The organism is Pseudarthrobacter sp. R1, from assembly GCF_024494415.1.
GTDB lineage: Bacteria > Actinomycetota > Actinomycetes > Actinomycetales > Micrococcaceae > Arthrobacter.
Genome location: NZ_JAMKFI010000007.1, coordinates 166,910 through 282,252 on the forward strand (window position 1 = coordinate 166,910; position 115,343 = coordinate 282,252).

The 115,343-nt window shown below is 64.0% G+C and carries 101 protein-coding genes, 7 tRNA genes, 2 pseudogenes and 1 riboswitch (1 of these 111 cut by a window edge); of the genes and pseudogenes, 63 read left to right on the plus strand and 47 right to left on the minus strand.

The features are described 5' to 3' along the window. Positions 1-102: pseudogene (locus M8J71_RS08585) on the plus strand (IS982 family transposase); the annotation flags it as partial. A 20-nt stretch (positions 103-122) separates the two neighbouring features. On the opposite strand, the gene M8J71_RS08590 reads toward M8J71_RS08585, so the two are convergent. The 5 genes from M8J71_RS08590 to M8J71_RS08610 form a co-directional block, all read right to left on the minus strand. Continuing rightward, complete coding sequence (locus tag M8J71_RS08590; RefSeq protein ID WP_256247866.1) at positions 123-1,220, minus strand: threonine aldolase family protein; 1,098 nt, start codon at positions 1,218-1,220, stop codon at positions 123-125. Positions 1,221-1,281: 61 nt separating this feature from the next. Beyond that, positions 1,282-2,079: an SDR family oxidoreductase gene (locus M8J71_RS08595; protein WP_374114832.1), complete on the minus strand. Its 798-nt coding sequence runs from the start codon at positions 2,077-2,079 to the stop codon at positions 1,282-1,284. Positions 2,080-2,087: 8 nt separating this feature from the next. Next, the gene (locus tag M8J71_RS08600) at positions 2,088-3,455 is read right to left on the minus strand and encodes a DUF6421 family protein (RefSeq protein ID WP_256247508.1); all 1,368 of its coding nucleotides are present in this window, start codon (positions 3,453-3,455) and stop codon (positions 2,088-2,090) included. Between the two features lie 142 nt (positions 3,456-3,597). Continuing rightward, on the minus strand, positions 3,598-4,131 hold the full coding sequence (gene msrB / locus M8J71_RS08605) for a peptide-methionine (R)-S-oxide reductase MsrB (RefSeq protein WP_256247509.1): 534 nt from the start codon (positions 4,129-4,131) through the stop codon (positions 3,598-3,600). Between the two features lie 14 nt (positions 4,132-4,145). Continuing rightward, positions 4,146-4,637 (minus strand): hypothetical protein, encoded by a 492-nt coding sequence (locus tag M8J71_RS08610; RefSeq protein WP_256247510.1) that lies wholly within the window; start codon positions 4,635-4,637, stop codon positions 4,146-4,148. A 113-nt stretch (positions 4,638-4,750) separates the two neighbouring features. On the opposite strand from M8J71_RS08610, the gene M8J71_RS08615 reads away from it, so the two are divergent. Further along, complete coding sequence (locus tag M8J71_RS08615; RefSeq protein WP_256247511.1) at positions 4,751-6,073, plus strand: alpha/beta hydrolase family protein; 1,323 nt, start codon at positions 4,751-4,753, stop codon at positions 6,071-6,073. On the opposite strand, the gene M8J71_RS08620 is transcribed toward M8J71_RS08615, so the two are convergent. From M8J71_RS08620 to M8J71_RS08635, 4 genes are all read right to left on the minus strand, one after another. Next, a complete protein-coding gene (locus tag M8J71_RS08620; RefSeq protein WP_256247512.1) occupies positions 6,067-6,279 on the minus strand; it encodes a hypothetical protein in 213 nt (70 codons plus the stop codon). The genes M8J71_RS08615 and M8J71_RS08620 overlap by 7 nt on opposite strands. 91 nt (positions 6,280-6,370) lie before the next feature. Then, a complete protein-coding gene (gene ybaK, locus M8J71_RS08625; RefSeq protein WP_256247513.1) occupies positions 6,371-6,871 on the minus strand; it encodes a Cys-tRNA(Pro) deacylase in 501 nt (166 codons plus the stop codon). Between the two features lie 14 nt (positions 6,872-6,885). Next, positions 6,886-7,344 (minus strand): SufE family protein, encoded by a 459-nt coding sequence (locus M8J71_RS08630; RefSeq protein ID WP_256247514.1) that lies wholly within the window; start codon positions 7,342-7,344, stop codon positions 6,886-6,888. Between the two features lie 38 nt (positions 7,345-7,382). Next, positions 7,383-8,306, minus strand: coding sequence for a sulfurtransferase (locus M8J71_RS08635; RefSeq protein ID WP_256247515.1), 924 nt, complete (start codon positions 8,304-8,306; stop codon positions 7,383-7,385). A gap of 215 nt (positions 8,307-8,521) precedes the next feature. Here M8J71_RS08635 and zapE point away from each other — a divergent pair, with 215 nt between their 5' ends. Continuing rightward, positions 8,522-9,559 carry a cell division protein ZapE gene (zapE, locus tag M8J71_RS08640; protein WP_256247516.1) on the plus strand — a complete coding sequence of 346 codons (1,038 nt, stop codon included), beginning with the start codon at positions 8,522-8,524 and terminating at the stop codon, positions 9,557-9,559. A gap of 173 nt (positions 9,560-9,732) precedes the next feature. Here the strand turns inward: zapE and M8J71_RS08645 are convergent, their stop codons facing one another. The 6 genes from M8J71_RS08645 to M8J71_RS08670 form a co-directional block, all read right to left on the minus strand. Continuing rightward, the gene (locus M8J71_RS08645) at positions 9,733-9,987 is read right to left on the minus strand and encodes an antitoxin (protein WP_163163188.1); all 255 of its coding nucleotides are present in this window, start codon (positions 9,985-9,987) and stop codon (positions 9,733-9,735) included. A 186-nt stretch (positions 9,988-10,173) separates the two neighbouring features. Then, positions 10,174-10,245: transfer RNA gene (locus M8J71_RS08650), tRNA-Val, on the minus strand. Positions 10,246-10,286: 41 nt separating this feature from the next. Then, positions 10,287-10,359 (minus strand) — tRNA-Gly (locus M8J71_RS08655). 57 nt (positions 10,360-10,416) lie between these two features. Then, positions 10,417-10,491 (minus strand) — tRNA-Val (locus M8J71_RS08660). Positions 10,492-10,531: 40 nt separating this feature from the next. Beyond that, positions 10,532-10,602 (minus strand) — tRNA-Cys (locus tag M8J71_RS08665). A gap of 47 nt (positions 10,603-10,649) precedes the next feature. Next, a tRNA-Gly gene (locus tag M8J71_RS08670) sits at positions 10,650-10,722 on the minus strand. Positions 10,723-11,099: 377 nt separating this feature from the next. Here M8J71_RS08670 and M8J71_RS08675 point away from each other — a divergent pair. The 14 genes from M8J71_RS08675 (at position 11,100) to hisF (ending at position 22,473) form a co-directional block, all read left to right on the plus strand. Further along, positions 11,100-11,171 (plus strand) — tRNA-Val (locus tag M8J71_RS08675). 95 nt (positions 11,172-11,266) lie between these two features. Next, complete coding sequence (locus tag M8J71_RS08680; protein WP_256247517.1) at positions 11,267-12,127, plus strand: PD-(D/E)XK nuclease family protein; 861 nt, start codon at positions 11,267-11,269, stop codon at positions 12,125-12,127. A 77-nt stretch (positions 12,128-12,204) separates the two neighbouring features. After that, positions 12,205-12,804, plus strand: a complete 600-nt coding sequence (def, locus tag M8J71_RS08685) for a peptide deformylase (protein ID WP_256247518.1) — start codon at positions 12,205-12,207, stop codon at positions 12,802-12,804. Continuing rightward, a complete protein-coding gene (fmt, locus tag M8J71_RS08690) occupies positions 12,801-13,721 on the plus strand; it encodes a methionyl-tRNA formyltransferase (protein ID WP_256247519.1) in 921 nt (306 codons plus the stop codon). The genes def and fmt overlap by 4 nt, the downstream gene beginning before the upstream one ends. After that, positions 13,718-15,346, plus strand: coding sequence for an RsmB/NOP family class I SAM-dependent RNA methyltransferase (locus tag M8J71_RS08695; protein ID WP_256247520.1), 1,629 nt, complete (start codon positions 13,718-13,720; stop codon positions 15,344-15,346). Before fmt ends, M8J71_RS08695 begins: the two co-directional genes overlap by 4 nt. 132 nt (positions 15,347-15,478) lie before the next feature. Next, a complete protein-coding gene (gene rpe, locus M8J71_RS08700) occupies positions 15,479-16,156 on the plus strand; it encodes a ribulose-phosphate 3-epimerase (RefSeq protein ID WP_256247521.1) in 678 nt (225 codons plus the stop codon). Positions 16,157-16,195: 39 nt separating this feature from the next. After that, a riboswitch (FMN riboswitch) is annotated at positions 16,196-16,347 on the plus strand. A gap of 224 nt (positions 16,348-16,571) precedes the next feature. Then, a complete protein-coding gene (ribD, locus tag M8J71_RS08705; protein WP_256247868.1) occupies positions 16,572-17,657 on the plus strand; it encodes a bifunctional diaminohydroxyphosphoribosylaminopyrimidine deaminase/5-amino-6-(5-phosphoribosylamino)uracil reductase RibD in 1,086 nt (361 codons plus the stop codon). Then, positions 17,657-18,301 carry a riboflavin synthase gene (locus M8J71_RS08710; RefSeq protein WP_256247522.1) on the plus strand — a complete coding sequence of 215 codons (645 nt, stop codon included), beginning with the start codon at positions 17,657-17,659 and terminating at the stop codon, positions 18,299-18,301. Before ribD ends, M8J71_RS08710 begins: the two co-directional genes overlap by 1 nt. Next, positions 18,298-19,032 (plus strand): 3,4-dihydroxy-2-butanone-4-phosphate synthase, encoded by a 735-nt coding sequence (ribB, locus tag M8J71_RS08715; RefSeq protein ID WP_256247523.1) that lies wholly within the window; start codon positions 18,298-18,300, stop codon positions 19,030-19,032. The genes M8J71_RS08710 and ribB overlap by 4 nt, the downstream gene beginning before the upstream one ends. Then, positions 19,029-19,808: a GTP cyclohydrolase II gene (gene ribA / locus M8J71_RS08720; RefSeq protein WP_256247524.1), complete on the plus strand. Its 780-nt coding sequence runs from the start codon at positions 19,029-19,031 to the stop codon at positions 19,806-19,808. Before ribB ends, ribA begins: the two co-directional genes overlap by 4 nt. Before the next feature lie 35 nt (positions 19,809-19,843). Continuing rightward, on the plus strand, positions 19,844-20,332 hold the full coding sequence (gene ribH, locus M8J71_RS08725) for a 6,7-dimethyl-8-ribityllumazine synthase (protein ID WP_256247525.1): 489 nt from the start codon (positions 19,844-19,846) through the stop codon (positions 20,330-20,332). Between the two features lie 101 nt (positions 20,333-20,433). Beyond that, a complete protein-coding gene (locus M8J71_RS08730) occupies positions 20,434-20,697 on the plus strand; it encodes a phosphoribosyl-ATP diphosphatase (RefSeq protein WP_015936881.1) in 264 nt (87 codons plus the stop codon). 89 nt (positions 20,698-20,786) lie between these two features. Next, entirely contained in the window at positions 20,787-21,647 is an 861-nt protein-coding gene (gene hisG, locus M8J71_RS08735) for an ATP phosphoribosyltransferase (RefSeq protein WP_163163209.1), read from the plus strand. A 49-nt stretch (positions 21,648-21,696) separates the two neighbouring features. After that, the gene (gene hisF / locus M8J71_RS08740; protein ID WP_163163211.1) at positions 21,697-22,473 is read left to right on the plus strand and encodes an imidazole glycerol phosphate synthase subunit HisF; all 777 of its coding nucleotides are present in this window, start codon (positions 21,697-21,699) and stop codon (positions 22,471-22,473) included. An 83-nt stretch (positions 22,474-22,556) separates the two neighbouring features. On the opposite strand, the gene M8J71_RS08745 is transcribed toward hisF, so the two are convergent. Beyond that, positions 22,557-23,201, minus strand: a complete 645-nt coding sequence (locus tag M8J71_RS08745; protein WP_256247526.1) for a TIGR03085 family metal-binding protein — start codon at positions 23,199-23,201, stop codon at positions 22,557-22,559. Between the two features lie 112 nt (positions 23,202-23,313). Here M8J71_RS08745 and hisI point away from each other — a divergent pair, with 112 nt between their 5' ends. The 11 genes from hisI (at position 23,314) to pyk (ending at position 38,635) form a co-directional block, all read left to right on the plus strand. Beyond that, complete coding sequence (hisI, locus tag M8J71_RS08750; RefSeq protein WP_256247527.1) at positions 23,314-23,763, plus strand: phosphoribosyl-AMP cyclohydrolase; 450 nt, start codon at positions 23,314-23,316, stop codon at positions 23,761-23,763. Between the two features lie 112 nt (positions 23,764-23,875). Beyond that, positions 23,876-25,438, plus strand: coding sequence for an anthranilate synthase component I (locus M8J71_RS08755; RefSeq protein ID WP_256247528.1), 1,563 nt, complete (start codon positions 23,876-23,878; stop codon positions 25,436-25,438). After that, complete coding sequence (locus M8J71_RS08760; RefSeq protein WP_256247529.1) at positions 25,438-26,082, plus strand: Trp biosynthesis-associated membrane protein; 645 nt, start codon at positions 25,438-25,440, stop codon at positions 26,080-26,082. The genes M8J71_RS08755 and M8J71_RS08760 overlap by 1 nt, the downstream gene beginning before the upstream one ends. A gap of 103 nt (positions 26,083-26,185) precedes the next feature. Then, positions 26,186-26,473 (plus strand): HGxxPAAW family protein, encoded by a 288-nt coding sequence (locus tag M8J71_RS08765; RefSeq protein WP_163163217.1) that lies wholly within the window; start codon positions 26,186-26,188, stop codon positions 26,471-26,473. After that, complete coding sequence (gene trpC, locus M8J71_RS08770; RefSeq protein WP_256247530.1) at positions 26,473-27,294, plus strand: indole-3-glycerol phosphate synthase TrpC; 822 nt, start codon at positions 26,473-26,475, stop codon at positions 27,292-27,294. Before M8J71_RS08765 ends, trpC begins: the two co-directional genes overlap by 1 nt. 118 nt (positions 27,295-27,412) lie before the next feature. Beyond that, positions 27,413-28,741, plus strand: coding sequence for a tryptophan synthase subunit beta (gene trpB, locus M8J71_RS08775; protein ID WP_256247531.1), 1,329 nt, complete (start codon positions 27,413-27,415; stop codon positions 28,739-28,741). A gap of 11 nt (positions 28,742-28,752) precedes the next feature. Further along, entirely contained in the window at positions 28,753-29,583 is an 831-nt protein-coding gene (trpA, locus tag M8J71_RS08780; protein ID WP_256247869.1) for a tryptophan synthase subunit alpha, read from the plus strand. A 3-nt stretch (positions 29,584-29,586) separates the two neighbouring features. After that, complete coding sequence (gene lgt / locus M8J71_RS08785; RefSeq protein WP_256247532.1) at positions 29,587-30,753, plus strand: prolipoprotein diacylglyceryl transferase; 1,167 nt, start codon at positions 29,587-29,589, stop codon at positions 30,751-30,753. Positions 30,754-31,016: 263 nt separating this feature from the next. Next, entirely contained in the window at positions 31,017-35,630 is a 4,614-nt protein-coding gene (gene gltB, locus M8J71_RS08790) for a glutamate synthase large subunit (protein WP_256247533.1), read from the plus strand. Continuing rightward, the gene (locus M8J71_RS08795) at positions 35,623-37,080 is read left to right on the plus strand and encodes a glutamate synthase subunit beta (protein ID WP_163163227.1); all 1,458 of its coding nucleotides are present in this window, start codon (positions 35,623-35,625) and stop codon (positions 37,078-37,080) included. The genes gltB and M8J71_RS08795 overlap by 8 nt, the downstream gene beginning before the upstream one ends. Before the next feature lie 64 nt (positions 37,081-37,144). Beyond that, on the plus strand, positions 37,145-38,635 hold the full coding sequence (gene pyk / locus M8J71_RS08800; RefSeq protein ID WP_256247534.1) for a pyruvate kinase: 1,491 nt from the start codon (positions 37,145-37,147) through the stop codon (positions 38,633-38,635). Between the two features lie 68 nt (positions 38,636-38,703). Here pyk and M8J71_RS08805 read toward each other — a convergent pair whose 3' ends face one another. Beyond that, the gene (locus M8J71_RS08805; protein ID WP_163163231.1) at positions 38,704-39,309 is read right to left on the minus strand and encodes an ANTAR domain-containing response regulator; all 606 of its coding nucleotides are present in this window, start codon (positions 39,307-39,309) and stop codon (positions 38,704-38,706) included. A 203-nt stretch (positions 39,310-39,512) separates the two neighbouring features. On the opposite strand from M8J71_RS08805, the gene M8J71_RS08810 reads away from it, so the two are divergent. The 5 genes from M8J71_RS08810 to M8J71_RS08835 all read left to right on the plus strand — a co-directional run bounded on the left by M8J71_RS08810 (position 39,513) and on the right by M8J71_RS08835 (position 44,506). Beyond that, positions 39,513-39,594 (plus strand) — tRNA-Leu (locus M8J71_RS08810). Between the two features lie 438 nt (positions 39,595-40,032). After that, on the plus strand, positions 40,033-40,488 hold the full coding sequence (locus M8J71_RS08815; protein ID WP_256247535.1) for a prevent-host-death protein: 456 nt from the start codon (positions 40,033-40,035) through the stop codon (positions 40,486-40,488). A 594-nt stretch (positions 40,489-41,082) separates the two neighbouring features. Beyond that, complete coding sequence (locus M8J71_RS08825) at positions 41,083-43,554, plus strand: DEAD/DEAH box helicase (protein WP_256247537.1); 2,472 nt, start codon at positions 41,083-41,085, stop codon at positions 43,552-43,554. Between the two features lie 137 nt (positions 43,555-43,691). After that, on the plus strand, positions 43,692-43,898 hold the full coding sequence (locus tag M8J71_RS08830; RefSeq protein WP_256247538.1) for a hypothetical protein: 207 nt from the start codon (positions 43,692-43,694) through the stop codon (positions 43,896-43,898). Between the two features lie 323 nt (positions 43,899-44,221). Beyond that, positions 44,222-44,506 (plus strand): hypothetical protein, encoded by a 285-nt coding sequence (locus tag M8J71_RS08835; protein ID WP_256247539.1) that lies wholly within the window; start codon positions 44,222-44,224, stop codon positions 44,504-44,506. A 1,083-nt stretch (positions 44,507-45,589) separates the two neighbouring features. Here M8J71_RS08835 and M8J71_RS08840 read toward each other — a convergent pair. Together M8J71_RS08840 and M8J71_RS08845 are read right to left on the minus strand one after the other, a co-directional pair. Continuing rightward, positions 45,590-46,036, minus strand: coding sequence for a flavin reductase family protein (locus M8J71_RS08840; protein ID WP_308292955.1), 447 nt, complete (start codon positions 46,034-46,036; stop codon positions 45,590-45,592). After that, positions 45,931-47,466 (minus strand): NtaA/DmoA family FMN-dependent monooxygenase, encoded by a 1,536-nt coding sequence (locus M8J71_RS08845; protein WP_256247540.1) that lies wholly within the window; start codon positions 47,464-47,466, stop codon positions 45,931-45,933. The genes M8J71_RS08840 and M8J71_RS08845 overlap by 106 nt, the downstream gene beginning before the upstream one ends. 211 nt (positions 47,467-47,677) lie before the next feature. On the opposite strand from M8J71_RS08845, the gene M8J71_RS08850 reads away from it, so the two are divergent. Then, positions 47,678-48,070, plus strand: coding sequence for a MerR family transcriptional regulator (locus M8J71_RS08850; RefSeq protein WP_256247541.1), 393 nt, complete (start codon positions 47,678-47,680; stop codon positions 48,068-48,070). 136 nt (positions 48,071-48,206) lie between these two features. Here the strand turns inward: M8J71_RS08850 and M8J71_RS08855 are convergent, their stop codons facing one another. Then, the gene (locus M8J71_RS08855; RefSeq protein WP_256247542.1) at positions 48,207-49,703 is read right to left on the minus strand and encodes a DHA2 family efflux MFS transporter permease subunit; all 1,497 of its coding nucleotides are present in this window, start codon (positions 49,701-49,703) and stop codon (positions 48,207-48,209) included. Between the two features lie 378 nt (positions 49,704-50,081). On the opposite strand from M8J71_RS08855, the gene M8J71_RS08860 reads away from it, so the two are divergent. Next, positions 50,082-50,816 (plus strand): NADPH-dependent F420 reductase, encoded by a 735-nt coding sequence (locus tag M8J71_RS08860; protein ID WP_256247543.1) that lies wholly within the window; start codon positions 50,082-50,084, stop codon positions 50,814-50,816. 606 nt (positions 50,817-51,422) lie between these two features. Here M8J71_RS08860 and M8J71_RS08865 read toward each other — a convergent pair. Then, positions 51,423-51,560 carry a hypothetical protein gene (locus M8J71_RS08865; RefSeq protein ID WP_256247544.1) on the minus strand — a complete coding sequence of 46 codons (138 nt, stop codon included), beginning with the start codon at positions 51,558-51,560 and terminating at the stop codon, positions 51,423-51,425. Between the two features lie 407 nt (positions 51,561-51,967). Between M8J71_RS08865 and M8J71_RS08870 the strand changes: the two genes are divergently transcribed. The 8 genes and pseudogenes from M8J71_RS08870 to M8J71_RS08910 all read left to right on the plus strand — a co-directional run bounded on the left by M8J71_RS08870 (position 51,968) and on the right by M8J71_RS08910 (position 63,050). Continuing rightward, positions 51,968-52,213 carry a hypothetical protein gene (locus M8J71_RS08870; RefSeq protein WP_256247545.1) on the plus strand — a complete coding sequence of 82 codons (246 nt, stop codon included), beginning with the start codon at positions 51,968-51,970 and terminating at the stop codon, positions 52,211-52,213. A gap of 2,001 nt (positions 52,214-54,214) precedes the next feature. Next, entirely contained in the window at positions 54,215-54,619 is a 405-nt protein-coding gene (locus tag M8J71_RS08875) for a hypothetical protein (protein ID WP_256247546.1), read from the plus strand. A gap of 2 nt (positions 54,620-54,621) precedes the next feature. Next, positions 54,622-55,959 carry a glycosyltransferase family 2 protein gene (locus M8J71_RS08880; protein ID WP_256247547.1) on the plus strand — a complete coding sequence of 446 codons (1,338 nt, stop codon included), beginning with the start codon at positions 54,622-54,624 and terminating at the stop codon, positions 55,957-55,959. Next, positions 55,952-57,763 (plus strand): polysaccharide deacetylase family protein, encoded by a 1,812-nt coding sequence (locus M8J71_RS08885; protein WP_256247548.1) that lies wholly within the window; start codon positions 55,952-55,954, stop codon positions 57,761-57,763. Before M8J71_RS08880 ends, M8J71_RS08885 begins: the two co-directional genes overlap by 8 nt. Before the next feature lie 56 nt (positions 57,764-57,819). Then, a complete protein-coding gene (locus M8J71_RS08890) occupies positions 57,820-59,607 on the plus strand; it encodes a polysaccharide deacetylase family protein (RefSeq protein ID WP_256247549.1) in 1,788 nt (595 codons plus the stop codon). Between the two features lie 37 nt (positions 59,608-59,644). Further along, positions 59,645-61,345 carry an endo-1,4-beta-xylanase gene (locus M8J71_RS08895; protein ID WP_256247550.1) on the plus strand — a complete coding sequence of 567 codons (1,701 nt, stop codon included), beginning with the start codon at positions 59,645-59,647 and terminating at the stop codon, positions 61,343-61,345. A 133-nt stretch (positions 61,346-61,478) separates the two neighbouring features. Next, positions 61,479-61,907 (plus strand): annotated as a pseudogene (locus M8J71_RS08900) (glutamine--fructose-6-phosphate transaminase (isomerizing)); the annotation flags it as partial. Positions 61,908-62,519: 612 nt separating this feature from the next. Further along, a complete protein-coding gene (locus M8J71_RS08910; protein WP_256247551.1) occupies positions 62,520-63,050 on the plus strand; it encodes a MarR family winged helix-turn-helix transcriptional regulator in 531 nt (176 codons plus the stop codon). A gap of 69 nt (positions 63,051-63,119) precedes the next feature. Here the strand turns inward: M8J71_RS08910 and M8J71_RS08915 are convergent, their stop codons facing one another. From M8J71_RS08915 to M8J71_RS08930, 4 genes are all read right to left on the minus strand, one after another. Next, positions 63,120-63,422, minus strand: coding sequence for a hypothetical protein (locus M8J71_RS08915; RefSeq protein WP_256247552.1), 303 nt, complete (start codon positions 63,420-63,422; stop codon positions 63,120-63,122). 32 nt (positions 63,423-63,454) lie between these two features. After that, entirely contained in the window at positions 63,455-64,591 is a 1,137-nt protein-coding gene (locus tag M8J71_RS08920; protein WP_256247553.1) for a baeRF2 domain-containing protein, read from the minus strand. Beyond that, the gene (locus M8J71_RS08925) at positions 64,588-64,803 is read right to left on the minus strand and encodes a hypothetical protein (RefSeq protein ID WP_256247554.1); all 216 of its coding nucleotides are present in this window, start codon (positions 64,801-64,803) and stop codon (positions 64,588-64,590) included. Before M8J71_RS08925 ends, M8J71_RS08920 begins: the two co-directional genes overlap by 4 nt. Positions 64,804-64,910: 107 nt before the next feature. Then, positions 64,911-65,246 (minus strand): hypothetical protein, encoded by a 336-nt coding sequence (locus tag M8J71_RS08930; RefSeq protein WP_256247555.1) that lies wholly within the window; start codon positions 65,244-65,246, stop codon positions 64,911-64,913. Between the two features lie 53 nt (positions 65,247-65,299). Here M8J71_RS08930 and M8J71_RS08935 point away from each other — a divergent pair, with 53 nt between their 5' ends. Together M8J71_RS08935 and M8J71_RS08940 are read left to right on the plus strand one after the other, a co-directional pair. Next, complete coding sequence (locus M8J71_RS08935) at positions 65,300-66,784, plus strand: carboxyltransferase domain-containing protein (protein WP_256247556.1); 1,485 nt, start codon at positions 65,300-65,302, stop codon at positions 66,782-66,784. Positions 66,785-66,904: 120 nt separating this feature from the next. Beyond that, positions 66,905-67,075 carry a hypothetical protein gene (locus M8J71_RS08940; RefSeq protein ID WP_256247557.1) on the plus strand — a complete coding sequence of 57 codons (171 nt, stop codon included), beginning with the start codon at positions 66,905-66,907 and terminating at the stop codon, positions 67,073-67,075. 87 nt (positions 67,076-67,162) lie between these two features. Here M8J71_RS08940 and M8J71_RS08945 read toward each other — a convergent pair whose 3' ends face one another. Further along, positions 67,163-68,419 carry a D-arabinono-1,4-lactone oxidase gene (locus M8J71_RS08945; protein ID WP_256247558.1) on the minus strand — a complete coding sequence of 419 codons (1,257 nt, stop codon included), beginning with the start codon at positions 68,417-68,419 and terminating at the stop codon, positions 67,163-67,165. 155 nt (positions 68,420-68,574) lie between these two features. Between M8J71_RS08945 and M8J71_RS08950 the strand changes: the two genes are divergently transcribed. Next, positions 68,575-69,918: a glycoside hydrolase family 27 protein gene (locus M8J71_RS08950; protein WP_256247559.1), complete on the plus strand. Its 1,344-nt coding sequence runs from the start codon at positions 68,575-68,577 to the stop codon at positions 69,916-69,918. Positions 69,919-70,123: 205 nt separating this feature from the next. Then, positions 70,124-72,322, plus strand: a complete 2,199-nt coding sequence (gene treS, locus M8J71_RS08955) for a maltose alpha-D-glucosyltransferase (protein WP_256247871.1) — start codon at positions 70,124-70,126, stop codon at positions 72,320-72,322. A gap of 49 nt (positions 72,323-72,371) precedes the next feature. Here the strand turns inward: treS and M8J71_RS08960 are convergent, their stop codons facing one another. The 3 genes from M8J71_RS08960 to M8J71_RS08965 all read right to left on the minus strand — a co-directional run bounded on the left by M8J71_RS08960 (position 72,372) and on the right by M8J71_RS08965 (position 76,192). Next, positions 72,372-73,652: a Y-family DNA polymerase gene (locus tag M8J71_RS08960; RefSeq protein WP_256247872.1), complete on the minus strand. Its 1,281-nt coding sequence runs from the start codon at positions 73,650-73,652 to the stop codon at positions 72,372-72,374. A gap of 503 nt (positions 73,653-74,155) precedes the next feature. Then, positions 74,156-74,377: a PLD nuclease N-terminal domain-containing protein gene (locus tag M8J71_RS23610; RefSeq protein ID WP_374114828.1), complete on the minus strand. Its 222-nt coding sequence runs from the start codon at positions 74,375-74,377 to the stop codon at positions 74,156-74,158. 981 nt (positions 74,378-75,358) lie between these two features. Continuing rightward, positions 75,359-76,192 carry a hypothetical protein gene (locus M8J71_RS08965; RefSeq protein WP_256247560.1) on the minus strand — a complete coding sequence of 278 codons (834 nt, stop codon included), beginning with the start codon at positions 76,190-76,192 and terminating at the stop codon, positions 75,359-75,361. 932 nt (positions 76,193-77,124) lie between these two features. Here M8J71_RS08965 and M8J71_RS08970 point away from each other — a divergent pair. Continuing rightward, positions 77,125-77,370, plus strand: a complete 246-nt coding sequence (locus M8J71_RS08970; RefSeq protein ID WP_256247561.1) for a hypothetical protein — start codon at positions 77,125-77,127, stop codon at positions 77,368-77,370. Positions 77,371-77,565: 195 nt separating this feature from the next. Here the strand turns inward: M8J71_RS08970 and M8J71_RS08975 are convergent, their stop codons facing one another. The 9 genes from M8J71_RS08975 to M8J71_RS09015 all read right to left on the minus strand — a co-directional run bounded on the left by M8J71_RS08975 (position 77,566) and on the right by M8J71_RS09015 (position 87,172). After that, positions 77,566-78,600 (minus strand): CU044_5270 family protein, encoded by a 1,035-nt coding sequence (locus tag M8J71_RS08975; RefSeq protein WP_256247562.1) that lies wholly within the window; start codon positions 78,598-78,600, stop codon positions 77,566-77,568. Further along, positions 78,566-79,162, minus strand: coding sequence for an RNA polymerase sigma factor (locus tag M8J71_RS08980; RefSeq protein ID WP_256247563.1), 597 nt, complete (start codon positions 79,160-79,162; stop codon positions 78,566-78,568). The genes M8J71_RS08975 and M8J71_RS08980 overlap by 35 nt, the downstream gene beginning before the upstream one ends. 590 nt (positions 79,163-79,752) lie before the next feature. Then, complete coding sequence (locus tag M8J71_RS08985) at positions 79,753-80,121, minus strand: GntR family transcriptional regulator (protein ID WP_256247564.1); 369 nt, start codon at positions 80,119-80,121, stop codon at positions 79,753-79,755. Next, entirely contained in the window at positions 80,118-80,408 is a 291-nt protein-coding gene (locus tag M8J71_RS08990) for a hypothetical protein (protein ID WP_256247565.1), read from the minus strand. The genes M8J71_RS08985 and M8J71_RS08990 overlap by 4 nt, the downstream gene beginning before the upstream one ends. 1,181 nt (positions 80,409-81,589) lie before the next feature. Then, positions 81,590-84,115 (minus strand): hypothetical protein, encoded by a 2,526-nt coding sequence (locus tag M8J71_RS08995; RefSeq protein ID WP_256247566.1) that lies wholly within the window; start codon positions 84,113-84,115, stop codon positions 81,590-81,592. Then, positions 84,105-84,455, minus strand: coding sequence for a helix-turn-helix domain-containing protein (locus M8J71_RS09000; protein WP_256247567.1), 351 nt, complete (start codon positions 84,453-84,455; stop codon positions 84,105-84,107). Before M8J71_RS09000 ends, M8J71_RS08995 begins: the two co-directional genes overlap by 11 nt. Beyond that, positions 84,452-85,567: a tyrosine-type recombinase/integrase gene (locus M8J71_RS09005; protein WP_256247568.1), complete on the minus strand. Its 1,116-nt coding sequence runs from the start codon at positions 85,565-85,567 to the stop codon at positions 84,452-84,454. Before M8J71_RS09005 ends, M8J71_RS09000 begins: the two co-directional genes overlap by 4 nt. Positions 85,568-85,725: 158 nt before the next feature. After that, entirely contained in the window at positions 85,726-86,157 is a 432-nt protein-coding gene (locus tag M8J71_RS09010) for a LexA family protein (RefSeq protein ID WP_163166965.1), read from the minus strand. Positions 86,158-86,467: 310 nt separating this feature from the next. Further along, entirely contained in the window at positions 86,468-87,172 is a 705-nt protein-coding gene (locus M8J71_RS09015; RefSeq protein WP_256247569.1) for an alpha/beta fold hydrolase, read from the minus strand. Positions 87,173-87,405: 233 nt separating this feature from the next. On the opposite strand from M8J71_RS09015, the gene M8J71_RS09020 reads away from it, so the two are divergent. Next, positions 87,406-88,998, plus strand: coding sequence for a sodium-dependent transporter (locus M8J71_RS09020; protein ID WP_256247570.1), 1,593 nt, complete (start codon positions 87,406-87,408; stop codon positions 88,996-88,998). After that, complete coding sequence (locus M8J71_RS09025) at positions 88,995-89,132, plus strand: methionine/alanine import family NSS transporter small subunit (protein ID WP_256247571.1); 138 nt, start codon at positions 88,995-88,997, stop codon at positions 89,130-89,132. The genes M8J71_RS09020 and M8J71_RS09025 overlap by 4 nt, the downstream gene beginning before the upstream one ends. 29 nt (positions 89,133-89,161) lie before the next feature. Here the strand turns inward: M8J71_RS09025 and M8J71_RS09030 are convergent, their stop codons facing one another. Then, positions 89,162-91,453, minus strand: a complete 2,292-nt coding sequence (locus M8J71_RS09030; protein ID WP_256247572.1) for a beta-L-arabinofuranosidase domain-containing protein — start codon at positions 91,451-91,453, stop codon at positions 89,162-89,164. A 26-nt stretch (positions 91,454-91,479) separates the two neighbouring features. After that, a complete protein-coding gene (locus M8J71_RS09035) occupies positions 91,480-92,949 on the minus strand; it encodes an arabinan endo-1,5-alpha-L-arabinosidase (protein WP_256247573.1) in 1,470 nt (489 codons plus the stop codon). A 297-nt stretch (positions 92,950-93,246) separates the two neighbouring features. Between M8J71_RS09035 and M8J71_RS09040 the strand changes: the two genes are divergently transcribed. The 7 genes from M8J71_RS09040 (at position 93,247) to M8J71_RS09070 (ending at position 101,132) form a co-directional block, all read left to right on the plus strand. Then, positions 93,247-94,581, plus strand: coding sequence for an ABC transporter substrate-binding protein (locus M8J71_RS09040; protein ID WP_256247574.1), 1,335 nt, complete (start codon positions 93,247-93,249; stop codon positions 94,579-94,581). Between the two features lie 16 nt (positions 94,582-94,597). Further along, complete coding sequence (locus M8J71_RS09045; protein WP_256247575.1) at positions 94,598-95,503, plus strand: carbohydrate ABC transporter permease; 906 nt, start codon at positions 94,598-94,600, stop codon at positions 95,501-95,503. Positions 95,504-95,514: 11 nt separating this feature from the next. Beyond that, on the plus strand, positions 95,515-96,465 hold the full coding sequence (locus tag M8J71_RS09050) for a carbohydrate ABC transporter permease (RefSeq protein WP_256247576.1): 951 nt from the start codon (positions 95,515-95,517) through the stop codon (positions 96,463-96,465). 3 nt (positions 96,466-96,468) lie between these two features. Beyond that, the gene (locus M8J71_RS09055) at positions 96,469-97,821 is read left to right on the plus strand and encodes an arabinan endo-1,5-alpha-L-arabinosidase (protein WP_256247577.1); all 1,353 of its coding nucleotides are present in this window, start codon (positions 96,469-96,471) and stop codon (positions 97,819-97,821) included. Then, the gene (locus M8J71_RS09060) at positions 97,818-98,468 is read left to right on the plus strand and encodes a YesL family protein (RefSeq protein ID WP_256247578.1); all 651 of its coding nucleotides are present in this window, start codon (positions 97,818-97,820) and stop codon (positions 98,466-98,468) included. The genes M8J71_RS09055 and M8J71_RS09060 overlap by 4 nt, the downstream gene beginning before the upstream one ends. Positions 98,469-98,536: 68 nt before the next feature. Next, the gene (arfA, locus tag M8J71_RS09065; RefSeq protein ID WP_256247579.1) at positions 98,537-100,087 is read left to right on the plus strand and encodes an arabinosylfuranosidase ArfA; all 1,551 of its coding nucleotides are present in this window, start codon (positions 98,537-98,539) and stop codon (positions 100,085-100,087) included. 1 nt (position 100,088) lies between these two features. After that, a complete protein-coding gene (locus M8J71_RS09070; protein ID WP_256247580.1) occupies positions 100,089-101,132 on the plus strand; it encodes an arabinan endo-1,5-alpha-L-arabinosidase in 1,044 nt (347 codons plus the stop codon). 2 nt (positions 101,133-101,134) lie between these two features. Here M8J71_RS09070 and M8J71_RS09075 read toward each other — a convergent pair whose 3' ends face one another. Together M8J71_RS09075 and rsgA are read right to left on the minus strand one after the other, a co-directional pair. Continuing rightward, complete coding sequence (locus M8J71_RS09075; protein ID WP_256247581.1) at positions 101,135-102,160, minus strand: LacI family DNA-binding transcriptional regulator; 1,026 nt, start codon at positions 102,158-102,160, stop codon at positions 101,135-101,137. Positions 102,161-102,246: 86 nt separating this feature from the next. Further along, the gene (gene rsgA, locus M8J71_RS09080; protein WP_256247873.1) at positions 102,247-103,347 is read right to left on the minus strand and encodes a ribosome small subunit-dependent GTPase A; all 1,101 of its coding nucleotides are present in this window, start codon (positions 103,345-103,347) and stop codon (positions 102,247-102,249) included. A 444-nt stretch (positions 103,348-103,791) separates the two neighbouring features. Here rsgA and M8J71_RS09085 point away from each other — a divergent pair, with 444 nt between their 5' ends. After that, positions 103,792-104,436, plus strand: coding sequence for a hypothetical protein (locus tag M8J71_RS09085; protein WP_256247582.1), 645 nt, complete (start codon positions 103,792-103,794; stop codon positions 104,434-104,436). A gap of 69 nt (positions 104,437-104,505) precedes the next feature. Here the strand turns inward: M8J71_RS09085 and M8J71_RS09090 are convergent, their stop codons facing one another. Next, positions 104,506-104,742, minus strand: a complete 237-nt coding sequence (locus tag M8J71_RS09090; RefSeq protein ID WP_138606428.1) for a zinc-ribbon domain-containing protein — start codon at positions 104,740-104,742, stop codon at positions 104,506-104,508. Positions 104,743-104,886: 144 nt separating this feature from the next. Between M8J71_RS09090 and M8J71_RS09095 the strand changes: the two genes are divergently transcribed. Next, positions 104,887-106,038, plus strand: a complete 1,152-nt coding sequence (locus M8J71_RS09095; RefSeq protein WP_256247583.1) for a GGDEF domain-containing protein — start codon at positions 104,887-104,889, stop codon at positions 106,036-106,038. Positions 106,039-106,061: 23 nt separating this feature from the next. Here the strand turns inward: M8J71_RS09095 and M8J71_RS09100 are convergent, their stop codons facing one another. Next, positions 106,062-107,594 carry a SulP family inorganic anion transporter gene (locus tag M8J71_RS09100; RefSeq protein ID WP_256247584.1) on the minus strand — a complete coding sequence of 511 codons (1,533 nt, stop codon included), beginning with the start codon at positions 107,592-107,594 and terminating at the stop codon, positions 106,062-106,064. A 320-nt stretch (positions 107,595-107,914) separates the two neighbouring features. On the opposite strand from M8J71_RS09100, the gene mptB reads away from it, so the two are divergent. Next, positions 107,915-109,537, plus strand: coding sequence for a polyprenol phosphomannose-dependent alpha 1,6 mannosyltransferase MptB (gene mptB, locus M8J71_RS09105; RefSeq protein WP_256247585.1), 1,623 nt, complete (start codon positions 107,915-107,917; stop codon positions 109,535-109,537). Position 109,538: 1 nt separating this feature from the next. Here the strand turns inward: mptB and M8J71_RS09110 are convergent, their stop codons facing one another. Next, entirely contained in the window at positions 109,539-110,798 is a 1,260-nt protein-coding gene (locus tag M8J71_RS09110) for a glycosyltransferase 87 family protein (RefSeq protein WP_256247586.1), read from the minus strand. Between the two features lie 25 nt (positions 110,799-110,823). Next, the gene (locus M8J71_RS09115) at positions 110,824-112,206 is read right to left on the minus strand and encodes a glycosyltransferase family 87 protein (RefSeq protein ID WP_256247587.1); all 1,383 of its coding nucleotides are present in this window, start codon (positions 112,204-112,206) and stop codon (positions 110,824-110,826) included. 273 nt (positions 112,207-112,479) lie between these two features. On the opposite strand from M8J71_RS09115, the gene M8J71_RS09120 reads away from it, so the two are divergent. After that, the gene (locus tag M8J71_RS09120; protein ID WP_256247588.1) at positions 112,480-112,692 is read left to right on the plus strand and encodes a hypothetical protein; all 213 of its coding nucleotides are present in this window, start codon (positions 112,480-112,482) and stop codon (positions 112,690-112,692) included. A gap of 30 nt (positions 112,693-112,722) precedes the next feature. Here the strand turns inward: M8J71_RS09120 and M8J71_RS09125 are convergent, their stop codons facing one another. Beyond that, positions 112,723-112,980, minus strand: a complete 258-nt coding sequence (locus M8J71_RS09125) for a DUF3072 domain-containing protein (RefSeq protein ID WP_163166995.1) — start codon at positions 112,978-112,980, stop codon at positions 112,723-112,725. 218 nt (positions 112,981-113,198) lie between these two features. Between M8J71_RS09125 and M8J71_RS09130 the strand changes: the two genes are divergently transcribed. Together M8J71_RS09130 and M8J71_RS09135 are read left to right on the plus strand one after the other, a co-directional pair. Continuing rightward, on the plus strand, positions 113,199-114,695 hold the full coding sequence (locus M8J71_RS09130) for an FAD-dependent monooxygenase (protein ID WP_256247589.1): 1,497 nt from the start codon (positions 113,199-113,201) through the stop codon (positions 114,693-114,695). A gap of 4 nt (positions 114,696-114,699) precedes the next feature. Then, a protein-coding gene (locus M8J71_RS09135) for an oxidoreductase (protein WP_256247590.1) crosses the window boundary here: on the plus strand, positions 114,700-115,343 show its 5' portion. 190 nt of this gene lie beyond the right edge of the window; 644 of the gene's 834 nt are visible here — the first part of the coding sequence; it begins with the start codon at positions 114,700-114,702; its stop codon lies off the right edge, out of view.

The following is a 115,343-nucleotide window of genomic DNA, read 5'->3' on the forward strand; positions in this document are numbered from 1 at the left end:
GCCCGGGTGGCAGCCAGACTCCTCGCCCTCGCCGCAGGCATCTGGCACAACTGGCGCATCAACGCGCCCCGCAAGCGCTCACTCATTGCCTACGACCACTAAATCCAATAGGACTTAATCATCTAGCTGGACTGCCCGCTGCCGTCAGCGCGGAGCTCATGGCGGATTGCTGCCACAAAGGCATCAATGTCCTCCTCGGTGGTATCGAATGAACACATCCACCGGACTTCCCCGGCGGCCTCGTTCCAGTCATAGAAGCGGAACGATTTCCGCAGCCGGTCCGCTACACCGTGGGGCAGGATGGCAAAGACGCCGTTGGACTCGGTTTTCTGCGTCGGCTGTACGCCGTCAATGGTGTCGACGGCGGTGCGGAGCCTGGTGGCCATCGCGTTGGCGTGGGAGGCGGACCGCAGCCAGAGGTCGCCTTCCAGGAGGGCAATGAACTGGGCCGACATAAAGCGCATCTTCGACGCCAGTTGCATGTTCATCTTCCGCAGGTACACCAGCCCATGGGCGGCCTCCGGGTTCAGCGCCACCACCACTTCACCGAACAGGAGCCCGTTCTTGGTGCCGCCAAACGAAAGAATGTCCACGCCGGCGTCGCGGGTGAAGGCCCGCAGCGGGACCTGGAGGTGGGCCGCCGCATTGGCCAGCCGGGCCCCGTCCATGTGCAGCTTCATCCCCTTGGAATGGGCATGGTCCGCGATGGCCCGCACCTCGTCCGGCGTGTAGCAGGTTCCGAGCTCCGTGGTCTGGGTGATGGAGACGGCCAGCGGCTGGGCGCGGTGCTCGTCGCCCCAGCCCCAGGCCTCCCGGTCGATCAGTTTCGGCGTGAGCTTGCCGTCCGGGGTGGGGACATGCAAAAGCTTGATGCCGCCAATCCGTTCCGGCGCGCCGTTCTCGTCCATGTTGATGTGGGCAGTGGAGGCACACACCACGGCGCCCCAGCGGGGGAGCAGCGACTGCAGCGACAGGACGTTGGCGCCGGTTCCGTTGAAGACGGGAAAGCATTCGATGCCGGGCCCGAAGTGTTCCTCCATCAGTTCCTGCAGCCTGGCCGTGTAGTCGTCTTCCCCGTAGGAAACCTGGTGGCCGTCGTTGGCCGCGGCCAGGGCCGCGAGGACCTCCGGATGTACCCCGGAGTAGTTGTCCGAGGCGAATCCGCGGATGGTGGGATCGTGCAGCCGGGTTCCGGCGGCAGTTTCTGCTGTTGTTGTCATGGCTTTGCTCACGCTTTCAGTCTAAATACAGTCAGCCGCCCTGCAGGCAGGGAACGGACTCTCAGGGGGCCAGCACGAGCCGGCTGCCGTTCAGGCCGCCAGCCGGGGTGTCAAAGAGTCCGACGACGGCGCTGGCCAGGTCTTCGACGTCAGTTGCGCCGGGGAACTTCCGCTCCGGGTGGTTCCGGCGCATCTCATCGTCCACGAGGGCCTTGACCACCAGGACGACGGCGGCCGCTTCCCCGGGACCGGTGTTCCCGGCAGTACCGTTGACGGCAGTGTCATCGCCGGCAGCGGCGTTGGCCCGGCGGAAGCCGTCCGCCATGGCCATGGTCCACGCTTCGGCAGCGGCCTTGGCGGCAACATAGCTGGCAGTGGCTGCTGCCGGCTTGGCCACAGCGGTGGAGGACACCATCGCGAAGCGGCCGTAACGGGAAGCGGCGATATCGTCGAAGAAGATGCGGGACACGTTCCGGAGCGTAGTGATGGCGCCGCGTTCCAGGAAATCCCAGTCCTCGTCCGTCTGGTCGGCAATGCCTGTGGCACCGCGCCAGCCGCCTACCAGGTGGATGACGGCGTCAACCGTCCCGGCAGCCGCTGACACGTCCTTGCCCAGTTGCCGCACGTCATCGAGCCGCGACAGGTTGCACACAAGGCCCGTGACGCCGTCGCCCGCCTTTTCCGCCGCGGCATCGATCCTTGCCTGGTCCGAACCCACGGTGAACACCCGATGGCCTGCGGCGTGAAGCGCCCGGGCGACGGCGATGCCGGACGCTCCGCTGCCGCCGGTCACCAGGACGTTCAGGCGCGGAGTCCCGGCCGTCCCGGCTCCAGCCGCGTCCGGTGCCTGGTTCCCCAACTCTTCTGTCACAGTGCGGTAGCTCCGGTGATGCCGGCAGTTGACTCAATGACGGGGCGCATTTTTTTCTCCAGTGCTTCGTAGAACATGGACAGCGGGAACTCGTCATCCAGCACCTGGTCCGTCAGGCCGCGCGGCGGACCGGCCAGGGCCAGCGCGTCAGGGCCCTTCGCCCAGACGGATGCCGGATTGGGCGTAACGGTAGCGGAGACCAACTGGTACGCCGCGATCCAGTGCGCAGTTTTCGGGCGGTCGATGGAGCGCCAGTACAGCTCATCGATGCTGGCACCCAGGGCGATGACGGCGTCGGCTACTTCGTCCCAGTCGATGGTGAGCCGGGTATCGGTCCAGTGCAGCACGTGCTGCTGGTGCAGCCAGGCGAAAAGGAGTTGGCCGCCCAGCCCGTCATAGTTCCGGACCCGGCTGCCGGTAATGGCAAAGCGGAAAATCCGGTCGAAGATGATGGCGTACTGCACCAGCTTGGCGTGGCGGCGGGCCTCGGGATCGGCGTCCTCGTCCTTCTCGATACGGACGGATTCACGGAAGGCCGTCAGGTCGCAGCGCAGTTCTTCGAGGGAGTACAGGAAGTAGGGCATCCGCTGCTTGATCATGAACGGATCGAACGGCAGGTCGCCGCGCATGTGGGTGCGGTCGTGGATGAGGTCCCACATCACAAAAGTGGCTTCCGTCAGGTCCTGGTCGGCGAGCAGTTCCGCGGCGCCTTCGGGAAGTTCCAGGCGGGTGGTCTCGGCGGCCGCCTTGAGCACTCGGCGGAACCGGGCAGCCTCGCGGTCAGCAAAGATGGCGCCCCAGGTGAAGGTGGGGGTTTCACGGACGGCAACGGTTTCCGGGAACAGCACGGCAGAGTTGGTGTCGTAGCCGGCGGTGAAATCCAGGAAGCGGATGGGGACGAACAGCTTGTTCGAGTATTCCCCTGCCTCCAGGCCGGCGATGAACTCGGGCCAGATCACCTCGATCAGGACTGCCTCGACCAGCCGGTTGCTGCTGCCGTTCTGGGTGTACATCGGAAAGACCACAAGGTGCTGGAGCCCGTCGCGGCGCTGTTCCTGCGGCTGGAAGGCCAGGAGCGAAGACAGGAAGTCCGGGACGTTGAAGCCGTTGGCTTCCCAAGTGGAAAAGTCCGCGCAGACTGCGTCAAGGTAGGCGGCATCATGCGGAAAGGCGGGGGCCAGGACACGAACTGCTTCCACTATGTCACTCACGTGCCGGGACGCTTCTGCGTGGGCGCCGGCATCGGGGATGGAGCCGTCCTTAACCTGCAAAGACTGGAGGGAAGAGGCCGCGGCTTTAAGCCGGAGCCAGTCCTGGTTTTCCGCGGTTATTCCGGTGGGGGCGGTGATCAGAGTTTCGGTCATCGTCGGCTGCCTTTCTGGTTGCTTGCTATCTACGGTGAGCGTAGCAAGCAACCAGCAGGACTAATCTGAAAAGAGGCTTAGCCTAAGAAAGCCTTGTGCTCGGGGCGCTTTGTATGGCTTGTAGGTCCAGCGTTCAGCAGTGTCAGGCTTCCGTACCCGGGCCACTGACCTGCGGTTTTTCCTGCGAAACGAGTTTCAGGGACACGGAGTTGATGCAGTAGCGCTGGTCCGTGGGCGTGCCGTACCCCTCGCCGTCGAACACGTGCCCCAGGTGGGAATCGCAGGTGGCGCAGCGGACCTCCACGCGGTCCATACCCAACGTCCGGTCATGGATGTACCGGACGGTGCCTTCAGCCAGCGGCGCCCAGAAGGAAGGCCAGCCACAGTGGGAATCGAACTTTTCATTGCTGGTGAAGAGTTCGGCCCCGCACGCGCGGCACTGGTAGACGCCCGCCGTATGGGTGTCCCAGTATTCACCGGTGAAGGGGCGCTCGGTCCCGGACTGCCGGAGCACGTGATACTCCTCGGGCGTGAGCTCCTCGCGCCACTCGGCGTCGCTCTTTTGCACGGTGGGCTCGGCGGAGGGGGACTCGGCGGCGGGGGACTCGGGAGCCGGATCCGTGGCCTTGTTTCCGAAGATGCTGTTTCCCAGGATGTTGTTACCGAAGATGCTCATAGCCTTCTCAACGCTCAGGAGTCGCCGATAAATCCCGAACCTGCGTACAGGTGCAGGACGGGGAGGCCCAACTGGTCCTGTGCCTTATTGGCCCAGTCGGTGTGGAACGTATCTGCCACTGCATGCGGCCTGGTGATCACCACGGCCTGCGCGGCGCCGGTTTCCTTGACTTTGGCCACGAGGCCCTGGACCGCCCCGCCGTCCACCACCTCGCCCGTGACGCCTCCGCCCAGTCCTGCGAGCGTGGCCAGGGATACCGCCAGCGTTTCGGCTGCCTGCGCCCGTTCCGTCGCGGGGTCCGGAGCGTGGGATGTCAGCTCCCGGAATGCCTTGGCGATGTCCAGCAGGGAGAGGTTTTCCAGGAAGTCCACCAGCAGGTGCCGCTCAGTGTTTGCCGGTACCAGCACCACGAGCCGGGTGTCTGCACCATCCACCAGGCGCTCGATGTTCAGGCGGTCGTCCGCCCCCAGGGGTTCTTCGGTCAGGATGACGATGGGATCACTCATGGCCTTAGCCTAGTCCCGAGCCTGGGGTGCTGCACTCCTTTGCCGGTGCAGGCAATTCCCACCGGCCCGCCGGAAATACGGGCTCTGGGTGGCTGGACGGTAAGAATAGTTCCATGGCACTTTTCCAGCAGACCAGCCCAGCCCCAGCTTCCCGCACCCAGGATTCCGGCGCGGGCATGTCGCTGCGGACGAAGTGGGCGATTGGCGGAGCCATCGGGGGCGGGGCATTGGCGGGGGTGCGGGCCACCGGATCGTCGGCACGGGCGGTGTGTATAAGAGACCGCGTCACCCCCCCGGCCCGGCAGCGGGCGTCGGACCAGGAAGTGCTGGCCGTGATTCGCGACGGCCAGAGGCAGCAGGTGATCCTGGCGGCTAACGAGGACACCACCGTTGACGGTGTGTACGGGTTCTTTTTCGACGGCGGCAAGGGGCACGCGCGCATCGGCCGCATCATCTCGTACTCGCCCGCTGAACGTACGGTGCTGCGCGACGTTGAAGCTGTCTACGCGGGAGACCTCACTGCCGCGCGCTGGGGCTGGTGGAGCGGCGCCGTCTATCCGGACCCGGCCGCGGCCGGACTTCCGGCAGAGGACGTGGTGATCGAAGTGGACCGGGGGCAGGCACCCGCCTGGCTGGTCCGCGCCGGTGGCACCGCACGCACCTGGGCTGTGATGGTCCACGGTCGCGGGGCCAGCAGGCAGGAGGCGCTGCGCGCCGTCGGGCCCGCGCTGGAGCTTGGCCTGACCAGCCTTCTGGTGTCCTACCGCAATGACGGGCTCGCCCCATCGGCCGACGACGGGCGCTACGGCCTGGGGTCGACTGAATGGCGGGACATCGAGGCAGCCATTGAATACGCTCTTGCCAACGGGGCCGAGGAGATTGTCCTCTTCGGCTGGTCCATGGGCGGTGCCATCTGCCTGCAGACTGCTGACTTGTCCCGCTACCGCCATTTGATCCGGGCCATGGTGCTGGATGCACCGGTCACCGACTGGGTCAATGTGCTCGCCCACCACGCGCAAATTAACAGAATTCCGTCACTCGTTGGCCGCTACGGGCAGCTTATGCTGGGGCACCCGCTGGGGCGCCGGCTCACGGGACTCTCCGCGCCGGTGGACCTGAAGGTCATGGACTGGGTTTCGCGAGCAGTGGAACTGCGGACTCCCACTTTGATCATCCACAGCGTGGACGATGAATACGTGCCCTACGGGCCGTCCGCGCTCCTGGCTGAGCGGAATCCGGACATGGTGACCTTTGAGGCGTTCAACCATGCGCGGCACACAAAGGAGTGGAACGTTGATCCTGCACGGTGGGAGAGCGTGGTGAAGGCATGGCTGCGGCAGCAGCTTGCGCCCCGCCTGAATCCAGGCGGGATCAGGCAGGGGTCCCAACCGGCAAATGCGGGGGATGCTGCAACCGCTGGGAAGCGGCTTCAGTAGCCGCCGGGCATGTCCGGAGGGGTGAAGGGGTCCGCGTAGTTGGAGTGGGCGGGATGGTCGCGTTGAGAGAGGCGTTCTGACCACCGGGCGCCATGCGGATCAACTTTTCCGCAGTACCCGCAATGGCGCGTGAAGTTGCCGTCGCGGTCCGCTTCGGCCACCCAATGGTGCCCAAGGTTGGTCTTGCACAACAGGGTTTTGAGCATGAGGATCGTCCATCTAACAGCGGCTCTGCTCTGCAGTGATGCCGGTGCAACGATTATAGGCCCGCAACCAGTACGATTGACCGTGCGGTTCCTACGAGGCGGACAGCGAGCTGATGGGAGCGGTGACGGCGTCAGTGAGACGAATGAGGTCGGCAGGGGCGAGCTCGATGTCCAGGCCCCGTTTGCCTCCCGAAACCAACAGCGTTTCCAGCGCCAGTGCGCTGTGATCCAGCACGGTAGGGGAGGGGAGCCGCTGGCCGAGCGGGGAGATGCCGCCCAGCACATAGCCGGTGCGGCGCTGGGCTGCAGCGGGATCGGCCATGGCCGCCTTTTTGGCTCCCAGTGATGACGCAAAGGCCTTAAGGTCCAGGGTGCCGCTGACGGGTACGATTCCCACCGCCAGCCTGCCCTCCACCTCCACCAGCAACGTCTTGAAAACCTTCGACGGATCAATGCCGAGCACCTCGGCTGCTTCCGCGCCGTAGCTGGCAGCGGAGGGGTCGTGGGCGTAGGGATGCAACACAAAGGGAACCCCGGCTGCCGCCAGCACGGCGGTGGCCGGAGTTCCCTGTGCTGCGTTTTTGCGTGCCATTGATGCCTGCGCGGCTAGGAGCGCACCGCGGACGAAGCCGCGACCTTGCGCTTGATCCTTCCCAGCATCGCCGTCATCCCACGCATCCGCAACGGGGTGATGGCGCGGGTAAGGCCCAGCAGTTCAGGCATGTCATCAGGCACCGAGAGGATCTCTTCGGCGGACAGCCCGTCCAGGCCCTCATGCAGGACGCCGGCAAAACCGCGTGTGGTGGGAGCCTCTGCGGGAGCCTTGAAGTAGAGCCGAACGGTGCCGGACGTGCCTCCGCTTTGTTCCGTCTCGATGGTCAGGAACAGCGGGGACTGGCACTCCACCACCTGCTCGAGCAACTCGGGGTGGTCCCTGAGCCGCTCAGGCAGGTCCGGCAGTCCCTGGGAGAACTCGAGCAGCAGCTGCAGGCGCTCGGGCTCGGACAGGGCCTGGAAGTCGTCCACAATGGCCGCCAAGGCGGAGGGCAAGGCTTGAGTAGTCATCATTCCAAGTTTACGCAGGTAGGGCTGGCTGTGCGCCGTCAGACCCCGACGGAGACGGGAAAGGATCCGCGTTCCGCGCCCTTAACGATGGGCACCCGCACGGCATTGCCCCACTCGGTCCACGAACCGTCATAGTTGCGGACAGAGTCAAAGCCCAGAAGGTACTTAAGGGCGAACCAGGTGTGGCTGGAACGCTCGCCGATGCGGCAGTAGGCCACGACGTCGTCGCCTTCAGCCAGGCCTGCTTCGCCCAGGTAAAGGGCCTCAAGTTCCTCGCGGCTGCGGTAGGTGCCGTCAGCGGCGGCGGCGCGCGCCCACGGAATGGAGGCCGCAGTGGGAATGTGGCCGCCACGCAGCGCACCTTCCTCGGGGTAGGCCGGCATGTGGGTGCGCTGGCCGGTGTACTCCTCAGGGGAGCGGACATCGATGAGCGGCTTGCCCAGGTGGGCCAGGACATCTTCCTTGAACGCACGGATCGGAGCATCGTCGCGCTCAACAACCGGGTACTCGCCCCTGGCCAGAGCCGGCTTCTCGGTGGTCAGCTCCCTGCCCTCGGCAATCCACTTATCCCGGCCGCCGTCGAGCAGCCGCACGTCCTGGTGGCCGAAGAGGGTGAAGACCCACAGTGCGTAGGCAGCCCACCAGTTGGACTTGTCACCGTAGATGACCAGGGTGCTGTCGCGCGAGATGCCCTTCGACGCCGCCAGCTCAGCGAACGCGGCGCCATCCACGTAGTCGCGGGTCACTTCGTCGTTCAGGTCGGTGTGCCAGTCAATCTTCACCGCACCGGGGATGTGGCCGGTTTCGTACAGGAGCACGTCTTCGTCAGACTCCACCACGATCAGCTGGCCGCTGGCCACGGCTCCGTTGTCGATGGCGGCAGCAAGCCATTCGGTGGAAACCAGTCGCTCGGGGTGGGCGTAGGCTGCGAACTTCTCGTTTTGTTCAACTGGGTAGGACATATCTTTGCCTTTCATCGAGAACACGGCTGATCCGCGGGACCGGCATGGGGACCTCCTCCCACCCTAGCCACGGTCCACTGCGATGTCCGTTTTCCGTTAATAGGAGGAAATGTTGCCTTCGTCACGCTGGCCGGCCGGTGGCCCCGCGCCACCCGGAGCGGGGGTTCGTTGCCGGTATCCTTTCTGGGGACGAACCACCAGCAGAACGGACCACCTTGGTACAGATCGAACAGCTTGCCGCCCGAACTCCGTCAGTATCGGTGGATGAGCTCCTGAAGGGTTTCTTTCCCTCGCCGCGTTTCGGCCAGGTCTCCTTTGCGAGTTACCGCCCGGATCCCAAACAGCCCAGCCAGTCGCATGCCGTCCGGGCCCTTGAAGGATTTGCCGGCGGCGTCGGGGCAAGTGACGGGGGGGGACTGTTCAAGAAACTGTTCGCCAAAAAGGATACGTCCCGCGCAGGGATCTACCTGGACGGCGGGTTCGGCGTGGGCAAGACGCACCTCTTGGCCTCCCTGTGGCACGCCTCCCCGGGGCCCAAGGCTTTCGGCACATTTGTGGAATACACCAACCTGGTAGGCGCCCTGTCCTTCCGCAAGACCGTGGATGCCCTGAGCGGTTACAAGCTCGTTTGCATTGACGAATTTGAGCTCGATGATCCCGGCGACACCGTGCTGATGTCCAGGCTGATGCGTGAACTTGCCGACGCCGGCGTGAAACTTGCTGCCACCTCCAACACCCTGCCCGGCTCGCTGGGTGACGGCAGGTTCGCCGCGGTGGATTTCCAGCGCGAAATCCAGGTTTTGGCAGACCAGTTTGACGTTATCCGTATCGATGGGGAGGACTTCCGCCACCGCGGACTGCCGGCAGCCCCGGCGCCACTTAAGAACAGTGAATTGTCCGCGCACATGAAAGCGGAGTTCGACGGCAAGACGGTGGCGCAGGACGAATTCTCAACGCTCATCCACCATCTCGCAGGGGTGCACCCGAGCCGCTACCGCCAACTGATCCACGGGATCGACGGCGTTGTGTGGCGGAACGTGGAAACCATCACGGAGCAGGCGGTGGCGCTCCGGTTCGTGGTCCTCGCTGACCGGCTCTATGACAAGGACGTGCCCATCCTGGCCAGCGGTGTTCCGTTCGATCAGCTGTTCACCGAGGAAATGATGACCGGCGGCTACATGAAAAAGTACTTCCGCGCTGTCTCCCGCCTCACTGCCCTGGCCCGGGAGGGGCAGAACCACGAGCCGTCCTAGGGTTGCCGGCGCCAGCCGCCGGCCGCCGTCGTCCGTTCAATAGACGGAAGGCGCTGCTCCGTAGGGAGCGGTGCCTGACGGCGGGGCTTTAAACGCCAAAGGTGCGGGTGCCGCCTCCCGGCGGGACCCGCACCCCCTTGACGTACTAGGGCAAAGCCCTGGCCAAATCCTTTTTACGGAGCCTTGTCAACCGGCGGAACCGGGTTGACCGGCGGAACCTGCCCGGGGGCAGGTGCCTGGCCCGGAGTTCCGTTCTGGTCAACGAGCTTGGAAGCGCCATGCTGGATCTTGTTGACGTGACCTGAGTACTTGCCTCCGGTCTTGGTGTCGACGAAATCGCCGGCCTTGGTGATGCCGTTCTTGATGGCCTGCTCGTTACCGCGGATAAGACCTTGAGCCTTGCCCTTTAGGTCGCCAATCAGTCCCACGAGCACCTCCCTTCAATCGCGGAGCCAGGTCGCTCCTCCGCATTCGATCCTAGCGCTGCAGCCGGAGCCGTGCCAAGGAAATCAGGGGCTTTGGGCGTTCGCCAGCAGCGGATAGAGTTGCTGGGCTCCTGTGCGGGGCAATGGCCGCAGGGCAAGAAAAAAGCAGCTCCGGGGAGCTGCTGAATGTGGGCGATACTGGGATCGAACCAGTGACCTCTTCCGTGTCAGGGAAGCGCGCTACCGCTGCGCCAATCGCCCGGAACCGGAAGCCCGGCTTATGGGATTGTAAGGAGTAAGAGAGCGGACGACGAGATTCGAACTCGCGACATCCACCTTGGCAAGGTGGTGCTCTACCAGCTGAGCTACGTCCGCATATGAAGTACGTTCCGGCCGGGGCCGGTCGAACTGCATGAAGCAAGTTTCCTTGCTTGGTGGGCGATACTGGGATCGAACCAGTGACCTCTTCCGTGTCAGGGAAGCGCGCTACCGCTGCGCCAATCGCCCATGCTTATCCGGAACAGACCGGAAACCATGGTTTTCACCGAGGTGGGTACGGGATTCGAACCCGTGTATACGGCTTTGCAGGCCGCTGCCTCGCCTCTCGGCCAACCCACCGTGTAAGCGCCGATTCAAAAGAACCTTTGCCGTGACAGTGTCCTGCGAGCGGACGACGAGATTCGAACTCGCGACATCCACCTTGGCAAGGTGGTGCTCTACCAGCTGAGCTACGTCCGCATTTTGGAGGGCCGATTCGCTGCCGTTCCCGGCATTTCCTCGCTTTCCAACGAGTAAAAACAATATAGGAGGTTCCGGGATTCTCCAAATCGAGCCGCCTTCATGAAGGGCCAATGGCGGTGCTTCCCTGTAATGGCGGGGATTTTCCTGAGTTACAAACGTGTAATTCCCGACGGCGGGTGGTGGCGCTGGGTGCGAGGGTGAGGTTTGGGCAGGGCTGGCATGTGAATGATCCTGCGCAGGCCTGGCTCCTTGTGTCCTGTTCGCGTTGTCCGGTCAGCCGACGGCCTGGGTGCCTGGCTGGGTGCCCCTTTTGCTGCGGGCTGATTGCCGATTTCCGAAATGGCTGCAGGGTCGGCTAACATTCAAATGCATCAGGGCGATTGGCGCAGTGGTAGCGCGCTTCGTTCACACCGAAGAGGTCACTGGTTCGAACCCAGTATCGCCCACCGCATATTGGTCCGTTTCCGCTCATTTGCAGCGGAAACGGACCTTTTTTGTGCGCCCGGACACGATGTCAGCCCCCTGTGAAAGAGTCTTTTCTATGACTGCTCCACTTCTTGCCCACGCCACGGAATACGGGCGGATGTACGCCCGGTCCACCTCTGAGCATTTCTCCGTGCCGTCTATCACCACTGTGATCGGCCAGCAGCCGCACGGGCTTGACGGCTGGTTTGGATACATGGGGGCCAGCAGCCTGGCGAAGGATCCGCTGCTCGCGGACTGCCTCGGCAGCCCTGCCAAAATCAAGCAGGCCGTCAACCGCGCGGCCAAGGCAGCGGAAACGTACCGGGACGAGGCCGCCAGGCGCGGGGACCGCGTGCATTACTACTGTGAGCAGGTGGCCCTGCGGGCGCTGGGCCGGCCGCATGCCATGAAGGAAGCCCGGGAGGCGCTGGCCGCCAACGGCGAAGAAGCCTTCGCCGTCCGCTTTGATGAATGGTGGGAGCTTTACCGGGTGGAACCCATCGCCCCGGAGATCACCGTCTGGAACAACGCCGTAGGCTACGCAGGCACTCTCGACCTTGTTGCCCGGATCAACGGCAGGATCTGCCTCATCGACTACAAGACCAAGGGCACCACCCGGGACGGGCTGGTGAAGCCGCTGGACGACAAAGTGGTGATGCAGCTGGTGGCCGGCATGAAGGCGGAAGAGAGCCTGGTGGATCCGGAGGCCGGGAGCTGGGAGCCTTGGAAGTACGGCGACAACCCCGTCCTGCTGGCCGTGGCCATTGGCGAGACCGAGGTCCGCCCGGTCCGTGCCAACCCTGAGGTCCTGAAGCACCACTGGTGGAAGTTCTGCGCCCTCCGGCGGGTGTGGGAATTGTCAGCGGACACGATTTCCGCTGGGGCCGCGCTGCTGCCCATTGCCCCGCCGCCGCTCGCACAGGTACAGACCGTCTAGGCGTTGCCTGCACCCGCGGTGTCTGCGCCTAAACTGGATAGGTTCCCGTTACCGCCAACTGTAAGGAAAAACAGCGCATGGCTATTCTGAATATCCGCATCATCGGCGATCCTGTGCTCCGCACAGTTGCCGATCCTGTGACGGAATTCGGGCCTGAGCTGGCCAAGCTGGTGGCGGATATGACCGAAACCATGGAAGACGTTGATGGTGCCGGCCTGGCCGCGCCCCAGGTGGGGGTGAGCCAGCGCGTGTTCACCTATCGGATCGACGGCGTGGAAGGGCACATCATCAACCCCGTGCTGGACAACAGCGAGGATTTCCAGCCTGACCAGGTGGAAGGCTGCCTGTCCATCCCCGGTCTTGGTTTCCCTGTGCGCCGTTTCCGCTCCACCCGTGTCACCGGAGTGGACATGCACGGAAACCCCGTCACAGTCGAGGGCGAGGGGATGCTGGCGCGCTGCTTCCAGCATGAGAATGACCACCTGGACGGGATCCTCTACACGGACCGGTTGGAGGGCGAGGACCGGAAAGCTGCCCTGCGCTCCATCCGCAACGCCAACTACGACTCCGTCACCGAACGGACGACGGCGAAGCGCGCCAAAACGGTGGGCTCAAGTTTCGGCGGCGCTGCCTCCGCGTCCAGCTTCGGTGCCGGCGCGGCTGGTACCAACGGGTGAGGGTCCTTTTCGCGGGGACCCCCGCCGTCGCTGTACCGTCCCTTAGTGCGCTCGTCGAAGCAGGTTTCGATGTTGTTGCAGTCCTGACCAGACCGGACGCGCCGATAGGCCGCAAACGCGTGCTGACGCCCTCTCCCGTTGCTGCCCGTGCAGCGGAGCTTGGCATTGAGGTCATCCACGCGGCCCGGATTGATGCGGAAACCACCGCCAGGATTTCTGCCGTTAGCCCTGATGTGGCCGCGATTGTCGCTTACGGCGGATTGGTTCCCGCCGCCGCGCTCGGTATCCCGCCGCATGGCTGGATCAACCTGCACTTTTCGCTCCTTCCCGCCTGGCGTGGCGCCGCGCCGGTGCAGCGCGCAGTGATGGCCGGTGATGACGTGACCGGGGCAGTGACGTTCCAACTGGAGGAGGGCCTGGACACCGGGCCCGTTTTTGGCACCCTCACGGAAACGGTGGGGCCAAACGATACCGCGGGGGAGTTGCTGGAGCGGCTGTCCCACAGCGGGGCAGTGCTCCTGGCCCAGACCCTCTCTGCCATTGACGCCGGCAAGGCAGCAGCAGTGCCGCAGTCCGGCGAGGTTTCCCTCGCCCCCAAGCTGACCCTCGATGACGGCCGCCTCGACTGGGAACACCCTGCCCTGGCACTTGGGCGGCAGGCGCGGGGTGTCACTCCCGAGCCCGGAGCCTGGACGGTGATGGACGGCCAGCGCATCAAGCTGGCTCCCGTACGGCTCCGGCCGGACGTTTCCGGCCTCGCGCCCGGGTCCGTCTCGCTGCAGGGCAAAAGCGTGCTGGTGGGAACCGGCTCCCATGCTGTCGAGCTGACCCGGATCCAGCCGGCCGGCAAAAAGATGATGGCCGCTGCCGATTGGGCACGCGGTATGGCTTCCCTTGAAAGCGTGGTGTTCGAATGAGCGGGTCCGGCGGCAACCAAGGCGGTCGCGGCAGAGCCGGGGGCGGAAACGGAGGAGGAAGCTCAGCCGGAGGCGGAAGCGCCGCGGGCAGCGGGAGCGGCGGCCAGCGCGGTGGCCGCGGCCAAGGCGGGCCCCGTGATTCGAGCAACCGAAACGCCAAGGGACGGGAACGGAACCGCAGCCCTAAGCGCAGTTTCACCGACAACGCCCCTTCCCAGCGCACCCGCAGGGCAGATCCCGCCCGACTGGTTGCCTTCGAAGTCCTTCGCGCGGTAGCCGCCGAGGACGCGTACGCCAACCTGGTGCTGCCCGCCCGGATCCGGCACCACGGGCTGGACAAACGGGACGCGGGCTTCGCCACCGAACTCAGTTACGGGGCGCTCCGCAGCCAGGGAACCTATGACGCCGTCCTTGCCCGGTGCGTGGACCGGCCGCTGGACCAACTGGATCCCGCCATCCTCGACGCCCTTCGGATCGGAGCGCACCAACTGCTGGCCATGCGCGTCCCGGCGCACGCCGCCCTGGACCAAACCGTTGGCCTGGCCCGTGCAGTCATCGGTGCCGGACCATCGGCGCTCATCAATGCCGTCCTCCGGAAGGTTACTGCGCACACGCTCGAGGAGTGGCTGGAGCAGTTGGTCGCCGGGGAAACCGACGAAACCAAGGTCGCCTCCCTCCGTTACGCCCATCCGGAGTGGATCGTCCGCGCCATGCGCCAGTCACTCGTGGCGCACGGGCGCTCTGCCTCAGAAATCAACGACCTGCTGGAAGCGGACAACGCCGCGCCGGTGGTCAACCTGGTGGCCCTGCCCGGCATCGGCAGCCTCGACGAGGCCCTGGAAAACGGAGCCACGCCCGGCGAACTGGTGGAAGGCTCGGCGCTGTCCAGCGGCGGAGACCTGGGGCGGCTTGCCTCCGTGCGGGAGGGCAGCACCAGGGTGCAGGACGTCGGCTCGCAGCTGGTGGCGCGCGCCATGGCAGCCGTGGACCTGGGCCGGAACAGCGGCTCAGATGGCGAAAGCCCTGGTGAGGCCTGGCTGGACCTGTGCGCCGGGCCGGGCGGCAAGGCAGCATTGCTCGGTGCGCTGGCCAGCCAGAGGGGCGCAACCCTGCTGGCGAATGAACCTGCACCGCACCGCGCCAGGCTCGTGACCCAGGCGCTTTCCGCTGTACCGCGGGAAACATGGCAGGTCCGTACGGGTGATGGCCGCGAGGTGGGCACGGAGAAGCCTGAATTTTTTGACCGGGTACTCGTAGACGTCCCCTGCAGCGGGCTGGGCGCGCTTCGGCGGCGGCCCGAGTCCCGCTGGCGCCGCACGCCCAAGGACCTGGCAGACCTCGGCCAGCTCCAGCGGGATCTCCTCAAATCGGCCCTGGCCGCGGTCCGCCCCGGTGGAGTGGTTGCCTACGTGACCTGCTCGCCCCACCCGGCCGAGACCACCGCCGTGGTCACGGATGTGCTCCGCAAACGCGATGACCTTGAACTGCTGGAGGCCGGCCAGGCTTTGGACAGCGTCAGCCTGCCGGGCAACCTCGGCGCCGGGCATGATTCGACCGCGCAGCTGTGGCCCCACATCCACGGCACCGATGCCATGTTCCTGGCCCTCATTCACAAGAAGCTCTGAGCCACGAAAGCCCTGATCCACAAGAAGCCTTGAGCCGCGAGTCCTGATCCACAAAAAATCCTGGTTTTTTGGAAGCCCTTGGTCCCCAAGCCCTGACCGGCAAAGAGACCTGATCCGTGAAAGGTTCCCACTGTGACGCAATGCTGCATTAACCCGAGCATCCTGTCCGCCGATTTCGTCAACCTTGAGGCTGAGCTGCAGCGCATCAGTAACGCGGACGCGGTGCACGTGGATGTGATGGACAACCACTTTGTGCCCAACCTCACCATCGGCCTGCCGGTGGTGCAGCGGATCCAGGCCGTAAGCCCGGTGCCCCTCGACGCGCATCTGATGATTGCCGACGCCGACCGCTGGGCACCCGGTTTTGCAGATGCCGGCCTGGCATCGGTCACCTTCCACGCCGAGGCCGCCATTGCGCCCATCAAGCTCGCCCGCGAACTGCGGGCCAGGGGCGCCAAGGCAGGAATGGCGCTTCGGCCCGGTACGCCTGTTGAGCCGTACCTGGACATGCTCCCCGAGCTGGACATGCTGCTCATCATGACGGTGGAGCCGGGATTCGGCGGCCAGGCGTTCCTGGATGTAACCCTGCCGAAAATCCGGCGAGCCAGGCAGGCCATCGACGGTTCCGGGATCGGTGTGGCCATCCAGGTTGACGGCGGCATCACCGAAGACACCATCACCCGTGCAGCAGAGGCGGGCGCCAACGTCTTCGTGGCAGGTTCGGCTGTGTACGGTGCGGTGGATCCGGCCGCGGCGATCAACCGCCTGCGCGAGGCCGGGACCCAAAAGTTACGCACCGCGGCGGAATAGCAGGGAGCCGTACGCCGTTATGGCACAATAGCAACACACATACGTGCTCCGGGGTCGGTGTAAGTCCGAACCGGCGGTGACAGTCCGCGACCCGCGAGCCGGTGGTTTTCCTTTGGGAGAATCCCGGCGGACGGTTGAACCGGTGAAATTCCGGTACCGACAGTTAAAGTCTGGATGAGAGAAGCACGTACAGCTGTTTCTGCGGCGTCATGGGACGCCGCGGCCTTCTGCTGTCGTATACCCCCGGAGCCATCGCGGTTCTAGAGGGAAGGAACGACGCAAGCACTATGAACCTGCTGCGATGGCTCTTAGATGCCACAAACTCCGCTGCCGCCACACCCGGCAGCACTACCATCGAGGCTCCCGCGTGACGGCCGGAGTTGTTACAGCCTTTACTGCCGCCGAGACGGCTGCGATGGACACTGCCCTGAACGCGGCCCTGCAGGGGCCCCGCGGCGCCAATCCCCTGGTGGGGGCCGTCGTCGTCGATTCAGAGGGCCGCGAACTCGTCACGGGTTACCACCGCGGGGCAGGCACCGCCCACGCGGAAGCAGACGCGATAGCGCAGGCGGCTGCCGCAGGGATTGATCTGTCCGGCTGCACCATGGTGGTGACCCTGGAGCCCTGCAACCACGTCGGCCGCACCGGCCCTTGTGCCCAGGCGATCATTGCTGCCGGGATCACTGACGTCGTCTATGCCGTGGACGATCCCCACGACCCGGCTGCGGGCGGGGCCGCCACCTTAAGGGAGGCGGGCGTGCGCGTGCGCAGCGGTTTGGCTGCCGGCGAAGCACTGGAGATGAACCGCCGGTGGTTTGAGGCAGTGGCGGCAAAACGTCCGTTCGTCACGCTGCACATTGCGCAGACGCTGGACAGTCGCATTGCAGCAGAGGACGGCACCAGCCAGTGGATTTCCAGTCCGGAATCTTTGGCCGACAACCATGCAATCCGCGGCCGCATCGATGCAATCCTCGTGGGAACCCAGACCGTGTTGGTGGACAACCCCCGCCTCACTGCCCGCAACCCGGCAGGAACCCTGGCTGGGAAACAACCGCTGCGGGCCGTGATGGGACTGCGTGACATCCCGGCGGACGCCGCCATCCACGGAAGCGACGGCCTGGTAACGCACCTTCCCACCCGCGACCCCCAGGAAGCGCTGTCCTCCCTTTACGGGTCCGGAATCCGCCACCTCATGGTCGAGGGAGGCTCGCGCATCCTCAGCGCATTCCTTACTGCCGGGCTCGTTGACGAACTCATTGTCTACCTGGCCCCCACGCTGCTTGGCTCCGGAACCCCGGCCCTCACCGGCTTGGGAATTACCACCCTCGCCGACGCGCAGCAGTGGGAATGGGACCCTTCCGACGGCGGCGCCGTCCGTACGCTGGGCCGGGACCTGCGGCTCCACCTTCGACCGCAACGCGCCGTTGCCCTGGAACCACAAACAACACTTCACCCACAACCGTCCCGCGCCACTGCGGAGCAAGCCCAGGGAGGCTACTGATGTTCACCGGAATTATTGCCGAGCAAGGGCACGTTTTGTCCGTCGAGAGGGACGGGGATGCCAGTGCCACTGTCCGGCTGCACGCACCCGGCTCCACCGAAGGCCTCGCCCTGGGCGGGTCCATCGCCGTCAACGGTGTCTGCCTCACCGCCACCGAAATCGACGGCAAGGAATTCAGCGTGGACGTGATGGGGGAGACCCTGGTCCGCAGCACCATCGGCGAGTTGGCTCCCGGTGACGCCGTCAACCTTGAGCGTTGCGTCCCGGCCGGCGGCAGGCTGGACGGGCACGTGGTCCAGGGCCACGTGGACGGCGTCGGCGTGCTGCTGGAGCGCGAGCCCCTTGGCAACTGGGAAAGGCTTCGTTTCGGGGTGCCCGGGAACCTGGCCCGCTACATCGCGGAAAAGGGATCCATTGCCATCGACGGCGTCTCACTCACCGTCACGGCGGTCAGCCCCGCTGCGGAGCAGAGCCCCTGGTTCGAGGTGGGGCTCATCCCCACCACCCTTGCCGAAACCGGGCTCGGCGCCAAGAACACCGGCCGCCGGGTGAACCTGGAAGTGGACGTCCTGGCCAAGTACACCGAACGCCTCCTTGCGTTCAGCACCCCAGCGCCCGCCGCTGTTGAAGGAGGAGCACGATGAACGCAGCAGTACGGTTCGAACCCGAAGTTGCCCCCGCCGCCGGCACCCGGACGGACAGAGTCTCCGGGTTGAACACCATCGAGGAAGCGGTGCGGGCCATCGCCGCCGGCCGGCCAGTGCTGGCGGTGGACAACGAGGACCGGGAGAACGAGGGCGACATCATTTTCGCCGCCCAGCACGCCACTCCGGCGCTGATGGGATGGACCATCCGGTACAGCTCCGGCGTCATCTGTGTACCGCTGTCAGGCGACCGCGCGGACGCCTTGGCGCTGCCTCCCATGGTGGCGGTCAATGAGGACGCCAAAGGCACCGCCTACACGGTGTCCTGCGACGCCGCCATCGGCGTCAGCACCGGAATTTCCGCGACGGACCGGGCCCTCACGGCCAGGGTCCTCGCGGATCCGCAGTCCGAACCGTCGTCCGTGACACGCCCCGGGCATATTTTTCCGCTGCGTGCGGTTGACGGTGGTGTGCGGGAACGTCCTGGCCACACTGAGGCCGCTGTCGACCTGTGCCGCCTGGCCGGCCTGGAAGCTGCGGCGGTCATCGCCGAAGTTGTTTACGACGATGGCGAGATGATGCGGCTGGATGGGCTCCGTGCCTTTGCCGCGGAACACGGATGCCCCCTGATCTCAATCCAGGACCTGGTGGCGTACCTTGAGGCAGCGGGCACGTCGGCTGACAGCAACACCCGGGCAGGACGCCAGGGCGGAGAAGAGGAGATACGATGACGGCTTCCGGAGCTTCGGGAAACGGCCACCACCTGTCCGATTCGGGCAACGGCCACCACAGGGCCACGCCTGCCAACGGCCATCACCAGGCTGAGTCCGGCAACGGCCGGGTACCCCATCCCGTCAGCGGCGGACCTGTCGTCCAGCTGCCCACGGCTTTCGGTGACTTTATCGCTCAGGCATGGATAGACCTGGAGACCGGTGCCGAACACCTGGCCGTCAGTTCCCCCAATCCGCCCAAAGACGGCCAGGCCCCGCTGGTCCGGCTGCACTCGGAATGCCTTACCGGAGATGTCTTCGGTTCCTACCGCTGCGACTGCGGCGAGCAGCTGGCCTATGCGCTGGAGATGATCCGTGAGCATGGCGGAACCTTGCTCTACCTGCGCGGACAGGAAGGCAGGGGCATCGGCCTCGCCAACAAGATCAAGGCCTACGCGTTGCAGGAGGCCGGCTTCGACACCGTGGAGGCCAACGAACAGCTGGGCCTGCCCGTGGACGCCCGGTGCTACAAGGCAGCCGCCCAGGTGCTGGCCGAGATGGGACTGCATGAAGTCCGGCTCCTGAGTAACAACCCGGACAAGCAGAACAGGCTGGCAAAGGCCGGCGTCAAGGTTGTGGAAATGGTCCCCACCGAGGTCCCGTCCCGCGACCAGAACATCCGGTACCTGCAGACCAAGAAGGACCGCATGGAGCACCGCCTGGTTCTGGGCACCCACGTGGGCGTCGCAGTGCCCGTCACAACCCCTGATACTTCCTTTGACCACGAGCAAGACTGACCCACCAACAAGACTGAACGGAACAGCATTTACCTATGAGCGGACACGGCGCCCCCGATATCGACCTCTCCACCCTCAACCCGGCCGAAACCTCGCAGCTCCGGCTCGCCATCGTTGCGGCCAGCTGGCACACCCAGATCATGGACGGGCTCCTGGACGGTGCACTGCGCGCGGCGAAGGACGCCGGCATCGCCGAGCCCACTGTCCTGCGCGTCCCGGGCAGCTTTGAGCTGCCTGTCGCTGCCGCCCGGCTGGCACCGCACTTCGACGCCGTCGTGGCCCTCGGTGTTGTGATCCGCGGCGGTACGCCGCACTTCGAGTACGTGTGTCAGGCGGCGACGTCGGGCCTCACCGACGTGAGCGTGCGCACCGGAGTTCCGGTGGGCTTCGGCGTCCTGACCTGCGACACCGAACAGCAGGGCCTGGACCGTGCCGGCCTCCCCGGCTCGAAGGAAGACAAAGGCCACGAAGCCGTTACCGCGGCGCTGGCCACCGCCGTCGTGCTCAAGCAGTACGGCAACTAGCACACCGGGGCAGGCGGGCGCGTGTGTGTTCACTCACATCGCGCCCGTCATGCAACGGCCCGACAGGCGCCCTTCGGGCCGCAGCAAGTAGGCTGGAGGGCGTGAAGAATTTCGAGACGCTGTTCGCTGAACTCAGCGAGAAGGCAGCCACCCGCCCGGAAGGCTCCCGCACCGTCGCTGAATTGGACTCCGGTGTCCACGGCATCGGCAAGAAAGTCGTTGAGGAAGCAGCCGAAGTATGGATGGCTGCCGAATATGAATCCGATGAAGCTGCGGCCGAGGAAATTTCCCAGCTGCTGTACCACCTGCAGGTTCTGATGCTCGCCAAAGGCCTGACCCTGGAAGACGTCTACAAGCATCTGTAGCCACCGGTCCGGCGCGCCTTTGCCGCCGGTGCCCGCCGTGGCCTGCACTGCCTGAATACCTAGACCTCCCGAATCCAGAAAGATTTCCCATGCTGCGAGTAGCCGTCCCCAACAAGGGTTCCCTGTCCGAAGCCGCCTCCGCCATGCTGTCCGAAGCCGGCTACCGCCAGCGCCGCGATACCCGCGAACTGGTCATGGTGGACCCGGACAACGACATCGAATTCTTCTTCCTCCGTCCGCGCGACATCGCCGTTTACGTGGGGCAGGGAACGCTCGACGTCGGCATCACCGGCCGTGACCTGCTGCTGGACGCCGAGGTGGAAGCCGAAGAGCTGCTGCCGCTGGGATTCGCCGCCTCCACCTTCCGCTTCGCCGGTCCGGTAGGGGATTTCGCCAAAGTCGAGGAGCTGGAGGGCAAGCGGCTGGCCACGAGCTATGACGGCCTGCTTCGCGGCTACCTCGCCGAACGCGGTGTCAACGCCAAGGTGGTCCGCTTGGACGGTGCCGTTGAATCTTCTGTCCGGCTTGGCGTTGCGGACGCCATCGCGGACGTCGTCGAAACCGGCAACACCCTCAAGGCGGCCGGGATGGAGATTTTCGGCGAGCCGATCCTCAAGTCCGAAGCCGTCCTGATCCGGCGGACCGAAGAAGGCGGTGCCGCAAACGGCACGGCCAAGGAAATTGAGGTCCTGATCCGCCGCCTGCAGGGTGTGCTGGTGGCCCGCCAGTACGTGCTGATGGACTATGACATCCGCAAGGAACTCGTTGAGCAGGCCGCCGCCCTGACGCCTGGCCTGGAATCACCTACGGTCTCTCCGCTGCGGGATTCGGACTGGGTTGCCGTGCGTTCCATGGTGCCCAAGAGGGAAACCAACCGGATCATGGACGAGCTGTACGACCTTGGCGCCCGCGCCATCCTGGTCAGCAGCATCCACGCCTGCCGCATCTGATTCCGCACGCACCGCTGCATCAACGCACCCCAGAATTCCAGGAGTTCCCATGGCAGTAGCCGTACGCGTCATTCCATGCCTCGACGTGGACGCCGGGCGCGTCGTTAAGGGCGTCAACTTCGAGGGCCTCCGCGACGCCGGCGACCCCGTGGAGCTGGCCCACCGGTACGACAACGCCGGTGCCGACGAACTGACCTTTTTGGACGTCACCGCATCCTCGGGCAACCGCGAAACCACCTTTGACGTGGTCCGCCGGACCGCCGAGGAAGTATTCATTCCGCTGTGCGTGGGCGGCGGGGTCCGCGGCGTGGCAGAAGTGGACAAGCTTCTCCGCTTCGGCGCGGACAAGGCATCCATCAACACGGCAGCCGTGGCGCGGCCCGACGTCATCGACGAGATCACCCGGCACTTCGGTTCCCAGGTCCTTGTCCTCTCGGTTGATGCCCGCCGCACCCGCCCCGGGTCCCAGCCCACGCCGTCGGGCTTCGAAGTAACCACCCACGGCGGACGCACCGGCACGGGGATTGACGCCATCGCGTGGGCAAAGGAAGCCGCGGACCGCGGCGTGGGGGAGATCCTGCTGAACTCCATTGACGCCGATGGCACCAAGGACGGGTTCGACCTGGAACTCATCCGCCTGGTCCGGGCCGCCGTCAAGGTGCCCATCATCGCTTCCGGTGGCGCGGGGGAGCCGGCACACTTTCCGCCCGCCGTCGCAGCGGGCGCCGATGCAGTGCTGGCCGCATCCATCTTCCACTGGGGACCGGATGACATGATGTCGCAGGTCAAAACCGCAATCAGGGAAGCCGGCTTCGAAGTCAGGTAACAGTTCCGTCTAAAAGCAACGTGAGGTCACTTCGTGCCCAAAAACCTCGGATTATTGGGCCGTAGGTGACCCCGCGTCGGGCTTTAAAGCCCTACTTCGGCTGACTGGAGGAGGGCGACGGCGTCGGGCTGGCCTTCGAAGGTGACCAGGGCGTGGCGGGTGCGGCCGTGGGCGTGCATCAGCAGTTCGCCCGGCTCGCCGACGATGGCCACCGAAACGGGAGCGCGCTTGGCAACATGGCGCGGTCCCGAGGGCCGCACCAGAACGATGCCCAGGTCGACGCCCCGGTAGAGGATGGCGGCGCGCTTGACGAGCTCGTCCCACAGCGCGTCAGAATAGGCTTCGTCCAGCGCCCTTGGCGCCCACCGGTCCACGGCACGGCGCACGTCTTCTGTGTGGACAAAGTACTCAATCAGGTTGGCGCTTTCGTCCAGTCCCTTAATGTTCATGGGCGAGAGGGCCGGTGGCCCGGCACGGAAAGTGTTCACCAGCCGGGCGTAGGCGTCCGCGGTGGTGACCTTCGCAGCCAGCTTGGCCGTGGCCTGGTCTGATGCCTTCGCCAGGCGCTTGATGATCAGCCCAAGTCCCACGGCGGCTTTGCGTTCGCGCAGGTAAAGGTGCGCGGCAAGGTCCCTGGTGCGCCAGCCTTTGCAGAGCGTGGGCGCGTCGGGACCGGCCGCAAGGAGGGTTTCGGCCAGGACTTCTCGGGACGGGTCGACGAAATGCATCACTTGTGAAACTAGCACGAGAGCCCCGCAGTTGGGCACCGTGCCCGGCGGGGCAGGCGTGCCGTTGTTCACACAGGAATTGGGGCATGGCCAAGGCACTAGACTTGACCTGATGTCTGAGCAGCCCGCCCCCGCCCCAACCACCGATTCCGCCGTGCCCGCAGCGCCGCCGGCAGCACCGGCCGGAACGTCGTCCGCGCCGGCAAGTCCGCTCCCGGCCGAGCTGGCCGCGGCACTCAAGCGCGACAGCGCAGGCCTGGTGGCCGCCGTCGTGCAGCAATTCGACACCAACGAGGTGCTGATGCTGGGCTGGATGGATGACGAGGCGCTGCACCGGACCATGACCAGCGGAAGGGTCACCTTCTACTCCCGCTCCCGCCAGGAGTACTGGCGCAAGGGAGACACATCAGGGCATGTCCAGTGGGTAAAGTCGGTGGCCATGGACTGCGACGGCGATGCGTTGCTGGTGCGCGTTGACCAAGTGGGCGCCGCGTGCCACACCGGCACCCGAACCTGCTTCGACGGCAGGGACCTGGCCGTAACCGCAGGCCACGCAAGCTGACACTCTTCACCGCAGGTTGCTGCGGAACGCGGGGGAGGGCTGGCCACCCCTGCAAGCACACCACCAGGCGCCGCGCAGCCGGCCCTACAAGAACAGGCGGAACAACATAGCCATGCAGGACCTTGGAATCATCAGCCCGGGCCTTGAGGAGTTCCGGGAACTGGCCGGCCACAGCCGCGTGATCCCCGTACGGCTCAAGGTACTTGCCGACGCCGAGACGCCCATTGGTTTGTACCGGAAGCTTGCGCAGGGGCAGCCCGGAACGTTCCTGATGGAGTCCGCTGCCGTGGGCGGGGCGTGGTCCCGCTACTCGTTCATCGGCGCCAGGTCACGGGCAACACTGACCACCAAGGACGGGAACGCGCACTGGCTGGGCGAGCCGCCGGCGGGCGTCCCGGTAAACGGCAGCCCGGTGGATGCCGTCCGCGACACCATCGAAGCCCTCCGCACGGACAGGTTCGATGGCCTGCCGCCTTTCACCTCCGGCCTGGTGGGTTTCCTGGGCTGGGAAACCGTGCGGCACTGGGAGCGCCTGGTGAGCCCGCCCGAGGATGACCTGCAGCTGCCGGAGATGGCGCTGAACCTCGTAACGGACATGGCCGTGCACGACAACGTCGACGGCACGGTGCTGCTGATCGCCAACGCCATCAACTTCGATGACAGCTCCGAACGCGTGGACGAGGCCTGGCACGACGCCGTGGCGCGGGTCAAGGCGCTCCTGGCCAAGGTCAGCACCCCGGTGGCGCAGCCCGTCTCGGTCCTGGCGCCGGCGGCACTGGACTTCGCCTCCAGCGTCCAGGAGCGCTGGAATGAAGCCGAGTACCTGGCCGCGCTGGACCGCGGCAAGGAAGCCATCGTGGACGGCGAGGTGTTCCAGGTGGTGATTTCGCGCCGCTTCGAGATGGAGTGCAAGGCCTCCGCCCTGGACGTGTACCGGGTGCTGCGCAACACCAACCCCAGCCCCTACATGTACATCTTCAGCCTTGAGGACGCCGAGGGCCGGGAGTACTCGATCGTCGGGTCTTCGCCCGAGGCCCTCGTGACCGTCACCGGTGAAGAGGTCATCACGCACCCCATCGCCGGATCCCGCCCGCGCGGCAAAACCGTCGAGGCGGACAAGGCACTCGCTGAGGAGCTCCTGGCGGACCAGAAGGAACGGGCAGAGCACCTGATGCTCGTGGATCTCTCCCGCAACGACCTTTCCAAGGTGTGCGTGGCCGGAACCGTGGATGTCACCCAGTTCATGGAGGTGGAACGCTTCAGCCACATCATGCACCTCGTCTCCACCGTGGTGGGCCAGCTCTCGCCGAAGGCGAAGGCCTACGACGTCCTGAAAGCCACGTTCCCGGCCGGAACCCTGTCCGGAGCCCCCAAGCCCCGCGCCCTGCGGCTCCTCGACGAGCTTGAACCGCACCGCCGCAGCATCTACGGGGGAGTGGTGGGCTACCTGGATTTCGCCGGCGACATGGACATGGCCATCGCCATCCGCTCCGCGCTGCTCCGGGAGGGCCGGGCATACGTCCAGGCCGGCGGAGGAATCGTGGCTGACTCGGTGAACACCACTGAAGCCCTCGAAACGGTCAACAAGGCTGCGGCTCCGCTCCGCGCGGTGCACACGGCCGGCTCGCTGCAGAACATCTCGGCGGACACCTTGCCGGGCGGGACCGGTTCCTGATGTCCGGCCCGGATCCGGCAGCAGGCCAGACAGCCACCGCCAAAAAGAGCTCCGGCACCCGTGCCTGGGCACGAAAGTCGACGTTGGTCCTGCTCATCGCCGTCCTGGCGCTGGCAGTATTCGGCACTACCACCCAAACATGGATGACGGTCACGCTTGACCCGAACCAGGTGGGCCAGGCCGGTGCCGCGCAAACGGCGCTGGAGGTCCAGGGCAGCAAGGCCGCCACTGCCGTCACGGCGCTGGCCCTGGTGGCTCTCGCGGGCGGGCTCGCCGCCGCGATCGCCGGCAGGATCGCGAGGTGGATCATCACGGCCATCATCGTCCTGGCTGCTGCCGGCATCGTCGCCGCAGCGGCCACCGTCCTGGCCAATCCCCTGGCTGCTGCCCAGGGAGCCATCGCAGCGGCGACCGGGATCACCGGCAGCCAGGCGCACGTGGCTGTGACGGCCTTCCCGGTGCTCGCCGTCGTCGCCGGTTGTTTGCTGGCCCTGGCAGCCCTGCTCATCATCCCTGCCGGGCGGCATTGGAAGACCCGGACGAAATATGACGCGCCCGCCGCGGGCAGCGCGGCCCCGCCGGCAGGTCCGGTGGATGAGATCGACAGCTGGGACCGGCTCTCCCGCGGCGACGACCCCACCTGAGCCGTCCCGGCCCTGCGCCGGCGCCGCGGGCAGGCCGCCGATACGCGGCCACCGGCCAATAAATGGCAGAATGTAAGCAGTATCCACCCTGAGGAGATTTTCCATGAGCAAAGCACCTGCGTCCGTTTCCAAGTCAGGCACCCGCACGGTAGCCCCCGGCGCCATTGACCACAGCCAGGAACTCGGCCACGGCAACAGCCCCGCGGCCTGGACCTGCGTCATCGTGATGCTGGTGGGCGCCCTCATCATGTCCATCGCTTTCGTCATCGCCAATACCCCCATCTTCATCGCCGGCGGCGCCGTGATGGTGCTTGGGCTGATCCTCGGCTACATCATGCGCAAGGCAGGCTACGGCGTCGAAGGCAGCAAGCTGAAGAACTCCGGCCACTGATGGCAACTGTTCTCGATGACATCAACGCCGGTGTCAGGGAGGATATGGACGCGCGGAAACGCCTCGTTTCCCTCGCTGAACTGAAGGACCGGGCCCAGGCTGCCGCGCCCGCCCGCGACGCCTGGGCTGCGCTCGGCGGCCCCTCCCCGTCCCGGGAACAGCTGAAAGTCATCGCGGAAATCAAACGCCGCAGCCCCTCCAAGGGCGACCTCGCCGCCATCGGCGATCCCGCCTCCCTCGCACGGCAGTACGCCGACGGCGGCGCCTCCGTCATCAGCGTCCTCACCGAACAGCGCCGCTTCAACGGCTCGCTCGCGGACCTCGATGCCGTGCGAGCCGCGGTGGACGTGCCGCTGCTGCGCAAGGACTTCACCCTCGACGAGTACCAGATCTGGGAAGCCCGCGCCCACGGCGCGGACCTGATCCTGCTGATCGTGGCGGCCCTCTCCGACGCACAGCTCACCGAGTATTCGGCGCTCAGCTCCGAACTCGGCATGAACGTGCTGGTGGAGACGCACACCGAAGAGGAAATTGAACGGGCCATCGCCGCCCAGGCGCGCATCATCGGTGTCAACGTGCGGAACCTGAAGACGCTCGACGTCGACCGTTCCGTGTTCGCCTCCCTGGCGGGGCTGATTCCGGCCGAGGCCCTCGTGGTCGCCGAATCCGGCGTCCGCGACGTGGACGACGTCACGCACTACGCCGCCAGCGGTGCCAACGCAATCCTGGTGGGCGAGGCCCTGGTGAGCCACTCCACCCCGCGTGAGCGGATTGCCGAATTTACGGCCGCAGGCGCCGCCGCCATCGCCGCCCGCGGCTGACCGGACGCCCCTGCACACACCAGTGTGGACAGGGGCTGTTTGCCGCCCGCGGATTTGTCCCGGCCCCCAGCCGGAACACCACACTTACTGAACGATCAACTGGAACAGGACGGGACTGATGGCTGACGCACCCTCAGCGAACGCTGACAACAACGCCGCGGAAGCATTCCTGCAGGGCGGCTCCCTCAAGCACGCCCCGGGACCCTACTTCGGCAGCTACGGGGGACGCTGGATGCCGGAGTCCCTCATCGCTGCTTTGGACGAACTCGAGGAGACCTTCGACAAGGCCAAGGAGGATCCCGAATTCCGGGCCCAGATCGCGGACCTGAACAAGAACTACTCCGGCCGTCCCTCCCTCCTGACGGAAGCAAAGCGCTTCTCGCAGCACGCCGGCGGTGTCCGGATCTTCCTCAAGCGCGAGGACCTGAACCACACCGGTTCACACAAGATCAACAACGTCCTTGGCCAGGCCCTGCTCGCCAAGCGCATGGGCAAGACCCGGGTCATCGCCGAAACCGGCGCGGGCCAGCACGGAGTGGCCAGTGCCACCGCCGCCGCCCTCATGGGCCTGGAATGTGTGGTCTACATGGGTGCGGAGGACTGCCGGCGCCAGGCGCTGAACGTTGCGCGCATGGAGCTCCTGGGCGCCACTGTCATCCCTGTCACCAGCGGCTCGCAAACCCTCAAGGACGCCATCAACGACGCCCTGCGGGATTGGGTGGCCAACGTGGACAACACCCACTACCTCCTCGGCACCGCAGCCGGCGCGCACCCGTTCCCGGCCATGGTCCGGTACTTCCATGAAGTCATCGGCGAAGAAGCCCGCGCCCAGATCCTGGAGCAGGAAGGCCGGCTCCCTGACGCCGTCTGCGCCTGCATCGGCGGCGGCTCCAACGCCATTGGCATCTTCCACGGCTTCCTTGACGATCCGTCGGTCAAGATCTATGGCTTCGAGGCAGGCGGCGACGGCGTGGAGACCGGCCGCCATGCGGCCACCATCACGCTGGGCAAGCCCGGCGTGCTGCACGGCGCCCGCTCCTACCTCATGCAGGACGACGACGGCCAGACCATCGAGTCCCACTCGATCTCGGCAGGCCTCGACTACCCCGGTGTGGGTCCGGAGCACTCCTACCTCGCCGACATTGGGCGCGTCAGCTACGAGCCGATCACGGACAGCGAGGCCATGGAAGCCTTCCGGCTCCTGTGCCGCACCGAAGGCATCATTCCCGCCATCGAGTCCGCGCACGCTCTGGCCGGCGCCATCAAGGTGGGGCATCGGCTGGCTGACGAAACCGCCGCCGCAAACGGGACGGCGCAGGACAAGATCGTGATCGTGAACCTTTCCGGCCGCGGCGACAAGGACGTGGCCACCGCAGCCGAATGGTTTGACCTGTTGGACAAGGATTCCGCGGAGTCGGAAATCGGCAAAGAGGGGGAGCAGCTGTGAGCGGCGCAGAGATGACGAACAGGGCACAGACCATCAGCAAGTCAGCGGCGGCCATCGACAAGGCCCGCGCCGAGGGCCGCGCCGCCCTCATCGGCTACCTGCCCGCCGGCTACCCCAGCGTGGAACAGACCATCGCCGCCGGCATCGCGCTGGCGGAAAACGGCGCCGACCTCATCGAAATCGGCATCCCCTACTCAGACCCGGTTATGGACGGCCAGGTCATCCAGGCCGCCACCACGGAGGCCCTGGCCAACGGCTTCTCAGTGCGCCAGGTCTTTGACGTCGTGGCAGGCATCACCAGCAAGACCGACGCCGCCGTCCTGGTTATGACCTACTGGAACCCTGTGGTCCGGATGGGTGTGGACGAGTTCTCGCGGCGCCTGTCGGAGGCCGGGGGAGCCGGGCTCATCACCCCGGACCTCATCCCCGACGAGGCAGCCGAGTGGATGGAGGCATCGGACAAGTACGGCCTGGACCGGGTGTTCCTTGTGGCACCGTCCTCCACCACCGAGCGCATGCAGCGGACCGTGGACGCGAGCCGCGGCTTCGTCTACGCCGTGTCCATCATGGGCGTCACCGGCGCCCGGGCCTCCGTCAGCACGGCAGCCAAGGATGTAGTGGCCGCGGCCCACGCCGCCGGCGCCGAGCGCGTCTGCGTTGGACTCGGCGTGTCCAACGCCGGCCAGGTCCGCGAGATCGCAGCGTACGCCGAAGGCGTCATCGTGGGCACCGCGCTGGTAGCCGCAATCCGCGACGGCGGCGTGGACGCCGTCGCTGCCCTCACCAAAGACCTCAGCACCGGGCTGAGCCGTAACACCGGACTGATAGAGGAAGAAGCCTAATTCATGCAGACGCTCCTTCAGGCAGCCGCCATGGTGCCCGCCAGCATCCCCAGCCCGGACTGGTCCGGCTTCGACATTCCCCTGCCCTGGGGGACGCTGCGCATCCACGCCTACGCCCTGTGCATCCTGGCAGGCATCGTGGCGGGCCTGTGGCTGACCTCTGCCCGCTGGGCGAAGCGCGGAGCACCTGAGGGCAGCGTCTGGGACATCGTCGTTTGGGCGATTCCCTTCGGCATCATCGGCGGCCGCCTGTACCACGTGGTCTCCTCACCTGACGCGTACTTCGGTCCCGGCTTCGACGGCACCGGGGACCTCTCCCTGATCCCGCAGATCCAGCGCGGCGGCCTGGGCATTTGGGGCGCCGTGGTCCTGGGCGTGGTGGGGGCCTGGATCGGCTGCCGCCGCAGCGGGGTCAAGCTGAGTGCCTTCCTTGACGCCGCCGCGCCCGGGCTGCTGCTGGCCCAGGCCGTGGGCCGCTGGGGCAACTGGTTCAACCAGGAATTGTTCGGCGGCCCCACCACGCTGCCGTGGGGGCTGCAGATCGACGCCGACAACGCCAACTTCCCGGCCGGCGTCCCCGCCGACACCCTGTTCCACCCCACGTTCCTCTATGAATCGCTGTGGAACCTGGCCGGCGTCGTCATCCTGCTCGCCCTGGACCGGAAGTTCAACTTCCGCCGCAGCAGGCTGTTCTGGCTCTACGCGATGTATTACACACTGGGCCGGGTCTGGATCGAAGCCATGCGCATCGATGACGCCGAGCAGATCTCGCTGTTCGGCATCACCACCCGCCTCAACGTCTGGACCAGCATCTTCGTTTTCCTGGCTGCCCTTGCGGCGTTCATCCTGCTGGGAAGGAAGAAGCGGACCGAGCCGGACAGTGTGTACCTGGACGGCCGGAAACCGGCGGAAAAACAAGAGGCGGAGCCGGATAAAAACGCTGTATCAGCATCCGGCGATCCGGTCCGTGATGCGGACTCCGTTGTCTCAGATAGTGAATCGCGTGATAATCTCCCTGATAACCAAAGCGGTTCCCGGCGTGCTTCCGTCCCCACGGAAGAAGCCGAGGCTGCGCCGGCAGGCCCCAAGCCCGGACCGGACGCAACCGCTGCCGGAAGTTCCGGCAGCACGGCCACAGGAACCGCGCCGGAAGCCGGCGCTACCAAGTAGCGCGCGGGCCAGGCAGGGCAGCAGAGCCACCGCTCGAAGCGCCCAATCACCACAGTGTCGTGGCATCGGGGCCACCCTGGACAGCATAGAGCTGCTGCCCAGTGTTGCCCGGGGCAGGGGCCTGCGTAACTGTTAGTTCAGCAGGCCACGCTGACCTACAATTTCCAGTAATCAACACTTTGTTGTGCCCATAACCGCGGCGCCGACGAGTGGGGCCAACGGTGTCCCTTCCATACGCACGATCAGGAGGAAGGACGTCTCCCATGAGCCAAACTCTTCACACTCCCAGCTGGTCCGAACCGGACCAGCCTCAGGCCGCCATGCCGCCGTTCAAGCGCTTTGCAGCCCTGCCGGAGGCCTCCGGGCTGTACAACCCGGAGCAGGAGAAGGACGCCTGCGGGCTTGCGATCATCGCCACCCTCCGCGGCGAGCCCGGCTACGACATTGTGGACGCCGCCCTCACCGCCCTGCGCAACCTCGAGCACCGCGGTGCCGTGGGCGCTGACGAAGGCACCGGTGACGGCGCAGGCCTCCTGATGCAGATCCCGGATGAGTTCTTCCGCGCGGTCACAGAGTTCGAACTTCCCGCCCCCGGCCAGTACGTTGCCGGCACCGCCTTCCTTCCCGCCGAACAGCGCGAGGCCGACGCCGCCAAGGCAGGCATCGAGGGCCTCGCGGCTGACGAGGGCCTCAAGGTCCTCGGCTGGCGTGAGGTGCCCATCGTCGCCGACCTCGTCGGTGCCATGGCACGCGCCTGCATGCCCTACTTTTCCCAGCCCTTCCTGGCATCCGCCATCGGCGAGGAACTGGACCGCAACGAACTGGACTCCCGCGCCTGGCGGATCCGCAAGCGCGCCCAGAACAAGTTCGGCGTCTACTTCCCGTCGCTGTCCTCGCGGACCATCGTCTACAAGGGCATGCTCACCACCGCCCAGCTCGAGCCGTTCTACCCGGACCTCTCGGACAAGCGCTTCAAGACCAAGCTCGCGATCGTCCACTCGCGCTTCTCCACCAACACCTTCCCGTCCTGGCCGCTGGCCCAGCCGTTCCGCACCATCGCGCACAACGGCGAAATCAACACGGTCAAGGGCAACCGCAACTGGATGCGCGCCCGCCAGTCCCAGCTCGCCAACCCGCTGCTGGGCGACTCGCCGGAAGAGCTGTACCCCATCTGCACCCCCGGCGCCTCGGACTCGGCGTCCTTCGACGAGGTAGCCGAGCTGCTGTGGCTCTCAGGCCGCCCCATCACGCACTCGATCATGATGATGATCCCGGAGGCGTGGGAAAACCACGCCACCATGGATCCGGCCCGCCGCGCGTTCTACGAGTACCACTCCCTGCTCATGGAGCCGTGGGACGGCCCGGCAGCCGTTTCCTTCACCGACGGCAACCTCGTGGGCGCAACCCTCGACCGCAACGGCCTGCGTCCGGGCCGCTTCTGGATCACCGAGGACGGCCTGATCGTCTTCGCCTCCGAGGTGGGCGTCATCGACGTCGAACCCTCCAAGGTGGTCAAGAAGGGCCGCGTGTCCCCGGGCAAGATGTTCCTGGTGGACACTGACGCCGGGCGCATCATTGACGATGAAGAGGTCAAGGCCGAAGTGGCCGCCGCCAACCCGTGGGCCGAGTGGGTCAAGGACAACCTGATCGACCTGAACGAGCTTCCCGAGCGCGAGCACGTGGTCCACACCGCCGCGTCGGTGAACATCCGCCAGCGCACCTTCGGCTACACCACCGAGGAACTGAAGATCCTGCTGGGCCCGATGGCCCGCACCGGCGCCGAGCCGCTGGGCGCCATGGGCTCGGACACCCCGGTGGCCGTGCTGTCCAAGCGCCCCCGCCTGCTCTTCGACTACTTTGTGCAGTCCTTCGCGCAGGTAACCAACCCGCCGCTGGACGCCATCCGCGAAGAGCTGGTCACGTCCCTGACGTGTGCCATCGGCCCCAACGGCAACCTTCTGGACACCAAGCAGGTCCGCCAGCCCCAGGTCCAGCTGCCGTTCCCGGTCATCAACAACGACCAGCTCGCCAAGATCGCCAACATTGAGGATGCCGACGGCAACCGCGTGGCGATGAAGGTCCGCGGGCTCTACCGCCCCGAAGGCGGCGAGAACGCGCTCCGTGCCCGGCTGACGGAAATCTGTGAGCAGGTATCCGGCGCCATCAACCGCGGCGTGCAGTACATCGTGCTGTCCGACCGTGATTCGAACGCGCAGTGGGCGCCCATCCCGTCCCTGCTCCTGGTGAGCGCGGTGCACCACCACCTGCTCCGCAGCGCCAACCGGACCAAGACCGCCCTGGTGGTCGAGGCCGGCGACGTCCGCGAGACGCACCACGTGGCCGTGCTCATCGGCTACGGCGCCTCCGCCGTCAACCCGTACCTCGCCATGGAATCGGTGGAGCAGCTCATTGCTGCCGGCGATGTCACCGGGGTCACCCCGCAGGACGGCGTCTACAACCTCATCAAGGGCCTGGGCAAGGGCGTCCTGAAGATCATGTCCAAGATGGGCATCTCCACCGTTGCGTCCTACACCGGCGCCCAGACCTTTGAAGCGCTGGGCCTGGGACAGGAACTGGTGGACGAATTCTTCGCCGGCACCCACTCGCAGCTTGGCGGCGTGGGCCTGGATGTCATTGCAGCCGAAGTTTCGGCACGCCACCAGATGGCGTACCCCGAGGGGGGCATCGAGCAGCCCCACCGTCCGCTGCTGGGCGGCGGCGAGTACCAGTGGCGCCGCGACGGCGAGCCGCACCTGTTCAACCCGGAGACCGTCTTCCGGCTGCAGCACGCAACACGTGAGCGCCGCTACGACATCTTCAAGGCGTACACCAGGGGAGTGGACGACCAGTCCCAGAACCTGATGACCCTCCGCGGCCTACTCAAGTTCAAGAATGAGCGTCCCGCGGTTCCGCTCGAGGAAGTGGAGCCGGTTTCCAGCATCGTCAAGCGGTTCTCCACGGGTGCCATGAGCTACGGCTCCATCTCCCAAGAGGCCCACGAGACGCTGGCCATCGCCATGAACCAGCTGGGCGGCAAGTCCAACACCGGTGAAGGCGGCGAGGACGTGGAGCGCCTGCTCGACCCGAAGCGCCGTTCCGCCGTCAAGCAGATTGCCTCCGGCCGTTTCGGTGTCACCAGCCTTTACCTGACCAATGCCGACGACATCCAGATCAAAATGGCGCAGGGGGCAAAGCCCGGCGAGGGCGGCCAGCTGATGGCGCAAAAGGTCTACCCGTGGGTGGCCCGTACCCGCCACTCGACCCCCGGCGTCGGACTCATCTCCCCGCCCCCGCACCACGACATCTACTCCATCGAGGACCTCGCGCAGCTCATCTACGATGCCAAGCGCGCCAACCCCTCGGCCCGCGTTCACGTCAAGCTCGTCTCCGAAGTGGGGATCGGCACCGTGGCATCGGGCGTGACCAAGGCGAAGGCCGACGTCGTGCTCGTTTCCGGCCACGACGGCGGAACCGGCGCCTCGCCGCTGAACTCGCTCAAGCACGCCGGTGTGCCCTGGGAGCTCGGCCTCGCCGAGACGCAGCAGACGCTGATGCTCAATGGCCTGCGCGACCGCGTGGTGGTGCAGGTTGACGGCCAGCTCAAGACCGGCCGCGACGTTGTGATCGCCGCGCTGCTGGGCGGCGAAGAGTTCGGGTTCGCCACCGCTCCGCTGGTGGTGGAAGGCTGCATCATGATGCGCGTCTGCCACCTGGACACCTGCCCGGTGGGTGTGGCCACGCAGAACCCGGAGCTCCGGGCACGCTTCAGCGGCAAGCCCGAGTTCGTGGTCAACTTCTTCGAGTTCCTGGCCGAGGAAGTCCGAGAAATCCTGGCTGAGCTGGGCTTCCGGAGCCTGGAAGAGGCCATCGGCCACGCCGAGGTCCTCGACGCCCGGGATGCCGTCAACCACTGGAAGGCCGACGGCCTGGACCTGGATCCGATCCTGCACGGGCTGGAGTTCGACGACGACGCCCCGCTGCGGAACATGACGGGCCAGAACCACGAGCTGGACAAGCACTTCGACCAGCGGCTGATCACCATGGCGACCGAGGCCCTCACGGACCGCAGCCCGGTGAAGATCTCGGTGGACGTGATCAACACGGACCGTTCAGTGGGCACCATGCTGGGGCACGTGGTCACCAAGACGTTCAGCACGGACGTCCTGGCCACGGACACCATTGACGTCACCCTCAGCGGCACCGCCGGCCAGTCCCTGGGCGCCTTCCTGCCCGCAGGCATCACCCTGCGGCTGTTCGGCGACTCCAACGACTACGTGGGCAAGGGCCTTTCCGGCGGGCGCATCATCGTCCGGCCGGACCGCACCAATGTGTTCAAGGCGGAGACCAACGTCATCGCCGGCAACGTGATCGGCTACGGCGCCACGAGCGGTGAGATGTTCCTGCGCGGCCAGGTGGGCGAACGCTTCCTGGTCCGCAACTCGGGCGCCACCGCCGTCGTCGAAGGCATTGGCGACCACGGCTGCGAGTACATGACCGGCGGCCAGACGCTGATCATCGGGCGCACCGGGCGGAACTTCGGTGCCGGCATGTCCGGCGGCACCGCCTACGTCCTTGACCTGGACGCTGCCAAGGTCAACAAGGACGCCCTGCAGTCCGGTGAACTCCAGCTCCGCGAGCTGGACGCCGAAGACCGCGACATCGTGCACGGCCTCCTGGTCAAGCACGTTGAAGAAACTGATTCCCAGCTGGCCGCGCGCCTCCTCGAGAACTTCGATGACACCGCCGCCCGCATTACCAAGGTGCTGCCGCGCGACTACGCGGCTGTGCTGCAAACCCGTCTCGACGCCATCGAAGAGGGCCTGGACCCCGACGGCGAAGAAGTGTGGTCTCGAATCCTGGAGGTAACCGGTGGCTGATCCACGCGGATTTTTGAAAGTACGTCAGCGTGAAACCCAGCCGCGCCGTCCCGTTCCCGTCCGCATCATGGACTGGAAGGAAGTGTACGAGGCGCAGGAGAAGGGCACCCTGAAGGCCCAGGCCGGCCGCTGTATGGACTGCGGCGTGCCGTTCTGCCACCAGGGCTGCCCGCTGGGCAACCTCATTCCCGAGTGGAACGACCTCATGTGGCGGGACAAGGGCGAGGAAGCCATCGAGCGCCTCCACGCCACCAACAACTTCCCCGAGTTCACCGGCCGGCTGTGCCCCGCCCCGTGCGAGGCGTCCTGCGTGCTGGGAATCAACCAGCCTGCCGTGACCATCAAGCAGGTGGAAGTCTCCATTATCGACGAAGCCTGGGACAACGGCTGGGTCAGCCCGCTGCCTCCCGCACGCCTGACCGGAAAGACCGTTGCCGTCGTCGGCTCCGGCCCTGCCGGCCTGGCCGTCGCGCAGCAGCTCACCCGCGTGGGCCACACCGTGGCCGTGTACGAGCGCGATGACAAGATCGGCGGCCTGCTGCGCTACGGCATCCCCGACTTCAAGATGGAAAAAGAGCAGGTTGACCGCCGCATCGAGCAGATGAAGTCGGAGGGAACCCGCTTCCGCACCGGTGTAGCGGTGGGCACGGATGTGACCTGGGAGCAGCTGCGCAGGCGCTACGACGCCGTCGTGGTCTGCACCGGCGCTACCGTTCCGCGTGACCTGCCCATCCCGGGCCGCGACCTTGAAGGCGTGCACTTCGCCATGGATTACCTCGTGCCGGCGAACCGTGTGGTTGCGGGGGAGACGGTGGAAAACCAGATCCACGCCCAGGGCAAGCACGTTGTCATCCTTGGCGGCGGCGATACCGGGGCGGACTGCCTGGGCACGGCGCACCGCCACGGTGCTGCCTCCGTCACCACGCTTGCCATCGGCAAGCAGCCGCCCTCAGAGCGGGCGGGCCACCAGCCGTGGCCCACGTTCCCCACGCTGTTCGAAGTGGCCAGCGCCCACGAGGAAGGCGGCGAGCGGACCTACCTCGCCTCCACCGTTGAGTTCGTTGGCGAAAACGGCAAGCTCACTGGCGTGAAGGTTGCCGAGACGGAGTTCGTTGACGGCAAGCGGCTGCCCAAGGCCGGTACCGAGCGGATCATCCCTGCGGACCTGGTCTTCCTGTCCCTGGGCTTCACAGGGGCTGAGCCGGCCGGCATCACGGAACAGGTCAACGCCGAGTTCGACGGCCGCGGCAATGTGTCCCGCGACGGTTACTACATGACCAACACCGAGGGTGTCTTTGTTGCCGGCGATGCCGGGCGTGGCCAGTCTCTGATTGTGTGGGCCATCGCCGAGGGACGCGCCGCCGCAGCCGCAGTGGACAAGTACCTGATGGGCAGCACCATCCTGCCTGCACCCGTGGCGCCCACCGACAGGGCCATCGCCGTCCTCTAGTGCAGCATCGAGGGTTCACCTCCACGACAACTTAACCAATGCAAGAGACCAATAGGGTAGGTATATGAGACGCGCAAAAATTGTGGCTACGTTCGGCCCGGCAATTGCCAGCTACGAAAACACCCTCGCGGTGCTGGAGGCCGGCGTTGACGTCGCCCGCATGAACATGAGCCACGGCGACTACACCGTGCATGACAACACCTACGAGAACGTCCGGAAGGCAGCAGCTGATCTCGGCAAGGCAGTGGCCATCATGGCTGACCTGCAGGGACCGAAGATCCGCCTGGGCCGGTTCGTTGACGGCCCGCACGCCCTCGCCGTTGGTGACACCTTCACCATCACCACCGAGGACGTTCCCGGCACCAAGGACATCTGCTCCACCACCCTGAAGAGCCTCACCGAGGACGTCAACGTGGGCGACGCCCTGCTGATCGACGACGGCAAGGTGGCGCTGCGAGCCACGGCCGTGGACGACGTCAAGGTGGTTGCAGAGGTTACGGTCGGCGGCATGGTGTCCAACAACAAGGGCATCAACCTGCCCGGCGTGGCCGTCAACGTCCCTGCATTGAGCGAAAAGGACGAGGACGATCTCCGCTGGGCCATGCGCCGCGGTGTTGACCTGGTGGCCCTGTCCTTCGTGCGTGACGCCTCCGACATCAGGCGTGTGCACGAGATCATGGACGAGGAAGGCCGCCGCGTGCCGGTCATCGCCAAGATCGAAAAGCCGCAGGCTGTTGATCAGTTGCCTGAAATCATCGACGCGTTCGATGCCATCATGGTGGCCCGTGGTGACCTTGGCGTGGAGCTTCCGCTGGAGGAAGTGCCGATCGTCCAGAAGCGTGCGATTGAGCTGGCCCGCCGCTGGGCGAAGCCAGTCATCGTGGCAACCCAGGTCCTGGAATCCATGATCGACAACCCCCGCCCCACCCGCGCGGAGGCCTCAGACTGCGCCAACGCCGTGCTGGACGGTGCGGACGCGGTGATGCTCTCCGGCGAGACCAGCGTGGGCAAGTACCCAATCGAGACGGTCAAGGTGATGGCCCGGATCATCGAGTCCACCGAGGTCCACGGCCTTGAGCGCGTTCCTCCGCTGGGCACCAAGCCCAAGACCCGTGGCGGTGCAATCACCCGTGCCGCCGTCGAAATCGCCGACCAGCTGGACGCCAAGTACATCTGTGCTTTCACCCAGTCCGGCGACTCCGCACGCCGCCTCTCGCGCCTGCGCCCCATCAAGCCGGTCTTCGCCTTCACTCCGGTGGAGCAGGTCTGGAACCAGCTGGCGCTCACCTGGGGCATCCAGCCGGTGCTGGTCCAGATGGTGGACCACACCGACGAGATGACCGCACAGGTTGACCGCAGCCTCCTGGAGATGGGTCTCGTGGACGACGGCGACCTGGTGGTAATTGCCGCCGGTTCGCCTCCCGGAAAGGCCGGTTCCACCAACTCCCTGAAGGTGCACAAGGTGGGCGACCTCGCCGATTCCACACGTGTTGGTGAAGCCGCCAGCAACAAGGAAAAGCTCGGCCCCTGGCCGGAAAAGAAGAAGAAGGCCTAGGCTTTCGGACAGCAGAAAGGACCCCTGCCGGTTGGCAGGGGTCCTTTCTGCTGTCTACGACAGTGCTGTTAGTTGACCTGGTTGATGATGGTCTCTGCCACTTCGCGCATGCTGAGGCGGCGGTCCATGGAGGTCTTCTGGATCCAGCGGAAGGCTTCCGGTTCCGTGAGGCCCATCTTGGTGGTGAGGAGGCTCTTGGCGCGTTCCACGAGCTTGCGGGTGGCGAACTGCTCCTGGAGGTCGGAGACCTCGCTTTCCAGGGCCTTGATCTCCTCGTGGCGGGAGAGGGCGATCTCCAGCGCCGGGATGAGGTCGGCCGGGGTGAAGGGCTTGACCACGTAGGCCATGGCACCGGCGTCGCGGGCGCGCTCCACGAGTTCCTTCTGGCTGAAGGCGGTCAGCAGCACCACGGGGGCGATGCGGGCCTTGACGATCTTTTCAGCTGCGGAAATGCCGTCCATCACGGGCATCTTGACGTCCATCAGGACCAGGTCCGGCTTCAGCTCTTCAGCCAGCTGGACGGCCTTCTCGCCGTTGTCTGCTTCGCCGATGACGTCATAGCCTTCGCCGCGCAGGATTTCGATGATGTCGAGGCGGATGAGGGTTTCATCCTCGGCCACAACGACGCGGCGCGCCGGCTGGGACGTGGGTTTTGACTCCGTCTGTTCAGTCACGGGATCTCCTTGGAAAGGTACGGCGGGGACATCACTATCTTAGGTGCGCCCGGTCCTGTACTTGATCTGCATGGTCAGGTGCGGCGACGGCGGCGCGATTCTGGAATTCAGCCTATCTGCATGTAGAGTAATTCCGCGTACGTGAAGCGATCGCGTTGCTCACAATCAGCTGTGGGCGTAGCCTTTTGCTTCTTGTAATCCGCGCCCGAGTGGCGGAATTGGCAGACGCGCCGCACTCAAAATGCGGTATCGAAAGGTGTGTGGGTTCGAGTCCCACCTCGGGCACAGCATGACCCCTCCTCAGAGGGGTCTTTTGCTTTAACGTGTTGACATGGTTTGTGGTGGCGTCCCTCTGACGCTAGGTTTGCGCGCTGTGGCCTGGCTGCCGCGGAGCCTATTCAAGTGTGTGTGATGGCGGGTTCAAGTCCCTGGCTAGTGGGGTTCCCGCCTGCTGTACTGAGGTTATGCGGTTCCTCGTTCCGGTTCTGTCGGGTGGCCGCTGGTGGTCTACACCTATTCATGTGCCGGGGGATCAGGAACGACATGACTGAGGCAATTATTGCGCCTGGCTCCGGAAGGCTGTGCTGGGATCCGCCAGTACGAGCCTGCCGCCGGTGTTTGTCCAGTCAATGAGGGTGTGTACAGTGTCCACACTTATACCTGTTCTTCATCGCTACCTGACGGTACTACACTTCAGAACAGGATCTGAAGTAGTGTAAGTGTATGAGCGCATTAGCCACTTCCCGAACGACCTTCCAGTCTTCCGAACTAAGCCGCGCCTCCGCTGAGGCCTTTGCCGCCGCAGCGGATCACCCGATCCAAATTACTCGGCGCGACGGCGAATCTCTGGTGCTCATGTCCGAGAGCGCAGACCGGGCACGGGCGTCACTGCTGGAATTAGCCGCGCAGCTAATCGCTGTCACCACGAGTACTGAGGGGACGCTTGCGAACCGCATGAGTGATCGGTTTCCCTGGATGCTTGCACTGAGCCAGATCGACCGGGAAACATGCGCCTCGGAGATCGTGGCGGCAGCGCGAGCTTCTTTCGCCACCAACCAGCCCCATCTGGCCATTGCGGAACTCAATGCCTGGCGAGAGACCGCAACTGCCATCGCCGCCGGCCTCGGCAAGGAAGCCCTCGAATGGCTTGATGACGCTGAAACCGTCGAGCGTCCCTAAGGCATGGCGAAGAGCGAAAAGGTCGAGCGGCCGACGAAGAAGAGTGAATACGAGCTGCGTTTTGCATCGGTGCAGGCAAAGCGCGGTTGGACGGACCTCAAAGCTACGATCAGGAATTCACTGGTGGATTCGTGGGACTTTCTTACCCGAACTCCGCAGGTGACGACACCTACGAACTATAGGCTGCGTGGTGATCTGGGTAGCGTGTCGCGAGGCGGTGTTCACCACGACAGATGGCAGCACAAGCCCACGTTGAAGGGTGATGCACGCATCTGGTTTTACGTCGTGGACCAGGTTGTCTACTTAGAGCAGGTTCATACAAGCCATCCAAACGAAACAAAGTCATAGCGGAATACGGATAGTCCCCGACCTTCAACGCGGAGATGCAGCGAATGCTGATAACAAGGATTCCGCCACTTTGTAGGCCTCGTCCGAACTAGCAGTCCTCAACCTGCAGGGCCTTGTTGAATGTTCCGGTGCCGGGATCGGCCCAAAAGAAAGTGGGGACGACGCCCACACTTTTCGTCCCGGACTGTCACGCGCAGCGCCTGAACTGCCCCGGATTCCGCATGTTTCCGTGCCCCTGCCGGCTGTATGACAAATATTGATTTCGGCATTTTGGCCTCAGCCGAGCAAAATGGAACCGTGATTGAACGCACTCCTGAACCGGGTGGGCAAGCTGCATTGCCGGGCCTTTTCGATCCAGCAGGCCGGGCCCTAAGACGCGAGCTCGAGGAGCTGCGGCTGGATAATGCTAGATTGCGGAAACTCTTGGAAATCACGGAGGCGGAGTCCAAGGCAGCACACCTGGCTCAGGCTGTAATCCCTTCTGTGGTGCACCAGGGGCCGGTGACCATGAATTCATCGCCGGAAGAGAAGGTCGGACTGTTCCAGGATCTATTCGGGGCGCGCAAAGATGTCTATGCAGTCCGTTGGGAAAACTCGCGGGATGGGCGCTCCGGCTGGGTTCCTGCAGTTGCCGGTGGCTGGCGTAAAGGCGCGGACATTAAAAACGCAAAGTTCATGCCGCTTACTCCGTTCGTTGTTGCCGATCATTTGCGCGGAGCGCTGCATATTGGTCTCTATCCCTTGACGGAGCAGGACGCGTGTTGGTGGGTGGCAGCGGACTTTGATGGCGGCGCCGCAATGCTGGATGCATTGGCATACGCCAAAGCTGCTCGCTTTCGAGGTATCCCCGCAGCGCTGGAGGTGTCCCAATCCGGTCGGGGCGGCCATGTCTGGATCTTCTTTAGTGCCGCAGTCCCGGCTTCTGCAGCACGCCAGCTTGGCACCGGTCTCATTCATGAGGCGATGGCCTTGCGGGGCAGCATGAGTCTGGCCAGCTATGACAGGCTTTTTCCCGCTCAAGACGTTCATTCAGGCAAAGGTATGGGGAATCTGATAGCCGCCCCGCTGAACGGCAAGCGCCGCCAGCATGGCACGACGCTGTTCCTCGACACAACAACCCTGGAACCATACGAGGACCAGTGGGCGTATCTATCCAGTCTGGCTCGGCTTTCGGAGCGCGAGGTTCGCGAGCATATCCGTAGGCTTCCGGCCGTGAGGTTGGGAGGAGACGTTCGGCGGCTGGAAATGCCGCAATCGTCCGCGATTGTTCCACGCCCCGCACTGATTGTTCGGGCAGGGTTCGCATCACGGTTGACCATCAAAGCGGCTGACCTTGGCCCGGCCATGGTCTCAGCCGTCAAGCATGCTGCGTCCATGCCGAACCCGGAGTTTTATGAACGCCAGCGCCAGAGGCGATCGACGTGGAATATTCCTCGATACCTGCGCAACTACGACGAAACGCTGGAGGGCGATCTTATCTTGCCCCGTGGTTTGCTGCTCCTGTTGCAGCGACTCGTGGAGTCGAGTGGTAGCTCGCTGCGCATCGATGACCAACGCGTGGAAGGCGTGGCCCACAGCTTCGAGTGCTCGGCCCGCCTGCGCCCGGAACAACAAAATGCTGTGGACGCCGCCACTGCCGCCGAGCACGGAGTTCTGGTGGCCCCGCCCGGTACAGGAAAGACGGTTATGGCGTGTGCTGCGATGGCACTGCGTGGCGTGTCAACGCTCATTCTGGTTGATCGCAAAGCCTTGGCGGAGCAATGGCGCAGTCGTATCCGTGAGTTCCTGGACGAGAAGTGCGGCCAAATCGGGGGTGGCCGTGCCAAGACCACGGGTCGGGTTGATGTCGCGCTTTTGCCTACGCTGGCACGGCGGGAAAATGTTGCCGAGCTGACCGAAGGCTACGGTTTCGTCATCGTGGACGAATGCCACCACGTCCCGGCGGCAGCGTTCAGCCATGTCGTGAACCAGATACAGGCCCGGTACTGGCTGGGACTGACGGCAACACCATATCGGCGGGACAAATTGGACTCGCTGATCTACCACCAGCTCGGCCAAATCTCACACACTATGACCCCTGCTGTTCCGCAGCAGCTTCCAACGCACGCACACGAGATTGCCGAACCGGCGCTAACTTTGGAACTGCACCGGACCTCCTATGCGTATGACGGGGCCGCAGAGCCCAGCGAACCGGGTGGGATGTCCGCCATCTACAAGGACTTGATCGTCAATGAGGAACGCCTGCAGCAAATTTACGATGACGTCATCGAAGCTTACGAACGGAACTCACGAATACTTGTACTGACGACATGGAAAGCCCATCTTGATTCCCTAAGATCCCGGTTCGAGGCGGCTGGTTTGGAGCCGGTGGTTTTCACTGGAGCGATGAAGGCCAAGGAACGCCAGGCCGCCGTCGACCTCCTTGCCAGCACGAATGATGCGCATCCTCTGCTAGTCTTGGGCACCGGCTCCTACATTGGAGAAGGCTTTGACTGCCCCAAACTGGATACCCTGTTCCTTGCAGCGCCTGTGTCGTTCAAGGGCAGATTGGTCCAGTACGTCGGCCGGGTAATTCGGCCGTACCCAGGGAAAACTGTAGCGACTGTTCACGACTACTACGACGAATCAACACCCGTACTGGCCGCGTCCCTGAACAAGCGGTCGCCGGGTTATGTCTCGCTCGGGTTCCCGGATCCGCGCAAGCTCATGAGCAGATGACATCGTCCCCAGGACGGTAGACGGCTGTGTCTGCGTTGCCGCGGCCACTCGGAAGGTTTTGTCGAGAGGGCCCTTCCGAGCAGGCGAATGCGTCTCACGCCAGTGAACTTCCTGATCCCGCTCAGTATCATCGAACTATGGACATGCACCTCCATGTTTCGGAAGATGGTGACCGGTGTCCGGGTGCGCCTGCTGCCACGGCGCACACCTCCAAGTCGGTGCTTTATGGCCAATTTTACGGTTCGGACGTCCAAGGTCACCGGCGCAGGCAAGAGATCAGCGAGGGTCTGGAGTTCGTGATGAGCCATGATGCGGACCTGCTGAAGCGCCTTGAGGATGTCTGAGGCCTCGCCTTGGTGCATCGCCATGGATGGCAGTTCTCGGCAGCTGACACAGTAGGTTTTGAGACATGACAACCTTTGATCCCTTGCCTAATTCTCGACCTCAGTTGGTTAGGAATCAGCCGCGAGGAAACTATGAGGAGCGATTCGGCATCCTTGCCAAGTACTCCGGTGTCTGCGGTGTTTGCGGAGCCTCTTTGATCCCTGGGGGCAGAATTTTCAAGTTGCCAGAGCCCCGCCGTTCCGCTCAGAACCCGTGGGTTTGCCTAGGCTGTCGTTACCCGGAGAACCGCTCCGAGCCAACCCTTGAGGATGTATTCGTTAAATTGAACCATCGTAACCACACGGGCCGTACACCGGGGCTCAACCGGCACGACGTCCAGCACTTGCTTGCCCTGCACGGATTTCTGAACAGAGAGGTCGCGCTCACTTTGAATGATCTGCCAGCGATGCACAAGCTTCGGAGAGCGCACGACGAACGAGTTTCGGCAAACCTCGATCGCGCTGAACTCCTGGATCTTCTGGAAGGCTTTGTCCGTAACGGCCTGATCAAGCGCGTCGGGCAGGATCGCTACTACTGCATCTCCTCGAAGCGCGGCGCGGGCTCCTAGACTGGGCGCTGTAGTTTTCGTCCGCTGCCACTCCAACAGCCACCGGCGCTTTCGGGGAATCGCTCCTGGTCCATATTTGACTTTGGCACAGCTTTACGAGGCGATCTATGGGCTTGGCGCATGGTGCTGATAGAGCGGACGAGAGCTTGTGGATAATGTCCACACTTTTCACCTCGGAGTGCCTCGTACAGCCACCGGACTGGTCCCGTTTCCGCATGTTTTAGCGGCTTCCCAGTGTTTGCAAGGCCTTGAATGCAGTTCGAGTCCCACCTCGGGCACAGCATGACCCCTCCTCAGAGGGGTCTTTTGCTTTAACGTGTTGACATGGTTTGTGGTGGCGTCCCTCTGACGCTAGGTGCGCGGGCTGGAGCCTGGCTGCCCGCGGGGCCTATTCAGGCGTGTGGGGTGGCGGGGGTTCAAGTCCGTGGCTAGTGGGGTTCCCGTCTGCTGTACTGAGGTTATGCGGTTCCTCGTTCCGGTTCTGTCTGGTTGGTCGTGGGTGGCCAACACCTATTTATGCTTCGGGGCTGTGGGTACTACATGACCTCATAGACTTTTCCTTTCGGAGCTTCGTGCGAGACTCTTCGCGGGTGATCAGGAGCGCTGCCGGGGTGTTTGGCGTGCCAAAGAGGGTGTTGACAGTGTCAACACTTGCATCTGCTTTAGGCGTTGCCAGAGCTGTCGCTTGATCGAGCAACGTCGACGATATCCCAGCCCCAACATCCATCACTTTGAGGCGATGACCGGACGGCATAATGGCGTCCGGCAAAACGTCCACGGAGTTTCACTGACGCGCACTGCAAGGGCCGCGGATGTCCGATAGGGGCTCAGTTCTGTTTCGCCGATCGCCAGCTAGATAGGGATGAAGCCAGATTCTGATGCCCAGAGGCTTCGTATTACGTCAGGTTGGGGTGTTCCTCAACCGGACATACGCCTGGCACGCGAGCAAGGTTTGCCTGGTAACGTCTCCTGCTGCCTGTGACTTTCGGCGGTAAATGGCAGCGTTTTGACAGTGCTATTTGGCGCCTGGTGCAGTCCAAAGATCCATCGATCTCTGCTTCAGAGAACGAGATTGCCAGCGATTCACGATGAGGTTCTGGATGGCGGGAGGAGGCTCCTGTACTGGCCTTTGAAGTAGAGGAGCGGGTCGGGTTGATGGATCTGAGGTGCTCCTAGTTCATTGACGTGTCCGATGACGATGATGTGGTCGCCGGCGTCGTGTTCGGCGTGAATAATGCAATCGAGCCATGTGAGGGTGCCGTCGAGGATGGGGTTGGCGTTGTTAGTGGGGTTCCAGGTGATGCCGGCCCATTTGTCGGTGCCTCGACCGGCGAACTGGTTGGAGATGGTTTCTTGGCTGACCGAGAGGATGTTGACTGCGAAGGTTCCTGTGCCGCGGATGCGGGGGTAGGTGGTGCTGGTCTTCATGACGCTGAAGGACACCAGGGGTGGGTCGACGGAGACGCTGTAGAACGATTGGCAGGAGAAACCGATCGGACCTTCGGCATCGTGGCCGGTGATGATGGTGATCCCTGACGCGTACTGGCCGACCGTATCCCGAAAACGGCTCTGATCAATGGTGTTGGTGGTGTTACTGGTGGCTGGGTTGTCTGTGCTGGTGGTTGTCCTGGTATGGGGTCCGTGAGGCGGGGGTCCAGTCCGTATTGTGCGGGTGCGCCGAGGTGGTCGCGGAGTGTGGTGCCGTCGTAGTCGTGGTGGTAGACGCCGCGGTCCTGCAGGAGGGGGACGACCTCGTCAACGAAGGTGTCGATACCGTCTTCGTTGACGTCGACGGAGACCCAGAACCCGTCGCAGGCTCCGGCTTCGAACCATTCCTGCATATGATCCGCTGTGACTGATGCGTCGCCGACGGGGGTGGGGTGGTAGTCGATGACGCCGTGGGCGAGGATGTCCCGGATGGTCCATCCTTCACGTGCGACTTGCAGCGCCCGTGGGGAGCGGGGGTCGAACGGGCTTGGAGACGCGGCCGCCAGCTGAACGGGCGTAAGGGGTTCGTCGAGCTGGCCGGCGTCGAGCTGGAGGTTCAGCATCGAGCCGAGGTAGGGGACCCGCGATGCTGCTGTGAGCTCGCCCAATTGCACGCGTCGGTCCAGGGCGTCGCGTTTGGTCTTGCCGATGGCGGGCATGACTCCGGCGAAGAACTTGATCTCATCCGGGTTTCGTCCTGCCCTGCGGGCGGCGTCACGGTAGGCCTGGCGCTGCTTGCGGGCGTCGTCGATGGTGAAGGTGGAGCCGATGACACCGTTGGCGTACCATCCAGCGAGGTCGAGTCCGTTGGCGCCACCTCCGGCGGAGAAGATGACGGGCTGTCCCTGCTCGGATGGTGGGATGGGTAGTGGCCCGCGGGAGGCGACGTATTCGCCCTGCATGTTGATGGGTTGGACCTTGTCGGGGTGGGCGAACCGCCCGGTTTTTTGGTCCTTGATCCACGCGTCCTGCTGCCAGCTTCCCCAGAGTGCTTGGGCGATCTGGATGGTTTCGTGGGCGCGCTGGTATCGCTGCGGCCGCGGTGCGATGCCTTGGCCGAAGTTGGCCGCAGAGTTGGGGTCGCTGGTGGTGACTGCGTTCCATCCGGCGCGGCCACGGCTCATCACGTCCAAGGCTTTGAACTGGCGGGCGATGTTGAAGGGTTCGTTGAAGGTCGTGGAACCGGTGGCAACGAGGCCGATGCGTTCGGTGGCCCGCGCGATTGCCGCGAGGGTCATCATGGGCTCGAGGGTGATCTGTGGTGCCTCATGATCGACGTCGGCTTGCAGGCCGGGGGAGTCCGGGAGGAACAGGAAGGCGACTTTTCCCCGTTCAGCGGCCTGCGCGTAGCGGACCTGCGCGTCGAAGCTTGTGTAGTTTGCAGGATCAACGTTGGGGGCGCGCCAGGCTGAGGTCTGCGATCCGTATCCGTTGCCCAGGTGCATGCCCAGGATCATCTGTGGCTTGGTCATTGGTTCTCCTTGTACTGCTATGTCGTGCTTGCCGTGGTGCTTGCTGTGGTGCCTGTCTTGATGCTCGACATGCTGCGTGGAGTGCGGTTTGCCGGGCGCCGCTGTGCCCCGGTCCTTCCGGATGAGCTGGTGGTACCGGGTGACTTGTCCAGTTCCAACGTTGCCACTAATGTGAAGGTCAAGTTTGCCGGACAAGTGATGGAGAGGGTTTATGCGGATTGGTGAGTTGGCGAAGAAGACGGAGGTTCCTGCCCGGATGCTGCGGTACTACGAGGAGCAGGGCTTGATTTCTCCTCGTCGTCTGGAGAACGGGTACCGGACCTATGACGACTACCTGGTCGATCGGGTGAAGAAGATCCGAGGGCTGGTCGATTCCGGGATCCCGACGCGGATCATCTCGAACATCCTGCCGTGCCTGGACCAGCCGCAGACCATCGTTGTGAAGAACGCCGAGCCCGGGTTGCGGGAGCAGCTGGTGACGGAGCGGGACCGCATGTCGCAAAAGATCGACGTCCTCATCCAGAACCGGGACTCGATCACCCGGTACATCGAGGCCATTGATAATGCCATGAGCTCGTCACGCCAGACCGCACGTGCCAGCTAGCCACCGGGCATCGTTTTCCGGCCCCGGGTGTCTCAAGGTGGAGGCCGGAAGAGTCCCGCTTCTGACCTCCACTCCTTCGCTACTCATGCGACCTCAACCCGAGCCATGCCCCCGTTATCGTCGCTCGGACCAGACTTCAGGTGTTGTCGGCCGCGGTAGGGGCTTTGCTAACGAACAGGGTGCCGATGACTGCGCCGAGGGCGAGGATCGCGGCGACGGTAAAGGCGGCACGTCCGGCGTCGATGCTCTGAGAAGGGCTGAGGGCGCCTGTCTGGGTGGCGTTCGCTCCGATGGTGAAGGCGGAGATGAGGATCGCGCCTCCCGCAGCTCCGGCCAGCTGCTGGACGGTGGAAAACGCTGCGGTGCCGTGCGCGTACAGCTCGGCCGGCAGTGAGCCGAGGGCTGAGGTAGTCATCGGAGCCCACATCAGTGCCTGTGTTCCGGTGATCACCAGGTACGTGCCCAGGGCCAGCCAGACGCTGGTGTTCTCATCGATGGTGGTCAGGAACCAGATGGCCGCCGCCCAGACGATCGAGCCGGGAATCGCCAGGGGCTTCGGTCCGACCTTGTCGTAGATGCGTCCGCCGAGTGCGGAGACTATCGCGATCATCGCTCCGCCGGGGAAGAGGAACAGTCCCATCTGCAGGGTGTCCAGTCCGAGGACGGCCGTCAGGATGAGGGGCAGGACGAGGACGACGCCGAAGCCGTTCATCGCGACGAAGACCATCACGATCGTGGGCAGGACATAAGCGCGCGTCTGGAAGATCCGCATGTCCAGGAAAGGGTTCCCGTTGCGCTGCAACCGGATCTGACGGTGGACGAACGCCGCGACGCCGATCAGGCCGATCAGGATGGGGATGTAGGGGGCGACGGGTGCGTGGCCGGAGACCGATTCGCCGATGGATGCCAGCCCGAAGACCAGCCCGCCGAACCCGACGACGGACAACAGCAAGGAGAGCACGTCCAGGGTGACCCGCTCGGGGACTGTGACGTTCCTGAGCTTCGCTGCGCCGAGGATCAGTGTCGCTACGATGATCGGCAGCATGAGGATGAACAGCCACCGCCAGGAAAGCTGGGACAGGACCAGCCCGGAGGCTGCGGGGCCGACGGCCGGCGCGATGGCGGGAACCGCCGTGACGAGGGCCATCATCCTGCCCTGCCGGGACGCCGGAACCAGGCGCATGGTCGTCGTGATCAGCAGGGGCACGAACACCGCAGTACCTACGGCCTGAATGATCCGGCCGGTGAAGAGCACACCGAAGCCCGGGGCGACCGCGGCGATGACCGTTCCAATCAGGAACAGCGTCATGGAACCCAGGAAGATTGCTCGGGTGTTGAACCTGCGCATCACGAAGCCCGTGGCAGGAATGAGCACGGCCAGGGTCAGCAGGTACCCCGTCGTCAGCCACTGACCGGTCGTCGGGCTGATGTCCAGATCGGTGATCAGCGTCGGCAGGGCGACGCCGAGCATCATCTCGTTCAGCATGACCACGAAGGCCGAGACCATCAGTAGCCCGATGATTATCGCGCTACCCGGCGCCAACCGGTCATTGGACGAAACCGCAGGGGCGCCGACGGCCGACCCTGAGGGAAGGGTTTCTATTGTGGACTGGTTCGGACTAGGTGCCGGCATAGGGCTCTCCTGATAGAGGGATGGTTTGGAGACGGGGTTCAGTAGCACGACTGGATACCGGAAGCCAGTGATGCGTCTCCGGTGTGAATGAGGGTCGATAGGGGGCGCCGGGGCGAAAGAGATCTCCGCGAGACGCGGACAGACTGGACACCGCACAGGCACCCCACCCGGGAAGGTGCTGGCGTGACAAAGGCAGGAATGGGAAACTCACCAGATCATCGTGCAACCTTGCCACCTATGAGAAGGTCAAGTTCACGGAGCTGATGTGACGAACTGCACTACCCGGAGGGCGGCGCTTTTGGTGTCTCTACTTGACCTTGACACTGTTGGAAGGTTTGACACTTAGAATGCTCATTCACTCTCCAAGGAAGGCTATTCATGAAAATCGGCATTCTCGGCGCAGGCTCAATTGGTTCCGCATTGGCCCTTAAACTCGCTGCAGCAGGCCACGAAGTCAAGGTGGCCAACTCGCGGGGACCGGAAACAATAAACTCCGATGTCCTCGTGACAGGCGCGACCGCAGTGGAAGCGGCCACCGTTAGGCACAACATTGAAGTCCTCATCACTTCGATCCCGCTCAGCGCCATGCCGGCAATCAAACCCCTTGTCGCAGATCTTCCCAGGGGTGCCATCATCATCGACACGTCAAACTATTACCCTCTCCGGGACGGGCACGTACAAGCCCTCGATGAGGGACAGGTTGAAAGCATCTGGGTAGCGGAGCAGATCGGCCGCCCTGTCACGAAAGCCTGGAACGCGATTCTCTCCCAGACCTTCCAAGCCAAAGGGGTCGCAGCAGGACAAGTAGGCCGTCTCGCCATCCCCGTGGCAGCCGACCACGAGGCAGATCAGCAGATCGCGATGAGCTTGGTGGAGGACACTGGGTTTGACGCCATCTACGCTGGCCGTCTTGCTGATTCCTGGCGACAGCAGCCCGGAGCGCCCGCCTACTGCACCGAGCTCACCCGTGACGAGTTGCCAGACGCCCTGGCCCGCGCGGACAAGGACCTCCTGCCCAGCCGGCGTGATCAAGCCATGGCCACCATCGGCCAGAAGTTCGACTCCCTCACCACCGACGACGTCGTCACCATCAACCGGACCACCTACGCCTAGAGGAAACTCACGGGGCTACAACAAGTAACGGTAGGATTCCGGCCCGTTCGGGTTCGTCTCAAAAAACAAACCTTTGGCAGGACGTCGACTACCAAATCGCCCGATCCTGCCGTCGTGTGATCGAGGTGGAAACTTCGGCTTTAAACGCCGAGAACAAAAATTCTGTGAGGCTGGCTCGGAAGGGAACGCCCCTGCCTGCTGATCCTGTTGCCGGAACTGGTGGGACTCTCGTTCGTCCATGGCTTGGGGAAAATTCAGGTTATCCACGGCTGCGATTGGGAGCCGTTGGGGTAGCTCTGTGGCAGCGTTAGCGGTAGATAACCTATGAGAACTGTCCCCGGCTGTGGGCGGCAGTCGCATGTTCTACTTCACGGTGAAGGAGAGAACCACTTTCCGATGTCAGGTTGGGTAAACCCCACCTGACATCTTCGGGTGACCAGCGAGGCGAAAACCGGTTCGGAGCGCGTTCAGCGCGGCGTGAGTCTAGGGCGACCGGTTCTGGCCGAACCCCAGCGCTGGTCCCAGCCGTCGGGCCGATGCAGCAGAGCTTCGTTGACCCACTTCATAACGTTGGGCGACCCTCGACAGTGATCTTCTCGGCCTGAATCAGCCACGGGTTGTCGGTTGGGGCCAGCTGCGCACGTCACGCAGCACCAACTCCCGCAACGGGTGTTCGGTGGAGACGACATCGAGGCCGGAAACCTCGCCGATGCCCTCGAAGATGATCTTGCTGGCCGATGTCAACTGACGGATCCTGCTGACCTCTCACGGGACGTTTCGCGTCGCCTCTGTGGGACACCCCGTGCGGGTCCATTTTGAGTCATCGAGCAGGGGCTAGATAGAGCTGACGCCGTGGACAACGAAGCCGGTCCGCTATGAAAGAACGAAAAGACGGTGCTGACTTATAGCAAGGCCGAGGCCGAGCTCTGTCTTACGGCCGCTACTGACTTCCGGCCCGCTGAAAGGAAATCGGCTCGAGCTGGTCCGAATATGGAATAGGCCGTCGGCATGGGAGGCCTCCGTCAAACCCGGGAGCCGTCCCGAATGAGACAGTAAGGGTCAGCTGAAAATCACCCGAAAGACATCTCAGCGCAACCTTCGGACGGCAGACTGTGACTAGGGGGAGCCCTCCGAAATGGAAAGGACCTGAAATGGTCAGAAATCGCGACATCATTGGCTCCTACGACCAGCTTAAGCCGGGGGACGCCATCGAAGCGTTTCATGGGAGCGTTCTGGTCCATCGTGGGCCGATCACCGACGTCGCCCCGGACCAGGATTTATTATGGATCCTGGACACGTTGACAGGGAGCCGCCGCCTTCTCGACACCTCCGAACTCGAGATTGTGCGCTTGCCCACGCACCATCGAGAAGTCCTTGTCGGGCTACCAGGTTATTAGCGCCCGTTCTCCCTAAACCGGCGTGTAGGCCCCGGTTGCGGACGCACTCCAGCACCGGCAGCCATTGAAACGAGCTTCTCGTGGCAGATGACCTGTTTGATGTGTTCCTCCGGGACGCGACCGCTTTTGACCCTTAGTCAGGCACCACTATTGAACCGGACCCCCTTTTCGGCCTCTACACCAGTTGGTGCAGCATCACCTGCCAACAGCCCTGCACGGAAGCGTCATTCTGGGAGGAAGCGAAGAGTTCACACTTTCGGACCGGGTCCGGGACAGGCTCAGCTCCGTCTTCGCGACTGATGAGGCCACTGAGAAGCTGCAGGCCCCCGGTTGGGTCAACAGGTCGGGACCTTGGTCGCCACAGGTTTCCTGGTCGACGCTGCCTTCAAGGAAAGGGTCGCGCAAGCGAAGTGAATTGGCTTGGCGCACCAGCTGCCGCCGTCAGAATGAAATTTAAGTCCTCGTTGCCACCGATGCGACAATGGCGCGAAGCCAAAAACACCACGATAAAGGACACCAAAAACGACTGGGCGGGATTCACCTGATTACGGAACTACGAAAAGCATGTCCTTTGTCCGCAATGCCGTCAGCAGTAGCAGAACGTCCCCCTCGGCAGAGGGTTAACGCGAATTTCAAAAGGTGGCGAATCCTTGGCTTGTCGGTCGAATCTGACACAGTCCAGCTTAAATATCGCGATCACCAAGCTGACTTAAGAAAGTTGGCGCCATTTAGAAGGGCAGGCTGTTGCTGCCAATAATGAGACGATCGGTGGGGTTCTCTTTTTCATTGAAGGCATCTTGGGATAAAAAGCGCAGATGATGAAGACCTAAAACGGTAAGATCCTTTCTGGCCCGCATCCTCCCTATTTCCGTTTCACAGTAGTGATGAAGTAGGGACACGTTTCGCAGAAACTGCGTTTGATCCGGCACTAGTAGGTGCGCCTTACCGAGACCACTTCACGGCATCGCCGTGGCGATCGTGGATGCGGAAATAGCGGGAAGCCGCCGCGCTCCTGTCACTGTGTCAGGATCCATAACAGGCCAGGCCAGGCGCACTGCCCCTCACTGGTCCCCTGAAACTAAGGTGTCATGAAAGAACGCGTCAATTGCCTCTCCTGGGGAGTGCTCGTGGCAGGAGACGATGATGCCGTCATCGCTGGCCATACTTGTTCCTCCACATTCGACGGATCCCTTCCTGAGTTTTGCAGGCCTACGGTGGCCTCCACGTGTCCTGCGGATGATGTTTGCCTGACATCTTGGGGTGTTTCTTTAGTAGCTCTGGCCTTTAATCCCGGTAGCACTGCCACCACGACTTTTTTGATCACGGCTTTGTCTGCACAACGAAGCCATGCCCTATCGATGGACGAGCGGCCACAGAACCATATCCGCAAATACCTCCATTGCAAGATGAGGCAAACTATCTCTTGATGAACAAAGGGATAACTTTTGGAAAGGGGACGGTTTCGCGTGAAAATTAAGCGTGATTAGCAGGTAGTCCCTAATTTCTTTTTTGAGTACTTACTACTCATGTTTTTCGTTCCGGCGCCCTTTATGGTTGAAGCGTCGAGTCACTTCTTGTGGCTTGACTCGCGTGACCTTATTGCTGGTGTTGCATACGAAGTACCAAAAGTCAGCGGCCAACCCGCTCCGGTGGTTGTCGAAGCCGGCGTTCACGTTCCTAAACTTCACCATCAAAGCTTCACGTCCACCCATAAACCGTTTTGCCGTTATTGGCTACGTTCCCCTGAATTGGAAGCTGCTTCCAAAAAGGGCGACAACTAACATTCGTTTTAGGCAGGGAGACTGCGATGATCCAGCTTTCAATGTCCAAACATCACCAAACCGCCCGCCCTCGTTCCGCCGGCGCCGTGGCAACCACGCGACATCAATCGTGGGACTCTTCGTTGCGCGTTGTCGGCGCCACGCGGCTAAGTGCCGCGTGGTCGAGGACAGCAGAACAGAACCTGTCCAGTGCCGTTTGTTCAGCAAAGGGGCCTATCCGGTGAGGCACTTCGAAAATGTCACTGTGTCTGCCCAGGTGACCTTCGGCCGCGACGGGGCGATGTTCGACGGCTTTGTTGGCTTTATCGCTCAGCTCAGCTTGGTGCTTTGGGTTCTGGTGGTCCTCACCATGATCGTCCGCTTCGTGGGTATTTGGATTTATCGGGACACTACGCGCGCAACTCCAGCCAAGATCCCCGCGGTCGGGTCCCCTAAGGCTCAGTCCGCAACAACAAGGGCCGACGCCGGTAGGAACGCCCCTCTCGGTGGGGCCCTGCAGCCCACCAGACGGCAGACCGAGGTCGCGGGTGCGACAGTTTCAGGCCTTGCTATGCACAAGGTGCACCTGGAGAACCGGTCCGCCGGGCAGGTACGCGGGCTCGCTGGCAACTCGACGGGGGCATAACCATGGACTTCGCCCTCTTGGTCTTTTGGCTCTTCGCGGGCGTCAGCATCCTTTATGTCGTGCACTTCGGCCTCTACCTGGCGGGTGCCAACTTCTACGACGTTTGGCAGCAGCGGCGAAAGGGCATGAAGGGCGTCCGGCTCCCCGCCGCGTACCAGCCTGAGTGTGCGGTGACGGCCACCTGGACCCGCAAAGGGTTCCCCGAGGTACCAGGGCTGGTGACCGTGGTGATCGCGGCTCACAACGAGGAAGCCGTGATCGTGCGGACCCTCGAATCGATCCGGCGGAGTACCTACCGTTCCTTCGAGGTCCTAGTCGCTGACGATGCCTCCGGTGACCTCACCGGGCGGCTGGTCCGTGATTATCAACTGCGTCATCCGGAAATGGACCTGCGCATCGTGAGAATGAAAAAGAATGTTGGCAAAGGTGCTGCGCTCAATGCAGCGCTTCGACGGCATGCACGCGGACAGTTCGTCATGACGCTCGACGCGGATTCCATCATCAGGCGGGACGCCATCAAGAATGCGCTCAGCTATTTCGAGGACCCGCACGTCGCGGGTGTCGCAGCCAACGTGCAGATCATGGAGCAGACTACGGCACTGGGCATCCTGCAGCGCTTTGAACACATGATCGGCTACCGGTCCAAAAAGCTGTACTCGCTGCTGAATTGTGAGTTTGTAGTGGGCGGTGTGGCGTCCACGTACCGGATGCGCGTGCTGCGCAAGGTCGACTTCTACGACACGGACACGCTGACGGAGGACATCGGCCTCAGCGCGAAGATCACGAACCTGGGTAACCGCCGCTTCCGCCTGGTCTACGGCGCCGACATCGTGGCCAAGACAGAGGGGGTGCTTACGTTTCGCGCGCTGGCCAAGCAGCGCTACAGGTGGAAGTACGGAAGCATCCAGAACCTCATCAAGTACCGCGCCATGACCTTGAACTCCAGCCGACGCTACAGCCGCACCTTGACCTATTACCGGATGCCCATGGCCCTGCTGAGCGAGTTCACCCTGCTCGTCTCGCCCCTGGCCTGGACGTACGCCATCTACTGGTCGCTGGCCACCTACACCCCTGCCCTGATCATCGGTGCCTACGCCACCATCACTGCCTACACGCTGCTGACGATCCTGATGGATGAAAACCTTTCACGGCGGGAACAAACGAGGCTGTGCATGTACGCGCCGACAGCCTACTTTTTGTTCTACATCATGGACCTGGTGCAGCTGGTGGCCGCAGTCCGCTGCATCACGCGGGCGCGAGGCCTGGTCCGGCGTCCCGAGATCAACACCTGGAAGTCTCCGCAGCGGACAGGCAGCGCGGCGGTGATAAGTCATGGCTAAGCTCCGGGGAGTCCGCCGGGTATTGCTCAATCCACTCGTCATCATCACCGTCCTGGTCCTCCTGATGAGCGCCGGATGGATGGCGTACACCGGAAGGTTGGGCAGCTTCGCCCACGCGAGGCCCGGGGCCAACCTGCTGCCCGCGCTCTTTCCCGCCATAGTGGGACCTCCGGCGACACCCGGCCCGTCGCCGTCGGCCGGATCGTCACTGGCTTCTTCCGGCGGCTGGACTGCCGCGCACAGCGGGGATGCGGAGACTTCCTTGGGGCTGGTGGCTGGGCAAATGGGCGGACAGGCTCTGAAACTTGATATCACCCAGTACGCCACGGGCGATGTCACGCTCACCAGCCCGCGGGTGGATGTCGCTACCGGCAAGACCTATTTCTTCAAGGCGTTCGCCACCGCGAATGCGGATTTCAGGCTACTCGTTAGGAAGCACCACAAGGACGGCAGCTCCAGCCTGGAGCAGCTGCGGAACCCACTGGAACGGCCAGGCACGTCGGCCTTCACGGTGAGCGACGCGTTCAACAGCGGCGAAAGTGTCACCGCGGTGGAGTACGTCTTCCGCCTCTATTCCGCGGGCACCATCAGTGTGGAGGGCACATACCTGGAGCCAGCGGACGATGTCCAGGTGCCGCCAGCCGCACCGGCGGGACCCAACCTGATCCCAAATCCCGGCTTCGCCGGTATCCAGCCCGGCCAGCCGGCATTCTGGTCGCCGTACTCTTCGGGGACGGCAACGGTTGAGTCCGGGCGCGGTGAGGACAGCCGCGGCAGCTTCCTCTGGACCCGCATCGGGAACTACCAGGACGGCGAAGCGAAATGGCAGTACCAGCCCGTTCCGGCGGCTCCGGACCGCTACTTCAGGTTCGGCGCGGCCTACAAGTCGGACCTCGAGGTTGATGTCGTGGCCGAATTTGAGCTCGCGGGCGGCGGGCGCAGGTTCCAGAACCTGGAGACCGTGCCGCCGGCGGGGGAGTGGACCACCCTCACCGGAGCGTTCCAGGTCCCGGACGGGGCGACCACCGCCATGGTCACCCTGATTTCACACGGAAACGGCATCACGGGCGTCCGCGACTATTCGCTCACCGACATCACCAAACCGGGTCCGCTGCGCTGGAGCCAGCCCATGGTCTCGCTCACATTCGACGACGGCTGGCAGTCCGTGTACGACCGCGCCCTGCCCTTGCTGGACAAGCATGGCTTCCGGTCCACCCAGTATGTCAACCCCAGCTCCATCGAAACGGCCAACTTCCTCACCGCGGCGGAGGTCCAGCAGATGCACCAGGCCGGACACGAAATCGCCGCCCACAGCTACCAGCACGTGGACCTTACCTCTGTCGGCAGGGACCGGCTGGACGACGAGTTGCGCAGGAGCGAGGAGTCCCTGGCGGCCGCCGGCCTTCCTATCGATGGCCTGGCAGCCCCATACGGGCGCTCCGACGCCCAAGTGGACTGGTACGCGAACAAGTATTTCCGGCTTGTGCGCGGCACGGACGATGGAATCAATACCAGGCAGAACCTTGACGTGCGCGACCTGAAGGTCCTCTACGTGACTGACCAGACGACGCCGGACACGTTGAAGGAGGCTCTCGCTGAGACCTCCAGATCCAACGGCTGGCTCATCCTCGTTTACCACCAAGTCGCTGCCCCAGACTCGTCGGGCACAGTGAAAAACACCATTGCGGCGGACAGGAGCACCATCACCAGCGACGTCCTCGCCACCCAGCTGCAGCTCATCGACGAAAGCGGCATCCAAGTCCAACCGGTCGCCCAGGCATTCGAGCAGCTGCAGGGCCCCTGACCACCACCGTGCGGTGCGCCGAGGCGCGTCCGCCACCCCGAGAAATGGAAAAAGTCATGATCAATACAAGAGCAAGATTAACCTGGCATCGCGCCAGGCTCCTGACCATCGGGGTGGCGGTGTGGGCTGTCGCTGCCACACTGTTGACTCCGGCGGCCGCCAACGCCGCCGTGGACAACCCCGCACCAGCCCCGCTGGTGTCCTTCACTTTCGACGACGGTATGCAGAATGCCCTGACGCAGGCCGCCCCAACCCTCAAGAAATACGGGCTCACCGGAACCAGCTACGTCAATACCAACTGCGTCGGCATGACCACCGTGCCCAATACCTGCCGCGCCAACACCGATGTGCCCTACATGACATGGGACCAGATCACGCAGCTGCAGAACACCTACGGCTGGGAAATCGGCTCCCACACCGTGAACCACCAATGCCTTGTCAGCGTGGGCAACGACTGCCAGGCCACCAAGCTGACGGCAGCCCAAGTCGATGCCGAGCTAACCAACAGCAAGGCAACACTGGCGGCACAGGGCTTCAACGCCACCGCATTCGCACCGCCCTACGGTGACTACGACATGTCGGCACTCGCCCAGATAGCCAAGTACTACAGCTCCATGCGTGGCTTCGCCGACACCGGCAACAACCCCTGGCCGCTCGGTGACTACCTGATCCGTAACATCCCCGTGCAGGAGCGAACCACACCCGTCGCTACCCTGAAGGCAAAGGTGGACGAGGCAATTGCGAACAAGACGTGGGCTGTGTTCACGTTCCACGACATCCGGCCCTCGCCGAGCCAGAACCCAGACGACTACCAGTACGGTACGGCCGAGCTCGACCAGCTGGCCGCCTACGTGCAGAGCAAAGTGGCGGCCGGCCAAATCAGGAACGTCAACATCAGCAAAGGCCTCGTGAACGGCAGCCCCAACCTGCTCGCCAATCCGACGTTCAACAATGGGATTGCCGACGGCTGGCGCACGGATGTCCCTTCCACCATTACTGCTGACATCGGGAATAACGGGAGCTACCCCGACTCCGCCAGGTCGGTGAAAATAGTCTCCGGTTCAGCCGCTGGCCACCTGTTCTCGCCGAAGGTGCCGGTCACGGCAGGGACTAACTACCTGTTCAAGTCCTTCCTCAACGTCGCGGCAATCTCTTCCGGTGAGGTCGGGTTCTACGTCGACGAGTACAACGCCGCCGGGCAATGGATTTCCGGGCAGTTCCGCAAGCGGGAGAACAGCCGCTGGGTAGAGTCCATGAACTTCAGCTACACCCCGAGCTCCACCAACGTGGCGTCGGCGAGCCTGCAGGTCTATGTCACAGGAACAGGCGTCACAGCGTATCTGGATAATGTTCAGATGCTGGCGCTTGCCGCCGGGTCGACCCCGCCGGCATCCGTCAACCTCGTCGCCAACGGCGCGTTCGATGCCGGCATCAGCTCGGGCTGGACGACTGACTCGGCGTCCACCATCCAGGCAGACGGCGCCAACCGCGGAAGCCCGGCCAACCCAGTGAATTCGGTAAAACTGACGGCTACCACGGCGAACAGACACCTGTTCTCCCCTCAGGTCGCTGTTACACCCGGGACCTACAAAATCGCCAGCTACCTCAACATTACGGCGCGGACCAGCGGCGAGATGGGCTTCTACATTGACGAATACAACGCCGCGGGGCAGTGGATCTCCGGGCAGTGGAAGCTCGGGGCATCGGCTGCTGGCGTGACCAACGTCGATCTCACGTATTCGCCGAGCACCAGTTCCGTGGCCAAGGCAAGCCTGCAGGTCATCGTCCAGGGCAATTCAGGGCTGCAGGGATACTTCGACGACGTCCGCTGGACCAAGTCCTAACAGCACCAGGTCCTGACGACGGGGAAGAGGAGACGGGATGGCGGAACGACGGCAATCACGGGTGCTGGGAATGGCGTCCGCCCTTCTCGTGGTCCTTCTTATGCTGGGCATCCTGTACAGCTGTTCTGCTCCTAAGCCAGAAAAGACGGTTGACCTGCTGCAGGGGGACTGGCGGGAAGTTCCCGGGATTCGGATGGGCAGCGACGGCCTTCATGTCACTCCCACCGCCAGACGAATTGTGGAGCAGAGCGGGGAGGGCGGCCAGCCGAACCCGCCGCTCAACCTGGCCGGTACCCACTTGGTGGTCGGCGGGGAGTTTTCGCTCAGCGCAACGTTCGCGAATGTGACCGCGGACGCGTCCTGGGCTGTCTATGACCGGCCACCGGTCATCGCGGACGAGTTCCGCGTCGAACCGCCAGGCCTCCGGCTGACCCTCCAAGGCAATGACCTGAACATCGCAGTATTTGACGGAACTCAGAAGAAGGACGTCACCAAGCCGGTGCCGGTGCACGAGGAGCACCAAACAGTGAAGGACCCGGGCGCCGCGCTCACGGTACACCGCTTGGGCGATACGCTCACGGTCAGCAGCGGCAGCGACGCGCTTTCCTCACTGCCTTTCGGCAAGGTGTTCTCGTCAGGGGCCCTGTGGCTTGGCTTCTCCAGTGATTCCGGAGACTTTCAAATCACCTCTCTGAAGGCGGTTGCACCGGGAAGCGCGGGCCTGCAAACCTCCGGTGCTGCCGCCTCGGGCGTGAAGCGGTCAGCCGACGGGCTGCAGACTCTGGCTGCCAGGATCCGCCCGGACTTCCTGGTCGGAGCGGCCGTGGCCCTGGGCCCCCTCACCGGTGACGGGGACTACGCGCGGCAGTTCGTCGAGAACTTCGGTGCCCTTACCCCGGAAAACGCTATGAAGCCGCAATTCCTTTCCCCGCAGCAGGGGGTGTACACGTTCGAGGAAGCCGATGCGATCCTGGCCATGGCCCAAGCCAAAGGCATGGTGGTACATGGCCATACCATTGCCTTCACCGAGGCCATGCCCCGCTGGATGCAGGAGCTCCCTGCAGACTCCGATCAGGAGCGTCGGGCCAGCGCCGACGTGCTGCTGGACTACGTCACCACCGTAACGATGCACTTCAAGGGGCGGCTGGCATCGCTGGACGTCGTCAACGAGCCGTTCGACGTGAACCAGGGGACCAGCATGCAGCAGAACACCTGGTACCGCGTCTTCGGTCCGGACTATCCGGCCATCATTTCCAAAGCGGTTTACGCCGCCGATCCGCAGGTCAAGCAGTACATCAATGAAAACGGGGCCGACGTGCCGGGACGGCGCCAGGACGCCCTGCTCCAGCTCATCCGGGACACCAACGCCAAGGGCGGGCACATCTACGGAGCCGGCCTACAGGCCCACGTTTACGACCTCGAGACGGACGCCATCTCCGCTGAACAACTCACCCGCACGCTTAACCGCTTCGGTGACGCCGGGCTGTATGTCCGCATCTCGGAAAATGACGTCACGGACGGCCAGGGGACGGACGCTCAGGCGAAGCAGTACGCCACCGTGCTGGCCACCTGCCTCCACTCGCCCACTTGCGTCTCCTACACCACCTGGGGAGTGGACGACCGCTACGACTGGTGGATCGACGACGGCGGCAACCTGCGGCAGGGCCACGACCACCTGTTCAACAACGGCCGGCCCACTCCCGCATACGACGCGGTGAAGCGTGCCATGGGCGGCTGACGGCACGGGGCTATTGACCGCCCTGCCCTCGAACCACCGCTTCTGCCACAATCCAATCCGGACGGGGGAGGCTGTTGGAAGTGCCTTACAGGGCACAGGAAATTAGCCAAGATCCTAGTTCAGGAGACTTTTTATGTGTGGAATCACGGGGTATGTGGGCCGTCTGGTTGACGGTGCAATTAACGGTCACAGTGCGCTGGATGTTGTCCTTGAGGGACTGCGCCGCCTCGAGTACCGGGGCTATGACTCCGCAGGGGTCGCCGTGGTGTCCCAGGGTTTGATTGAGTCGCGGAAGAATTCGGGGAAGCTGAGCAACCTGATTGCCGAGCTGGAGGCCCGTCCGCTGCCGGAGACCGTCACTGGTATCGGCCACACGCGTTGGGCGACCCACGGCGGGCCGACGGACCGGAACGCGCACCCGCACCTGGCCGATGACGGCAAGCTCGCCGTGATCCACAACGGCATCATCGAAAACTTCGCCGAGCTGAAGCTTGAGCTGCTGGATAAGGGCGTAACGTTCCTGTCCGAGACGGACACCGAGGTGGCCGCGGCGCTGCTGGGGCCGCCTTCTGCTGCTGGGTGCCGGCCTGGCTGGAAAGCCCTGATTTTGCCTGGGACAGCAGGTCCTGCGCGCTGGACTTCGCCTCGGAAGCGACGTGGGCGGCTTCTTCCTTCGCCGTCTGGGCCACTCCCTGGGCTGCGGTGGCGGCCTGGCCGGCCACGTTCGAAGCCTCTTCCTTGGCTGCCTGCTTCTTGGAGTTGGCGCCGGAATCCGGTGTGCCTGAGGTAGTGAAGGTGTCTTCAGCACCAACTTCTGAGGCGCCGTAAGGGTCCGGGATGGCGGGGTTGGGCGTCTGGGGCCATTGGTTCTCTGTCATCATGCTCTCTTTCGAAAGAAGGGTCAGCTGGCGATCAAGAACCAGCAGTGCTGGCTGTAGTTAGTAAGCATGGTTACTACTTAGATACTAAGCACACTTCCCATTTGCTTTGCAAGGGGGTGTGTTGGTGGACGTTTCGCTGAGAGGTGTTTGCCCGAGGGGTGCAGCGATGTTTTGGCGCTGAATAGTAAGCCTACTTGCGAATAGGATGCTAAGCATGCTTATTGTAGGTAGGTAGCGACGCATGAAGGGGTGAGGACACCCGCACTTCGCCACCTACAGGAAGGCCGCGGCCGATGACCAGCAACCTCGATCCGGATGCACGGAACAGCTACCGCCTTATTACGCTGGCGGCGCGGCTGGTCCAAAGGCGTCAGGATGATGCTCTGGCGCCCCTTGGACTGACCCGCGCCGCGGTGATTGCACTGGAAGGGCTGGCTGCCGGGCCCTTGAACCAGGAGCAGCTTGCGGAAGTGGTCCGTGTGCAGAGCCAGACCCTGGGCCGGGTACTTACCAGGCTGGAAGCATCAGGGCATATCAGCAGGACCCGGCAGTCGGCAGACCGCCGGCAGTTTAAGGTCGAGCTGACAGAAGCCGGCAAGGCTGCGCTGGATGCGGCACGGCAGGCAGAAAGCGATGCCTATCCCGACGATCCCAACATCGCGTGGAAGGTCCTGCACGAGGAACTTTCGAAGTTCATTCGGGCTTTGCCGGCTACCCGGGATCCCGAGGTGGTTCCGTTCCTTGCTCCTGAGCACAGGAACATGCGCCGTCCCCATGGCGGCCGCGGCAGCGGGCTGCGCGGGCTGGACCAGCCGCACCAGTGATGCCAGGACAGTGATGACACAGCAAGAGGGGCAGGGCCGCATGGCCTTGCCCCTCTTGTCCGTGGCGGTCTACTTGTTGTTCTCCTGGTTCCCGGTGGCGTCGTTGTCCTCCAGCAGGCCCCGCTGGGCGAAATCCGCAGCCTCTGATGCTTCAGGCGGCAATGGATCGGAAGCCGGCGGCACGTCACTGGGCGCATAGTCGGCAAGCCCCGCCGCCACCCGCTCCTGTTCGGCCGCTGCCTCGTACACGTCGTCATCTATGTTTTCCGGCATCTTGCCGTGGCCCGTCCGGGTGGGATTCGGCAGCGCGTCTCCTTCCGGGATGATGGCGCCACCGGGCGCACGGTCCTGGTCCTCATTCGAAGTTGCCATGATTCACCTTCCTGTCGCTTGTGGTGGTTGGTTCAGGACGCCGGCACCGCCGGGCCGGTGGGCCAACGGAGCAGGGCGGCCACGTCCACGCCATCCGGCAGGACAGGGCCGGGGACCAGCAGGACCCGCGAGTCGGTCAGGGCCGCAGCCCGCAGCAGTGCCGCCGGAGCGGGAACCTTGCCCAGGAAGTTCGCTCCAAGGGACTCCTCCTCCGCGGTGGCAACCCAGGGCTCCGCGTCGAGTGCGAGCAGCGTCCGCTCGGAAAGGGCTGCCTCGTCCAAGATCAGCACCTCAACCTGTGCCTGCTGCAGCGCGTGCACCACAGCGCCGATTCCGGTGGCGGACTCCGGGTTGGCCTGGCCCTCCTGCATGGCCAGGCGCTCCATGATCTCCTGCTGCTCGGCAGCCCATTGTTCCGCCACCCGCTGGTTGACCTGGTCCTCAAGGAGGGCGCTGTCCGCGCCCGCTGTATGAGTATGGGAGTCGATCATTGACACAAGCGCCTGGCTGGCCTTGGAAAGTTGCTCCTGGACCAGTCTGCGGGCGTGGATATCTCCTGCGAGAACCACCAGCCGGGCGCCGCTGCTGCTCACCACCCGGTCAATCTCTTCGGCCACCTGGTCTGCGTTGCGGCGCCACACATCCTCGGTGTGGTGCTGGAAACGGAGGTGGGCCCAGCCGCCGCCCTGGAACTTGCTGACATGCTCACTTTCTCCCTGCACCTCCTGGGTGCTGGCAGGAGTGCCTGCCCCGGCGTAGTGCAGCCGGATCTCGCCGTGTTCGCGGCTCACTTCGGCAACAACATACGGGAATTCCTCGGGACGGTGCTTGACAAGCGGGAGCAGGTCAGGGATCGGATCCACCGAAATCCGTTCCGCCCCTGCCCGGTCTCCCGGCAGGACCTCGTTGAGCTCCGCCTTGCCCTGGTGCACCAGGACGAACCTCGAAACCGGGGAAGGAACCCCCACTTCGGGCTGCAGTGCCTGTTCCATGGCATCGAGGTCTGCCGGGGATGCGCCAGCGGCTTCGAGCGCGGCCCGGATATTTCCGGGCCTGACGTCGGCTGCTTCCAGGGTGTCAACTGTGCCGGTTCCGGCATCCACGTATGCCGTACACCAGGGCCCGCCCAGCCGGTACAGCTCCGCGTATTCCTTCAGGCTGCCGGTCACTGTTCGTCCTCCTCATCGCTGATGGAGTCCGGGGAGGCTACAGGATTAAGGGCTTCCTGGACCTCAGCAGGATCCGTATCGTCGGGGAAAGGCTCGGTTTCGCGCCATTCCTCCGCGTGGGGCGGTTGGATTCCGTGGACCACGCCCTGGGCTTCGTGTTTCATCTGGTCGTCCACGTTGGGACCGTGTTTGGTATTGCCGCGTTCAGCCATGACGATCTCCTTCGCTCCGTGAATTTAGTATCACAGGCTTACTAGTTCGTCATTTCACGGTAGCACCAGGACGCGGCGGCCAAAAGGGGCAATGAAAGGGAATAGCTTTACGCCGTGCAGGCATCCTTCAGGGCCTGGACTGACCCGGCGGGCACCTGGTCTCCGGCCTCCGCGATCTCGCCCAGCGGCGTCGTGATTTCTGGCGGGATGCCGGCGGTACGGGCGGCTGAGACCAGCCCCCCGAGCACCCGCTTGTCCTCCACGCTGACCAGGCCGTCCTGGACCACCGCGCAAATCTGCCGGTTCACTTCGTCGGCGGCAGCAGTGGCAACCTTCGAAGCAGCATCGCTGGCTGCGTTCCCGGCGGCTTCCTCTACGGCGCCGCAGCCGGCAAGCAGCAGCAAGAGGGGCACAGCGGACAGGGTGGCAAGGCGGCGGTTCATGGGTACAGCCTAACAATCCAGCGTATTGACGTTCCGCGTACCATGAGGTTCCTATGGGGACACCGCCGCCTGCTCCCGGAAATCCGGCATCCCCCGTCCCGTCCGCTGCACTGAAGGTGCTGGCGGTCCGGGCGGTGGGGACCACTGTGGTTCTCGCCGAGCTTTCCGGGCTTCCGGGCGTTCTCGCACTGCAGGCATTGTTGCTGAAGCATCCGCTCCCAGGCCAGGTGGATGTCCTGGCGGCTGCGGAAACAGTGCTGGTGATGGCCGATTCGCCGCGGGCGGCGCGCCGGATGCCGGAGCTGCTGCTCGCAATGGACCTTGCGGTCCAGGAGCGGGCGGAGGGCAGGCTGGTAACCATAGATACCGTGTACGACGGCGAAGACCTCGCCGAAGTGGAAACGCTGACCGGCCTGGGTCCGGACGGCGTAGTGGCTGCGGCCTTTGGCGGATTCGCCCCCGGCTTCGGCTACATGGTGGGCGAGAACCAGGTGCTCAACGTTCCGCGCCGTCCCTCGCCCCGGACTGCTGTTCCGGCAGGGTCGGTGGCCCTCGCCGGCAGCTACTCGGCCGTTTATCCGCGGCAAAGCCCCGGCGGGTGGCAGTTGATCGGCCGGACGGCTGCCCTTATGTGGGACCTGGGCCGGGAGCAGCCCGCGCTCGCAGCCCCCGGCGACCGGGTGCAGTTCCGGCCAGTCCGGGAACTCATCGACGTGGCGGGCACGGACGAGGGGACTAAAGCGGCAGGGTTCCCGCGCGAGGCGGGGCTGCGCATACTGTCACCGGGATTGCAGAGTCTTATCCAGGATCTCGGTCGCCCCGGGCACACCGGTTTGGGTGTGGGCACCGCCGGCGCTTTGGACCGTTCCTCCCTGCGCCGCGGGAACCGGCTGGTGGGCAACAGCCCGCCAGCTGCCGCCGTCGAGACCGTGGCCGGAGGACTGCAGGTGCAGGCGGTTGGTGACCAGATTCTGGCTGTCACCGGGGCTCCGGCGTCGCTGACTATAAAGGGCCCGGGCGGGGATCCGGAGGACGAGGATGCATACCTCGAACGGCATATAACCCCGGCAGAACCGTTCGTGCTGCTGGACGGGGAGTTGCTGACCATTGGCCCGCCGGAGCAAGGCTTCCGCAGCTATCTGGCCATGCGTGGAGGCGTGGAGGCCGAACAAGTCCTGGGCAGCCGTTCCACCGATACGCTGTCCGGCCTGGGGCCCGCCCCGCTGGCGGCGGGAGACTTCATCCATGCCGGCGATGCCACCGCATCCCGAGTGGTGAGCAATCCCGAGGTCCAGCCCGATTTTCCTGGCAAGGGAGTGACGGTGCTGGACGTTGTGCCCGGCCCTCGGGAGGACTGGTTTGGCGCCGCGGCGGTGGAATCGTTCTACGCCCAGGAGTGGGAGGTCACCCCCCGGTCCAACCGGATCGGAATGCGCCTCGCCGGCCAGGCGCTGGAGCGGAACCGGCAGGGGGAGCTGGCCAGCTGGACCTCGCGGGGCAGGTGCCGATCGGCGGCCGTATCCGGTTCCGGCGGGTAGAGGCCGGGGCTAAAACTGCGTCCGCGTTTGCATAAGAGGCACTGCCTTGGCCTCACACTGGCCCTCCCGCCGGAACCGCCACCGCACTAGGATGACCCGAAACGGACGGAGGACCACCACATGCCTGAGCCAGTGACGCCAGCCCCCGAAACGGGATACGCCCCCGTCAACGGCCTGCAGATGTACTACCAGTTGCACGGCGCGGGCGGCACGTCCAGGACGGGGCTGGTGCAGGACGTCGTGACAACGTTTCTGGACTCGCCCCCGCGTTCCGGCTGGAGCGACCGGTAACCAACGGAAGCGTCCGACGGCGGGTGGGCACCCGCCGTCGTACGCATCATTCCGCGGCCCGCCGCAGTGGCGGGCGTACCCATTCAGTTACCGGCCGCTCGCTGCGGGGACGCCGAGGATGCTGTCCAGCAGAGCATTGCGGAACTTGCCCTCGGGATCGTGGGACGAAGCCAGGGACCGGAACCCGGCGAAGCGGGGGTAGAGCGTCTCCCAGTCGTGGCCCCCGGGGGAGAAAAGCTTGCCCCAGTGCGGCCGGGCGCCGAAGGGCCGGAGCAGGTCCTCGAGTTCCGGGAGCAGGGCTTCCACCTCGGCCTGCAGCGGCTTCCAGGTGAAGTGCAGGGCCACGCTTTGCTGCCTGTAGAAGGGGCTCAGCCAGAATTCGTCCGCGGCACCGGTGCGGATTTCCGAGACAAACAGCAGGGGCGCGAGCTTGTCCGCCAGGCTGCGGACAGCTTGCAGCGCGGCCGGTGCATGCTCCAGCGGCAGGATGAATTCGCTCTGGAGTTCCTCGCCCTTGCTGGGGGTGAATTCGTGACGGAAGTGCGGCAACCGGTCAAGCCACTGTCCCGGCTCATCAAGCTGGATGGTGCAGTTTTCGGCCGACACATCCGGCAGCGGGTGCCGGGGCCCGAGGGCGGCCGTGGCACCAAACAGTTCGGTCAGCGGGGGCTCCGAGCCGAGCGCTTTCAACCACACCTGGCTGATGGTGTCGCCGGCGTAATTGGTGAAGAGGCTGACGCTGTACGCGCTGGACATGATCTCCGGAAAGGCCGCCAGCGCCCGTTCCCATGGCAGGTCCTCCAACACGCGCTGGCGCATCTCAAAGCTGGGCTGAACGGCCAGTTCGAGGCCGGTGACAATCCCCAGGGCGCCCAGGCCCACCACGCTGGCCAGGAATTCGTCCCCATCTTCGCGGGACAGGGTGACGGTTTCGCCCGAGGGCCTTACCAGGTCGATGGACTGTACGGCCCCGGCCAGCGACGGGTTGTCCACCCCCGAACCGTGGGTTCCCGTCTGCACCGCGCCTGCCACCGAAATGTGGGGGAGTGACGCGAGGTTGTGGATGGCTACACCGGACTGCTCGAGGGTTCGGCAGAGGGCGCCGTAGCTGACGCCGCCGCTGACCCTTACAGTGTTGCGATCGGTGTCCAGGGCTATGTGCTGGGGCAGGGCGTCGAGCAGGACGTGGACACCATCGGTGTCGCCCACACGGTTGAAGGAGTGGCGTGATCCCAGGGCCTTGACCCGGGCCGCCCGCTCCACGATCTGTGCCAGTTCCGCCACGGATTCCGGCCGTTCGACCTTTGCAGAGGAGTATTCGAGGTTTCCTGCCCAGTTCTTCAATGAATCAGCTTTCCGGTGGGGGATGGGTGGCGGCTCACTCAACTGTCAGCGCTCACAATCTGCATGTCAAGGCGGCGGCACGTGCCGCTGCGTCGTTTCACGAGGCAACCCCAGCTACTGTTGCCTTCGTCTTTCTATCGTTGTAAATTCTTCCGGTGACGCTTGCCAAAACTCCCCCAATGGGCTGGAACAGCTGGGACTGCTACGGCACCACCGTGACAGAGGACGAGGTGCTGGCGAACGCTACTTTTATGGCCGAACACCTGCTGCCCTTCGGGTGGGACACGGTGGTGGTGGACATCCAGTGGTACGAACCCGCGGCGAGGGCGGGCGGCTACAATGAGGGTGCCGTGCTGGAACTGGACGGTTTTGGCCGGCAGCTTCCCGCCGTCAACCGGTTCCCCTCGGCCGCGGGCGGCCTCGGCTTCAAACCCCTGGCGGACCGGATCCACAACCTGGGGCTCAAGTTCGGTCTGCACATTATGCGGGGCATACCCCGGCAGGCGGTGCATCAGGGGCTCCCCATTGAAGGCACGGACTTCACTGCCGGCGAAGTGGCAGACACGTCTTCGGTCTGCGATTGGAACACCGACAATTACGGACTGGACCATAGCCACCCCGGCGCCCAGGCCTACTATGACTCCCAGGTGCGGCTGTTCGCCGGCTGGGGAGTGGACTTCGTCAAGGCAGACGACATGCTGGGGCCCTACTTCGGCGCTGAAATCGAGGCCTACCGCCAAGCCCTGGACCGCAGCGGCCGGGACATGGTCCTCAGCCTTTCGCCGGGCAGGGCGGTGTCACTGGCGAGGCTGGAGCACCTCCGCGTAAATGCCCAGATGTGGCGGGTATCAGACGACCTTTGGGACGTGTGGGAGGACGTGGAGGCCCAGTTCGCCCGGCTGGCACGGTGGGCCCCACACCAGCGCGCCGGTGCCTGGGCGGACGCCGACATGCTGCCCGTCGGCAGGATCGCCCAGCGGGCAGAACGGGGAAGCGAGAGGCTCAGCCGCCTCACCCTTGATGAACAGCGGACCATGCTGACACTCTGGTGCGTTGCACGTTCGCCGCTGATGCTCGGGTGCGACCTGCCGTCGTCGCCCGCGGAAACCCTGGACCTCCTGACCAACCGGCACCTCCTGGACGTGCACGGCGCCAGCACCAACAACCGGGAGTTACTGCGCGACGGCGGCCTGGTGGTGTGGGCGGCGGACAGCACGGCGTCGGACGATTACTTTGTGGCGGCGTTCAACACCGGAACGGCCGGGTTGTCCCGGACCCTGCCGCTCGCGGACCTTGGGCTTCCAGGCCCGGGTGCTTCCTTTGCGGGCACAGCCCTTTCCGGCGCTGCACTCCTGGACGGGGTGCAGTGGCGCGGCCATGAGGCCTGGAGTGGGCGTGACGCCGTGATCCGCCCGCTGTTGGGCCGGCCGGCGCTGCACCTTGAGGTTCCGCCGCACGGTGTGCATTTCTACCGGTTCTCGCGGGTACGGACTCCCTGAGCCGCCGCTCACCGGAAATTCATCGCCCGGCGCCGTTCGGCCGGCGGTTGAATCATGGCAGAGTGGAATGCAGTCGAGTTGAGGGAGGAACTCAGTGTCTGAACTGGGAAAAGCTGCCGCCAGCGTCTCTGATGGTGATGCAGCAGAGCTAGCGGGGGACACCGGCGGTGTGACCGAAGCGGAGGCAGCGGAAGCCGCGGAGCTTATGGAGGCCCCGGAAGCGCCGGAAATTACCTTCGATGAAAAGTTTTACCCTGCACGGCCCAAGGCGCTGCGGCCTGTAGCCCGCCGCCGGCAGTACTTTGCCAACGCGCCGTCACTGGAACTTGACGGCCTCAACAAAACCTACGTGGAGTGGCTGAGGAACCAGGCGATGCTCGGCGATGCCAATGTGCTTGCCCGGCAACTGTCAGGGCAGGCGAGCATGTGGCAGCACTCCTACGCCCACCCCAACCCGCGGGCCGCCGTCGAGCGCGCCTCCGTCTGGTTCACTGCCTACCCGCTTTCGTTTATGACGACGCCGGGACAATCCTTCCTGGGGGCGCTCGGCGATCCTGAATTGTGGAAGACGTTCCGGGAAATCGGTATCCGGGCCATCCACACAGGACCGGTGAAGAAGGCCGGCGGCCTGCAGGGGTGGGCAGAAACGCCCAGCGTGGACGGCCACTTTGACCGCATCAGCATGGCCATCGATCCGCTGTTCGGTTCCGAAGACGAGTTCCGCCGGATGTGCGAGGTTGCCGGCGAACACGACGGCACCATCATCGATGACATCGTCCCTGGGCACACCGGCAAGGGGGCGGACTTCCGCCTGGCCGAGATGAACTACCGGGATTACCCCGGCATTTATCACATGATCGACATTCCGGAATCGGACTGGCACCTGCTGCCCGACGTTCCGCCGGGTGAGGACTCGGTAAACATCAGCCCCGAAGCCGAGCAGGCCCTGCAGAAGGCCGGATACATCATCGGCCGGCTGCAGCGGGTCATCTTCTATGAACCCGGCGTGAAGGAAACGAACTGGAGCGCCACCCGGGCCATTGTGGACACCACCGGCCAGAAGCGCCGTTGGGTGTACCTGCATTACTTCAAGGCCGGGCAGCCGTCCATCAACTGGCTGGACCCAACCTTCTCAGGCATGCGCCTGGTGGTGGGCGACGCACTGCATTCGCTGCTGGACCTGGGTACCGGGGCGCTGCGCCTGGATGCCAACGGCTTCCTTGGCGTCGAAAAAAGCGCAGAGGAACAGCCCGGCTGGTCCGAAGGACATCCGCTCTCCGAAGCAGCCAACCAGCTCATCGGCAGCATGGTGCGCAAGGTGGGCGGCTTCTCGTTCCAGGAACTCAACCTCACCATTGATGACATCAAGGCGACCTCCGAAACCGGTCCGGACCTGTCCTACGACTTCATCACGCGGCCCGGCTACCACTATGCCCTGGTCACCCAGGACACGGAGTTCCTGCGGCTGACCCTGCGGCTCGCGATGGAGATCGGTGTGGACCAGGCATCACTGGTGCACGCGCTGCAGAACCACGATGAGCTGACCTACGAGCTGGTGCACTTCGCCACCCGGCACAAGGACGACGTCTTTGAGTTGGCTGGTTCCGAATTGACCGGCGCGGAGCTGACCGAACATGTCCAGGACACGCTCCGGAGCAAACTCACGGGCGAAAACGGGCCCTACAACGCGGTCTTCACCACCAACGGCATCGCCTGCACCACGGTCAGCGTTATCACCGCCGCCCTGGGCATCAAGGACATTTCCTCGCTGACTGCCGAGCAGGTTGAGACGGTGCGGGAAGCCCACCTGCTGCTGGCCATGTACAACGCGCTGCAGCCAGGAGTCTTCGCGCTTTCCGGCTGGGACATGGTGGGCATGACAACCCTGGACCGGGCGCAGGTCAGCGAGCTCACAGCCCAGGGTGATACCAGGTGGATCAACCGCGGCGCCCACGACCTGATGGGCACCAATGCCGAGGCCACCGTCTCAGCATCGGGAATGCCCCGGGCACGCAGCCTTTACGGTCCTCTGCCCGAGCAGCTCAAGGACGACCAGTCCTTCGCCCGAAGGCTCCAGAAAATCCTCAAGGTCCGTGAGGAGTGGGGAATTGCCACCAGCCTGCTCCTGGACGTCCCGGACGTTTCCCACCGGGGCCTGCTGGTAATGGTGCACCGCCTCGCATCAGGGCAGATCCAGGTGACGGTCCTGAACTTCTCCGGTGAAAGCATCACCGGCAGTGTCCATTCCACCCATCTGGAAGCCGGGGCGCAGGTTCAGGACCTCTTCACCGAGGAGACCGTGGGCCAGGTGGATGACCTGCACAGTTTCTTCATCGAGCTCGGCGCCTACCAGGGCACGGCGCTGCTGATCGAGGAACCGGTCAGCGTGGAGGACGAAGCATAGGGACAACTGTGGTGGGGGCGCTTCCCCGGGTCACGACGACTTGGTGCAGCTAGGCTGCCTTGACGAGCGGGAGCTCGTCCCAGTGGGTGGTGTACCTGGGGGAGCGCATGTCCCGCTTCATGGTCCAGTCCGGGCCGCCGCGGATCCCGGCATGGCCCAGGCCGATGGAGCCGCGGCCGTAGCGGCGGGTGATGTCCTCCAGCAGCGGGCCGATGTGCTTCTCCTCGTGCGGGTTCTCAAACGGCTCGAGCGGTTTCTGGTTGCCGCTGGGCCGCAGGTCCGTGACCATGATGCCGGCGCGGGCGTACCTGGTGCCGTCGACGATGGCGGGCAGCAGCGCGTGGGCGGCTTTGGTGAGGATGACAGGGTCCGCTGTCGGCATGGGAAGCGGGACGCACACGGAGGGAAAGGACGTTTCCTGCGCGTTGAAGTGGGACGTTCCGGCGAAGGCGGTGAGGAGTTTGGCCTGCAGATTGTGCTTGGCCAGCCGGCCGCTGGCCATCTGGGCATAAACGCTGAGGACCTGCCGCACGTCGTGGGCCGTGGTGATGGGAGTGGAAAAGGAGCGGGAGAAAATCAGCTGGTCCCGGCCAACCCGGGCTTCCTCCATGGGGATGCAGGGCGTCCCCTGCAGTTCGAGGACGGTCCGCATCATCACCACGGAGAAGCGCTCGCGGATCCGGACAGGGTCTGCGCGCTTGAGGTCCAGGATGGAGTGGATGCCCATGGCGTTGAGGCGTTTGGTGATTCTGGTTGCCACGCCCCAGACCTCGATCACGGAGAGCCTGGCCATCAGTGCCTCCTGCTGCTCCGGCGGTACAGAATCCCAGCGGCAGACGCCGTTGAACGCCGTATTGTGTTTGGCCCACTGGTTGGCCAGCTTGGCCAGGGTTTTGGTACGGGCGATGCCCACGCAGACGGGGACGCCGACGTTCCGGGCTGCCGCGGCCTTGATGGTGCGACCGAGTTCCAGCAGGTGGTCCGGGGTGCCTTTAACGCCGAGGAATGCTTCGTCGATGCTGTAGACCTCCAGCCAAGCGGAGTAGCGGCCCAGCAGTTCCATTACGCGGGCGCTGATGTCTCCATAGAGTTCGTAATTGCTGGACTTCGCGATCAGGCCCCATTCCTTGGCCCGCGGTGCGAGCTTAAACCACGGCTCGCCCACTCCGATGCCCAGGGCCTTCGCTTCAGGTGAGCGCGTGACGGCGCAGCCATCGTTGTTGGAGAGCACGATCAGGGGCTTTCCCTCAAGGGAGGGGTCAAAGGCTCGTTCGGCGCTGGCATAGAAGCAGTTGACGTCCACGTGGGCGATCTCGGGCATCTGCCGCATGATGGCTGGGCGGGTCACGGGTATCCCTTATGTCGGTAGTACGCGTTTATGGTTCCTGCGCTATTCCCCGCTTCTGACGCGGTCGCGGGGGATCGACCTTCTATCACACGACGGTCCGCCTCGGCATCCATGACACACCCTAATTCGAATATGTTCGATATCTGAGTCTACGGCCATGCTCTGACAATGGTAGAAGTTTGCAGAATTTCAGTTGATGCGGAATCTGCGGTCCTAGAAACTCGGGGAGGAACCTCTAGCAGGAGGGGGCGGTAGGCGGAACGCCCTCGGTTGACGACCTCTGACCCTTGTCGTCGACCAACGCTATGCGCCGAACCGTCTCAAAACCCTAGGGTTTCGAGGCGCAGAGGTTTCGAGACAGCCGGAGTGGGAACCTCCAGTGCGACTCTTACGGGCCAGCCGGCCTGTATCACTTCAGCTTCTTGTTTCGGTCCGCCGTGGCGCGACTAGATGTCCAAAGTATCGCTAGTTCGATTGAGCCTGGCCTAGGAAGATAAAGAGCGGTTTCGTCGCGAAGCCTTTCGCCCTCCAACGAACCACAGAAGAGGACCGATAAACGGCAGCACGAAGACGATGACGGCCCATACTAAGAGCGTCGTAGGTGGTTGATCCTTAGTCCGGAAGATGCTTATCCAGGCTCCAATCAACAGCGCGATACAAGCTAGAGCAACGGCAGATTCCAGGGCCAGCCAAGATGCAGGAATCACAGGATTCGCAATTGTGGAGCGAGCTATGGTCAACAAGATTTTCCCCCCAAAGATCAGTACTCTCGCCGGAAGCGATGGTCACTCTCGAATGCGGTAGACCCTACCGCCAAGTGCCAGCTAGAGATAGTCACACGGCCAACCCTCCGCGGCACAGAACCCGCAAGTTCCGAGGAAAGACCGGAAGCCTCCGCCGCCTAACGCTAGGGTTTCGAGTCGCTGAGGTTTCGAGACAACGAGTTGGATAGGGAACCCGCATCGGGACAAGTCGCGCCGGGAAACACCTGCGTTTGGTAGCAGCCCACAAATTGCTAACCCTACTGCTCCGGAACGCGCACAATGAAGGCCGAAAAAATGTTCTCGCCCGGCAGCAAAGGCAGCGTGGGCTTACCGCCTTTTGGACTTCATGAGCATTAGGAAGTTAGCAACTGCCAGGGTCAGTGACATGATAGCGAGGACACCGTGCAGGAAGTTCATTTGTCCTCCGCTACGGATGACAAATGACAACCACAGTACGAACGACGCGGACCAGACGATTGTCTGGAACAGGAGCCACTTGGGACTTTGCGCCGGCGGTTTTTTCCCAGGTTCGGTCAAGCCTGCCCTGTCTGTCATGCGCAACCACACGTTGCGAGAACCGGGCTCTGTCATTCGGCAAGTATTGCAGTGGCACCGTCGCTCAAGAAAGCCCCAAGAGTCCAGGGAAGCACGTAGCGGCAACCCTATGCGGTCACCTAACTAGGCAATTGCTCCAATCGTCTCCGGCGGTGTTGCAAACACAGGGACCCGACCTTGGTGGTTAGGGCGGCAACCAAAACACGAACCTCAAATGGGTTATTAAGGGTCTGCCGCCTCAAAACTCTAGGGATTCGAGGCGGTTTGGTTTCGAGACACAAGGGTTCAGCTGTTTCGAGTGGATTCTCTACGAGGCACATATCAAGCTCTGCTTACATGGGTGCCTATGATCTCGATCGTTAGGCCGTCTTAGTTGCGGGTTAGAGCGAATGCGGTGTTCTTAGGAGTCGGGGGCAGGCCCGGTGACGGTACGTACTGTATCTGTTTCGTGAATCTCAACTCGGGGGATTCTTCGAACCACCAGCGGGCAAGGTCACGGTAAATATCGGCGATGTCCCGGCCGTCCGGGACGAAAGTATCGCCATCAAGCACCCCAGCGCGGATTGCGCCGATAACCAACAAGTGCGCAAGAGTGCCGAAACCCACGACGGCCTGATCCCTATGGTCCTCGTAACCGAGCAGGTTCGCAGCCTGGAAGAACTGATGCGGCGTCAACGGCGAGCCTCGCCCGATCTCTATGACCGCACGTCCGACAGCCCCCGGCGCCGCAAGGTTCTCCTCATTTGCTCGATTTCCAGGCAAAGAGTCAATCCAGACCTTGCGATCGCGAAGCTTTGCCAGGGGTAGATCCGGGTCCACGATTTCCGAAGCTCTCACGCCTAGGCTCGTTCCGTAGATGTAGACGAGAACGCCGCTGGAAGGGAACGGGTAAAGATATCCGCTGTCCCCTAGTTCTACCGGTTTGCCCGCGGCGAGGCCGACGCAGATGTCTTTGAAGTCGAGGTCCAGTTCGTCCTTGCTGTGGTTATTTGCATGATTCCCTGCCAGCCCGTGAACGTATAGCTCGGTAATCAGTCCGATCGACATCACAATTTCATCGGCTGGGGAGTGCCAGCCGGCGTTATTTGCTGCCCGCGAAAGGTCCTGGGAAACGATGACATCGTCACGCCACTCGAGTACTAGCTGTTTCGCCCACACGCTCAGTCGCGGGACTATTACCTCGGCTGCAGTTGCCCCTGTCATTGCAAGCTCACTTTCGTCCGTTCGGGTGCTGCCACCATATCGCCCGTAAGTATGGGGCTTTGCCGGCCACCACTTATGCTCCGCCTGCGCTCTGCAGGATGCACGGCGGGAAGTTCTTGGATCCCGGGTGATGCGCCGCAAAACTTCCCGGTAAAGGTGCCTAGAGCGCTACGCGCCGATCCGTTTCGTATCCCTAGAGTTTCGAGGCGCAGAGGTTTCGAGACACGAATCCTTCACCGGACAAGCGAGTCACTGTATATTCCCGCTGAACACATCTCCAACTACTTCTGACGTCGCCTCATGATCACGAACGCAGTAATTCCAAGAATCAATAGCAGGACCGCGGAAAAGACTACGACGAGTGCAGGGTCAAGTCCCACTCCTCCGTAGCTGGGAAGGAAAGGCATCATAAGTATCCCCAATTCTGGCGGTACGAGTGTTGCAATCATCGGCTTTCCAATGACCCTACGCTGTTGAGAAGAAGAAACGAATGACCCTTCTTTCGACCCCTACTGCTTGACCCCGGTCAGGTCAGCCAGGGCAGCCGCAGGAAAGAAAATTCCCACTTCCCGATACCATCAGCCCCGGAGGAACTGTCCTGGTTGCCCCGTAAGCCGGTCCGTTACTGGGCCGGGCTGCACCTCAAGGCCTTCTGCAGTGGGCTGAAGCTGGAATGTCCCGAATACGCCGCCCGTTGCAGATGACCGGAAAGGAGCCCCAACTTCTACCGGGCGCCGCTCGGGTGGTTTCTCCAAGTGCTGGGGGTGGGAAATCATAAGGATCTTGGGGACGTAGCGGCCTTTGTAACGGTCATTTGCCGTAGCCGCCCGCGCTAGGCAGGCTAAAGTAGCCGGCAAAGCGCGCCCTGTAACCGGCTTGCAGCCAGCTTTCCCGGACGCGATAATCAGCCCGCCTAGCGCAAGGACACATTGATGTTGCGATCACCGCTTGATGAGTTCTTGTCCGGGGAGTTGAACGACTACATCCGCACCCAAATCCTCACCGCGATTGAGCGGATGCAGACCGGAAAGCGCTATTTCACCTACAACGCCTTCAACGTGCTGCTCGACGCTGACACAGCCACGGCGACTGTGGAGGACGAATTTAGCATCGACCGACAAAGCACCGTTTCGCTTCACGAATTTCAGAAGCTCCTACGTGACGCCGAGGGGCTGTAAGCAGTCAAGCTGCTGCTCAGTGGCACGCCAAGCGTGTTAGTCAACTGGCTGGTAGCACCTTTGTCTCGTAACCCTAGGGATTCGAGGCGCTGAGGTTATGAGACACAGGAATTCATCTGTCCCGCAAGGGAATCCTTTACCGCACTCAGGAATGCCCGCCTCCGTTATGGGACGGAGGCGGGCGTCTTCAGTGGACTAGGGGGCGGTGTTTGAAACCGTGGTTTCTACCGTTGTCCATGCGGTCGCTGTTCCGGCCGGCATCGTTCCTCGTGGTTCGGTGAGGACTTGCCGTTCGCCGATGGGAAGCCCGTTTTGGGGGTCGATGATGAGGTCTTGACGGAAGTGCGAGAAATCTTCTACGCGGCCGATGGCGATGCCCTTGCGGCCGTCGAGTGTTGCTTGTTCATCGGTCACTGTCACTCCTGGGATCAGCGCCGCGGCCTTGTATAGCGTGGCGCGGAGATCGCCGGGAACGACCCCGGTGCGGAGGAGATCGGCGATGAATACCAGTGCCTCACCGTCAACCGACTGACCCTTCCCTGAGGTTTTTTGATAGATGTCATCCAGAAGCGCACGTGGTTCCCGGGATAGGGAGTCCAGGTAGCTGAGGGAAGGGAATGTGGATTCGCTTCCTGGCCCGTAGAAGGCCCCGTTCGCCCCGCGCAAGACGTATGCTTCCGGCCCGGCGGCTTGAGTGCGCTCTACATATTCCTTCGACACGTCGTCAAAAAATGTCGTCGGAATCCGGCCTGAGCGTTCCCATACCCATTCCTGGTTCCTGTCGGCCGGAATATACATCGTCTGCTTCTCCGTATCCAGCCACTGATACTCCTTTTGGTTTTCGTCCACTGCCGCCGAGGCCCATAGGTTGGTGCTTTGAATCTTCAGATACTGTCCGGGGTTTACTACAGGATCAGCTGTCTGGATGGTTGCTGCCGCGGCGTTGTTCAGAACCTCGGCTGCTTGGGCGGTAGCCCCTGGACCCGTGGGCTTGACTACGTCCGCGACCACCATTCCGCCGACGAGCAGGGCCGCAGCGGCAGAAGCGAGGAGGACGCGGCGCTTAAAGCGGATCGGCCTGGCGGTTGCCGTGGCGTGTGTGGCCGTCGCCTTTGAGCTGGATGCCGGGCTGATTCTGTCCATGACTTTGTTGCGGCCGCGCGCCAACGTAGCTTGTGGCGCGGTGCCGATGTCGTTACGCATTTCGCGGAGCAGCTGCAAGTCGTCCATGGTCGTTCTCCGTTTCATCAAGTATTTCGAGGTTGAGTTCGGTCCGCAGGGTCCGACGTGCACGGTTCAGGCGGGAGCGGACGGTTCCGAGCGGGACGTCCATAGCCAAGGCGATGCCTTCGTAGGTCAGGTCTGCCCAGGCGTAGAGCAGCAGCGTCTCGCGGTCAATGGCAGCCATAGCCTTCAGTGCACCGGCAATGCGGCCGGTCGCGTTGACGGCGTCCACGCGGGCGGCGATACCCTCCGTGTCATCTGTGACGGATTCTCTTGAAGCCGCTTTTGCGGCCGCTTTCAGAACCTTGGCTTCAGCGCGGTGGTGCCGCCGAAGCAAATTGGTGGCAATTCCGAACAGCCAAGGCCGGGCATCCTCCCTGCCAGGGTCATAGGATTCCAGCTGCTCCCAAGCCACCAGAAACGTTTCCGACGTAACGTCGTCGGCAACGAATTCGCCGGCCCGCCGTGCCGCGTATCTATAGATGCTTGAGGCATGCCTGTCGTACAGCTCCCCGAAAGCTGTGGGGCTGTCACGCGACCGCCTGATGATGTCGTTGTCTGTGCTCACACTATGTATTGCCAGCTGGCGGTAAAAGAGTTCACGGGCCCCTTCTCCGCCGCAAGGGATTTCAGGGTTGGCGGCGTTTATAAGAGTCTTTCATGCTCTATTGCAGCTGCCCGCTGAAGGATCACTCTCCGTGCACATTGATAGAACCAGTGGAGACGTCCGGTGAGGGACCGGCTAACGGGACGATGTGCGGACAGGCCTCTTCCGAACCGACCACAGGGAGCAGCGGCTTCTTTCACGTCCTGGGTGTACTGAATCCATGTTTCTTGCACTAGGACGAGTAGCGCGATGAATGTAGCCTTGGCCCAGTTCTGGAAGGCAAATTAGGGGGAATAAAGTGGGCAGATTCTTTGAAGGACCCTGGGTGCTAGGGCTGTTGTTCCTCATCGTATGCGTCGTCATTGCCGTGGCACTTGTACTTTTCGTTGTTCGACTAGCCAACAAGTCCAAGCGAGTAGAGAAACCCTCCAAGAATGAGGAACGACTCTAAGCCTTCTGGGACGGCTAACGATTCCTATCGATGTTTCCCTGGGGATCTTTTGCCGGGCTCTTGAGATTTTAGGTGCAGACCTCGCGGACGTTATGCATCTTTACGAGTGCTTGTGATGCGTCTGGGCCCAGGCGTGCGCGAGGATGCCCTGCGCTTCTTCCAATGTGAGGCCCTCATGGGTTGCTTGATTGGCGAGTTCTTCGGCTGCTCTCACCAGTGGTTTAGTGGTGGTCTGGCCGGGATTTACCCTCGTCCCCGCAGCTCGAGCTGTGCGAATCAGTCCCGCGCTCTCGAGTTCCTTATAGGCCTTGGCTACGGATCCTGGTGCAACCCGCAGGTCGGCGGCGAGCTGGCGCACTGTAGGCAGTCGACTGTCGGGCTCGAGGTTCCCAGACCGTATCTGTGCGGCCAGTTGCGACCGTATCTGTTGGACGGGAGAGACCGCCGATTTTGGATCGACCCTGATCATCGAGCAGGTTCCTGGGGCATGCGGCGGGTGCTTTGCGTAAGGGACCTCATGTCCACGCTGACGGCAATGGCCTTGGCGAGGAGGGCAACGGCGACCACGGCAAGAGGAAGCGCTGACAGGAGCAAAGTCAGCGCGAGGGTGTGCCCGGGCTCGACTGGGGTCATCCCGGCTGGCGCCATGAGATCGACCGTCGGGACGGCGTCGTAATGCGCAGAGCGGAGGACATTTCCGGAGATTGCGGATAGCCCAGCAATTTGGAAGGTCAGTGCCGAACTCGATGCCGCCATGATGAAAGTAGTCCGCATTCCTCGAAGCACTGTGTCTGCGTGGAAGAGTTCAGCCGACGGAGGGCGGGGCGCTGCCGCAGTTCGGCTTAGTGACCAGTAGACGGCAAGGATCATCAGGGCCGTGCAAATCATGACGGGAACGCCGTAGTACCACCCGGGGAAGGGTCCCGTAGATGTGAGGTTGTACTGGATGCCTATGACTTGGCCATTTTCGACTCCCCATCCCACCAGGTTTCGTCGCTGAAAGACACGATGGAGGCCATTCTCATCTGTCGCAGAATAGACGCCCGTTAGCAGCAGCCCGAGAGCCAGGATGATCGCGGCTATCGTCGGCAAAACGAAAACCCATTGACGAGCAAACGATGTGGGCCGACGTGGGGTGAGATCAGCGACCGCGCCTGCACTGGGATCTGAAGTCCAGAGCTGTCGTGGAATCACGGCATAGGCGGCCAGTCCCACGACGGCACCGACGCTGCCGGCAAGGGAAGTGGGAAGACCATAGCCTTGCGTCCACCATGTACCCCAAGCCCACATTAGTACTGCGACGCCGCAACCCGTCGCCAGCGCCGCCTGCGAGGCGCGTGCTTCACTCTGATACACCAAAGCGACATCTGCGCGGCTCGCAGTCGATGTCACGCCGCCCTCGGCAGGGCGATGTGCAGAAGCGCCAACCGCCCGACGCACCATTACCCAAAGGCCGCCGGCTAATAAAGCCGCGATTACTATCGCGACCATCGCTGACACCATCATCAAACGCCCCCCATGCTTGTATCGTTACTGAGATACAAGCGTGAAGCTTTTCTTGTGTCAAGCTCGAAATACAAGAAGCTCGTTCAGAGCTGAAGCGCCCGCCCGTAAGCCGGTCGTCGAGCGTTCAGCCGGGCACGGATTCATCCCTCTGCTCCGTTGCCGGCTCCTGATATGTACGTTTACCCCGAACAATGAAATGCACGGTGAAGGTGCCCTAACCGCTACGCCTCAGACTGCCTCGAAACCCTTGGGATGCGAGACGTCTCAGCGAGAGAACAGCCGCCTCACGTGCGCTGTCACCGATTTTCGCCGAAATTCGGGGTCTACGATGGCTAGGGCGATTCTCGTAACTATGTGTCGCAACCTTCACGCAAGAATAGGGGTCTCATCGTTAGTTATGAGACAGGTGGCGCCCAATTTCGGGGACCAGTTCATTCTGAGGGTTTTGCCCGTGTTTTGCCCGCGGGTTCGGGGCCGGCGGTTCTGGCGAGGTCGGTAAGTGGCGCGTAGCGGGCGTTGGATGCTGCGACTGTTGTTGACCAGCGGACGGCGTTGCTCATGCTCAGCCCGGTGAGGCGGGCGAGGATGGCCGGGGGAAGGGTTTGCGCGAGAGTCCCCAATGCGGCGGTTCGGTGTGGATTCGGCTCGATGCCGAGGGCGCGTAGTTGCCCGATCAGTGCCTGGGTTGTCAGCGGATGGTCGTGGCGGGTGCCGGGCAGCAGCCACGTCGGGTCCGTTGTTGGCCGGAACAGCCGTGGCGCGGTGCGGTTGGCTCGGGCTTCCAGGGCGATAGCGGCGATTTCGTCGGGGAGGTGCAGCGGGTCCGCGCCCAGCCGCAGGCGGGTCTTTCCGTGTTCGTGGTCGATGTCCCTGATCTGGAGCCTGACGATTTGGTGCGGTTGCAGGCCGAAAAGTATCACTAGGGCTGCGGCCAGTTTTCTGGCCGCGGGCAGATGGCTGTCGGATGCGGTGACGCTTCTGAGTAGGGCACGGCGTTCCTCCAGGCCGGGTCCGCCGAGGGCGAGGCCCGGGTGCGGTGGTCGGCTGACGCTGAGGCGACCGGCGAGTTTGTTGCGGTGTGCCCAGGCGAGGAATGCCTTTACGCGGTGCGTTTCGCTGTGTGTGGTCGCTTGCCAACGTTGCAGGTCGGCTTGGTTGAGGGTTGATAGGTTCTTTCCGTGCTGCGGTGCCCAGTCGAGGAGTTCACGGACAATGCGCAGTTCCCGTCGTCGGGATGTTGTCAGCGTTGAGGGGATGGGCTGTGGCCTGCGCCGGAGGGTGTTCAGATGGCGCCAGCGGGCGAACCGGACGAAGGCCCGACGTTCGGCGGGGTCGGCTATCAGTTCGGCAGTGGTGGTAACCCATCGTTCCAGGCGTGAGAGGTTCTCGTCCCGGGGTGGCAACAGGCCGTGCTCGACCAGCAGGGACCGCACGGCCCCGGTTGCCTGGGCGGACCCGGCGGCGTCCAGGAAATCGTGGGACAGGTTTCCCGGTGCGCTCAGGACGGTGCGGAGGAGTTCGACCGTGCGTTTCCGGCCGAAGGTGCTCAGGATTGCTGTCTCGTCCGCGCCCAGGCACCAGTCCCGGAGCGCCAGGGCTTCCGGGACCCGTGCGGTCAGTTGTGTCGGGAACAGGCCATGGATCTTGTCGTTTGCCGCGCATCGGTCGCAGTGGCCGTCTCGATGTACGTAGCGGTGCTGCCCGCAGCGTTGGCAGGTGCGGAAGGACGCAGGGCTTTTGGGCCAGCAGTCCTCGCAAAGCGGTGCGGTGCCGGACCGTCCCGCGACATGCCGGTCCCTTCCGCAGTCCGCACAGGCTTCACGGCGGCGGCCGCATGACTTGCAGAGCGGCTGACCGTTGGAATCCCGGGTTCCGACGGTCCGTGTCCGGTCGCAGCGGACGCACCGTTCCTTCGGCTTGGAACAGTCGTGGCAGCGTGCTCGGGGTGTTCCCTCATACAGGCAGGGTTTGACCCGGCGGCAGGTGCGGCAGGTGTCGACGCGCTGGCGTGCACGACATGATGGGCAAAGCGGCCCGTCGGGGCTGTCCAGAGCGATTTTCCTGAGGTTCCCGCAGCCGGTGCAGGGCGCTGACTGGTCGGGCAGCTTGTTCGCGCACCCCTGGCACAGACCTTTCCCGTCCGGTTCGCGACGGGTAATCGTGCAGATGGTCCCGCATCCGTCGCAGGCCTGTGTGCGGGAAGCGGTGTAGCAGCGGCGGCAGCAGAGCCTCTGCTCGAGGACGTGTTTGAGTTCAACCGTTTTCCCGCAGTGACCGCAGCCGGGCGGCGGAAGAGGGACACCTTCGGCCCGCAGTGACTCATACAGCCTTAGGAACGGCCTCGGCCCGGCGGAAGGGTCTGCCATCCAGCCGCTGCCGAAGGCCCGGTATTCAAGAGCAAGCCGCAGCAGCCCGCCGTCGCCGGGGACCTTGAGCGCAGCAACTGCAGCGCGGGCCTGCTCATCCGTTGCCCGTGGCAGGTGGGCTCGGAGGACGCTCAGGAGCGTGGTCCCGGCATCTTTGGCCAGCGTATCCCAGCAGGTGCCGCAGTAGTGCTGGCCGGCTGCCGTTGCCCGCCGCCGACGCAACTGCCCGCAGCAGGCGCACGAGGTCTGGCTGTGACGTCTTTTGGCGTCGCACGTATCGCAGATCCTGACGGCGCCGTCGCGGGCCGTGAGTGCACGCTCCTGCAAGCAGTGGCCGCAGGCGGGAAGCCTTAGCCGCGTGGCGCCCTCGCCGAGCAGACTTTGGATGAGGCGGTCCAAGGCCGGCGGCATTGCGTTCTCTGCCGAGACGACAGGGGTTGGGCGTGCCTGTAGTGCTGCCAGGAGCCGGAGCGCGTGAGGGTGCCTTGGCACGACATCGCCAACGGCGGAGCGGACAAGAGTGCGGGGAAGAGCTGCCTCGATCGAGCAGACGATGTCGGTGATGGCTTCCAAGACCTCATCACGATGCATCGTCAGGCATGATCCTCGCTCGTTTCGGGCGAAGGTTCCGCTCCCTGAGGAAATCGGCAGTTCCGCCCTCTGCCGGACCGTCCGTGCCGGTCCTGGCCGCTGGTTTGCCCAGTTCCACGGACCGGACAAGGTCGTCCGCGGAGCAGTGAAAGATGTCCATCAATGCTGCGAGGACGTGCAGGTTGAGTCGTTCGGGTTTCTCGGTGACGAGCCGGTAGACCTGGCTCTGGGACAGATGAACGCCCCGATCCTGCAGTTCGGGGATCAGTTTGGACGTGCTGAACATGCCGGCGGCGGCCATGACTTCCCTGAGCCGCCACTCGTAACCGATCATTTTCATTTGATGCCTCCGGCTTCGGGCTTGAGCAACTGGTCGAGTGTCTGACGCATCATCTTGTTGGCAAAGTCTGTGCTCACCGCAGTGTAGAGGCCGGTCGTTGACTGGTATGCATGGCCGACCTGTTGCTGGACGAACACCGGATCCACGCCGGATTCGACCAGGTGCGTGACGTAACTGTGTCGCAGGGCATGCGGCGAAAGAGCCGGATCGAGGCCAAGCTCATCCCTGATTTCCGCGAAACGGTCCTGGATCTCACGGACCCTGGACCTACCCCCTCGCTCCGAGAGCCACAACGCATTGGAATCGGTGTCGCGCACGTTCGGCCATACGTTCTCCACGTAGTCCTGGACAGAATCGACCGCCCACGCATGTAAGGAGACAACCGAACGGCGCTTGGGTGCACCCCCGGCGGACGCCTTCCCATTCCGGACGTGCAGGATCCCGTACTGGCCGAACTCAGGGGCATGCGGGTTCCTGTAGAAGTCCGTCACATCCAGCTGCACGGCCTCATTGATGCGTAGGCCCCACCCGTACGTCACCTTCAACAGCGTTGCGTCCCGGTAAGCCGGCAGGGCACCTTTCCGCCGCGACTGCAGGCACTCCTCCACCACTGAGTCCACCCGGTCCAGCAGCCGCTGCAGCTCATCCCGGGTCAACGGCCGCCGACCCGGCCGCCCTTCGTAGTCCTGAAGATGGGCCGTGGTGTTCCACTCATGACAGATCTGGGTCGGATGCGTGCCGAACCGCTGCATGCACTCATCTGCCCAGCCATAATGCTCCGAGCAAAGAAAATCACAGAAAGCCTTGATCGCGTATTGGTAAACCCGGATCGTCGAAGGCCTCAGGTGCTTCACGGCGACCAGATGCGACGTCCACTCATCCATGTTCCCGGCTGTCCACTCCCATGGCCACTCACCACAGAACCGCTGGAAATCGCGAACCCTCAGGACGGCGCTCCGGATGCTCTTCTCGCGCAGGTTCCTGCCGCCGCGCTGCTGCATCGACCAACCATCCAGCATCGCCTCAAACACGGAATTCCCCTCGTCAAGGAAAGCAACCCCTGCCGCAATGTGCAGCGACGACGCTCCTTCCGGAACCCCGCGTCGAACCATAATATCCTCCCGTTTAATGCACTAATCATGCATTAAACGGGAATTCGCGCGCCCAGGCAAAACGAAAACCAGGCCCGTCAAGGGTTCGATAAGCTACCCCAAGAGCAATAACGCAAGCATCAGGGCGGGATGCGTTCCCGTTAAAGGAAAAGCGCGCATTAGACATGGTGCAGGCACCGGGTGGCCACGCCCCAGATGGTCAGCTCACTGAGGGCCGGCACCTTGATATCCGGGTACTTCGGGTTTTCCGCCTGCAGCACCACGCCCGTGGCAGTGATCCGAAGCCGTTTGACCGTCAGCTCACCGTCCAGGACGGCGATAACCACGCAGCCGTCCTTTGGTTCGAGGGCCCTGTTGACGATAAGTTCATCGCCGTCGCTGATGCCCGCGCGTTCCATCGAGTCACCGGTAACCCGGACCACAAACGTGCTGGTGATGTCCTTGATCAGGTGCTCGTTCAGGTCTATCCGGCCGTCGAAGTAGTCCTGCGCTGGCGAGGGATAGCCGGCAGCAACGGGCACCGGCGACACCCAAGCCAGCTGCAAAGAGAGCCCCGCATCTATCACACGGGGACCGACAATAACGCCCACAACACACCCTTATTCGAATATATGTTCGATACTTCGAGTGTACTCCCCGGTCCGGACATTCACAGCCAGCGGCCGTCCCTCCGGGCGGGTGAAGTTGGCGGGCGGGAGCGACGCCCTGATTTTTTTGGGACCGCCTTCAGCGGGCAGTTTCCTCCACCAGCGCCGCCATTTTGTCGAGGCACTGCTCAAGGCCGCGCTGCGACATGTCGCGTGCTTCCTGGTTGCCGTACCCTCGCTCGGTCATACGTAGCATCGTGCGCCCGTCTCCGAGGGCGGTCAGCACGACGCACCGACACGTGACGACGACGGACTACGGCGTCCGCTCCACCGCCGCCCGGATGGCGCGGGCGAGTTCCGCAGGCTTGGTGAACTGGGGCCAGTGCCCGGTGGGGAGGTCGACGTACTCGACGTCGTGCATCCGGGCCAGCTCGGCAACGAAGGGGTGGCCGCCGTCGATCCATTCCTTCAGCATGGAGGACGGAAACTCGCAGGCGATGATGGTGGCCGGTACGTCGTAGCGGCGCTCGTCACTCAGGTGCTGCTGCTCGTAGGCGACGCCTTTCGGCTGCGGGATGGCCCGTGCGCGGAAGGCTTGGCGAAGCCCCTCGTCCAGATCCACCAGGTCGGCGTCTTCAAAGCCCTCCCACGGCGGAAGTGGCACGTCGTCGCCGTCGGCCGGCAGTTCGTCGTTGATGACGCCCCCTTCGCCGAGGGGGCCGCTGTCCACATAGATGGCCCGCTCCACCCGGTTCGGCCGGGCATCCAGGGCGGCGTGGATGATGGCACCCCCGCCGGAATGCCCCACGAGCACAACCTTCCCTTCCAGGGAATCGAGGGCAGCCACCACCGCATCGACATGGTCGCGGAGGCCGATTCCGGCACGGCTGGCGTCCACGGATTCGAGCCCGGGAAGCGTGAGCGGATGGGTCCGATGGCCGGCGGCCTCCAGGGTAGGCGTCACCTCCTCCCAGGATGAGGCGTCCAACCAGAATCCGGGTACGAGGATGATGTCCATGACGGAACCCTACTACCGGGGCAGGACACAAGTCCCGATTCCCGTTCCCCCTCCGGGGCGGGACTTGCACAGGGACTTCCCGGAGGGGTGGCATCCGCAGTAGAGTCCCCGGATAGCCACTGCACCGGGCACTCACCTCTACGCGAGAAAGAGCTTCACATGAACCGGACAGAGTACTGCCGCAGCGCGCGCACCCTTCTCAAGGCCTGGCCAGGCGCCGGGGGCGGGGCGGCATGAGCAGCGCTGCAGCCGGGAGCCCGCCCGGGGCCGCCGGCCCGGCCGCGCCAGCGAAGCGAGAGACCTTTTCCACGCGCCGGCTCTTCATCCTGTCCGCCATCGGCTCCGCCGTGGGACTGGGCAACATCTGGCGGTTCCCCTACATCGCCTATGACAACGGCGGCGGCGCCTTCCTCATCCCCTACCTCGTGGCCTTGCTGACGGCAGGCATCCCGCTGCTGTTCCTCGACTACGCCGTGGGCCATAAATTCCGGGGCTCCGCTCCGCTGGCCTACCGCCGGCTCCACCGCGTCGCCGAGCCGCTCGGGTGGTGGCAGGTCCTGGTCTGCTTTGTGATCGCGGCCTATTACGCGGTGATCATCGCATGGTCCCTGATGTACACCATCTTTTCCTTCACCGAGGCATGGGGCGACGACGCCGAGGGTTACTTCTTCGGGAGCTTCCTTCGGGTAGCCGAGGCACCTGGCATCGGGTTCACCTACGTGCCGTCCGTCTTCTTCCCGCTGCTCCTGGTCTGGATAGCGGTCATCGTCATCATGGTGGCCGGGATCCGTAAGGGCATTTCGCGCGCAAACTCCATCCTGCTCCCGCTGCTGGTGGTGATGTTTGTGCTGCTGGTGGTCCAATCATTGTTCCTCCCTGGTGCCGCAGAGGGCCTGAACGCGTTCTTCACGCCCGATTGGTCCGCCCTGGCAGATCCTTCCGTCTGGGCTGCGGCCTACGGCCACATCTTCTTCTCGCTCTCCGTGGGCTACGGCATCATGGTCACCTACTCCTCCTACCTGAAGCGCAGGACGGACCTCACCGGCTCCGGCATGGTGGTTGCCTTCGCGAATTCGGGCTTCGAGATCCTGGCCGGCATCGGCGTGTTCGCCGCCCTTGGATTCATGGCCCAGGCTGCGGGGGCCGGCGTCAACGACGTGGTCACGCAGGGCATCGGACTGGCATTTGTCGCGTTCCCCACCATCGTTTCGCAGGCTCCGCTCGGGGCCCTCATGGGGGTGCTGTTCTTCGGATCCCTGGTGTTCGCGGGAGTCACCTCGCTGATCTCGGTGCTGGAGGTTATTGTCGCGGCAGTGCAGGACAAGCTCGGCTGGGGACGGATCAAGGCGTCCCTGGTGGTCAGCGGGCTGGTCGCGGCAGTGTCCCTGGCTCTGTTTCCCACGGCAACGGGCCTGTACCTCCTGGACACCTCCGACGCGTTCGTCAACAGCTTTGGCATTACGCTTGGCGCGCTGGTGACCGTGGTGGTGCTGGCATGGTTCCTGCGCAAGCTGCCGCTGTTGTCAGCGCACCTCAATCACATCTCCACGATCAAGATGCGCCGGACCTGGATGGTACTCGTGGCCGGAGTGGTGCCGCTCGCGTTGATCTACATGGTGTCCAGCGAATTCATCAGCAAGATCTCCACCACCTACGAGGGCTATCCCGAGTGGTTTGTGGGCCTGTTCGGCTGGGGCATGGCCGGCGCGCTGGTGGTCGTGGCGCTGGTCCTGACGTTCATTCCCTGGAGCCGCACATCCAAAGCGCACGATGACCCGGAGTACCAATCCATGCTGGACGAGGAAGAAGAGGAGACGGCACGGTGACACCCATTGCGATCACCATGATGATCATCGCTGTCCTCACGGTATGGGGCGGCCTGGCGTTGGCGCTGCTCAACCTGAAGCGGCACCCGGAAGACGAGGGCGCGCTGCCCGAGGAGCACGCCCCGGAACTCTGACCGCCGGTTCATGAGCGCGCGTCTGGAAGTTACGGGCCGGGTGCAAGGAGCTGGACGGACAGGAGATCCCCTGTCCTCATGCCGGGCAGCGCCGTGACCGTGAAAACGAGCCCGCCGCCAGGGGATGCAGCCCGATGGGCATTACTGATGCCAAAGTCGCTCAGCACCTCCCCGCCCTCCTGCTCCTGGCGGACAGGTTCGGCCAGAGGCAATCCGTTCAGACTCAGCCGATGGCTGCGGTCTTCGTCCGGGCGGAAGCGGACCCGCAGCAGGCTGGCGCGGGCGTCCGGATCACTAAGGACGTAGGAGAACCACCCGGTTGCGCTGCGCCAGTGGATGCCCTCGCCGCCCCCGGCACGGGTGCCTTCACCACTGAGGCCATGGTCCGCCTCCGGCTGTTGCTCCCCGGCGGTGACGCCATCCACCAGTTCCCCCTGCACGACGGCGGACCGGTCCAGTTCAAGCAGTTCCTCCCACCGCTCGCGGGGCTCACCAAAGGGCCAGTACACGGTGTACCGCTCGTCGTGGATGGCGTGGAACGGTTCCAGGACAACGGTGCCGGGCTGCCCGTCGGCGTCAATTACTGATAGCTCCGCCGTTACCGTAGCTCTGTCGCGAAGCCGGATGGATTCGGCGTTGGGAACCACCGGGGTTCCGGCAAGCGGCAGCAAGGGCCCCGAGGCCACGTGCCCCATCCGTTCGTCCGTTGCCTCGAACCCGGGTACGCCTTCCGTTCCCGCCCGCGATGCCAGCACCACGGGGCCGTACAGGAACGAGACCCAGGGCGAACCGTCCGGCAGCCGTTCGGATCGGAAGCCGGGGGTGAGCCGGATCCGGACGGCGGAATCGCCCTGCCAGGTGCGGCTGATGCTGACGTGGCCGGCACCCGCCGGCGCGGCACCGCCGTCGACCTCAAATGCCGTGGCCCATCCCGGACGCCTCAGGGTGATGGTGGCCTCGACGGGGGAGTGTGCTGTGACGTGCAGCGTTGCCTCGTCGGAGTGCGGGAAGTCCGTTTCGAGCCTGACCTGCAGGCCCCTATCCGCCCAGTCGAGGGTCGAGGCGATGTACAGGTTGACCAGCAGTTCATTCCCGCTGTGGCTGTAGATCAGTTCACCGTAGCGGGCATGGTTTTCCAGCCCCGAACCGACGCAGCACCACATGGACTCCTGCACCCGTGAATAGACGCGGTAATGCCGGGGGCGCATGGGCGTGAAGTACACAAAGCCGCCGCGGCGGGGGTGCTGGGAGGACAGGATGTGGTTGTAGGTTGCCCGTTCATAGAAGTCGACGGCGGCCGGGTCGCCCAAGTGTTCAAAGCGCAGCTTGGCCAGCTTCAGCATGTTGTAGGTGTTGCAGGTTTCAGGGCCCTGGGCATCCAGGATCATTGGCGTGAAGTCGGCTGAGGGATGGAAGTGTTCCCGCACGCTGTTTCCGCCGAGGGAAACGGAGCGGCGCAGGACCACCGAGTCCCAGAAGCTGGAGCTGGCATGTTCGTATTCCCGGTGGCCGGCGGCGGCGAGCCTGGCGTAGCCCACCACCTTGGGGATCTGGGTGTTGGCGTGCAGCCCGTCCAAGTGGTCATGGCCGGCAGCAAGCGGCTCCAGGATGACGCGGTGCGCGAACCGGTGGGCTTCCTGAAGGTAGTCGGCCCGGCCGGTGATTCCGGCAAGGATGGCGAAGGCGTCGTTCATGCCGCCGAATTCAGTACGCAGGAGCTCCTCAAAAGCCTCGCCGGAAATCGTGGCCGAGATGCCCAGCCACCAGTCGGCAAGGCCGGCGGCGATCTCCAGGGCCTCGGCTGATCCCGCGTACGAATAGGCGTCCAGCAATCCGGCGAGCGTTTTATGGAGGTTGTAGAGCGGGACCCATCTTCCGTTCAGGGTGAAGAGGTCCGCATCCACGGTGCCCGCGGCCAGTTCGTTCCCCAGCTTCCGGCCGCCGGGTACGCCGCCCACATAGCCGTCGCCACCGGCGTCCTGGCACCTGCCAAGGACGCCGACGACGGCCCGCACCTTCTCGAGCAGGCGCGGATCCCCGGTGGCCGCGAACAACTGCGCGCAGGCGGACAGGTAATGGCCGCCGATATGCCCGCCCATCCCGTCCGATTCCCAGCTTCCGTACGGTTCAGCGCCGGCATCCAGGCCGGCCTCCGAGAGGTAGGGGGCGCAGAGCCTGTCTGTCTCAAGTTCCAGGACGTACCGGATGGAGGTCTCCTGGGCAGTTTTGAAGCCACTGCCGAGGAGTCGGACCCGATCAAGGGGGAACGGTGACACCGGCCGCCCGGCCCCGGACCTGGAATTGGCGGTGCTGCTGGTCATCGCATGGGCTTTCTTGCTGGCGGGCATTACTGCTTGGAAGAGAGTCCGACGGCGTCCGTGGTCACCGTACCGTGGGCGTTGCGGAACACGGCGCGCACCAGCACGTCCGGGTCGCCCGGCATCGGGGTAGGAAGTTCGAGGGTGGAACGGTAGGTGCCCTCGTCGGTGCGTTTGGTGACCGGCTGGGTCCCGACCCTGTGCCAGCTTGCGCCGGCGTCGGAAGAGGTCTCCCAGGCAGCAACCGGACCCGGTGTTCCCGTGGCGGCGGCATTGAAGCTGGCATTTTTGCCGCTCCCCGCCGCTACGGCTTTGGGCTGCTTTGCAATCACCGGCAGCCCCACGGTTTGGTTGAATACCGGCCAGCCGTCAGCCCATTCAATCTTCTGCACGCCCAGGGTGGGGAAGTAGGGGATCTCCTCGTTGGAGCCGTCGTAGTAGTGGAACGCCAGGTAGTCGCCGAAGACCGACTGGCCGCCGGGCCCGGTGATGGCTCCGTGTGAATCCAGCACCACAGAACCGCCCCCGCCGAACATGTCGCGGCCCTCTTTGTCCAGGTAGGGGCCCTTCACGGAAGTAGACCGGCCCACGGCTACTTTGTACGTGGAGTCGCCCCCGCGGCAGCAGGAATCGAACGAGACAAACAGGTAGTAGTAGCCGCCGTGCCGGGTGATGTAGGGCGCCTCGATGGGGTTGCCGGGCATAAAGCGGTCCGCAATGTTCACAGTCTTTGATTGCCAGTCCGCTACCGGCTTCCCGCTTGGCCACTCGATGGGTACCAGGAAGATGCCGTACCAGAAGGAGCCAATGGCCATGTAAGGCGTGCCGTCAGCGTCCTCGATGATGCCGGCATCGATGGCGTTGAAGGTTTTACCCGGGTTGCCTGGGTCGAGTCCGGTCACCGGCGAGGAAACAACGAGGCCCTGGTCAACCCATTCATAATCCGGGTGGTTCGGGTCGAGGGTGGTGTTGGTGGCCAGTGCCGTGACCGAGTTGCTGCCGCCAAACCGGGACGCCGAATAGTAGAGGTAATACGTGCCGTTGTGCTCAGTAATCTCAGGAGCCCAGAGATTGCCCGGCAGCTCGCCGTCGGAAAAGTGTTCGTCGATCCAGGCGGGGATCCGGTCCCACACCGTTCCGCTGTATTCCCACGTGGTTCCCGCGTCACGGGACGTCCACATCTGGATGGTGCCGCCGTTTTCCCGGTTCACCAGTCCGGTGGAATAGACGTACCAGGTGCCGTCCCCGGCGATGATCAGCGCTGGATCGTGGATGGGGGACGTCTGGCCCACCACGGTCTTGCCCCCGGGAAGGTCCGGCTGGGCCTTTTCCTTGACGGGCCATGCGGGCGGGGGCTTTGTTGCCTGCCGGGCTTCTGACGCTGCTGCCGCGGTGCTGACGGGACTGGCCGTCGTCGGAATCGCTGCTGCCGTGAGGGCGATACCTATGGCTGCAGCTAATCCTGCAGCGCGCAGCGCCCATGGACGTGACTTCATCATCACGTGGTCCTTCCGGAAGTGGGTGCGACGCGGCGCCGCAGGCGGGGGGAACAAGAAGCTTGCAACGTTGTAATGGAAATATGGCATGCGACCTGGATCACGTCAAGCAGCCGCCCCCCGGCGCTGGAGCCGTCCGTTTTCCAACCCTTGACGATTCCTCTGCTCCTGTGTGATGGTTTCTTACAACGTTGCAAAAGTACCCACAAAGACGCTCCGCTACCGCGGCGTGCGGGGTGCGGTACCGCTCAGCTCAGCCCATACACTTGTTTGCTCCACCCAACCCGGAAGGACTGCGTGATGATGAAGTCACGTCCCATGGCCGCAACCCTGGCGCTCTTTACCGCCGCCGGCCTTATGCTCGGCGGTTGCTCCGCCCCCACCGGCGGGGACGCCGGCGGCGAAAAGAAGCTCACGTTTATGTTCCGGGGAGGTGAAGACGAGAAGAAGGCCTATGAAAAGGCCGTGGAGCAGTTCGAGGCCGCCAATGGTGTGGACGTGGACATCATCGTTACCACCGCTGACCAGTACGCCACGAAGCTGAAAGCCGCCATTGCCGGCAAGCAGGTCCCGGATGTGTTCTACATCGGACCCGGCGACGTCCAGGCCTACGTGCAGAACGGAATCGTCAAGGACATCACCGAATACGTGGAAGGCTCCGACACCATCGACCTGGAGAACATCTGGGAGTACGGCGTGGACAGCTACCGCTACGACGGAAAGAGGGTGGGCGAGGGGGCCATCTACGCCCTGCCCAAGGACGTGGGCCCGTTCTCCTTCGGCTACAACAAAACGATGCTGGAGAAGGCCGGGATTCCGCTGCCGGACAAGGACAAGCCGTACACCTTCGACGAGTTCGTGGCAGCTGCCAAGAAGCTGACGGCGGACACCAACGGCGACGGCACCCTGGACCAGTGGGGCACCGGCCTGAACGTCCAGTGGAACCTGCAGCCGTTTGTCTGGTCCAACGGCGGGGACTGGCTCAACGAGGACCGCACCAAGGTCACGGTGGACACCCCGGAGTTTGCTGAAACACTGCAATGGTTCGCCGACCTGCAGAATGTCCACGGTGTGACGCCTTCGGTGGCTGAAGCCCAGACCCTGGACACCTACCAGCGCTGGATGAAGGGCGAAATCGGGTTCTTCCCCATCGCCCCCTGGGATCTCTCCACCTACCAGAAGCTCGGCTTTGAATGGGACGTTATTCCTTACCCGGCAGGAGACACCGGCAAGACGGCCAGCTGGATCGGTACCCTCGGCGTCGCTGTTTCCGAAAGCACGAAGTACCCCGAAGAAGCTGTAAAGCTGGTGGAATACCTCACCGCCAACAAGGAAGCCCAGAAGAGCCTGGTGGACGCCGGAATCCAGATCCCCAACCTCAAGGACATGGCCGAGACCTGGGCCGCGGACACCACCACCAAGCCGGCCAACAAGGCCGAGTTCCTCGAGATCGTGAAGGACTACGGCCGGGCGCTGCCAGGCGGCAATACCTTCAACGCTGAGTGGTACGACGAACTCTTCACCAACATCCAGCCTGTTTTGGACGGGAAGCAGACGGCGGCGGACTACTTGAAGGAAGCACAGCCCAGGATGCAGGAATTCCTGGATTCCGCCAACCAGCAATCCGGCAACTAGGGGCGGGATCACCGGTATGACAACCATGACGCGCCCGCGCCGTTCGCGGCTTCACCGGAAGGAACACCAGGCCGCCCTTGCATTTGTTGCCATACCGGTGATCGGGTTCCTCCTCTTTACGCTTTTCCCGCTCCTTTTCTCGGTCTATGCATCCTTCACGAACTGGAACGGCATTTCAGCGCCGGTCTTCAAGGGCCTGGACAACTACACAAAGATGTTCGGTGACCGCTACTTCCTGCAGTCGCTCTGGAACACGCTGTACATGATGATCGGCATTCCGATCGGCCTGGTCATCTCACTGGGCCTGGCACTGGCCATGAACCGCAAGATGCGCGGAACCACGTTTTTCCGCACCGTCTACTACCTGCCCGTGATCTCCTCGATCGCCGCCGTCGCCATCCTCTGGCAGTGGGCCTTTAACGGCGACTTCGGCCTCATCAACCAAGGCCTTGCCCTGGTGGGGATCGACGGCCCCAACTGGCTGCAGGACACGGCGACGGTCAAGCCTGCGCTCATCATCATGGCCATCTGGAAGGGACTGGGATACTCCATGCTCCTGTACCTGGCAGCCCTCCAGTCGGTCCCCCGCTACCTCTATGAAGCAGCCGCGCTGGACGGCGCCACCGCCTGGCAGCAGTTCCGGCACATCACCATCCCCATGGTCCGGCCGGTCACCTTCTTCCTCATCGTCACCAGCATCATCGGAGGATCCCAGATCTTCGTGGAGATCAACATCATGACCCCCACCGGCGGCCCTGAATTCCAGTCGGCTTCCATCGTTTGGTACATCTGGCAGAAAGCGTTCGACAACCTCCAGATGGGCTACGCATCCGCCATGTCGGTGGTCCTGGGGCTGCTGGTCTTCGTCATCACCTTCATCCAGTTCCGGCTCAACCGCCGCAACCAGTTCTCGATCGATTGAGGCAGGCAGCCATGTCCGCACAGAATGTCCTCACCACCCCACCACTGGAACCAAGCCAGGAAATTCCGGGCGGCGCCGGGAATTCACGCCCCTCCGCTTCGCGGACAACCGGCGGCACCCGGTCCGCCAAGGACACGCTCCGCCTGGGAAACATTCTCACTACCCTGATCCTCAGCGTCGGTGCCATCGTGATGATCGCCCCGCTCGCCTGGACCTTCTCCACTTCGCTCAAGACCAAGGACGGCGTCTTTGAGCTTCCGCCGCAGTGGATCCCGGATCCGTTCGTGTGGGAGAACTACGCCCGCATCTGGACTGCGGGCCCACTCCTTACCGGCATCCAGAACAGCCTGATCGTGGCATGCTCGGTGACCATCGTGGGCTCGCTGACCTCCGCGCTCGCGGCCTTTGCCTTCGCCAAGATGCGGATGCCGTTCAAGAACGTCCTGTTCCTGGGACTCCTCTCCGGGCTGATGATCCCGTTCCCCACCCTGATGATTCCGCAGTTCACTATCTTCGCCAGCATCGGCTGGGTGGATACGCTGCTGCCGCTGATCGTGCCGGGACTCTTCGGCAACATCATCATGATCTTCTTCCTGCGCCAGTTCCTGAACAGCATCCCGGACTCCATCGTTGAAGCGGCCCGGATTGATGGCGCCTCCTACCTGCAGATCTTCTGGACGCTCATCCTGCCGGCCATCCGCCCGGCCCTCGCCGCCCAGTTCATCCTTTGGTTCATGGCGATGTGGAACGACTACCTTGCCCCGATCATCTACTTGAACTCACCGGGAACGCAGACGCTGCAGCTGGTCATTGCCAACTTCAACGCCCAGTACGCCATCCAGACGGACTACCCGCTGATCATGGCGGCATCCTTCGTGGCGCTCCTGCCGGTGCTGAGCGTCTTCGTGGTGTTCCAGCGCCAGATCATCGAATCCATCGCGCTCTCCGGCTCCAAGGGCTGAACCGTGGCTATCGATCTAGACGTTTCCCGCGAGCTGCTTCCGCTCCCGGCAGGGGCCCGCCAGGAGCCTTCCTCCTGGGGAGCCCGCCACGCCCACGATCCCACCGTGGTGCGGGACGATGACGGTACCTACTACATGTTTTCCACTGACGCCGTGGCCAACTCGGAAGATATACCGGCAGGAGTACATATCAGGACCTCCGCTGATCTGGTGGAGTGGATGTACATCGGGACAGCGTTTGACGGCGTGCCTGAAGCGGCTGCGCAATGGTCCGGGGCGCTGGGGTTGTGGGCGCCGGACGTGGTCCGCTGGCCGAACGGCGAATGGCATATGTACTACTCGGCGTCGACCTTCGGCTCCAACACGTCCGCCATCGGGCTTGCCGTTGCACCTTCACCGGCCGGCCCGTGGGAGGACCGCGGGCTGATGGTGGCCACGAGGAAAGGAGAACATTCCCAGAACGCCATAGACGCGGCAGTGACTTTTGATGCCGATGGCTTCCCCTGGCTGACCTACGGGTCCTTCTTCTCCGGTATCTACATCCTCCCGCTGGACCGGAACTCCGGGCTGCCGCTGGTGGAGGGTGATCTCGGATCCGTCATCGCCCGCCGGGCGAAGTCCGTGGAAGGGGCAGTGGAAGGCGCCTTTGTCCTGTACCGGCCTGAAGAGGACCACTACGTCCTCTTCTGCTCCTACGATTCCCTGTTCAACACCTACAACATGCGAGTGGGCATCGCGGACTCCATCACCGGTCCCTACCGAGACTTTCATGGCACGGAGATGACGGATGTGGACGCCCCTACGGAGGCTGTGGGAACCAAGGTGTTGGGCGGCTACCAGTTCGACGGCGGCACCGGCTGGCTGGCCCCCGGCCACAATTCAATCCTCACCCAAGCAGGTCCGGACGGCATGGAGTATTTCGCGGTCCACCACGTCCGCTTCGCCGCGGATCCGAGCCAACACGTGGTCCAGCTCCGGCGGGTCTTCTTCACCGCGTCCGGCTGGCCCCTCGTCTCACCACAGCCCTTCGCAGGGATGCAGCGTGAAACGCTCGCCGCACCTGTTCCGGTGGCAGGAACCTGGCAGGTGCTCCGTTTCGCTCCTGAGTCCGCAGACCTTGTCAGGGCTGTGGCCATGGAACTCGAAAGCACCATTGGCCACCGCGCTGTTTCCGCCGGTGCGCCGGCCCACATCCGGCTCCGGACCGCAACCCCCATTGGCGGGCCGGACGCCCGCGAACTTGATGCTGTGATTTTCGGTTCCTGGGACTGGACCAGGGGCCGGACTGCCCTGTCCTTCAGCGGCATTGACCAGCACGGTGTGGCCTGGTCCGGAACCCAGGATGCACCGCGATGAATGACGCTCCCCTGGGGTGGGCCGGGCGTCTGATGGACTGGCTCCGCTTCGCAACCCGGCTGGTCCTGGTCAACGTGCTGTTTGTGGCCGGAGTCCTGGCCGGGCTGGTGGTCCTGGGGGTCTTCCCCGCGGCCGTCGCCGCCACCTCAGTCCTGGGCAGGCTGCGCGGCGGAGCGGCCGGGGACACGCTGGTCCGGGACTTCATCACGGCATACCGGTTCCAGTTCCGGCACGCCAACCGGGTGGGAAGCGTCTTTTGGATTGCCGGCGCCGTACTCCTCCTTGACTTCCTGGCGCTGCTGGGACAGACCGGGACTGCGATTCCACCGGCCGCACACGCTGTCCTCCTGGCGCTTTCAACGGTTGCCGCCCTGGGAACGGTGGCTGCCGCGGCAACCGCTGTTGCCCTGTGCAGCCGCTACCGGGACAAGGTGGCGAGGACGTGGCGGACAGCCTTTGTGCTGCCGCTGGTGTCGCCGGTGATGAGCCTGTCCCTGCTGGTTACCCTAGCGGCCGCCGCCGCCGTTTTTTCCGGAATGACGGTGCTGGTGCCCCTTGTGGGCGCGTCGGTTCCCCTGCTGCTCTCCGGCTGGCTGGTGGGGAAGCGGCTCGCAGGGTTGGAACCTGCAGGCACTTCCCCCGCCTAGACCCCCTCACCACCCGCTCCTACTGCTTTTTCAACTTCTACAACGTTATACAGAACAGGAACAAACCAATGACCATCACCTCAGCCGCTGCCGACCAGACGGAACTGGCCGTTGTGGCACCCACCGTCGTCACTATCGACAGGGCCGCTGTTGTGGCACCCGTCAGCCGCCGCATCTTCGGTTCCTTTGTGGAGCACCTTGGCCGCTGCGTCTACGACGGCATCTACGAGCCGGACCATCCCACCGCCAACGAGGACGGCTTCCGGCTGGACGTCATCGAACTGGTCAAGGAGCTGGGCTCGAGCACCATCCGCTACCCGGGCGGCAATTTCGTCTCCGGCTACCGCTGGGAGGACGGCGTTGGCCCGCGCGACCAGCGCCCGGTCCGGCGCGACCTCGCCTGGCACTCGCTCGAGTCCAACCAGGTGGGCCTGGATGAGTTCGCCCGCTGGTGCAAGCTCACCGGCTCGGAGCTGATGATGGCCGTGAACCTTGGAACCCGCGGCATCGAGGCCGCCCTCGACCTGCTGGAATACACAAACCACCCCTCCGGGACCGCACTCAGCGAGCAGCGCATCGCCAACGGCGCCAAGGATCCCTACAACATCACCATGTGGTGCCTGGGCAACGAGATGGACGGTCCCTGGCAGATCGGCCACATGTCCGCCGAGGATTACGGAAAGCTCGCGGCCCGCACCGCCTCGGCCATGAAGACCGCGGACAAGAACCTCGAACTCGTAGTCTGCGGCTCCTCCGGATCCTCCATGCCCACGTTCGGTGAGTGGGAGCGGGTAGTCCTGGAGCACAGTTACAACTACGTGGACTACATCTCCTGCCACGCCTACTACCAGGAGCGCAACGGCGACATCGGCTCCTACCTGGCGTCCTCGCTGGACATGCAGTACTTCATCGAGACGGTGGTGGCCACCGCCGACCACGTCAAGCACAAGCTCAAAAGCAAAAAGACCATCCAGCTCTCCTTCGACGAATGGAACATCTGGTACCTGGACGAGCACCAGGCTTCCGACGAGGTCAACGAGGAATGGACGCACGCGCCGCGCCAGCTTGAGGACACCTACTCCGTGGCCGACGCCGTGGTGTTCGGCAACCTGCTGATGACGCTCCTGAAAAACCACGACCGGGTTGCCGCCGCATCCCTTGCCCAGCTGGTCAACGTGATCGCGCCCATCATGACCGAACCGGGCGGTGACACCTGGCGGCAGACCACGTTCTTCCCGTTCTCCGTCACGTCCCGCCTCGCGAAAGGCGAGGTGCTCCGGCCCAGGATCGAGGCCGGAACCTACACGACGGCGGTGTACGGCGAGGCCCCGCTGGTGGACTCAGTGGCAACCACCGACGCCGCTACCGGAGAATCGGCCGTCTTCCTGGTCAACCGCAGCCAGACCGAGGCCATCGACGTGACCATCAACGTCTCCGAACTCAACGCGAAGACGATCACCGAGGCCGTGACCCTGCACGATGAGCACGTTTACGCCAAGAACACCCTTCAGGACCAGAACCGCGTGGGCCTGAAGCAGCTCGACGGCGCCGTCCTGGACGAGGGCACGCTCACCGTGACGCTTCCGCCGGTGTCCTGGTCCGCCGTCGCGCTTGGCTGACGTGACCCAGCCAGACAGGCGCGATGCCAGCCGCCCTGCTGTTCGATGGACAGCGGCGCGGCTGGCGGCGGTGCTGGCCGCCGTCGTCCTTGTCCTGACGGGATGCGGTACACCGCCACCTGCGCCAGAGGCGGGACCGGCCGCCGAACTCAGCGGTGACTTCTTCACCCACGATCCCGCGCTGGTCAAGGGGGAGGGCGGCGAGCCCTGGTTCATCTACTCCACGGGGAACGGGCAGGTGGCGGACGGCAACATCCAGGTGCGGCGTTCGGACGACGGCGTGAAGTGGGAGTACGCCGGCGAGGTGTGGCCGGAGAAACCCGCCTGGCTCAAGGAAGCGGTCCCGGGCGTGGACAACCTCTGGGCACCGGAACTGTACGAGCATGACGGGACCTGGTACCTCTACTACTCGGCGTCGACGTTCGGAAAGAACCTCTCGCTGATCGCGCTGGCCACGAACACCACACTTGACCCTGCCGACCCGGCCTACGAGTGGGTGGACCAGGGGCAGGTGATCTCCTCCAAGGGGCAGAGGTTCAACGCCATCGATCCCGGCATCGCCGAGGATGAAAACGGCACGCCCTGGATGTCCTTTGGCTCCTTCTGGACGGGACTGCAGCTGGTGGAGCTCGAATGGCCGAGCGGCCTTCCGGGGGCGGGCGCCACGCCTGTCACCATCGCAGACCGGCAAGCGCCGCCCAATGCGATCGAGGCGCCGTACATCCTCCCGCACGACGGCAAGTTCTACCTGTTCTTCTCCCGCGACTTCTGCTGCCAGGGGCTCGAGAGCACGTACAGCATCGCCGTGGGGCGGTCGGACAGGATCACCGGTCCGTACCTGGACGCCGAGGGCAAGGAACTGCTCGACGGCGGCGGCACGCCCCTCCTGGCGTCCGACGGCGGGCGCGTGGGGCCAGGCGGGCAGTCCGTTTCCGGCGATACGCTGGCGTTCCACTACTACGCCGAAGAGCTCGACGGCGCCTTCCGCCTGGGGCTTGCCTTGCTGGAGTGGGAGGACGGTTGGCCTAAAGCGCGGTGGGAGTAGGCTTACGCGGCGCCGGCCGCGCTGCCCATGGTCGATTCCCTTGCCACCACGTGGAACGCCGTCTCGACTTCCCGGGGCGGTGTTCCGGCAGGGTCCTTGATCCGCTCGAGCAGCATGCGGATGGCGGTCTCGGCGATCTCCGTGCGGCCGGGATCAACAGTGCTCAGGGTGGGAAGGGTGTAGCGGGTTTCGTCGAGATCGTCGAAGCCAATCACGGCGACGTCGTCCGGGACCCGGTAGCCTGCTTCCTGCAGGACGCGCACCGCGCCCTGGGCAAGCGTGTCATTCAGGCCGAAGACGGCGTCGAAGGACACTCCGCGGTCCAGGAGGTCGTGCATGGCTGCGGCACCGTTGGACCGGTGCCAGTCCACCACATAGGCGATGATCCCGTCGTCGTACGGGATGCCCCGGGCCTCAAGCGCCTCCCGGTACCCGCGCAGGCGAAGCCCCGCGGAGCCGATGACCTCGCCCTCGTGGGCGCCGACGACGGCAATGCGTTTCCGGCCGAGGTCCAGCAGGTGCTCGGTAGCGGCCCGCGCGGCCGGAACATTCTGCATGGTGACGTGGTCTGAAGAACTATCGAAGATGCGCTCGCCGAGGAGGACAATCGGCACGTCGGCCTCGATCAGGCCCGCATCTTCCTGGCCAAGTGCCAGCGGGCTGAAGATCAGGCCGTCGGACATTTTGAGCCGGGGGCTGGCCATCACCTCCAGCTCGCGCTGACGGTCGGCGCCGGTTTGTTCAATGAGCACCACCAGCCCGCGCTTCGCCGCAGCTTCGATCACGGCGTCGGCCAGTTCCGCGAAATAGGGAAGGCGCAATTGCGGCAGCGCCAGGGTGATGGCCCCGGTGTGCCCGGAGCGCAGGCTCCGGGCGGTCAGGTTGGGCCGGTAGCCCAGCTCTGCGATCGCCTTTTCCACTTTGGCGCGGGTGGTGTCCCGGACATGGGGGTGGTGGTTGATCACGTTGGAGACGGTCTTGAAGGACACGCCTGCCACGCGGGCCACGTCGTGAAGAGTCGCCGCCATCCCTGCCCCCTGCTCCTGCCGCGGCCCGCAGGCCAGTACCTGCGATTTTACAACGTTGAATCGGCAACATGTGTGCGGGTTGCGCCTCAACGCCGCTTCCGGCCCGACTGGTCCTTCCGCTCTGCTGTCTCCCGCTCGGCCCACCGCTGGGACTTCCCGGCCGACACCACCCTCTGGTGCCACTCTCGCTGGTAGGCGCGCTGCGCCGTGGCGTCGCTCCGGCGGGCCAGGGCGGCCAGCTCACGCTGCAGCTTCAGGTAGTTGTGCCAGCGGCGTTCCTCCAGCACGCCGCCGGCAATGGCTTCCTGCACGGCGCAGCCGGGCTCGCCCTGGTGGGCGCAGTCCGAAAACCTGCACCGGCCCGCCAGTTCCTCGACGTCGCCGAACATCTCGCCGATGCCGTCCTCGGCGTCGAACAATCCGAAGCCCCGCACACCGGGGGTGTCCATCAGGACCGTCCCGTTCCGAAGAGGCACCAGTTCCCGCGACGTGGTGGTGTGCTTGCCCTTGAAGTCGCCGGCCCGCACGGCCCCGGTGTCCTGGACGTGGCGGCCCACCATCGCGTTGATGAGCGTGGACTTTCCGGCGCCGGAGGGTCCCAGGAGGACGATGGTGCCGCCCGCCGGAATGTGCGCCAGCAGTTCGTCGATGCCGTCACCGCTCTCCGCGGACGTGGTCACCACGTCCACGCCCGCGGCCTGCACCATGACTTTCCCGACGACGTCGTCCGCCACCTCGGCGAGGTCCGCCTTGGTGATGATCACCAGGGGAGTGGCGCCGGAGTCCCACGCCGCCACGAGGGTGCGCTCCAGCCGGTTGTGCGTCAGCGGCCGGTCCACCGGCACCACCACGCCCACCATGTCCATGTTCGCGGCCAGGACCTGCGCCGCGGAGGAGTCCTCGAAGGCGCGCTTGCGGCTGAGCTCCGAGCGGCGGGGAAGGACGCCCAGGATCTGGCGCTCCCCGGCCCGGTTGGGTCCGATCCAGACCCAGTCTCCGGTGACTGCTGCTTCGCCGGTCAGCGGATAGGGCAGGTGCAGGAGGTCCGCGCCCGCTGCTACCAGTAACAGGTTTCGGTCCACGCGGACCACCCGTCCCGGCTCGGTTGCGTCCGGGAGGGCATGATCCTGGAAGTGCCGGGCAACGGCGGGCGTGTATCCGTAGGGGACAGGGCCCCTGCTTGACATGCTGGTGCGGTCCAGGGCGCTGCCTGAAGATGTTTTCACTGTGATACCTCGGGGTATAACCCCTGCGCACCGGCCGCTTTCGGCTTTGGTGCTGGGCGCTCCGCGAGAGGTCAGGCGGGGCCGGTGCGGTACAGGGGAAGGGTCTGGATGATGGGTGCGGAGCGCATTGGGCGCGCGGCTGTGACAGTCATCGAAAACACCTCCCTTTCCCGAAAAGGGGACTGGTATCAAGTTCCCCTGTTTGAGCCGAACGGCTTCAGCCCGGCGAGTGCTTGGCGACGTGGTGCCGGCCCGGCTTTACTCTAGCTGCCGGCAGCCGGATGAACCAGAGCTGTATTGCCGTCAGGGCCGGCCAGCCCGCGCGGCGCCGTTCCAATGTTTTCCCAACCTCGCGCGTCTACGATCCGAGGATCTTGAGGACTCTCGGGCTGGGAAAGAGGCGCCATGAAAAAGACAGCACTCGGAGTTCTGGCTCTAGCCGGGACACTCGTCGCTCAGCTCGCTGGCGCGGGACCGGGCATCGCGGGGGAGCCGCGTGTCATTACGAAAACCGTGGCAACAGGGGAGGCGATGACCGCGGAATATGACCACACGAATGGCTGTATACGGACGACGGTCAGCGTGTTCGGCAGCGTCTACACGGTCCGCGGATCAACTGCCCCTGAGAAGCTGGGCTTTGTGTCGGTCACCCAGGACAACACCTGCACAGGCACCACGCTGATTAACGGGTTTGGGGAGACGCTGACCCTGGAAATGGACTCTCCAAACGGGTTGTCCAGGGGGCGCCTGAAGATGTCCATGGAGTTCACCAACTTTGCAGATCCCGACAATCCCGCTAATTCGCAGTTGACGGCCGATATGTCCTTCCGCGCCACGGCTGAAGCGGACAGGACGCGGGTAAAGTCCAAGTCCGCTTCGGCGGGTATTCGTTTTGTCTCGTCGGCAGATACCAAGAGCCGACCCGTCTCCTCCACCGGCACCATAAAACTGGGGACTCAAACTGTGGTTTCGCCGGGTATTCCGGCGTACTACGGGATGCTCGCCTCGATGGTAAGCAAAGAGAAAACAGTTGCCCGCCCCGTGAAGTAACGCCCGGCAGCCCGTGTTTCCGGGCTTCAGTGCGCTTGACCGGGCGATCGAACGGGCAACGGTACGGTTTTAGCGCTGAAGTTCCAGAGCCCGCTTTTCCCGTGCGGAGATTCGCGAGACGTAGCCGCAGTTCGTACACGTGATCTGGTAGGACCGCGACGTAGTGAACACCGGAATGAAGAAGAGCGTGAACTTGGTGGCCCGCTCCTCGAGGTGGTGGTGGACAAACGAGCGGCAGTACTGGCAGGTGGCAGGTTTGCCGGGGAGCGCCTTAAGCACTGTCTTGAAACCGAAGAGAAGGAGCATGGCTTTGCCTTTCGGGCTTGTCCTGCGGGCTATCTGACAACCCTAAGCCCTGGAAAAGGTCCTGCGGATAGCCTGACAGGGTCCCCGGCCGGTGCAATACTGAGGGTCATTCGCGCGTTTCGGCATCGGGGGGACTTCGGTTACATGGTTCTGGATACCGCCACGCTGAGAATGGCGTTTGGCCTGATGGCCCTGGTTCTGGTGTTCCTCTTCTACTTCTCCGCTTATCGGACCACGCGCTCGCCGTACAGCGGCTGGTGGTGCCTGGCCCTTATCTTCTTCCTCACCGGGTCTGCCTGTTACCTGCTGGACGGGACGGCCCACCAGATCTGGGCCAACCCGGCGGGCAACGTGCTGCTGGTGCACGGCGGGGTGGCGGTGTGGGCAGGCGCACGTTCGCTGCGCACAGTGCCGCCGCCGAAGTGGGCATTCACCGGCATCCCGCTGGTTACCCTGGTCGCCTCCGTGGTGGACAACCCGGCCACCAACACGTGGTCCGGAGGGCCGGTGTTCCTCGCCGCGATGGGTATCACCATAGGGCTGGCGGCCCGGGAGCTGTGGCGCCTGGAGCCTGGCTATTCGCGGGTCCGGATTCCCATGGCCGTATCCGCCGGAGGGCTCGCGGTCTTCTACTTCTTCCGCTGGCTGGCGTTTGTGGTGGAGGGCCAGGACGGGCCCATCTTCGTCACGGTCTTCGGCTCCGCCGTGACCACCCTGATCACAATGGTGCTGCTGGTGGTGGTCTCGTTCAGTATGGCCGCGCTCAGCAGCGAACAGCAGACCAGGGCCCTGCGGGTGGTCGCTTCCCGCGACGACCTCACCGGGCTCCTCAACCGCAAGGCCTTCCTGGATCTTGCTGCCGAGCAGTTGGCGGACCGTACCATTACCCGGGGTTCGGGCACCCTCATCCTGGCCGACCTGGACCACTTCAAATCCGTTAACGATACCTATGGCCATGCCGCCGGGGACCTCGCCCTCCAAGCCTTCGCGGACGCCTGCACGGCGACGGTCCGTTCCACGGACCTGGTGGGAAGGTACGGAGGGGAAGAGTTTGTCCTTCTTTTGCCCGGTACCAGCGCAGAACGGGCCGAAATGATTGCCGAAGAAATCAGCCGGCGCCTGGCGGCGGCACCATCGGTGGACGGGATGGACATGCCCACCGTCAGTTACGGGATTGCCACGTACGACGACGGCACAAGTGACGTGTACCGCCTCATCGCTACCGCGGACGGCGCCTTATACATGGCGAAGTCTCTGGGCAGGAACCGCGTCGCCCGCAGCGATCGGAAGGGCTAGAGCGGTCAGCGGTGCCCAAGCCGTCAACCGCCGGCGTTAAGCTTTCCGGCGAGCCGCTCGCGCATCTGGACGCTGGCCGAGTTCAGGCCGAGCAACTCCACCTCCCGGCCGTGGCGGCGGTACTTCTCGGTTACGGCGTCGAGCACGGCGATGGTGGAGGCGTCCCACAGGTGCGAGGCGTGCAGGTCCACCACCACCCGGCTGATCTCCGGCTCCGCATCCAGGGCGTACTCGAACTGCATGTACAGGTCATTGGACGAGGCAAAAAACAGCTCGCCATCCACCGTGTAGGTGGCAACGTTTTCGCCGTTAATTTCGAGCACCGTCCGTTCAACAGTGACAAAGTGGGCCACCCGCCGCGCGAACATGGCCATGGCGGCGAGCACCCCGGCGCCGACGCCGATGGCCAGGTTGTGCGTCGCCACCACCACACCCACCGTGATCAGCATGACGGCGGTTTCCGACTTGGGCATCCGCCGCAGGGTCCGTGGGGCGATGGAATGCCATTCGAAGGTGATGGCCGAAACGAAGATCATTACCGCTACCAGGGCTGCCATGGGGATGAGGCCCACCACGTCACCCAGCACCACCACGAGGACCAGCAGGAAGACGCCGGCGAGGAAGGTGGATACGCGGCTGCGGGCTCCTGAGCCCTTGACGTTGATCATCGTCTGGCCGATCACAGCGCAGCCACCCATGCCGCCGAGGAACCCGGTGACAATGTTGGCAACGCCCTGCCCCCATGATTCCCGGGTCTTGTCGGAGCGCGTGTCCGTGATGTCGTCCACCAGCTTGGCGGTCATCAGGGATTCGAGCAGTCCCACCAGCGCCATGGACAGCGAAAACGGCGCCAGGACCTGGAAGGTCTCCCAGGTCAACGGGACGTTCGGGGGGAAGAAGCCGGGCAGGCTTTCCGGCAGCTGGCCCTTGTCATTGACCGTTGGCACGTCGACGCCCGCGAGTACGGCGACCACGGTGAGCACCACGATGGCAACCAAGGGCGAGGGCACCGCCGTCGTAATCCTTGGCAGCCCCACCACGATGACCAGGCCGGCGGCGACGAGGGGGTAGACCAGCCAGGGAACGCCGATCAACTCCGGCAACTGGGCCATAAAGACCAGGATGGCCAGCGCGTTGACGAATCCCACCATGACGGAACGGGGGATGAAACGCATCAGCCGGGTGACACCGGCTGCCGCGAACAGGATCTGGAAGACGCCAGCCAGGATGACTGCCGCAATCAGGTAATCCAGGCCGTGGCTGCGCATCAGCGGAGCAATCACCAGCGCCACGGCGCCGGTGGCGGCTGAGATCATCGCCGGCCGGCCGCCCACAAACGAGATGGTCACCGCCATGGTGAAGGAGGCGAAGAGGCCGATCCGCGGGTCCACGCCCGCAATCACCGAGAACGCGATGGCCTCCGGAATGAGCGCCAGCGCCACCACCAACCCGGCCAGGGCTTCCGTCTTCAGCCGCCGCGGGGAGCGCAGCGTGGCGCGCACGGACTGCAGTTGCCGGGGCGAGGGCGCCCTGTCCTCTGCGGTGGAAACAGCCATGGTCCGGCTCCAATCGGGTATCGAAAACGCGGCAGCAGGGGAGGCGCGCGCCTTCGCAGGGAGTGGTGGTCAGGAAGGATGGCGCTGCCCTGCGCCGGAGTGAGAGAGTCGGCCGGGGCACCAGCGGTTTGCGGGCGCCCGACTCTCCAACTTTACGCGGAGCCGCGGGGGAGCCTGCACGTGCGCATGTTGTCAAACTGTGGCTTCCCGCGGCCCGTCATCCGGAAGCAGCGGGAAGCTTGACTGGTAAAATGGCGGGGTTGCAGGGCGGCCTTTTCGCTGGTGCAACCAGCGCCGTAACGAAGTAGGGGACAACAATCATGACGGCAGGCGGTGCACACCTCGGGACGTCGGAAAGCCAGCCAGGCTCGCCGGCAACCGCCGTCACCGAGCCCGCCAAGCGCCGCGCGTACGTGGCCATCATTGAGGGCTTCCTCGGCGCCCTCATGATGTTCGTCGGTTCCATCGGCACCGGCTGGATCGCCAACGGCTCGCCCATGATCCGCCAGCCTGTGGTCATCGCGCTCCGTACAGAAGGCTGGGGAGTGACGGTTTCCACCATCCTGCTGACGGTGGGGGCCATGGTGCTGATGCGATCGTGGCTCCGGCTGGGACAACGGCTGTCTGCTTGGGGAATATCGTCCCTTCGGTCCGTTGTGATCGCCATTTCTGCCTGGTCCCTGCCGCTGCTTTTCTGCGTACCGGTTTTTTCCCGCGACGTCTACGCCTACACGGGCCAGGGCCGGCTGGTGATGGAGGGCCAAAACCCGTACGAGGTGGGCATTTCCACGCTCAACAACTGGTTCGCGCTCGGGGCGGACCCTGCCTGGGCTGAGAACAGGACCCCGTACGGACCATACTTTCTCTGGCTGGCGCGCGCCGTCGTCGGGCTGACCGGAGCCCAGCCCGATGTTTCCGTGCTGCTCTTCCGCCTTGTCGCGGGCGCCGGCGTCCTCCTCTGCGTCATCTACGTGCCGAAGCTGGCGGAGCTGCACGGTATCAACGGTGCCCGTGCACTGTGGATCTCCGTGGCCAACCCCCTGTTCCTGATCAGCTTCATCGCCAGCGCCCACAACGACGCACTCATGGTGGGGCTCGCCGTCGCCGGCGTCTACTTCGCGGCAACACGCCGCTACGTGCTGGGTATCCTCCTGGTCACCGCCTCCATCGGTATCAAACCCATTACTGTGCTCCTGCTGCCGTTCATTGGGGTCATGTGGGCGGGCCCCGCTGCCTCGTGGCTGCGCAAGTTCCTGATCTGGGGCGCGACGGCGGGCATCAGCTTCGGTGTCCTGGCCGTCAGCGGCATCCCGTACAACCTGGGACTGGGCTGGACCTGGGCCATCATGGATCCCACTCCCGGCTATACCGGTTACTCGCCGTCGGGCTTCCTGGGCCAGCAGGTGGAGTTCCTAGCCAATGTGCTGGGACTGCCGGGCGGGACCTTTGCCACCCTGCTGCGGACGGGCATGAAGTATGCGGCCATCGCGCTGGTCCTGCTGTTGATGTTCCGCGGGGACTACTCCCGGGCGGTGCGCCGGATGGCCCTGGCGTTCACCGCCGTCGTGATGCTGGCACCCATCATCCAGCCCTGGTACATCCTGTGGTTCCTGCCGTTCCTGGCTGTCACCGGCATCCGGGACGACTGGCAGATCCGGTCGCTGTACGTGGGCGTCACCTTCTTTGTGGTGTTCGGGGCGCAGGACCAGCTCTCCGTGTGGTCCTTCGTTGAGCTGCCCATCGACGCCTCATCGCTGGCGTTCGTGACGGCCCTGGGGTTCACGTTCTACCTTTTATTCCTCGACGTGCATACACGAAAACTGCTGATTGAGGCCAAGCCGCTGGACCTAGCCAGGCGGGGCTTGAACTGGATCACCGCGAGGCGTGAACTGCGCCGCCTCCGCGCTGAACAGCCCGATCGGCAGCAGCTCGGAAGCCGCTGAGCTAAGCTCCGGCTGGCACTGCGGCAGGGGACTTCCGGCCCAGCTCCGCCGTCCGCTTCACCGACCACCAGAGCAGCACCACCAGAAGCACATTGCGGGTGGTGAGGATGGCCGCCATTACCGGGTGGGCATGAATGAGCGGTGTATAGAACAGGGGATAGATCACGAAAGTGGTCATGGCGATCCCCATCAGCAGGGCAGCCGGGACCTTCCAGCGGTTCCAGTCATGGGTGAGGCCGGCAATGATCACTGGCGCCAGCCAGATGATGAACTGCGGGGAACCCACCTTGTTGAACACGATGAACGCGGTGACCATCATGAGGGAACCCTCGAGGAACAGTTCCTCGCGTTCGGCACCGCGGTTCATCGCGCGGACCAGCAGGACAGCCGCTCCCACCGCCGCGAGGATCAGGAGCGGCTGCATCAGGAACGCCGCAGTGCTGGCGCCCGGGCCGTATACCTCGGTGGAGTTGATGGCAGTGTTGTCCGCCATTTTTGAACCCGCGATGTTGAAGACGCTCAGCCACACCCACGGCGTGGAGAAGGTTGCCTCGAGCTGCATGCCGCGCTCGCCCTGGTTGGTGAGGAAGTCCATGATGTGCGGCAGCCCGCCGGACAGCCACGTTCCCAGGGCGACAACCGCCGTCACCACCACCCCGGAAAGGACCACCTGGATCCGTTTCTGGCTGGCAATAACGATGGGCGCCAGCACGGCCGCCGGCCACACCTTGATCCAGGTGGCAATGCTCAGCAGGATGCCCGCCACCACCGGCCGCTGCGCCGCATACAGGAGGGCAATCAGCACGATGGGTGCGGTGATGCCTTCCACCCTCGCAAAGCTGAGGTAGCCCATAAAGACGGTGAAAAACAGCCACCACCATGCCGGGGCCACGCCGCTCACCGTCCGCGGACCGCGGGTGAGGAAGGCAACCCCGACGGCGTTGAGGGCCGTGATGATCAGGAACCAGGCCAGGAGGTACAGGCCTGGCCCGGCGATGTTCGCGAGGAAGATGGGGATCTGCGCCAGCACCGGGTACACCCACGGGCTGATCTTTCCGTCGAGGTTCTCCGGGTTGTAGCCGTCCGTGGCCCACTGGCGGTACTGCTCGGTGTCGCTGAAGGTCTCGCCGTGCAGGAAGAAGGACGCCATCCAGCCCAGGAAGTAAAGATGGACGACGGCGAAACCCCACCACACGCTGGACGGACGCGCGAACCAGTCCACTACTTTTGCGGGAACGAATTTCGTGCGGACGCTGACCAACCGGTCGAAGAACTTCGTGGAAATCTTAGGACTCCTTCAGCACGGGAGCGGCTGCAGGCGTCTTTTTGCCCAGCGAGTAGAGGCGCCGGACGCTCCAGAGGAACAGGACCACCAGGAGGACGTTGCGGATGGTCAGCACCAGGGCCATCCACGGGTTGTTGTGGCTGAGCGCGTCGTAGAACAGGGGGTAGATGAAGTACGTGGCCACGGCGATGACGATCAGCATGGCCGCCGGGACCCGCCATTCCCGCCAGCTGTGGGCCAGCCCGACGGCGACCGCCGGGGCGAGCCACACCATGAACTGCGGGGAGCCCACTTTGTTGAAGACCACGAACGCGGTGGCCAGGGTGAGTGCGCCGGCCAGGAGCAGTTCGGTGCGGTCTGCCCCGCCGCTGGGTTTGCCGTTGTGCTGGTTGCCGTTATGCAGCGCCCAGAACGTCAGGCCGGCCACCAGCAGGGCGGCCAGGATCAGGAGGGGCTGCATCAGCACGGACATCAGGGCGGTGCCGGGGCCGTCCACCTGCATGGAGTTGATGTCCGTGTTCATGTACATGCGGGAATCGCCGATGTTCAGGACGGAAAGCCAGAGCCACGGCGTGGTGAAGGTGGCCTCGAGCTGCATGCCGCGGTCGCCCTGCTGGGTGAGGAAGTTCAGGAGCTTCGGAAGGCTGCCTGCCGCAGCGGCCAGCGCAACCACAACCGCCGACGTCGCAATTCCGGCAAGCACCACCAGGATCCGGTTCTTGGCGACGGCGAACAGGGCCAGCATGACAGCGGCCGGCCAGACCTTCACCCAAGTGCCGATGGCCAGCAGGACGGAGGCGATGAACGGCCGGCGCACGCCGTAGGCGAGGGCCACCAGGACCAGCGGCGCGGTGAGGCCGTCCACGCGGGCGAAGCCGAGCCAGCCCATGAGGAAGGTGAAGACCAGCCACCACCAACCGGCGGGGATGGCCTGGCGGTCCCGGCCCCGGTTGGTGAGTTTCAGCAGGGCCCAGCCGTTGAGCACTGCGGTCATCAGGACCCAGAGGAAAAAGAACGGCCCGGGACCGGCAACGCCTGCGATGGCCATGGGGATCAGCGCGAGGATGGGGTAGACCCAGGGGCTGGGACCGCCGGTGAGGTTGGCGTCGTCAAACCCTGCCATGGCCCAGTTGCGGTAGATAAACGTGTCACTGAAGGCCTCGCCGCGCAGCGAGAGTGAAGCGGCGAAGACCAGGAAGACCAGGTGCACCACGATGAATCCGGCAAGCAGTCCCCGCCCGGTATTCAGCCGATCCCGAACCGGTGCCGGGATGAGGAGGTTGCGGATCCGGGTGAGATTGCCGAATAAAGCGTCGGTGGAAATGGCGGAATCCTTGTCAGGTCGTTGCACAGCAAGGTCGTTGCGCAATGGTGCACGGGTCATGCCGGGAGGCTTCTCCGGGGCATTGGAGGCGTTCAAAAACAGCTTCCACTCCCCATCAACTCTAAGTGACCATGCCGAGCGGCCCGTAATTGTTGTACCTGCCGCTTGGAGTGCGGGCCTCTGACCTGCGGTTCTAAATTAGTTGATTTTTCAAGTTGCTGGTGGTGGCTTCCTGAGGCATCATAAACGGGGCACACCACGTGCCTCATGGCGTCAGCAGTTCGGGGGAGCGGAAGACGCCTGCCCGACCCCAACCACTAAGGCCTGCCCCACATGACCGCTCACAACTTCCCACTGACCCTGACCGTCGCCGACCGCGAGAGCATGGACAGCCAGCTCGACGCCGCCGTCACGGCCGCCAAGGCCCACGCGCTCGCTGAAAAGCGGCACGGCATCCTGGTGACACGGCACGGCGTGGACAAGTTCACGGTCGCCCTCAGCGAGGCCGTCCCCTTCGGTCTTACCCGCGAGCACCAGGCCTGGTAGCCCCGGCGCGAGTGTTTTCCTGACGGCGCTCTACCCTCCGGCGTTGCCGGAGTCGTCTCCGGAGAGCCGTCCGCTGCGACCCTGGAGCCGGTCGATGTGCTTGGATGCCTCGGCCTTGCTGAGGTCCGCCGGGAGTTCTTCGCCTGCTTCACGGGCCAGCGTATCCAGGTAGCTTCGCTGTGCCGCAGTCATTGGCTCGTCGCCGGTCACCCAGTCTTCCGGGTCCCGGTTCAGGCCTGCATCCGGTTCAGGGGTGGGGCTGCCGATGGTTTCCTTGTTATCACTCATGCCTGAAATTCTAGGCGCCGGGTGCCCTCACGCCCCGGCAAGCTCCTGAAGTCCCTGCCCGCGCGCCTGGGGGCTGCCCGGCCGTGGCGCGGATATCGGCGGGTCAGGCTGAAGCACTCCTGCCATTTCCAATGTATCCCCGGGGGTGGGGCTTGCGGCAAGGGCCGGGCTGGGCCGCATAATCGCAGAGGCCACAAGCGGGAGAAGGGGCAGGCGTAGTGAGTGATCATGCAGTGGTGATCGTTGGCGGTGGCCCTACCGGTCTGATGCTGGCAGGGGAGTTGGCGCTGGCGGGGGTTGACGTGGCCCTTGTGGAGCGGCGTGCCACCCAGGACCTCGCGGGGGCCCGGGCAGGCGGCCTTCACGCCCGGACCATCGAAGTCCTGGACCAGCGCGGCATCGCCGGCCGGTTCCTTTCGGAGGGTCAGGTTGCCCAGGTGGCGGGGTTCGGGGGAACCCGCCTTGATATCAGCGACTTTCCCACCCGCCACCCCTATGGGCTCGGGCTGTGGCAGAACCACATCGAGCGCCTCCTGGCAGGCTGGGTGGCGGAGCTGGGGGTGACGTTCTACCGCGGGCAAGAGGTGACAGGCCTCGCGCAGGACGTCGACGGCGTCGACCTTTACCTCAAGGACGGCCGGAAGCTGCGTGCGGGGTACGTTGCGGGGTGCGACGGCGGCCGGAGCCTGGTCCGCAAGGCGGCGGGTATTGATTTCCCCGGGTGGGATCCCACCACCAGTGCCCTGATCGGAGAGGTGGAGATGACCGGGGAGCCGGAGTTCGGTATTCACCAGAATGCCTTCGGTATCCATTCCTTTGGCCGGCGGGAGTATGAAATCCGGGACGGCCAGGTAGTTTACGCGGACAGCGGCCCGGTAGGCGTCATGGTGACCGAAGAGCACGTCGGCCCTGCCAGTGAACCCACCCTTGGCGACCTCAGCGCGGCGCTGATTGCCGTCTGCGGCACCGATTACGGGGCCCACAGCCCCACCTGGATTTCCCGCTTCACGGACATGACACGGCAGGCTGCGGCGTACCGCGCGGGCCGGATCCTGCTGGCTGGTGATGCCGCGCACGTCCATGCTCCGGACGGCGGGCAGGGCTTGAACATCGGAGTGCAGGACGCGGTGAACCTGGGCTGGAAGCTGGGGCAGGTGGTCAAAGGGGCCGCCCCGGAAACCCTCCTGGACACCTACCACGCCGAGCGTCACCCCGTTGCCGCCCGGGTGCTGCGAAACACCATGGCGCAGACAGCGCTGCGCCGTCCGGATCCCCGGATCAAGGCCGCGGGCGAGGTGGTTTCCGAGCTCCTCAGCATGGAGGAGCCGCGCAAGCGGTTTGCAGGGATGCAGTCCGGGCTGGACGTCCGCTACGACTTTGGTGAGGGGCACCCGCTGCTCGGGCGGCGGATGCCCGACGTCGACCTTGTTACCCCGGGCGGCGCGCTAACCGCCTATGCTCTGCTGCACGACGCCCGGCCGCTGCTGCTGAACCTTGGTGCTCCGGGCGTCTTCGACAACGTGCAGCGGCGCGGAAGCCTGAAAGTGGTTGATGCCCAGTACACCGGCTCTTGGGAACTGCCGGTCCTCGGCGAGGTTCCTGCTCCCGCCGCTGTCCTGGTCCGCCCGGACAGCTACGTCGCGTGGGTGGGCGAGGGAACGGACGCGGGGCTTGCGAAAGCTCTGGCCACCTGGTGCGGATCCGCCCTAGGTTAGGGGCATGACCACCAAGACGGCACTTGTTACAGGAGCATCCTCAGGAATCGGGGAGGCCACTGTCCGGAAGCTGCAGGGCCTCGGCTGCACCGTGTACGGGGCGGCCCGGCGCACGGACCGGCTGCGGGGACTGGCGACCGACGGCATCCGGCCGCTTGCCATGGACGTGACCGACGATGCGTCGATGAGCGCGGGCATTGAGCAGATCATTGCCGATACCGGCCGCATCGACGTCCTGGTCAACAACGCCGGCTACGGCTCGTATGGCGCGCTGGAGGACGTCCCCATCGGCGAGGGCCGCCGGCAGTTCGAGGTCAACGTCATCGGCGCGATCCGGCTGGCGCAGCTGGTCCTGCCGCACATGCGCGGGCAGCGTTCGGGCACCATCGTGAACGTCACCTCGATGGGCGGCAAGATCTATACCCCGCTGGGCGGCTGGTATCACGGGACGAAGTTCGCCCTCGAGGCTCTCAGCGACTGCCTCCGCCTGGAGGTCAAGCCCTTCGGCATAGATGTGGTGGTCATCGAACCAGGCGGCATCGCCACCGAGTGGGGCGACATCGCGGCGGACAACCTGGAGGCGACATCCGGGCACGGACCTTACGCGCCGCAGGCGGAGGCGGTGGCCCGAACGTTGAGGGCGGAATC

Bases quoted from the DNA above. Each gene is read 5' to 3' on its own strand.
- M8J71_RS08590 (WP_256247866.1), bottom strand. From the start codon at position 1,220: ATGACAACAACAGCAGAAACTGCCGCCGGAACCCGGCTGCACGATCCC.
- M8J71_RS08600 (WP_256247508.1), bottom strand. From the start codon at position 3,455: ATGACCGAAACTCTGATCACCGCCCCCACCGGAATAACCGCGGAAAAC.
- msrB (WP_256247509.1), bottom strand. From the start codon at position 4,131: ATGAGCATCTTCGGTAACAACATCCTGGGAAACAGCATCTTCGGAAAC.
- M8J71_RS08610 (WP_256247510.1), bottom strand. From the start codon at position 4,637: ATGAGTGATCCCATCGTCATCCTGACCGAAGAACCCCTGGGGGCGGAC.
- M8J71_RS08615 (WP_256247511.1), top strand. From the start codon at position 4,751: ATGGCACTTTTCCAGCAGACCAGCCCAGCCCCAGCTTCCCGCACCCAG.
- M8J71_RS08620 (WP_256247512.1), bottom strand. From the start codon at position 6,279: ATGCTCAAAACCCTGTTGTGCAAGACCAACCTTGGGCACCATTGGGTG.
- ybaK (WP_256247513.1), bottom strand. From the start codon at position 6,871: ATGGCACGCAAAAACGCAGCACAGGGAACTCCGGCCACCGCCGTGCTG.
- M8J71_RS08630 (WP_256247514.1), bottom strand. From the start codon at position 7,344: ATGACTACTCAAGCCTTGCCCTCCGCCTTGGCGGCCATTGTGGACGAC.
- M8J71_RS08635 (WP_256247515.1), bottom strand. From the start codon at position 8,306: ATGTCCTACCCAGTTGAACAAAACGAGAAGTTCGCAGCCTACGCCCAC.
- M8J71_RS08680 (WP_256247517.1), top strand. From the start codon at position 11,267: ATGACTGCTCCACTTCTTGCCCACGCCACGGAATACGGGCGGATGTAC.
- def (WP_256247518.1), top strand. From the start codon at position 12,205: ATGGCTATTCTGAATATCCGCATCATCGGCGATCCTGTGCTCCGCACA.
- M8J71_RS08695 (WP_256247520.1), top strand. From the start codon at position 13,718: ATGAGCGGGTCCGGCGGCAACCAAGGCGGTCGCGGCAGAGCCGGGGGC.
- ribD (WP_256247868.1), top strand. From the start codon at position 16,572: ATGGACACTGCCCTGAACGCGGCCCTGCAGGGGCCCCGCGGCGCCAAT.
- M8J71_RS08710 (WP_256247522.1), top strand. From the start codon at position 17,657: ATGTTCACCGGAATTATTGCCGAGCAAGGGCACGTTTTGTCCGTCGAG.
- ribB (WP_256247523.1), top strand. From the start codon at position 18,298: ATGAACGCAGCAGTACGGTTCGAACCCGAAGTTGCCCCCGCCGCCGGC.
- ribA (WP_256247524.1), top strand. From the start codon at position 19,029: ATGACGGCTTCCGGAGCTTCGGGAAACGGCCACCACCTGTCCGATTCG.
- ribH (WP_256247525.1), top strand. From the start codon at position 19,844: ATGAGCGGACACGGCGCCCCCGATATCGACCTCTCCACCCTCAACCCG.
- hisG (WP_163163209.1), top strand. From the start codon at position 20,787: ATGCTGCGAGTAGCCGTCCCCAACAAGGGTTCCCTGTCCGAAGCCGCC.
- hisF (WP_163163211.1), top strand. From the start codon at position 21,697: ATGGCAGTAGCCGTACGCGTCATTCCATGCCTCGACGTGGACGCCGGG.
- M8J71_RS08745 (WP_256247526.1), bottom strand. From the start codon at position 23,201: ATGCATTTCGTCGACCCGTCCCGAGAAGTCCTGGCCGAAACCCTCCTT.
- hisI (WP_256247527.1), top strand. From the start codon at position 23,314: ATGTCTGAGCAGCCCGCCCCCGCCCCAACCACCGATTCCGCCGTGCCC.
- M8J71_RS08755 (WP_256247528.1), top strand. From the start codon at position 23,876: ATGCAGGACCTTGGAATCATCAGCCCGGGCCTTGAGGAGTTCCGGGAA.
- M8J71_RS08760 (WP_256247529.1), top strand. From the start codon at position 25,438: ATGTCCGGCCCGGATCCGGCAGCAGGCCAGACAGCCACCGCCAAAAAG.
- M8J71_RS08765 (WP_163163217.1), top strand. From the start codon at position 26,186: ATGAGCAAAGCACCTGCGTCCGTTTCCAAGTCAGGCACCCGCACGGTA.
- trpC (WP_256247530.1), top strand. From the start codon at position 26,473: ATGGCAACTGTTCTCGATGACATCAACGCCGGTGTCAGGGAGGATATG.
- trpB (WP_256247531.1), top strand. From the start codon at position 27,413: ATGGCTGACGCACCCTCAGCGAACGCTGACAACAACGCCGCGGAAGCA.
- trpA (WP_256247869.1), top strand. From the start codon at position 28,753: ATGACGAACAGGGCACAGACCATCAGCAAGTCAGCGGCGGCCATCGAC.
- lgt (WP_256247532.1), top strand. From the start codon at position 29,587: ATGCAGACGCTCCTTCAGGCAGCCGCCATGGTGCCCGCCAGCATCCCC.
- gltB (WP_256247533.1), top strand. From the start codon at position 31,017: ATGAGCCAAACTCTTCACACTCCCAGCTGGTCCGAACCGGACCAGCCT.
- pyk (WP_256247534.1), top strand. From the start codon at position 37,145: ATGAGACGCGCAAAAATTGTGGCTACGTTCGGCCCGGCAATTGCCAGC.
- M8J71_RS08815 (WP_256247535.1), top strand. From the start codon at position 40,033: ATGAGCGCATTAGCCACTTCCCGAACGACCTTCCAGTCTTCCGAACTA.
- M8J71_RS08825 (WP_256247537.1), top strand. From the start codon at position 41,083: ATGACAAATATTGATTTCGGCATTTTGGCCTCAGCCGAGCAAAATGGA.
- M8J71_RS08830 (WP_256247538.1), top strand. From the start codon at position 43,692: ATGGACATGCACCTCCATGTTTCGGAAGATGGTGACCGGTGTCCGGGT.
- M8J71_RS08845 (WP_256247540.1), bottom strand. From the start codon at position 47,466: ATGACCAAGCCACAGATGATCCTGGGCATGCACCTGGGCAACGGATAC.
- M8J71_RS08850 (WP_256247541.1), top strand. From the start codon at position 47,678: ATGCGGATTGGTGAGTTGGCGAAGAAGACGGAGGTTCCTGCCCGGATG.
- M8J71_RS08855 (WP_256247542.1), bottom strand. From the start codon at position 49,703: ATGCCGGCACCTAGTCCGAACCAGTCCACAATAGAAACCCTTCCCTCA.
- M8J71_RS08860 (WP_256247543.1), top strand. From the start codon at position 50,082: ATGAAAATCGGCATTCTCGGCGCAGGCTCAATTGGTTCCGCATTGGCC.
- M8J71_RS08870 (WP_256247545.1), top strand. From the start codon at position 51,968: ATGGTCAGAAATCGCGACATCATTGGCTCCTACGACCAGCTTAAGCCG.
- M8J71_RS08880 (WP_256247547.1), top strand. From the start codon at position 54,622: ATGGACTTCGCCCTCTTGGTCTTTTGGCTCTTCGCGGGCGTCAGCATC.
- M8J71_RS08885 (WP_256247548.1), top strand. From the start codon at position 55,952: ATGGCTAAGCTCCGGGGAGTCCGCCGGGTATTGCTCAATCCACTCGTC.
- M8J71_RS08890 (WP_256247549.1), top strand. From the start codon at position 57,820: ATGATCAATACAAGAGCAAGATTAACCTGGCATCGCGCCAGGCTCCTG.
- M8J71_RS08895 (WP_256247550.1), top strand. From the start codon at position 59,645: ATGGCGGAACGACGGCAATCACGGGTGCTGGGAATGGCGTCCGCCCTT.
- M8J71_RS08910 (WP_256247551.1), top strand. From the start codon at position 62,520: ATGACCAGCAACCTCGATCCGGATGCACGGAACAGCTACCGCCTTATT.
- M8J71_RS08915 (WP_256247552.1), bottom strand. From the start codon at position 63,422: ATGGCAACTTCGAATGAGGACCAGGACCGTGCGCCCGGTGGCGCCATC.
- M8J71_RS08925 (WP_256247554.1), bottom strand. From the start codon at position 64,803: ATGGCTGAACGCGGCAATACCAAACACGGTCCCAACGTGGACGACCAG.
- M8J71_RS08930 (WP_256247555.1), bottom strand. From the start codon at position 65,246: ATGAACCGCCGCCTTGCCACCCTGTCCGCTGTGCCCCTCTTGCTGCTG.
- M8J71_RS08935 (WP_256247556.1), top strand. From the start codon at position 65,300: ATGGGGACACCGCCGCCTGCTCCCGGAAATCCGGCATCCCCCGTCCCG.
- M8J71_RS08940 (WP_256247557.1), top strand. From the start codon at position 66,905: ATGCCTGAGCCAGTGACGCCAGCCCCCGAAACGGGATACGCCCCCGTC.
- treS (WP_256247871.1), top strand. From the start codon at position 70,124: ATGGAGGCCCCGGAAGCGCCGGAAATTACCTTCGATGAAAAGTTTTAC.
- M8J71_RS08960 (WP_256247872.1), bottom strand. From the start codon at position 73,652: ATGCGGCAGATGCCCGAGATCGCCCACGTGGACGTCAACTGCTTCTAT.
- M8J71_RS08965 (WP_256247560.1), bottom strand. From the start codon at position 76,192: ATGACAGGGGCAACTGCAGCCGAGGTAATAGTCCCGCGACTGAGCGTG.
- M8J71_RS08970 (WP_256247561.1), top strand. From the start codon at position 77,125: ATGTTGCGATCACCGCTTGATGAGTTCTTGTCCGGGGAGTTGAACGAC.
- M8J71_RS08975 (WP_256247562.1), bottom strand. From the start codon at position 78,600: ATGGACGACTTGCAGCTGCTCCGCGAAATGCGTAACGACATCGGCACC.
- M8J71_RS08985 (WP_256247564.1), bottom strand. From the start codon at position 80,121: ATGATCAGGGTCGATCCAAAATCGGCGGTCTCTCCCGTCCAACAGATA.
- M8J71_RS08990 (WP_256247565.1), bottom strand. From the start codon at position 80,408: ATGGCGGCATCGAGTTCGGCACTGACCTTCCAAATTGCTGGGCTATCC.
- M8J71_RS08995 (WP_256247566.1), bottom strand. From the start codon at position 84,115: ATGCATCGTGATGAGGTCTTGGAAGCCATCACCGACATCGTCTGCTCG.
- M8J71_RS09000 (WP_256247567.1), bottom strand. From the start codon at position 84,455: ATGAAAATGATCGGTTACGAGTGGCGGCTCAGGGAAGTCATGGCCGCC.
- M8J71_RS09005 (WP_256247568.1), bottom strand. From the start codon at position 85,567: ATGGTTCGACGCGGGGTTCCGGAAGGAGCGTCGTCGCTGCACATTGCG.
- M8J71_RS09015 (WP_256247569.1), bottom strand. From the start codon at position 87,172: ATGGACATCATCCTCGTACCCGGATTCTGGTTGGACGCCTCATCCTGG.
- M8J71_RS09020 (WP_256247570.1), top strand. From the start codon at position 87,406: ATGAGCAGCGCTGCAGCCGGGAGCCCGCCCGGGGCCGCCGGCCCGGCC.
- M8J71_RS09030 (WP_256247572.1), bottom strand. From the start codon at position 91,453: ATGACCAGCAGCACCGCCAATTCCAGGTCCGGGGCCGGGCGGCCGGTG.
- M8J71_RS09035 (WP_256247573.1), bottom strand. From the start codon at position 92,949: ATGATGAAGTCACGTCCATGGGCGCTGCGCGCTGCAGGATTAGCTGCA.
- M8J71_RS09040 (WP_256247574.1), top strand. From the start codon at position 93,247: ATGATGAAGTCACGTCCCATGGCCGCAACCCTGGCGCTCTTTACCGCC.
- M8J71_RS09045 (WP_256247575.1), top strand. From the start codon at position 94,598: ATGACAACCATGACGCGCCCGCGCCGTTCGCGGCTTCACCGGAAGGAA.
- M8J71_RS09050 (WP_256247576.1), top strand. From the start codon at position 95,515: ATGTCCGCACAGAATGTCCTCACCACCCCACCACTGGAACCAAGCCAG.
- M8J71_RS09060 (WP_256247578.1), top strand. From the start codon at position 97,818: ATGAATGACGCTCCCCTGGGGTGGGCCGGGCGTCTGATGGACTGGCTC.
- arfA (WP_256247579.1), top strand. From the start codon at position 98,537: ATGACCATCACCTCAGCCGCTGCCGACCAGACGGAACTGGCCGTTGTG.
- M8J71_RS09075 (WP_256247581.1), bottom strand. From the start codon at position 102,160: ATGGCGGCGACTCTTCACGACGTGGCCCGCGTGGCAGGCGTGTCCTTC.
- rsgA (WP_256247873.1), bottom strand. From the start codon at position 103,347: ATGTCAAGCAGGGGCCCTGTCCCCTACGGATACACGCCCGCCGTTGCC.
- M8J71_RS09085 (WP_256247582.1), top strand. From the start codon at position 103,792: ATGAAAAAGACAGCACTCGGAGTTCTGGCTCTAGCCGGGACACTCGTC.
- M8J71_RS09090 (WP_138606428.1), bottom strand. From the start codon at position 104,742: ATGCTCCTTCTCTTCGGTTTCAAGACAGTGCTTAAGGCGCTCCCCGGC.
- M8J71_RS09095 (WP_256247583.1), top strand. From the start codon at position 104,887: ATGGTTCTGGATACCGCCACGCTGAGAATGGCGTTTGGCCTGATGGCC.
- M8J71_RS09100 (WP_256247584.1), bottom strand. From the start codon at position 107,594: ATGGCTGTTTCCACCGCAGAGGACAGGGCGCCCTCGCCCCGGCAACTG.
- mptB (WP_256247585.1), top strand. From the start codon at position 107,915: ATGACGGCAGGCGGTGCACACCTCGGGACGTCGGAAAGCCAGCCAGGC.
- M8J71_RS09115 (WP_256247587.1), bottom strand. From the start codon at position 112,206: ATGACCCGTGCACCATTGCGCAACGACCTTGCTGTGCAACGACCTGAC.
- M8J71_RS09120 (WP_256247588.1), top strand. From the start codon at position 112,480: ATGACCGCTCACAACTTCCCACTGACCCTGACCGTCGCCGACCGCGAG.
- M8J71_RS09125 (WP_163166995.1), bottom strand. From the start codon at position 112,980: ATGAGTGATAACAAGGAAACCATCGGCAGCCCCACCCCTGAACCGGAT.